Annotated in this window: 86 protein-coding genes and 4 tRNA genes (1 of these 90 running past the window's edge); 61 read left to right on the forward strand and 29 right to left on the reverse strand. The window is 65.4% G+C overall.

The window, feature by feature from the left end; translation table 11 throughout:
* The 3 genes from BM372_RS05475 to BM372_RS05485 form a co-directional block, all read left to right on the forward strand.
* On the forward strand, positions 1-396 hold a 396-nt coding region (locus BM372_RS05475; protein WP_143111433.1), incomplete at its 5' end, for an aminotransferase class III-fold pyridoxal phosphate-dependent enzyme.
* A 95-nt stretch (positions 397-491) separates the two neighbouring features.
* The gene (locus tag BM372_RS05480; protein ID WP_090953030.1) at positions 492-1,955 is read left to right on the forward strand and encodes an aspartate kinase; all 1,464 of its coding nucleotides are present in this window, start codon (positions 492-494) and stop codon (positions 1,953-1,955) included.
* Positions 1,956-1,970: 15 nt separating this feature from the next.
* The gene (locus BM372_RS05485) at positions 1,971-6,284 is read left to right on the forward strand and encodes a Pls/PosA family non-ribosomal peptide synthetase (protein ID WP_090953032.1); all 4,314 of its coding nucleotides are present in this window, start codon (positions 1,971-1,973) and stop codon (positions 6,282-6,284) included.
* A gap of 18 nt (positions 6,285-6,302) precedes the next feature.
* Here the strand turns inward: BM372_RS05485 and BM372_RS05490 are convergent, their stop codons facing one another.
* From BM372_RS05490 to bcp, 6 genes are all read right to left on the reverse strand, one after another.
* Entirely contained in the window at positions 6,303-9,533 is a 3,231-nt protein-coding gene (locus BM372_RS05490; RefSeq protein WP_090953034.1) for an efflux RND transporter permease subunit, read from the reverse strand.
* 165 nt (positions 9,534-9,698) lie between these two features.
* Entirely contained in the window at positions 9,699-11,201 is a 1,503-nt protein-coding gene (locus BM372_RS05495) for a malate:quinone oxidoreductase (protein WP_090953036.1), read from the reverse strand.
* 78 nt (positions 11,202-11,279) lie between these two features.
* The gene (locus BM372_RS05500; protein ID WP_371261710.1) at positions 11,280-12,935 is read right to left on the reverse strand and encodes an ABC transporter substrate-binding protein; all 1,656 of its coding nucleotides are present in this window, start codon (positions 12,933-12,935) and stop codon (positions 11,280-11,282) included.
* A gap of 274 nt (positions 12,936-13,209) precedes the next feature.
* Positions 13,210-13,887: a fasciclin domain-containing protein gene (locus tag BM372_RS05505; protein ID WP_090953038.1), complete on the reverse strand. Its 678-nt coding sequence runs from the start codon at positions 13,885-13,887 to the stop codon at positions 13,210-13,212.
* A 225-nt stretch (positions 13,888-14,112) separates the two neighbouring features.
* Positions 14,113-14,194, reverse strand: a tRNA-Leu gene (locus BM372_RS05510).
* An 84-nt stretch (positions 14,195-14,278) separates the two neighbouring features.
* Positions 14,279-14,752 carry a thioredoxin-dependent thiol peroxidase gene (gene bcp / locus BM372_RS05515; RefSeq protein ID WP_090953040.1) on the reverse strand — a complete coding sequence of 158 codons (474 nt, stop codon included), beginning with the start codon at positions 14,750-14,752 and terminating at the stop codon, positions 14,279-14,281.
* A 108-nt stretch (positions 14,753-14,860) separates the two neighbouring features.
* Between bcp and BM372_RS05520 the strand changes: the two genes are divergently transcribed.
* Positions 14,861-15,397, forward strand: a complete 537-nt coding sequence (locus BM372_RS05520; RefSeq protein ID WP_090953042.1) for a MarR family winged helix-turn-helix transcriptional regulator — start codon at positions 14,861-14,863, stop codon at positions 15,395-15,397.
* 7 nt (positions 15,398-15,404) lie between these two features.
* Here BM372_RS05520 and BM372_RS05525 read toward each other — a convergent pair whose 3' ends face one another.
* Entirely contained in the window at positions 15,405-16,043 is a 639-nt protein-coding gene (locus BM372_RS05525) for a DUF2510 domain-containing protein (RefSeq protein ID WP_090953044.1), read from the reverse strand.
* Positions 16,044-16,238: 195 nt separating this feature from the next.
* On the opposite strand from BM372_RS05525, the gene BM372_RS05530 reads away from it, so the two are divergent.
* Positions 16,239-16,427: a hypothetical protein gene (locus tag BM372_RS05530; protein ID WP_090953047.1), complete on the forward strand. Its 189-nt coding sequence runs from the start codon at positions 16,239-16,241 to the stop codon at positions 16,425-16,427.
* A 138-nt stretch (positions 16,428-16,565) separates the two neighbouring features.
* The gene (locus BM372_RS05535) at positions 16,566-17,129 is read left to right on the forward strand and encodes a hypothetical protein (protein ID WP_090953049.1); all 564 of its coding nucleotides are present in this window, start codon (positions 16,566-16,568) and stop codon (positions 17,127-17,129) included.
* A 104-nt stretch (positions 17,130-17,233) separates the two neighbouring features.
* Here BM372_RS05535 and BM372_RS05540 read toward each other — a convergent pair.
* The 3 genes from BM372_RS05540 to BM372_RS05550 all read right to left on the reverse strand — a co-directional run bounded on the left by BM372_RS05540 (position 17,234) and on the right by BM372_RS05550 (position 19,466).
* A tRNA-Lys gene (locus tag BM372_RS05540) sits at positions 17,234-17,309 on the reverse strand.
* 117 nt (positions 17,310-17,426) lie between these two features.
* Positions 17,427-18,572 carry a PQQ-dependent sugar dehydrogenase gene (locus tag BM372_RS05545; protein ID WP_371261711.1) on the reverse strand — a complete coding sequence of 382 codons (1,146 nt, stop codon included), beginning with the start codon at positions 18,570-18,572 and terminating at the stop codon, positions 17,427-17,429.
* Positions 18,573-18,602: 30 nt separating this feature from the next.
* A complete protein-coding gene (locus BM372_RS05550; protein ID WP_090953051.1) occupies positions 18,603-19,466 on the reverse strand; it encodes a sunset domain-containing protein in 864 nt (287 codons plus the stop codon).
* Positions 19,467-19,595: 129 nt separating this feature from the next.
* On the opposite strand from BM372_RS05550, the gene BM372_RS05555 reads away from it, so the two are divergent.
* From BM372_RS05555 to BM372_RS05650, 20 genes are all read left to right on the forward strand, one after another.
* Positions 19,596-20,561, forward strand: coding sequence for a LysR family transcriptional regulator (locus BM372_RS05555; RefSeq protein WP_090953053.1), 966 nt, complete (start codon positions 19,596-19,598; stop codon positions 20,559-20,561).
* A 99-nt stretch (positions 20,562-20,660) separates the two neighbouring features.
* Entirely contained in the window at positions 20,661-22,382 is a 1,722-nt protein-coding gene (ilvD, locus tag BM372_RS05560) for a dihydroxy-acid dehydratase (protein ID WP_090953055.1), read from the forward strand.
* 452 nt (positions 22,383-22,834) lie between these two features.
* On the forward strand, positions 22,835-24,733 hold the full coding sequence (locus tag BM372_RS05565; protein WP_090953057.1) for an acetolactate synthase large subunit: 1,899 nt from the start codon (positions 22,835-22,837) through the stop codon (positions 24,731-24,733).
* A gap of 2 nt (positions 24,734-24,735) precedes the next feature.
* On the forward strand, positions 24,736-25,248 hold the full coding sequence (gene ilvN / locus BM372_RS05570; protein WP_018773531.1) for an acetolactate synthase small subunit: 513 nt from the start codon (positions 24,736-24,738) through the stop codon (positions 25,246-25,248).
* Positions 25,249-25,323: 75 nt separating this feature from the next.
* Positions 25,324-26,349 carry a ketol-acid reductoisomerase gene (gene ilvC / locus BM372_RS05575; RefSeq protein WP_090953059.1) on the forward strand — a complete coding sequence of 342 codons (1,026 nt, stop codon included), beginning with the start codon at positions 25,324-25,326 and terminating at the stop codon, positions 26,347-26,349.
* A gap of 126 nt (positions 26,350-26,475) precedes the next feature.
* Positions 26,476-28,065 carry a phosphoglycerate dehydrogenase gene (gene serA / locus BM372_RS05580; RefSeq protein WP_090953061.1) on the forward strand — a complete coding sequence of 530 codons (1,590 nt, stop codon included), beginning with the start codon at positions 26,476-26,478 and terminating at the stop codon, positions 28,063-28,065.
* A gap of 205 nt (positions 28,066-28,270) precedes the next feature.
* Positions 28,271-31,057: an ABC transporter permease gene (locus BM372_RS05585; RefSeq protein WP_090953063.1), complete on the forward strand. Its 2,787-nt coding sequence runs from the start codon at positions 28,271-28,273 to the stop codon at positions 31,055-31,057.
* On the forward strand, positions 31,054-31,821 hold the full coding sequence (locus BM372_RS05590; RefSeq protein ID WP_371129565.1) for an ABC transporter ATP-binding protein: 768 nt from the start codon (positions 31,054-31,056) through the stop codon (positions 31,819-31,821). The genes BM372_RS05585 and BM372_RS05590 overlap by 4 nt, the downstream gene beginning before the upstream one ends.
* Before the next feature lie 9 nt (positions 31,822-31,830).
* Complete coding sequence (gene metG / locus BM372_RS05595) at positions 31,831-33,390, forward strand: methionine--tRNA ligase (protein ID WP_090953065.1); 1,560 nt, start codon at positions 31,831-31,833, stop codon at positions 33,388-33,390.
* Between the two features lie 78 nt (positions 33,391-33,468).
* Entirely contained in the window at positions 33,469-34,521 is a 1,053-nt protein-coding gene (locus BM372_RS05600; RefSeq protein WP_090953067.1) for a 3-isopropylmalate dehydrogenase, read from the forward strand.
* A 180-nt stretch (positions 34,522-34,701) separates the two neighbouring features.
* Positions 34,702-35,814: a branched-chain amino acid aminotransferase gene (locus tag BM372_RS05605; RefSeq protein WP_090953069.1), complete on the forward strand. Its 1,113-nt coding sequence runs from the start codon at positions 34,702-34,704 to the stop codon at positions 35,812-35,814.
* Between the two features lie 109 nt (positions 35,815-35,923).
* Complete coding sequence (locus BM372_RS05610; protein WP_090953071.1) at positions 35,924-36,739, forward strand: MBL fold metallo-hydrolase; 816 nt, start codon at positions 35,924-35,926, stop codon at positions 36,737-36,739.
* A 10-nt stretch (positions 36,740-36,749) separates the two neighbouring features.
* Positions 36,750-37,526 carry a fumarylacetoacetate hydrolase family protein gene (locus tag BM372_RS05615; protein WP_090953073.1) on the forward strand — a complete coding sequence of 259 codons (777 nt, stop codon included), beginning with the start codon at positions 36,750-36,752 and terminating at the stop codon, positions 37,524-37,526.
* Positions 37,527-37,733: 207 nt separating this feature from the next.
* Positions 37,734-38,966: a multicopper oxidase domain-containing protein gene (locus BM372_RS05620; RefSeq protein ID WP_090953724.1), complete on the forward strand. Its 1,233-nt coding sequence runs from the start codon at positions 37,734-37,736 to the stop codon at positions 38,964-38,966.
* A gap of 106 nt (positions 38,967-39,072) precedes the next feature.
* Entirely contained in the window at positions 39,073-40,611 is a 1,539-nt protein-coding gene (gltX, locus tag BM372_RS05625) for a glutamate--tRNA ligase (RefSeq protein WP_090953075.1), read from the forward strand.
* A gap of 1 nt (position 40,612) precedes the next feature.
* Positions 40,613-41,320 (forward strand): HAD family hydrolase, encoded by a 708-nt coding sequence (locus BM372_RS05630; RefSeq protein ID WP_090953077.1) that lies wholly within the window; start codon positions 40,613-40,615, stop codon positions 41,318-41,320.
* Positions 41,321-41,669: 349 nt separating this feature from the next.
* A tRNA-Gln gene (locus BM372_RS05635) sits at positions 41,670-41,741 on the forward strand.
* 128 nt (positions 41,742-41,869) lie between these two features.
* Positions 41,870-41,942: transfer RNA gene (locus BM372_RS05640), tRNA-Glu, on the forward strand.
* A 144-nt stretch (positions 41,943-42,086) separates the two neighbouring features.
* The gene (locus BM372_RS05645; RefSeq protein WP_090953079.1) at positions 42,087-43,853 is read left to right on the forward strand and encodes a dynamin family protein; all 1,767 of its coding nucleotides are present in this window, start codon (positions 42,087-42,089) and stop codon (positions 43,851-43,853) included.
* Positions 43,850-45,499 carry a GTPase gene (locus BM372_RS05650; protein WP_090953082.1) on the forward strand — a complete coding sequence of 550 codons (1,650 nt, stop codon included), beginning with the start codon at positions 43,850-43,852 and terminating at the stop codon, positions 45,497-45,499. The genes BM372_RS05645 and BM372_RS05650 overlap by 4 nt, the downstream gene beginning before the upstream one ends.
* 47 nt (positions 45,500-45,546) lie before the next feature.
* Here BM372_RS05650 and BM372_RS05655 read toward each other — a convergent pair whose 3' ends face one another.
* Positions 45,547-46,083, reverse strand: a complete 537-nt coding sequence (locus BM372_RS05655) for a DUF1697 domain-containing protein (RefSeq protein ID WP_090953084.1) — start codon at positions 46,081-46,083, stop codon at positions 45,547-45,549.
* A gap of 29 nt (positions 46,084-46,112) precedes the next feature.
* Entirely contained in the window at positions 46,113-46,832 is a 720-nt protein-coding gene (locus BM372_RS05660) for an IclR family transcriptional regulator (protein WP_026266447.1), read from the reverse strand.
* Between the two features lie 128 nt (positions 46,833-46,960).
* On the opposite strand from BM372_RS05660, the gene leuC reads away from it, so the two are divergent.
* Together leuC and leuD are read left to right on the forward strand one after the other, a co-directional pair.
* The gene (gene leuC / locus BM372_RS05665; protein ID WP_090953086.1) at positions 46,961-48,412 is read left to right on the forward strand and encodes a 3-isopropylmalate dehydratase large subunit; all 1,452 of its coding nucleotides are present in this window, start codon (positions 46,961-46,963) and stop codon (positions 48,410-48,412) included.
* Positions 48,413-48,422: 10 nt separating this feature from the next.
* Positions 48,423-49,025, forward strand: coding sequence for a 3-isopropylmalate dehydratase small subunit (gene leuD / locus BM372_RS05670; RefSeq protein WP_090953088.1), 603 nt, complete (start codon positions 48,423-48,425; stop codon positions 49,023-49,025).
* Here leuD and BM372_RS05675 read toward each other — a convergent pair.
* Positions 48,991-50,709: an HNH endonuclease gene (locus tag BM372_RS05675; RefSeq protein ID WP_256214066.1), complete on the reverse strand. Its 1,719-nt coding sequence runs from the start codon at positions 50,707-50,709 to the stop codon at positions 48,991-48,993. The two genes, leuD and BM372_RS05675, sit on opposite strands and share 35 nt — an antisense overlap.
* Positions 50,710-51,358: 649 nt before the next feature.
* Here BM372_RS05675 and murA point away from each other — a divergent pair.
* The 4 genes from murA to BM372_RS05695 are packed head-to-tail and all read left to right on the forward strand — an operon-like array spanning position 51,359 to position 55,701.
* The gene (gene murA / locus BM372_RS05680; protein WP_090953090.1) at positions 51,359-52,684 is read left to right on the forward strand and encodes a UDP-N-acetylglucosamine 1-carboxyvinyltransferase; all 1,326 of its coding nucleotides are present in this window, start codon (positions 51,359-51,361) and stop codon (positions 52,682-52,684) included.
* 10 nt (positions 52,685-52,694) lie between these two features.
* Positions 52,695-53,504: a lysophospholipid acyltransferase family protein gene (locus BM372_RS05685; RefSeq protein WP_256214067.1), complete on the forward strand. Its 810-nt coding sequence runs from the start codon at positions 52,695-52,697 to the stop codon at positions 53,502-53,504.
* Positions 53,501-54,553: an NAD(P)H-dependent glycerol-3-phosphate dehydrogenase gene (locus BM372_RS05690; protein ID WP_090953092.1), complete on the forward strand. Its 1,053-nt coding sequence runs from the start codon at positions 53,501-53,503 to the stop codon at positions 54,551-54,553. Before BM372_RS05685 ends, BM372_RS05690 begins: the two co-directional genes overlap by 4 nt.
* Before the next feature lie 17 nt (positions 54,554-54,570).
* Positions 54,571-55,701, forward strand: coding sequence for a D-alanine--D-alanine ligase family protein (locus BM372_RS05695; protein WP_090953726.1), 1,131 nt, complete (start codon positions 54,571-54,573; stop codon positions 55,699-55,701).
* A 74-nt stretch (positions 55,702-55,775) separates the two neighbouring features.
* On the opposite strand, the gene BM372_RS05700 is transcribed toward BM372_RS05695, so the two are convergent.
* A complete protein-coding gene (locus BM372_RS05700) occupies positions 55,776-56,276 on the reverse strand; it encodes a DUF3515 family protein (protein WP_090953094.1) in 501 nt (166 codons plus the stop codon).
* Positions 56,277-56,435: 159 nt separating this feature from the next.
* On the opposite strand from BM372_RS05700, the gene BM372_RS05705 reads away from it, so the two are divergent.
* The 13 genes from BM372_RS05705 (at position 56,436) to BM372_RS05765 (ending at position 74,059) form a co-directional block, all read left to right on the forward strand.
* Positions 56,436-57,131, forward strand: coding sequence for a hypothetical protein (locus tag BM372_RS05705; protein WP_143111434.1), 696 nt, complete (start codon positions 56,436-56,438; stop codon positions 57,129-57,131).
* Positions 57,132-57,203: 72 nt separating this feature from the next.
* Entirely contained in the window at positions 57,204-58,403 is a 1,200-nt protein-coding gene (locus BM372_RS05710) for a glycosyltransferase family 4 protein (protein ID WP_256214068.1), read from the forward strand.
* A gap of 65 nt (positions 58,404-58,468) precedes the next feature.
* Positions 58,469-60,151 carry a glycosyltransferase family 4 protein gene (locus BM372_RS05715; RefSeq protein ID WP_256214069.1) on the forward strand — a complete coding sequence of 561 codons (1,683 nt, stop codon included), beginning with the start codon at positions 58,469-58,471 and terminating at the stop codon, positions 60,149-60,151.
* Positions 60,151-61,038: an ABC transporter permease gene (locus BM372_RS05720; RefSeq protein ID WP_256214070.1), complete on the forward strand. Its 888-nt coding sequence runs from the start codon at positions 60,151-60,153 to the stop codon at positions 61,036-61,038. The genes BM372_RS05715 and BM372_RS05720 overlap by 1 nt, the downstream gene beginning before the upstream one ends.
* Positions 61,025-61,912: an ABC transporter ATP-binding protein gene (locus BM372_RS05725; protein WP_090953104.1), complete on the forward strand. Its 888-nt coding sequence runs from the start codon at positions 61,025-61,027 to the stop codon at positions 61,910-61,912. The genes BM372_RS05720 and BM372_RS05725 overlap by 14 nt, the downstream gene beginning before the upstream one ends.
* A 128-nt stretch (positions 61,913-62,040) precedes the next feature.
* Complete coding sequence (locus BM372_RS05730; RefSeq protein WP_371261704.1) at positions 62,041-63,819, forward strand: glycosyltransferase family protein; 1,779 nt, start codon at positions 62,041-62,043, stop codon at positions 63,817-63,819.
* Positions 63,806-65,080, forward strand: a complete 1,275-nt coding sequence (gene wecC, locus BM372_RS05735) for a UDP-N-acetyl-D-mannosamine dehydrogenase (protein WP_090953728.1) — start codon at positions 63,806-63,808, stop codon at positions 65,078-65,080. The genes BM372_RS05730 and wecC overlap by 14 nt, the downstream gene beginning before the upstream one ends.
* A 61-nt stretch (positions 65,081-65,141) precedes the next feature.
* Complete coding sequence (locus tag BM372_RS05740; RefSeq protein ID WP_090953108.1) at positions 65,142-66,698, forward strand: glycosyltransferase; 1,557 nt, start codon at positions 65,142-65,144, stop codon at positions 66,696-66,698.
* A gap of 84 nt (positions 66,699-66,782) precedes the next feature.
* The gene (locus tag BM372_RS05745; protein WP_090953110.1) at positions 66,783-69,029 is read left to right on the forward strand and encodes a fibronectin type III domain-containing protein; all 2,247 of its coding nucleotides are present in this window, start codon (positions 66,783-66,785) and stop codon (positions 69,027-69,029) included.
* Positions 69,030-69,086: 57 nt separating this feature from the next.
* On the forward strand, positions 69,087-70,598 hold the full coding sequence (locus tag BM372_RS05750; RefSeq protein WP_177235906.1) for a glycosyltransferase family 2 protein: 1,512 nt from the start codon (positions 69,087-69,089) through the stop codon (positions 70,596-70,598).
* Between the two features lie 244 nt (positions 70,599-70,842).
* Positions 70,843-72,090, forward strand: coding sequence for an endonuclease/exonuclease/phosphatase family protein (locus BM372_RS05755; protein WP_143111435.1), 1,248 nt, complete (start codon positions 70,843-70,845; stop codon positions 72,088-72,090).
* 222 nt (positions 72,091-72,312) lie between these two features.
* Positions 72,313-73,254, forward strand: a complete 942-nt coding sequence (locus tag BM372_RS05760) for a glycosyltransferase family 2 protein (protein WP_090953115.1) — start codon at positions 72,313-72,315, stop codon at positions 73,252-73,254.
* A 73-nt stretch (positions 73,255-73,327) separates the two neighbouring features.
* Positions 73,328-74,059, forward strand: a complete 732-nt coding sequence (locus BM372_RS05765; RefSeq protein ID WP_143111436.1) for an acyltransferase — start codon at positions 73,328-73,330, stop codon at positions 74,057-74,059.
* Positions 74,060-74,132: 73 nt separating this feature from the next.
* Here the strand turns inward: BM372_RS05765 and BM372_RS05770 are convergent, their stop codons facing one another.
* From BM372_RS05770 to BM372_RS05800, 7 genes are all read right to left on the reverse strand, one after another.
* Entirely contained in the window at positions 74,133-77,981 is a 3,849-nt protein-coding gene (locus BM372_RS05770; RefSeq protein WP_090953119.1) for a CDP-glycerol glycerophosphotransferase family protein, read from the reverse strand.
* Between the two features lie 104 nt (positions 77,982-78,085).
* Positions 78,086-81,853 (reverse strand): CDP-glycerol glycerophosphotransferase family protein, encoded by a 3,768-nt coding sequence (locus BM372_RS05775; protein ID WP_090953121.1) that lies wholly within the window; start codon positions 81,851-81,853, stop codon positions 78,086-78,088.
* A 56-nt stretch (positions 81,854-81,909) separates the two neighbouring features.
* Entirely contained in the window at positions 81,910-83,724 is a 1,815-nt protein-coding gene (locus BM372_RS05780; protein WP_090953123.1) for a TIGR03767 family metallophosphoesterase, read from the reverse strand.
* Positions 83,725-83,805: 81 nt separating this feature from the next.
* On the reverse strand, positions 83,806-84,504 hold the full coding sequence (locus tag BM372_RS05785; protein WP_090953125.1) for a phosphocholine cytidylyltransferase family protein: 699 nt from the start codon (positions 84,502-84,504) through the stop codon (positions 83,806-83,808).
* A gap of 215 nt (positions 84,505-84,719) precedes the next feature.
* On the reverse strand, positions 84,720-85,865 hold the full coding sequence (wecB, locus tag BM372_RS05790; RefSeq protein WP_090953127.1) for a non-hydrolyzing UDP-N-acetylglucosamine 2-epimerase: 1,146 nt from the start codon (positions 85,863-85,865) through the stop codon (positions 84,720-84,722).
* A gap of 47 nt (positions 85,866-85,912) precedes the next feature.
* The gene (locus BM372_RS05795) at positions 85,913-86,194 is read right to left on the reverse strand and encodes a hypothetical protein (RefSeq protein WP_090953129.1); all 282 of its coding nucleotides are present in this window, start codon (positions 86,192-86,194) and stop codon (positions 85,913-85,915) included.
* A gap of 80 nt (positions 86,195-86,274) precedes the next feature.
* Positions 86,275-86,847 (reverse strand): YdcF family protein, encoded by a 573-nt coding sequence (locus BM372_RS05800; protein WP_256214072.1) that lies wholly within the window; start codon positions 86,845-86,847, stop codon positions 86,275-86,277.
* Between the two features lie 341 nt (positions 86,848-87,188).
* Here BM372_RS05800 and BM372_RS05805 point away from each other — a divergent pair, with 341 nt between their 5' ends.
* From BM372_RS05805 to rsmD, 7 genes are all read left to right on the forward strand, one after another.
* Positions 87,189-87,446 (forward strand): hypothetical protein, encoded by a 258-nt coding sequence (locus BM372_RS05805; RefSeq protein ID WP_090953131.1) that lies wholly within the window; start codon positions 87,189-87,191, stop codon positions 87,444-87,446.
* 481 nt (positions 87,447-87,927) lie between these two features.
* On the forward strand, positions 87,928-88,170 hold the full coding sequence (locus BM372_RS05810) for a hypothetical protein (RefSeq protein WP_090953133.1): 243 nt from the start codon (positions 87,928-87,930) through the stop codon (positions 88,168-88,170).
* 690 nt (positions 88,171-88,860) lie between these two features.
* Positions 88,861-89,601 (forward strand): hypothetical protein, encoded by a 741-nt coding sequence (locus BM372_RS05815; RefSeq protein WP_143111437.1) that lies wholly within the window; start codon positions 88,861-88,863, stop codon positions 89,599-89,601.
* 150 nt (positions 89,602-89,751) lie between these two features.
* Positions 89,752-90,789 (forward strand): thiamine-phosphate kinase, encoded by a 1,038-nt coding sequence (gene thiL / locus BM372_RS05820; protein WP_371261712.1) that lies wholly within the window; start codon positions 89,752-89,754, stop codon positions 90,787-90,789.
* Between the two features lie 22 nt (positions 90,790-90,811).
* Positions 90,812-91,870, forward strand: coding sequence for a DAK2 domain-containing protein (locus tag BM372_RS05825; RefSeq protein ID WP_090953140.1), 1,059 nt, complete (start codon positions 90,812-90,814; stop codon positions 91,868-91,870).
* Positions 91,860-94,115 carry an ATP-dependent DNA helicase RecG gene (locus BM372_RS05830; RefSeq protein ID WP_090953143.1) on the forward strand — a complete coding sequence of 752 codons (2,256 nt, stop codon included), beginning with the start codon at positions 91,860-91,862 and terminating at the stop codon, positions 94,113-94,115. Before BM372_RS05825 ends, BM372_RS05830 begins: the two co-directional genes overlap by 11 nt.
* Positions 94,116-94,139: 24 nt before the next feature.
* On the forward strand, positions 94,140-94,721 hold the full coding sequence (gene rsmD / locus BM372_RS05835) for a 16S rRNA (guanine(966)-N(2))-methyltransferase RsmD (protein ID WP_090953145.1): 582 nt from the start codon (positions 94,140-94,142) through the stop codon (positions 94,719-94,721).
* Between the two features lie 7 nt (positions 94,722-94,728).
* Here rsmD and BM372_RS05840 read toward each other — a convergent pair whose 3' ends face one another.
* Together BM372_RS05840 and BM372_RS05845 are read right to left on the reverse strand one after the other, a co-directional pair.
* A complete protein-coding gene (locus BM372_RS05840; protein ID WP_177235910.1) occupies positions 94,729-95,511 on the reverse strand; it encodes a spermidine synthase in 783 nt (260 codons plus the stop codon).
* Positions 95,512-95,513: 2 nt separating this feature from the next.
* Entirely contained in the window at positions 95,514-96,731 is a 1,218-nt protein-coding gene (locus tag BM372_RS05845) for an aminotransferase class I/II-fold pyridoxal phosphate-dependent enzyme (protein WP_090953147.1), read from the reverse strand.
* Between the two features lie 48 nt (positions 96,732-96,779).
* On the opposite strand from BM372_RS05845, the gene coaD reads away from it, so the two are divergent.
* The 5 genes from coaD (at position 96,780) to mutM (ending at position 99,959) form a co-directional block, all read left to right on the forward strand.
* The gene (gene coaD / locus BM372_RS05850; RefSeq protein WP_090953149.1) at positions 96,780-97,280 is read left to right on the forward strand and encodes a pantetheine-phosphate adenylyltransferase; all 501 of its coding nucleotides are present in this window, start codon (positions 96,780-96,782) and stop codon (positions 97,278-97,280) included.
* A gap of 175 nt (positions 97,281-97,455) precedes the next feature.
* On the forward strand, positions 97,456-97,980 hold the full coding sequence (locus BM372_RS05855) for a YceD family protein (protein ID WP_090953152.1): 525 nt from the start codon (positions 97,456-97,458) through the stop codon (positions 97,978-97,980).
* A gap of 36 nt (positions 97,981-98,016) precedes the next feature.
* Entirely contained in the window at positions 98,017-98,220 is a 204-nt protein-coding gene (gene rpmF / locus BM372_RS05860) for a 50S ribosomal protein L32 (protein WP_056738282.1), read from the forward strand.
* A gap of 20 nt (positions 98,221-98,240) precedes the next feature.
* Positions 98,241-98,975, forward strand: a complete 735-nt coding sequence (gene rnc, locus BM372_RS05865; RefSeq protein ID WP_090953154.1) for a ribonuclease III — start codon at positions 98,241-98,243, stop codon at positions 98,973-98,975.
* Positions 98,976-98,984: 9 nt separating this feature from the next.
* Positions 98,985-99,959 carry a bifunctional DNA-formamidopyrimidine glycosylase/DNA-(apurinic or apyrimidinic site) lyase gene (gene mutM, locus BM372_RS05870; RefSeq protein WP_090953156.1) on the forward strand — a complete coding sequence of 325 codons (975 nt, stop codon included), beginning with the start codon at positions 98,985-98,987 and terminating at the stop codon, positions 99,957-99,959.
* Here the strand turns inward: mutM and BM372_RS05875 are convergent.
* From BM372_RS05875 to BM372_RS05885, 3 genes are read right to left on the reverse strand one after another with little or no spacing between them, the layout of a single operon-like run.
* Complete coding sequence (locus BM372_RS05875; protein ID WP_090953735.1) at positions 99,895-100,932, reverse strand: NAD-dependent epimerase/dehydratase family protein; 1,038 nt, start codon at positions 100,930-100,932, stop codon at positions 99,895-99,897. The genes mutM and BM372_RS05875 overlap by 65 nt on opposite strands.
* The gene (locus BM372_RS05880; protein ID WP_090953158.1) at positions 100,929-103,616 is read right to left on the reverse strand and encodes an alpha/beta fold hydrolase; all 2,688 of its coding nucleotides are present in this window, start codon (positions 103,614-103,616) and stop codon (positions 100,929-100,931) included. Before BM372_RS05880 ends, BM372_RS05875 begins: the two co-directional genes overlap by 4 nt.
* Entirely contained in the window at positions 103,610-104,632 is a 1,023-nt protein-coding gene (locus BM372_RS05885) for a 3-oxoacyl-ACP synthase III (protein WP_090953161.1), read from the reverse strand. The genes BM372_RS05880 and BM372_RS05885 overlap by 7 nt, the downstream gene beginning before the upstream one ends.
* Before the next feature lie 308 nt (positions 104,633-104,940).
* Between BM372_RS05885 and smc the strand changes: the two genes are divergently transcribed.
* Both smc and ftsY read left to right on the forward strand, forming a co-directional pair.
* Positions 104,941-108,552, forward strand: coding sequence for a chromosome segregation protein SMC (gene smc, locus BM372_RS05890; protein WP_177235911.1), 3,612 nt, complete (start codon positions 104,941-104,943; stop codon positions 108,550-108,552).
* Positions 108,553-108,663: 111 nt separating this feature from the next.
* Positions 108,664-109,872, forward strand: coding sequence for a signal recognition particle-docking protein FtsY (gene ftsY, locus BM372_RS05895; protein ID WP_090953163.1), 1,209 nt, complete (start codon positions 108,664-108,666; stop codon positions 109,870-109,872).
* A gap of 76 nt (positions 109,873-109,948) precedes the next feature.
* Here the strand turns inward: ftsY and BM372_RS05900 are convergent, their stop codons facing one another.
* Together BM372_RS05900 and BM372_RS05905 are read right to left on the reverse strand one after the other, a co-directional pair.
* Positions 109,949-111,661 (reverse strand): hypothetical protein, encoded by a 1,713-nt coding sequence (locus BM372_RS05900; protein WP_256214073.1) that lies wholly within the window; start codon positions 111,659-111,661, stop codon positions 109,949-109,951.
* 127 nt (positions 111,662-111,788) lie between these two features.
* A complete protein-coding gene (locus tag BM372_RS05905; protein WP_177235912.1) occupies positions 111,789-113,039 on the reverse strand; it encodes an MFS transporter in 1,251 nt (416 codons plus the stop codon).
* Between the two features lie 247 nt (positions 113,040-113,286).
* On the opposite strand from BM372_RS05905, the gene BM372_RS05910 reads away from it, so the two are divergent.
* Both BM372_RS05910 and BM372_RS05915 read left to right on the forward strand, forming a co-directional pair.
* Complete coding sequence (locus BM372_RS05910; protein ID WP_090953166.1) at positions 113,287-114,645, forward strand: ammonium transporter; 1,359 nt, start codon at positions 113,287-113,289, stop codon at positions 114,643-114,645.
* Positions 114,642-114,980: a P-II family nitrogen regulator gene (locus BM372_RS05915; protein ID WP_018773460.1), complete on the forward strand. Its 339-nt coding sequence runs from the start codon at positions 114,642-114,644 to the stop codon at positions 114,978-114,980. Before BM372_RS05910 ends, BM372_RS05915 begins: the two co-directional genes overlap by 4 nt.
* 128 nt (positions 114,981-115,108) lie before the next feature.
* On the opposite strand, the gene BM372_RS05920 is transcribed toward BM372_RS05915, so the two are convergent.
* Positions 115,109-115,343 carry the final stretch of a glucose-6-phosphate dehydrogenase gene (locus BM372_RS05920; protein ID WP_090953169.1) on the reverse strand. It continues 1,154 nt past the right edge of the window, so 235 of the gene's 1,389 nt are visible here — the last part of the coding sequence; its start codon lies beyond the right edge, outside the window; the stop codon is at positions 115,109-115,111.

Genomic DNA, 115,343 nt, shown 5'->3' on the forward strand with positions numbered 1-115,343 from the left:
ACCTTCCGGGGGCACAACCCGGCGTTCGTTACCGGGACCGCTGCCCTGGAACACTTCTGGCAGGACGGAAAGTTCCAGTCCAACGTCGCAGGGCTCATTTCGCAGTTGCACCAGGGGCTGGGACAGATCGCAGCCGGCGTGGAGGGTGCCACCGTCCGAGGCCGGGGCCTGCTCGCGGGTATCTACTACCCCAACCCGGAGACGGCGGAGAAGATTGCGGCTGAGTCGTTCGTCCGCGGTCTCCTCGTGGAAACGTCCGGTCCGGAGGGCGAAGTCCTAAAGACGATGCCCGCGCTGACCATCAGTCCCGAGGAATTGCAGAAGGGGCTCGATCTTCTCGCTGGCGCCGCAGAGTCTGTGACTGGAGTCCCGGCTGCCTTGGCACCTGCTGTCTGACCCCCTGACGGCACCCGAAAGAACAACCGCACACAGGCGTCCCGTGCTGAGGGACAAGACCGCTCGCCAAACTGAACCAAATTTCGGGGAGAGAAATGGGTACCGTCAAGCCAACAGCGGCAAATGGTGGTGAATTGCAAGAATCGGACCGGGCGATACCCCCGGGAAGTGTCATTGTGCAAAAGTTCGGTGGTTCGTCATTGGCGGACGCGGCGGGAATCCTCCGTGCAGCCGAACGGATAGCCAAAACCCGGGAGGAAGGATTCCGCGTGGTTGCGGTGGTGTCCGCCATGGGGGATACCACCGATGAACTTTGCGACCTCGCGGCCGAAGTTTCCACCCGGCCGCTTCCCGTCAACCTCGATGCCCTCCTGAGCCTAGGTGAACTCGTTTCCTCGGCCCTGCTTGCGATCGCCCTGGCAGATCTTGGCCAGGAGCCGCGGACGTTTACCGGCAGTGCTGCCGGCCTCATCACCGACAGCATCCACGGTAAAGCGCACATCACCGATGTCAGGCCGGCCCGGGTCCGCGCAAGTTTGGCCGCCGGCGAAGTTCCGATCGTCGCGGGGTTCCAGGGCAGGACGAGGAAGCGGAAGAAGGTGACCACTCTCGGACGCGGCGGTTCGGACCTGACCGCTGTGGCACTGGCCGCCGCACTGGGTGCGGGTATTTGTGAAATTTACACTGACGTCGACGGGGTCTACACCGCAGACCCCCGTGTTGTCCCCACGGCGCGGAAGATCGAAGTGCTCTCCAGCGAGGAGATGCTGGAATTCGCGGCCTCTGGGAGCAAGATATTGCATCTTCGGTGTGTTGAATACGCCCGCCGGTTCGACATGCCGATCCATGTCAGATCCTCATTTGTGCCTGAGCCGGGCACCCTGATTCTGCCCGGCCTCGACCGCCATTCGATGCGCCAGCCCGCCAGGGAGCAACCCGTGGTGACTGCGGTGGCCGGGGTCAACTCGGCGTCGAAGATCACTGTCGTTGGAGTCCCGTACGAACCGGACAGTGTGGCGCGAATCTTGCATGTGCTGGCAGGCTCTGGGGCAGACGTCCAGACAATTGTCCAGAATACGGCCGTTCAGCATACGGCCGGGCCGGTTTCGAGGCGTTCCGACGTTGCCCTGATCCTTCCTGCAGCGCACGCGGTTCCCGCCCTTGCCGTGCTGGATGCCGCAAAAGGGACCATCGGGTTCCAGGACCTGCAGTACGACAGCCGGATGGGCAGAGTGTCCATTACCGGACTGGGGATGAGGTCCTCGCCGGAAATCTTCTGCACCTTCTTGAAGGCACTCTCCGACGCCGATGTTGACCTCGACCTGGTCGACATCTCCGAGACCTCCATGGGAGCCGTCACCCACGCGGACCGGCTTGTTGATGCCGAACGGGCTGTTCGTCGGGCGTTCGGCATGGCCCCTGCGGAGGAGGATGCGCTCGTGGGTCACTTCGAAAACCTCCCGCCCGCTGGTGGCATCCCGGACCGCGCGTTGCTGGCGGTATCGGTCGGGGATCTGTCCACTCTCCCGCGGGAAAGAACTGTGGCGCGTCACTTCTAGCGAAGGAGCTAAAGGATGGCTAAAACTGCGAGGATCGGCAACGGCCTCACCCGCACCCCTGAGTTGCTGGGAAAATTGTCCGTGAACGCCGGTTCGGCCGGGGCGACAATCCTGACATCGGCCGCCGCAGACCACACTGCCCGCTGGCGCCGGGGGGAGCGGCTGGACCAGCTATTTGAGGACCGCTGTGACCGGTTGCGGGAAGATGGTTCGGGCAGCCAGCTCGCCGTGGATGCCGGGGACATCGTCCTGACGTATGCCGAGCTGGATGAGACGGCGAACCAGCTGGCCCGCCACCTCCTGGCGTGCGGTGCCCGGCCGGGCGACCGTATTGCACTGCTGTTTGATCAGCCGTGGCGGTCCTACGTGGCCATGCTCGCCGTACTGAAGATCCACGCGGCCTATGTTCCCCTGGACGCAGGATTTCCCCCGGACCGCCTGCAGTACATTGTCGAAGACGCCACCGTGGCGATGGTCCTGTCGCTGTCGTACCTGAAAGATCTGCTGCCCGAGGTGGCCGCCGTCACCGTTTGTCTTGATGAAGCGCAGGCAGAGATCGATGGCAAGGACACTTCCCGCCTGGGCGGTACGGAGCGCGGCGGGACGGACGACGAACTTGCTTACATCATCTACACCTCCGGTTCAACCGGCCGGCCCAAGGGCGTGGCCGTAGAGCACGCCAGCATCTGCAATTTCGTCCGTGTCGCCGCGGCATATTACGGCATTGAGGCCACGGATCGCGTTTACCAGGGCATGACGATCGCTTTCGATTTCTCGGTCGAGGAAATCTGGGTCTCCTGGATGGCAGGGGCCACCTTGGTGCCCAAGCCGCGGGGGCCCAACCTGCTGGGTGCGGAGCTGGCGGAGTATCTGACCGAACAACGGATTACCGCTATGTGCTGTGTTCCGACGCTGCTGGCGACCATCGACGAAGACCTGCCCGGTCTTCGGTTCCTGCTTGTCTCCGGCGAGGCTTGCCCGAAGGACCTTGTCATCCGCTGGCACCGCCCGGGCCGCCGTTTCCTCAACGTCTACGGACCCACCGAGGCAACGGTCACCGCGACCTGGGCCCTGCTGGATCCCGACGGGCCGGTGTCATTGGGTGTGCCCCTGCCCACGTACTCGGCCGTCATCCTCGATCCCGTTGAGTGCCGCGCCCTGCCCCTGGGCGAGGCCGGGGAAATAGGCCTCGCAGGCGTCGGCCTGGCCAGGGGATACGTCAATCGGCAGGACCTGACGGAGCGGGCCTTTGTTCCGGACTTCCTGGGCATCGGCAACAACCCCTCCGGCCGGATTTACCGCACCGGTGACCTGGGCCGGATAAACGATGACGGGGAGCTCGAATACTTCGGCCGGATCGACACGCAGGTCAAAATACGCGGCTACCGGATCGAGCTGACCGAAATCGAATCCTTCCTCCTGCAGCTTCCCGGAATCGCGCAGGGTGTCGTTCAGACTTTCGAGCCCGAGCCGGGAGCCGTGGAACTAGCCGCCTACTACACGCTGCGGCAGGACGTCGTGAGCGTCGACGCCCACGACCTCCACCGGATGCTGCGCACCAGGTTGCCCGGGTACATGGTGCCAGCCTATTTCGAACAGCTGGATGCCCTTCCCATGATGCCCAGTGGCAAGGTGGACCGGAAGCGTCTGCCCCGGCCGATGCACAGGCTCAGCCTGGCAGGCACCGGGACTTACACCGCCCCGGCGACCCCCGCAGAGGAATCCCTCGCCGGGCAGCTCGGCGAAGTGCTGGGTGTGGAGAAGGTGTCCGTCGATGCGCATTTCTTCAACGATCTGGGCGCGGACTCGCTGTTGATGGCACATTTCTGCGCCCGGGTCAGGCGAGAGACCGACTTGCCGTCGGCCGCGATGCAGGACATCTATGAGAACCCTTCGGTCCGCCAGCTCGCCACGTGCCTGCAAGCCAGGCAACTCGAATCTGCCCTCGCGCTGACGGTGCCCGACGCCGGACCGGGCGCCCCGCCGTCGGCGGCCCCGGCCCCGGAGCCAGCGGCACGGCCCAGTACCTTCAACTACGTCATGTGCGGGGTCGTCCAGCTGTTGTTTTTCCTGGGCTACACGACCTACGCGGCCTTCCTGCTGATCATTGGCTTCCAGTGGACCTCCGGGGGAAGCAACATCTTCGACATGTGGCTGCGGACCATTGGTTTCGGTGCCGCCATGTTCCTGATCCTCTCCGTGACCCCGATTCTGGCCAAATGGATCCTCGTGGGGCGGTGGAAGCCCGGCCACATCCGGCTATGGAGCGTGGCGTACCTCCGGTTCTGGCTCCTGAAAACCCTGACGCGGGCAAACCCCCTCGTACTGTTTGCGGGCTCACCGATCTTCGTCGTGTACCTAAGGCTGCTCGGGGCAAAGATCGGCAAGGGGGTGGTCATCTTCTCCCGCAAGGTGCCCGCGTGCCCGGACCTGCTGACCGTCGGCGATAACACGGTCATCCAGAAAAACTCCTCGTTCCTTTGTTATCGGGCACGCTCGGGCATGATTGACACCGGTCCGGTCACGCTGGGCAAGAATGTCCTGGTGTCGGAGAAAACCACCTTGGACATCGGCACGTCGATGGGGGACGACACCCAGCTCGGACACTCCTCCTCCTTGCAGACGCCGCAAGCTATACCTGCTGGACAAATCTGGCACGGTTCGCCGGCGCGGCGCACCAATACCGACTACCTGCGGGTCCCCGCCGCGGTTTGCGGCACGCGCCGGCGCGTCATTTTCAGCCTGCTCCAGCTGTTCAACCGTCTCGTTCTGGCCGTTCCGGCCGCCCTTCTTGGCCTGGCCCTGCTCCTGCCTCCCTACCTGGCGACCGGACACCTGCAGTTGGGCGCCGCGAGCTTTTTCCTCGACATGGTCATTGCTTCGCTGCTCCTGTACATCGTCGGGCTGATCACCGGCCTGATCGCCGTCTTCGTCGTCCCGCGGCTGCTCAACTACTTCATCAAGCCGGACAAGGTCTATCCGCTGTACGGGGTGCACTTCACCATTCAGCGGATGATCGCCCGCCTGTCCAACGTCAGGCTCTACAAGGATGTCTTCGGTGACAGTTCCTACATCGTGCACTACCTGCGCGCTTTGGGCTACAACCTGAACAAGGTGGAACAAACCGGGTCCAACTTCGGCCCCACCCTGGCTCACGAATCACCGTTCCTGAACAATGTGGGGTCAGGAACCATGGTGGCGGACGGCCTGAACATGATGAACGCCGACTTCACCAGCACATCGTTCCGGCTCTCCCAAGTCCGGATCGCCGGCCACAACTTCCTCGGCAACGCCATCGCTGTTCCGATCGGATCCCGGGTCGGGGAGAACTGCCTGCTGGCCACGAAGGTAATGATTCCGATCGACGGAAACGTCCGTAGTGACGTGGGCCTGCTGGGCTCGCCGCCGTTCGAGATTCCCCGGTCCGTGCAGCGCGACGCCCAGTTTGATGAAAAAAAGATGGAGGAGGCGAAGAACAGGGCACTCCCGGCCAAGAACCGGCACAACATCTTGAGCATGGTGCTGTTCCTGACCGTGCGCTGGTTCGTGTTCTTTGTGGCCACGGTCTGCTCCGCGGTCGCCGTCTCCGCTTACCCGGTCTTCGGTGCGTTGGCGATCTCCACCATGATGCTTGCCCTGATGGTGTTCCGCATCCTGGTCATGGTGCTGGTGGAACGCTCGGTCATGGGCTTCCGCAGCCTGAAGCCGCAATACTGCTCAATCTACGATCCCTATTTCTGGCGGCACGAACGCCTGTGGAAGTTGCTGGCCATGCCGGGATTCAACGGAACCCCCTTCAAACCTCTGCTTTGGAGAATGCTGGGTGTCAAAGTCGGCAAGCGGCTCTACGACGCCGGCGCCAACATGCCGGAGAAAACCCTCGTCGCCATCGGGGATGACTGCGCCTTGAATGAAGGATCTACCATCCAGGGCCACTCCATGGAAGACGGCGCTTTCAAGTCCGACCGCATCAAGCTGGGCAGCAATTGCTCGGTGGGCGTGGATGCCTGGATCAACTACGGGGTGACCATGCACGACGGTTCCGTGCTGGGAGCCGACGCCCTTCTCATGAAGGGCGAAGACGTTCCGGAAAATGCCACCTACACCGGCAATCCTGCGCGCGAGGTGCTAACCCCCGCACCAGTACGTGAACCGGCACGGGAACCGCGACCTGCCGGTATCTCCCGCGGTCACCGCCACAGCACCGAGCCCCGCCACAGGAGGAGCGCCCCCGAGACCACGGGCATCTTCCTGCGGTTCCCGGGGGGAGCCCGCAGGACCCAGAGGCCAGATCAGGGAGAAGCCGCGCTGCCGGGTTCCCGGTCCTAGTCCGGTCCCTGCCCGCTCCTAGTGCGAACCGGTCGGCAGGGGAGCGTCCTCGGGGAAATCCTCGGGGAAGTCCTCGGCCACCGGGGCCGGCCCGGAATGGCGTCCGCGCGGCAAGGACTTCCTGAGCGCCTTCCGTTCGCGCCGCCCCTCAACCAGCCGGTACAGCACCGGAACCAGGATGAGTGTCAGGGCGGTGGAGGAGATCAGCCCGCCGATTACCACAATAGCCAGCGGCTGGGAGATGAAGCCGCCGCCGCCGGTCAGACCCAGTGCCATCGGCGTCAGGGCGAACACGGTGGCGAGTGCCGTCATGAGGATGGGGCGCAGACGCTGGCGGGCGCCGTGCTTGATGGCGTCCGCCACACTCATCCCCGGCTCGCCGTTGCGCGGCTGGCGGTACTGGTTGATGAGGTCGATCAGCACGATTGCGTTGGTCACCACAATGCCCACGAGCATCAGCATGCCGATCAGCGACGGCAGTCCCAGCGGTACGCCCGTCACCACGAGCAGGGCGATGGCGCCCGTGGCTGCGAACGGAACGGAGACCAGCAGGATCAGCGGCTGCACGAGCGACTTGAACGCGGCCACCATGATCACATAGACGATTGCGACGGCGGCAAGCAGTGCGAGCCCCAGCTGGCGGAATGATTCCGCCTGCTGCGTTGTGGCACCGCCGATCGTGGCCGTAACCCCCGGCGGCAGCGGGACGGACTTGAGCCGGTTCTGCACTTCGGTGCTCACCGCGCCCAGGTTGGCGCCCGACGGCGTCACGGAGACCTTCGCGGTGCGCTGGCCATTGCTGGCGGTGATGGAGACGGGGACGTCCACACGCTCGACCGCGGCGATGCTGCCGAGCGGAACGGCGCCGGCGGCCGTCGGAAGCGGAATCGCCCGGACGGCGTCGATGCTCGTGAAACGGGTGCCCTCGCCGATCCGGACCGGGAAGTCGTTGGTGTCGATCCGGACCGTTCCCGCCGGAACCGGGCTGATCGTGGCGGCCAGCACGCCGGCGACGCGTTCTTCGTTCAGGCCGGCCGCGACAGCCTTGGCCCGGTTCACCTTGACCTGGACCACCGGCTGGCTGGCGGCCAGGTTGGTGGTCACCTCGCTGCTGCCGGGGACCCCTTCCATGGCCGTGACCATTGCGTCGCTGGCGGTCTTCAGGTCCGCGGTCGTGGCGGCGGTGAGGGTGATGTCCACTGTGGACGTCGTGCCGAAGCCGCCCTGCTGGGAACCGACGGTGACTTTTCCGGCGCCGGAGAGCTTGGCGAGCTCCTTCCGGACGGTGTCCTGGAGTTTGCCCTGGTTTGCCTTTTCATCGGTCACTACGGTGAAGGTCGAGTTCGACGCGCCCGAGGACAGCAGGGCCGAGAAACCGGTCTGGGCGTTGCCCGTGGTGGACTGGACGTCCTTGATCCCGTCAATGCCGCGCAGGACCTCCTCGACCCGGATGGCCGAGGCGCTGGCTTCGGCAAGGCTGGTGCCCGCCGGCAGGGCCTGTTTGACCGTCATGCTGTTCTCGCCGGAGCGGCCCAGCAGATCGGTGGCGAGCAGCGGGGACATCGCCACGGTGCCGCCGAGAACCAGGGCGGCGGCGATCAGCGTGAGGACCGGGTGCCGCTGCGTTCCGGTCAGGACCGGCAGGTACCCGCGCTGGAGCAGCGTGCGCTGCTCGGCCTCATGCGCCCGGGCAGCCACGGCCCCCGCAGCGCGCTCAGTGCCCTCAGTGCCAGCGCCCTCAGCCCCAGCGCCGTCGGTCGCGGCACCCCCAGCCGTACCGGGGGTGCGAAGGAACCAGTACGCCAGGACCGGGACGATAGTGAGGGAGACCAGCAGGGAGGAGAGCAGTGCGATGGTCACGGTGAGGGCGAACGGCCGGAACAGTTCACCGGCCAGATCCCCAACGAAGGCGATCGGCAGGAAGACGGCGACGGTGGTGAGGGTGGAAGCGGTGATGGCGCCGGCCACTTCCCGGACAGAGGTCAGGATCGCGGCGATCTTGGTCTCGCCGTAGCTGAGGTGCCGCTTGATGTTTTCGATGACCACGATCGAGTCGTCCACCACGCGGCCGATCGCGATGGTCAGCGCGCCAAGGGTCAGGATGTTCAGCGAGTAGCCGGTCGCAGAGAGGCCGATGAACGTGATCAGCAGTGACAGCGGGATGGACACGGCCGTGACGAGCGTGGAGCGCACGGACAACAGGAAGACCAGGATGACGGCGACGGCGAAGCCGAGCCCCAGCAGGCCCTCGGTGGTGAGGTCCTTGATCGACTTCTCGATGAACGGCGCCTGGTCAAAGACCGGGGTGAACTTGGCGTTGGAGCCGAGTTCGGCCTCGAGCTGCGGGAGGGCGTCCTTCACCGCGTGGGAGATGGCGACGGTATCGCCGTCGGGCTTCTTGGTCACGGACAGGGCCAGGGTTTCTTTCCCGTTCGTCCGCGTGATCGACGTCCGGGCGTCTTCAACCAGGCTGACATCCGCCACGCTGCCGATGGTCGCCGCACTGCGGGCGGCGCCCAGGGGGAGTGCCTTGATCGCGTCCAGGGAGTCGACGGGGCTGCCGATCTGCAGCGAGAGGGTCTTGCCCTGTTCTTCGATGGTGCCCGCCGGGACCAGCGCACCGTTGTTCTTCAGGGCGTCACTGATCGACTGGATGCTGGCACCCGACGCCGCCATGTCGGCGGCCCGGGGCAGGATCTGGATGTGCTGGGTGGCTCCGCCGGTGACGTCCGCGCCCCGCACGCCGTCGAGCTTTTGCAGCCGGGGCACACTGAGCCGGGCGAGATCAGCATTGAGTTCGCTGAGCGGCTTGTCCGAGGACACGGCCAGGAACACGATCGGGAAGTCACTGATGCTCCCGGCGATGGCCTGCGGCTGCACGTCGTCCGGCAGCGCCTGCCGGGCGGTGGAGATGGCGCGGTCGATCTGGTTCCGGGCCCGGTCCAGGTTGGTGCCGTACGTGAACGCCAAGGTGATCTGCGAGCGGCCGTTCCGGGACGTCGAGGACGTTGACTCCAGGCCTTCGACGCTGCCCAGCGCAGTTTCCAGCGGAGCGCTGATCTGTTTGTCCACGACCTCCGGCGACGCGCCGGGCATCGAAGTGATGACAGTGATCTGCGGGAACTCGACGGACGGGATGAGCTCCTGCTTCAGCGAGGACATGGTGATCACGCCGAACACGGACGCGAAGACCGTGACCAGCGCGATCAGGGCACGGTTGGCGAGCGACAGCTTTGCGAGCCGAAACATCTCATGGTCTCCTGGTGGGTCGACGGCATACTGCAAGCGGGACGTCAACGAGTTGCAGCGGCTCCCAAACCAGCAGTGTAAACCAGCCCGCCGCCTGCCGGGCCCAGGTTGGGCCCGGCGACGGGCTCAGTTACGGGGCTCCGGCACCGGGCCCAGCGTGGGGAATCAGTTGTGGGCGCTGACCTGTTCGAGCTGCAGCGTCTTGGCCGTCTCGGCCTCGAGCCGTGCGGCGAGCTCCGGGTTGTCGTTGAGCTTGACGCCGTAGCCGGGCATCATTTCCTTGAGCTTGGACTGCCAGCCCTTGAAATTCTTGGGGAAGGACTTCTGGAGCAGTTCGATCATGATCGGCACGGCCGTGGAAGCACCCGGCGATGCGCCGAGCAGGGCGCCGATGGTGCCGTCCCGTCCGGCGATGACCTCGGTGCCGAACTGCAGCACCCCGCCCTTCTTCGGGTCCTTCTTGATGATCTGGACCCGCTGGCCGGCGGTGATGAGCTCCCAGTCACCGCTCTTGGCCTCGGGGTAGTACTCGCGCAGGGCCTCGACCTTGTCGTCGTGGCGTTTGGCGACTTCCTTGATCAGGTACGCGGTGAGGTCCATGTTGTCCTTGGCCACGGCCAGCATCGGAATGATGTTGGACGGCCGGATGGACAGCGGCAGGTCCAGGTAGGAGCCGTTCTTCAGGAAGTTGGTGGAGAAGCCGGCGTACGGGCCGAACAACAGGGAGCGCTTGCCGTTGACATAGCGCGTATCAAGGTGCGGCACGGACATGGGCGGCGCGCCGACGGAGGCCTGGCCGTAGACCTTCGCGCTGTGCTGGGCCGCCAGGCTCTCGTCGGTGCAGCGGAAGAACTGGCCGGAGACCGGGAAGCCGCCAAAGCCCTTGCTTTCCGGGATGCCGGAAGCCTGCAGCAGGTGCAGCGCACCGCCGCCCGCGCCAACGAACACGAACTTGGCACGGATGGAGCCGTGCTCCCCGCTGCGGGGATGCTTCAGCGACAGGTCCCAGCCGCCGTCGGACGCCCGCTTGATGTCGGTGACGTTGTGGCCGTAGTTGATCTCCACGCCGTTGTTGCCGAGGTATGTGGTCAGCTCGCGGGTCAGGGCGCCGAAGTCGACGTCGGTGCCCTCGGCTGCGCGGGTTGCGGCGACGCGCTGCTTGGGGTCGCGGCCCTTCACGATCAGCGGGGCCCACTTGGCAATCTGGGCCTGGTCCTCGGAGTATTCCATCGAGCGGAACAGCGGGTTGGGCTTGAGAGCCTCGTAGCGGGTGCGCAGGAACTTGCTGTGGTCCTCGCCGATCACGAAGCTCATGTGCGGAACGGTGTTGATGAAGCCCTTGGGCGAACCGATCAGGGAATTCGAGACGAGGTGGGACCAGAACTGCCGCGACAGCTGGAACTGCTCGTTGATGTTCAGGGCCTTGCCCGGATCCACCGAGCCGTCCTTGGCTGCGGGGGAGTAGTTGAGCTCGCACAGGGCGGCGTGTCCGGTGCCGGCGTTGTTCCAGGGTCCGGAGCTCTCCAGCCCGGGCTGATCGAGCCGCTCGAACAGGGAGATCGTCCAGTTCGGCTCAAGCTGCTTGATGAAAGCGCCAAGCGTGGCGCTCATGATGCCGCCGCCAATCAGGACGACGTCGGCATGTTGGGTCTTGGAAATGAAAGTCACAATCAGTCTCCGATAGCAGCGGCTCTGGCTGTCACAGAATATCCCGCAGCGCCCACTAACTGAAATTGGCCCCGGCCGTCAAGGCCTCAGCTCGACCTTTGTGAAAACTTCATTCAGCACCGGCGACGCCGGGTACTTCAAAACCCGGTCCGAGAGCGCCAGGGCCGAAATCGGGAAAGCGATGGGAACCGCCGGCACCGTGGCCGCAATCTGCGCATTGATCGTCTGGTACTGCGCGGTGCGGTCCTGGCCGTCCGGCAATCCCCGGGCCCGGGCGATCTTGGAGAAGACCTGGGGATCCTGGTAGCCGAACTCGCCGGTTTTCTGCCCGAAGAGCGGGCCCACGAAGTTGTCCGGGTCCGAGTACGAACCGTTCCAGCCGAGCAGGTGCAGGGCGTGGTCGCCCGGGGAGGTGACCTTCTGCAGGTACCCGTCGGCCCAGTCCACGGGCACGGGTTTGATGTTGAGCCCGACGGCGGTCAGCTGCCGGCTGATTTCGGCGTACACCTTTTCCGGCGTCGGAAGGTAGGGCCGGGTGACGTTGAGCGGATAGTAGAACTTCAGTTCCTGGCCCCTGTAGCCGGCCTCGGCCAGCAGTTCCTTGGCTTTGCCCGGGTTGTAGCCGAGCGCCGGGGCGTTGTTGTTGAAGCCGCTGAGCTTGGCCGGGACGAACTGGGACGCCTGGGTGGTGTTGTCGATGAAGAAACGGCGGATCAAGGTGTCCTTGTCCAGTGCCATTTCGATCGCCTGGCGCACCTTGAGGTTCTGCAGGATGGGGACTTCCTGGTTCATGCCCAGGTACATGACGGAGAAGGGATCCCGCTGGATGATCTGCTTGCCGCTCTTGACCAGCTGGTCGAAGTTCCCCACGGTGACGGCGTCGTACGCGTCGATCTTGCCGTCCAGCAGCGCCTGCATGCGGGTCTCCGGATGGTTGTAGGTCACGAACTTGATGGTCCCGATTTGCCCTTTGTCCCCCCAGTAGTTCTTGTTGCTGGTCAGGGTGACGTTTCCCGCGTCCCAGGCACCGAAGACGTACGGTCCGGTGCCCACCGGATGGAGCCCGTAGGCGGACACTGGCTGGCCGCCACGGCTCTGATCCAGGACGCCCGCATGCCCTGCGGCGAGGGCCCGCGGAGAGGACATGGCGAAGGCCGGCAGGGTGAGGGCCTGGAGGAACCCGGTGAAGGGCTGGGTAAGGTCGATCCGCACGTTGTCCGGCGCCACGGCGGTGCAGCCCTTGTAGATGGACAGAGCCGCCTGGTCCGCGTGGGCCTTGAACACGCCCTTGAAGGTGGTGCCGGAGGCCTGCTGACGGAGGGCCGGCGGGAAGTGGAACCAGCGGTTGAAGTTGGTGCAGACGGCGGCGGCGTCGAACGGCGCCCCGTCCTGGAACGTGACCTTGTCCCGCAGCTTGAAGCTGTAGGACCGGCCTTCATTGCCCTGGGACCATTCGGTGGCCAGCAGCGGGGTCGGCTGACCGGTGGTCTGGTCGACGCCCACGAGGCCTTCGAGCACCTGCCGGGTCACGCGATAGGACTCGACGTCGGAGACCAGGGCAGGATCAAGCCCCAGCGGTTCCGACGCGGTGCCGAAGGTGAAAAGCGCGGTGGGCGCGGCGCTGGAAGTGGGCGAAGCAGTTGTGGAGCTGGGCGCCGGGTCGAGCGAACCGGTGCAGGACGCGAGCGGCAGCAGAAGCAGAACGGCTCCGATGCTGGCGGCAATACGCCGCACCGGCCTGCTGGGCAGTGTTCTGCTGGGCACTGAAGGAATCACCTCTGGGAAACGGATGGTCCGCCGGCTGCGGAACAGCCCCAGTCTAGTTGACGGCGGCGTCCGCCAGTTTGGGGCGCACCGCTTGGCGCACCGCTTCGGGCACTGCTTGGCGCACTGCTGGCAGTGCCTGCGCGCCACCAAAGCGAAGGCCCGCACCTCGTGGTGCGGGCCTTGGCTTCTCCCATGGTCCAGGGAGTCAGGCTGGAACCGGATCGGGAGCGCTGGGTGCTGGCTACTTGGGCATCAGGACGGAGTCCACCATGTAGACAGTGGCGTTCGCGGTCTGGACGCCGCCGCAGACAACATTCGCGCCGTCGACCTTGAGGGCGTCCTTGGTGCCGGTAACCGTTACGGATCCACCCTCAACTGTCTTGTGGGTTCCGACAATCTGGTCCGGCGTGATCTTTCCGGGGACTACGTGGTAGGTAAGGATCTTGCTGAGCGTGGCATCGTCCGTCTTCAGCGCTTCGATCGTGGCCGGATCAATCTTCTTGAAGGCGTCATCCGTCGGGGCGAAGACGGTGAATTCGCTCCCGTTCAGGGTGTCAACGAGGTTGACCTTGGGATTGAGCTTGCCGGAAACGGCCGCGGTCAGGGTGGTGAGGACCGGGTTGTTGGACGCTGCGGTGGCTACCGGGTCCAGTGCCATCCCCGAGACCGAACCGGCGCCGCTCGGAACCTTGGCGGCGTAGGCGGCGCAACCGGGGCCGACGAGGTTGGCGGCCGGATCCATGGCCGCGGCGGAGGAGCCCGTGGAAGGGGATGCCATGCCTGCCTCCGACGCGGCGGCAGACGGCGACGCGGCGGCGGACGAAGCGGAGGTGCTGGATCCGCCACAGGCAGTGAGGCTGAGCATGGCGGCAGCTGCGATACCTGCAACGGCGAACGTGGTGCGCTTGATGGTTTGCATTTCGGTTTCTCCTTTGTTGTGCCGATGGATGCCTGCGGCGAACTTTGCCGCTGTGGCCCTTTCCCGACTGTTAAGCACCGACCCCTGGCTGGTGTCTCATTGGGTATTCGGCTGCTCGGAGGAAACGGATGGGTGCGGATTGGAATTCTTTTTCGACCTGGAAAACCGCGGGGAACTGGACAGAAAACCAAGAAAACCCCGGTCAGAAGACCGGGGTTTCCACTGTGCGCAAGGGGGGACTTGAACCCCCACGCCCGAAGGCACAGGAACCTAAATCCTGCGTGTCTGCCAATTTCACCACTCGCGCGCGGCGCCGTCGCGGTCCGGGACTACTGCCCCGGCGGCGGACGCCAGGCTCCATTGTACCTGCCCTGTAGCAGGCCTCGAGATCTCAGGCGTCGAGTTTCAGCTCACGCCGTAGTTTGGCCACATGCCCGGTGGCCCGGACGTTGTACTGCGCGAGGACCACCTTGCCCTCGGGATCGACAACAATCGTGGAGCGGATGAGGCCTTGGTACGTCTTGCCGTAGTTCTTCTTCTCGCCCCAGGCCGCGTAAGCCTCGGCGACGGAGTGGTCCTCGTCCGAGAGCAGCGGGAAGGTCAAGCCTTCGGCGTCCGCAAAACGGGCAAGCTTCGCGACCGGGTCGGGCGAGATGCCCACCACGTCGTAACCTGCGTGCTGGAGCGCCGCGAGCGAGTCCCGGAAGTCGCAGGCCTGCTTAGTGCAGCCGGGGGTGGCGGCCGCGGGATAGAAGTAGACCACAGTGTTCCGGCCGCGGAAGTCGCGCAGGCTTACTTCCTGTCCTGCGGCATTTTGGAGGGTGAAGTCCGGCGCTGCCGCGCCGGCGATGAGTCGTTCAGGCATGGGTGCCTCCTGGGTGAACTGAGTTGGGAAATGGGGCGACCATCCAGCGTAGTGAGCCGAGCGCGCCCGGACAATCCGCCGCCGGTTATACTCTTGGGTATGCCTGATATGGAACGCTGGCCCACCGGCCGCCTATTGTCGACGGCAGCACGTCTTGTAGAACACTCTTGGAACGAAAAATTGGGGGCCATTGGCCTGACCCATGCCGGGGTAATCGCCATGGAAGTGCTATCGGCGAATGGGCCAATGACCCAAGCACAGCTGGCGCAGCTGGTGCGCGTCCAAGCCCAAACCATGGGCAAGACGCTGAGCCGTCTGGAAGCCCACGGTCACATCTCCCGGCAACGCAGCGCCTCTGACCGCCGCAGCCAGGTGGTATCGCTGACCGATCAGGGCCTGGAAGCCGTTACCCAGGCGGCGGACATGGAACGCTCCGTCCTCGCGGCGACGCCAATTGATCCGGACGTGCTGCGCCAGGAACTCAAGACCGTCGTTCGCGTGCTCGCCACGAAGTCCAACTCCCCGGTAGCCAAGGACATTGTCGCTGCCGCGGAGAACGGCCTGCCGGCGGAGGGCGGCCTGCCCGCGGAGACCGGCCTCGCTACGGATTCCGGCCTTGCGGCCAAAGCCACCCCGCTGAACTAGGCCCTCACTAGATGCCCGCCGCCTGGTTCGCCATGGTGGCTACCAGATCGGACATCTTGAGCCCGACGAGCACCACCACGATGACCGTGACGCCGATCGTGGCCCACACGGGGGCGAGCCCGCGACGGGGTGCCACCTCGTGGACGATGACCGAGCGGCCCACCACGTAGACGGCCTGGCTGAGGAACACCCACGCCCAGTGAAACGGCCGGATAACGCCGTCCTTGCGCAACTTGTCCCAGTCCAGGTAGGCCAGGAAAGCGCAGATGCCGTAGACCAGGAAACTGCTGGCCAGCATGAGGAAGTACGGTGCCGTGAAGATCGACGCCGGATCCACTGTCGGGACCTGCCGCGTCCCCACGGTCCGCAGCCGGAGCACGGGGTTCCAGAACATCAGGAGAATCACCGGCACCAGCGGCAGGACCACGATCGTCCAGATGTACGCGTTGTAAAGCGGCGCCCGGTCGCTGAGAGGCTTCCTCGGCTCTACCGGCCGGGGGCCATGGGCCTGGGACACGGGCTGCGACTGTGGTCCGCTGAATTGTCCGGTCCACGCACCGCCGTTCCACCACTGAAGCCGGCCCGAACCGGCAGGGTCCGGGTACCAGCCAGGGCCGGGAGTTGAAGAATTTGGCGGGACGGTCATGGCTGTCATCCTTTGCCGGGCGCGGGACGTTCTATTCAGGGCACGCTGTGTTGCTGTGACAGAGCGTACAGGGAGGTGGCCGCGGTAGCGAGAGATCTGCCGGCGGCGGACCCGGAAAACGGCGGAACGGGAGTATCGACGCGCCAACGAATCGGGGGGACGATTAAAGGGCAATCACCATGAAGGAGGTCAGTGATGTGCTACCCGTATAACAGGGATTACTGGCGGGATACCCGCAAGGATGCCGAACGGGAATCTGAGGAACGCCCGGAGCCCCGCGCGGAGGCCAAGGGATCCAGGTTCTGGGACTTCCCCCGCCGCAGCAAGGAATTCACGGTCGAGGAGCCGGAGACGGTAGTTGACCGGCCTCGCGAGAAGGTCTAATCCAGCGAAAAAAGAAACCCCGTCCTGCGGCCGCCTAGGCTGCAGGACGGGGTTTCTCGGTGGGCCTTCGCGTGCTAGGTTTGCGGCAAGGCCGCGGGCTATTTCCGGCGGCATCCGTACTCTTGGGGGAGAGCGACGATGAACCGAAACCACCGGCGGCTCATCAGTTCCATGGCCGGCGCCGACCCGGCATTCCTCGCCGGCAGCTTTGCGACCGACTACCCGGCCTCCTCAAGTCAGGAGGGGGAGCGCGGCGCGTTCCGGTATTTCGAGGGCGGCTACTGGGACATCAGGATCGACGGCGGGCCGACGTTCCAGCTGACCCCCAACGGGTCGAGAATCATCCAGGCCAACGGATCCGCCGAAGATGGTCCCGCCATGACCAATCCGCCGCGCCGGCCGCCCTGGTCCTTGGTGCTGCCCCGACATTCGACGTTCCTGGGCCGGACCGAGGATGATTGGCAGCTGGACGCCGGATGGCCGGCCACGGTCGACGCCGGCTCCTGGATCGTGCCGCTGAGGAGCCTGGAAGCACCAGGTTTCAAGGGCACCCTGACGGTAAACGCCTCCCTGTACGTCATCACACGGGCCCAGCTTGGCCCGGTACTGCAGACGCTCAGCATCGACCGGACCGCACCCGCCCAAGAAGACCTGGCGGTGCTGGAATCCCTGAAGTCCACCGTCAAGCACAGCCCTGTCTGACCGCAGGGCGCTGGAGTCCATCCGCGTCGCTGCCCTAGGGTCCAATTCGTGCAAAACAAAACCCCGCCTTTACGGCTTGGGGCCAGTAAAGACGGGGTTTTCCTTGGTGCACCCCCCGGGACTCGAACCCGGAACCCATTGATTAAGAGTCAATTGCTCTGCCAGTTGAGCTAGAGGTGCATCTGTTGTTTTCGCTCGCCGGGGGCTTTTTATTTCCCTCGTTGTTCTCCGCAACGACATGAAACTCTACACGAGATTGGCCGCAGTGTGAAATCGAGGCTCAAGGGGCCTTGGCGACTAGCCCGGAAGGTCCAATATCAGCGCAAAATCAGGGTTTTGGGCGTTGCTGAGGAGCCACAGGCGGCCGTCGGGAGCGAGCGAAACGTTCCGGATCCGTCCGTACTTCCCTGTGAAATAGCTCACTGGAGTCGCGGCGAATTCGCCGTTAAGGGTGACCACCCAAAGCCTTTGGCCCCGCAACGCGCCCAAATAAGCGGTGTTGCCGACAATTTCGAGTCCGCTGGGCGAGGACGTCGCCGTCGACGGCCACACCACCTTGGCGTCCAGGAAGCCGGAGCGGTGCGGGGCGCCGGTCACGTCGGGCCAGCCGTAGTTCCCGCCCGGCACGATCAGATTGAGCTCGTCATTGACGTCGGGGCCGAACTCGCTGGCCCACAGCCTGCCTGCGCTGTCCCAAGCAAGGCCCTGGACGTTTCTGTGACCCAGGCTGTACACCGGGTTCTCCCCGTAGGGGTTTCCCGGCGCAGGCTGGCCATCGGCCGTGATCCGGAGGATCTTCCCGCCGAGGGCCTTCGGGTCCTGCGGCTGCTCGCGGCGCTGCGAATCGCCGGTTCCCACATACAGGAAGCCGTCGGGGCCAAAACGGATCCGTCCGCCGTTATGCGTGCCGGCCTTCGAGATGCCCGTGAAGACCGGCTCCGGAACACCGAGCTCCAGCCGCCCGCCGCGCTCGTCAAGCCGCATACGGGCAATCCTGTTATCCGACTCCGAGGTGAAGTACGCGTAGAGGTAGTGGTCGACCGCAAAGTCCGGTGAGAGTGCAAGGCCCAGGAGGCCGCCTTCGCCGCCGGGAACGACGCCGGGTACCTTGCCGAGGGTGCCCAGCTGCCCGGGTTTGACGGTCCTTAGCTGCGCCGAGTCGCGTTCGGAGATGACCGCCGTGCCGTCGGGCAGGTAAACCGTGGACCAGGGCAACTGCAGCCCGTCAATCCGGCCCACAACGGCGGGCTCGCCTGCGGTCCCCGGTGTGCTTGGCCCCGGTGCGCCTGTTGTGCTTGTCCCAGGCGCCGCTGTCGCGGGGCCGTCGGCGGGCTGACCGGCGACCGGCGGCGTGCCACCCCCGGTGCAGCCGTTTAAGGCGACCAGGGCAACGGCCAGGGCGGAGGCCCTGACCACTGCCCTGGCACGGAAGCGGGGGAGCACCACGGGGAGAGACACCGGCCCGGGGGCTTGCTACAGGCGCGTCCGGCGCGGCGGCCGGAAGCCGGCGGCTTCGGCATGCGCAGCGGAGATAAACCACACCCCCGCACGGGTCTCCTCATAAGCCGGGCTGGTCTCGTCGTGGTACGTCATGGACGAGGCGTCACCCTTCACCGTAAATCCCTCCGGCCCGCTGCCATCGGCCGCCGGAGCCGCCGACCCCTCGCCGTAGGGCTGCTCCGTGGCCAAGTGTCCGGTCGGTTCGCCGGCTCCGGTGGCCTCGCCGGCGGTGACGTCGTCGACCGGTTCCGCGGCTGCCGACTCCGCGCCGGGAAGGGTCGGCGCGTGGGGCTCGGTGTATTCGCGGTGATGGACCGGAACCCCCGCCGGCTCTGCGGCTGCCGGAGTTGTAGCTGCCGGAGATTCGGCCGCCGACCCGACGACATGTGCCCCGTGAGCCGGTTCATGGTGGGCCGTGGAGGGATGGGTTTCGGTGGGCGCGGCCGTCTCGGACCACTGGGTCTCCCACTCGGAAGTGTCCGCTGTAGGCGCGGACTCCGGCGCCGTGTTTGTGGACATCCCTGCCGCCGGCCCAGCCGTCGGCACGCCTGCCGCCGGCCCAGCCGTCGGCACGCCCGCGGCCGTCGTGGATTCCGGGGCCGGGGTCGCCTCTGGTATTGGGGTCGCCTCTGGTGTTGCGGTCGCTTCGGGCGCCGCCATGGCCGCTCCGGTCCCCGCCGCCCCGCCGCCCGCCGCCCCGCCGACGGCCCGTGAACCGGCGGCCTCTGAACCGGCGGATGTGGAATCCGTGCCTGGGCGGTTCTTGTTGCGGTTGAGCAGCCACCACACCACGGCCGCGGCCACGATGATGACGACGAGCCAGACAATCCAGTCCATAACAGAGCCTTTCAGTCCCGTATTGCATCCATGAGGCACGGTTGCCGATGATTGACGGTACGTCCGGGCCGAGTCGGCTGTCCAGCGTCCCGGAGACCCGCAAGCAGGCCCGCCGTGTAGCCTCGGCTCATGGATTTCAAGCGACTGCGGCTTCTGCGCGAACTTGCCGACCGCGGCACAGTGGGTGCCACCGCGGAGGCCATGAAGGTCACGCCCTCGGCTGTCTCACAGCAGCTGAAAACCCTGCAGGATGAACTGGGGGTAGTCCTGGTGGAGAAGTCCGGCAGGGGAGTGCGGCTCACCGAGGCGGGGCTGGCCATGGCCGGCGCGGCGGCCGAGGTATCGACGGCCATGGCGCGGGCGGAGGCAACCATCGACACGTACCGGCGCGGCTGGCAGACGCGGGTGGTGGCGGCCTTCTTTCCCAGCGCTGCCGAGATGTTCCTTCCCGGGCTCCTCCATCGGGTCAAGGCCATCGAAGGGCTCCGCTTCGAGGCGCACTTCGAGGACCCGGGCGTTGCCGGCTTCGCGGGGCTGACCGCGGACTACGACATCGTTCTGGCACACAGCGTCGACGGTCCGGAAGTTTTCGGCGGCCAGGGCCTGGCGGTGGTGCCGCTGCTGGACGAGCCGCTGGACGTGGCCCTGCCTGCCGGGCACGCCTTGGCCGGCAAGGCCACCGTGTGCGCCGAGGACGTTGTCGGGTTCCCCTGGATGGGCGTTCCGGAGGGCTTTCCCTTCGACACCGTGCTGCGCCAGATCGAGGTGCGGGCGGACGCGCCGGCCCTCCGTGCCCAGCAGTTCCCCGATCTGCGGGTGCTGGAAGCCCTTGTCAGCGCCGGCCACGGGGTGAGCCTGCTGCCGCGGTATACGGCTGTCAGCAACCAGGGCCGGGGCTTTGTCCTCCGTCCGCTCGAAGGGGTGAAAGCGAACCGCAGCATTGTGGCGCTGGCCCGCCCCGACGTCGCAGCCCGGACCACCATCCAGCAGGTCTTGGCGATGCTGAAGGCCGAAGCCCAAGCCGTCGCAGAGGCCCCGGAACTCAGCGAAGCGGCCCACCGGACCGTCAAAACCGCCACCGATTTCATCATGTGAGACGAGAGTCCACTATTTGATCGAAATATTCGCGGGTTTCCGCTTAACGGTCCTCCGCGGTGTCGTTGGCGTCCGCGGCGGAGTCATAGACTTTGAGCCATGAGTCAGGACACCCAAACAGAATCAGGCACGAAGCCGGACATCAAGCCCCGCAGCCGGGTCGTAACCGATGGAATCCACGCCGCCCCCGCGCGCGGTATGTTCCGTGCGGTCGGCATGGGCGATGACGACTTCGCCAAACCGCAGATCGGCGTGGCGAGCTCGTGGAACGAGATCACCCCCTGCAACCTTTCGCTCAACCGGCTGGCCCAGGGCGCCAAGGAAGGCGTTCACGCCGGCGGCGGGTTCCCCATGCAGTTCGGCACCATTTCCGTCTCCGATGGCATCTCCATGGGCCACGAGGGCATGCACTTCTCGCTGGTCTCCCGCGAAGTCATTGCCGACTCCGTCGAGACGGTCATGCAGGCCGAGCGGATCGACGGCTCCGTGCTCCTGGCCGGCTGTGACAAGTCGCTGCCCGGCATGCTGATGGCCGCGGCCCGCCTCGACCTGGCCAGTGTGTTCCTTTACGCCGGCTCCATCATGCCCGGCTGGGTCAAGCTTGAGGACGGCTCCGAAAAGGAAGTCACCCTCATCGACGCCTTCGAAGCCGTCGGTGCGTGCGCTGCCGGCAAGATGAGCATGGAAGACCTCACCCGCATCGAAAAGGCAATCTGCCCCGGCGAAGGCGCCTGCGGCGGCATGTACACCGCCAACACCATGGCCTGCATCGGCGAGGCGCTGGGCATGTCCCTGCCCGGCTCGGCCGCGCCGCCCTCCGCCGACCGCCGTCGTGACGAATTCGCCCGCAAGTCCGGCGAGGCGGTGGTAAACCTGCTCCGCCTCGGCATCACGGCGCGCGACATCATGACCAAGAAGGCCTTCGAGAACGCCATCGCCGTCACCATGGCCTTTGGCGGTTCCACGAACGCCGTGCTGCACCTGCTGGCCATCGCCCGCGAAGCCGAAGTTGAACTGACCCTCGACGACTTCAACAGGATCGGCGACAAGATCCCGCACCTTGGCGACCTCAAGCCGTTCGGCCGCTACGTTATGACCGACGTCGACAAGATCGGCGGCGTGCCGGTCATCATGCGCGCACTGCTCGACGCCGGCCTGCTGCACGGCGACTGCCTCACCGTGACCGGCAAGACAGTCGCCGAGAACCTCGCAGCGATCAACCCGCCGGATCTGGACGGCAAGATCCTCCGCGCCCTGGATAACCCGATCCACAAGACCGGCGGCATCACGATCCTGCACGGCTCGATGGCTCCGGAAGGCGCCGTCGTGAAGAGCGCAGGCTTCGACGCCGACGTCTTTGAAGGCACCGCTCGCGTTTTCGAGCGCGAACAGGGCGCCCTTGACGCCCTGGACAACGGCGAGATCCACAAGGGCGACGTCGTGGTGATCCGCTACGAAGGCCCCAAGGGCGGTCCCGGTATGCGGGAGATGCTCGCCATCACCGGCGCGATCAAGGGCGCGGGCCTGGGCAAGGATGTCCTGCTGCTGACCGACGGCCGGTTCTCCGGCGGAACCACGGGCCTGTGCATCGGACACGTCGCGCCGGAGGCCGTCGACGGCGGTCCCATCGCCTTCGTTCGGGACGGGGACCGGATCCGCGTGGACATCGCGGCCCGCACCTTCGACCTGCTGGTCGACGAGGCCGAGCTCGAGGCCCGCAAGGTCGGCTGGGAGCCGCTCCCGGCCAAATTCACCAAGGGTGTCCTGGCGAAGTACGCCAAGCTCGTCCACAGCGCCTCCACCGGCGCTTATTGCGGCTGACGCTCCGGCTTGGGTGACCAGGCTTAATAAGGGAGGCTCCGAGGGGCCCCCAGGCGAACGGCGTCCGCGCCGTCCGCCTGGGGTAGGAGGCTCCCGCCCACCCCTCCAGCGGCGACACGACCGCTGGAGGCGGTGGGGCAGGGGAGGGCCAGAACGTGGACAACGAAGTCCAAATAGTGAGACGCGGCTTCGGCTCGTTGACACCTGTCTCACTCAGAGGGAAAACTGAACGCATGATCGAGATCGTTACCGGCTGCGCCGCTGCAGATGCAGTCGTCGTCCTTACCAAGCGCGTGGCTGGCTAGCCCGACTGGTAACGAACCGTCACGCGCAACCCCTCGAAGAGCCAGTCGGCTGAGGGGTTTTTTTATTTCCCGCACCACAGCACCACCGCAGCACCAGCACCACCTCGAAGTTCCACGATCACCGAAGATCCACAAAGGAAGAGTCCGATGAGCAAAGGATCGCCGATCAGCCCCTCGCTGATGGCCACAAAGTCCACTGGAGCCCCCAAGGCTCCGGAACGCGCCGAACGTCCGGCTGACGCCGGCGTCGACACTGCCGCCGTCTCTCCTGTCCTTGGACCGAACAACGTCGTACCCCCGACGGTGATGACCGGTTCGCAAGCAATTGTCCGCTCGCTCGAAGAACTCGGCGTCGACGACATTTTCGGTTTGCCCGGTGGCGCGATCCTGCCCACCTACGACCCCTTGATGGCCTCCAAAATGAACCACGTTCTGGTCCGTCACGAACAGGGAGCCGGCCACGCCGCGCAAGGCTACGCCATGGTTACCGGACGGGTTGGCGTCTGCATCGCCACCTCGGGCCCCGGTGCCACCAACCTCGTTACCGCCATCATGGATGCCCACATGGACTCCGTGCCGATCGTGGCCATCACCGGCCAGGTCTCCAGCGGGGTGATCGGCACCGACGCATTCCAGGAAGCTGACATCGTTGGGATCACCATGCCGATCACCAAGCACTCGTTCCTGGTTACCGACCCCAACGACATCCCGCACGTCATGGCCGAGGCCTTCCACCTGGCCTCCACGGGGCGTCCCGGCCCGGTCCTCGTGGACGTCGCCAAGGACGCCCAGCAGGGCGAGATGACGTTCTCCTGGCCACCCAAGATCGACCTCCCCGGCTACCGGCCCGTGCTGCGTGGCCACAGCAAGCAGGTCCGCGAGGCCGCCCGGCTCATCTCCGCGGCCAGCAAGCCCGTGCTGTATGTGGGCGGTGGCGTGGTAAAGGCCCACGCCTCGGCCGAACTGCGCGAGCTGGCCGAGCTGACCGGCGCGCCCGTGGTGACCACCCTGATGGCCCGCGGCGTGTTCCCGGACTCGCACCCGCAACACGTCGGCATGCCGGGCATGCACGGCACCGTTTCCGCCGTGACCGCCCTGCAGCAGTCCGACCTGCTGATCACGCTCGGTGCGCGCTTCGATGACCGGGTCACCGGCATCCTGAAGTCCTTTGCCCCGAACGCCAAGGTGATCCACGCCGACATCGATCCGGCGGAGATCTCCAAGAACCGCACGGCCGACGTGCCGATCGTCGGTTCGGTCAAGGAAATCATCCCGGAGCTGAGCGAGGCCGTCCGCGTCCAGTTCGAGGCGTTCGGCACTCCCGATCTGACCAACTGGTGGGCCTTCCTGAACAACCTCAAGGAAACCTACCCGCTGGGCTGGACCGAACCGGAGGACGGGCTCAGCGCCCCCCAGCGCGTGATTGAGCGCATTGGTGCGCTGACCGGGCCCGAGGGGATCTTCGTCGCCGGCGTCGGACAGCACCAGATGTGGGCCGCGCAGTTCATCAAGTACGAACGCCCGCACGCCTGGCTGAACTCCGGCGGCGCCGGCACCATGGGTTACGCCGTGCCGGCGGCCATGGGCGCCAAGGTGGGCGAACCGGACCGCGTGGTCTGGGCTATCGACGGCGACGGCTGCTTCCAGATGACCAACCAGGAACTCGCCACCTGCGCGATCAACAACATCCCCATCAAGGTCGCCATCATCAATAACTCCTCGCTGGGCATGGTCCGGCAGTGGCAGACCCTCTTCTACGAGGGCCGCTACTCCAACACCGACCTCAACACCGGCCACGACACCGTCCGCATCCCGGACTTCGTCAAGCTGGCGGACGCCTACGGCTGCGCAGCGCTCCGGTGCGAACGCGACGAGGACATTGACGCCACCATCCAGAAGGCACTTGAGATCAACGACCGCCCCGTGGTCATCGACTTCGTCGTGAGCCCCAACTCGATGGTGTGGCCGATGGTCCCCGCCGGAGTCAGCAACGACCAGATCCAGGTTGCCCGCAACATGACCCCGGAATGGGAAGAGGAGGACTGAACATGACCCGCCACACATTGTCCGTACTGGTCGAAGACAAGCCCGGTGTGCTGACCCGCGTCGCCAGCCTCTTCGCCCGCCGGGCCTTCAACATCAATTCCCTGGCCGTCGGCCCCACCGAAGTCCCGGGCATGTCCCGGATGACCGTGGTGGTCGACGCCGATGGCGAGCTGATCGAACAGGTCACCAAGCAGCTGAACAAGCTGGTCAACGTGATCAAGATCGTCGAGCTCACCTCCGAATCTTCCGTACAGCGTGACCACATCCTGGTCAAGGTACGTGCGGATGCCGCAACACGCCTGCAGGTTACCCAGGCTGCAGACCTGTTCCGCGCTTCAGTGGTCGACGTCTCCACAGAGTCGGTGGTCATCGAGGCAACGGGCCACCCCGAGAAGCTCACGGCGCTCCTGTCAGTGCTTGAGCCTTTCGGCATCCGCGAAATCGTGCAGTCCGGCACCTTGGCCGTCGGGCGGGGATCCCGCTCCATGAGTGACAGGGCCCTCCGCTCCGCATAGGCGGCCGGAGGCGCCCCGTTTTACCGCAGCACTAAAGACAACACCTACAAAAACCACTCAAGAGGAGTTACGCAAGTGACTGAAATGTTCTACGACGACGACGCCGACCTGTCGATCATCCAGGGTCGCAAGGTAGCCATTGTCGGCTATGGCTCCCAGGGCCACGCCCACGCCCAGAACCTGCGCGATTCCGGCGTCGAGGTTGTCATCGCGCTCAAGGAAGGGTCGAAGTCGATCGCCAAGGCCGAGGACGCAGGCTTCACGGTCAAGACCGTTGCCGACGCCGCCGAATGGGCCGACGTCATCATGATCCTGGCGCCGGACCAGCACCAGCGCTCGATCTACACCGAGTCCATCAAGGACAAGCTGACCCCCGGCAAGGCCCTGGCCTTCGCCCACGGCTTCAACATCCGCTTCGGCTACATCGAGGCCCCCGAGGGCGTTGACGTGATCCTGGTCGCCCCGAAGGCTCCGGGCCACACCGTGCGCCGCGAGTTCGAAGCCGGCCGCGGCATCCCGGACATCATCGCCGTCGAGCAGGACGCCACCGGTTCCGCCTGGGAGCTGGCGAAGTCCTACGCCAAGGCCATCGGCGGCACCCGCGCCGGCGTCATCAAGACCACCTTCACCGAAGAGACCGAAACCGACCTCTTCGGCGAGCAGTCCGTCCTGTGCGGCGGCGTGTCCCAGCTGGTCCAGTACGGCTTCGAAACCCTGACCGAGGCCGGCTACCAGCCGCAGATCGCCTACTTCGAGGTCCTTCACGAGCTCAAGCTCATCGTTGACCTCATGTGGGAGGGCGGCATCGCCAAGCAGCGCTGGAGCGTTTCCGACACCGCAGAGTACGGCGACTACGTCTCCGGCCCGCGCGTCATCACCCCCGAGGTGAAGGAAAACATGAAGGCTGTCCTCGCCGACATCCAGTCCGGTGCCTTCGCAAAGCGCTTCATCGACGACCAGGACAACGGCGGCGCCGAATTCAAGGAACTGCGTGCCAAGGCAGAATCGCACCCGATCGAGGCTGTCGGCCGCGAGCTGCGCTCCCTGTTCTCCTGGCAGCAGCAGGACCAGGACTACGTAGAGGGCTCCGCGGCCCGCTAAGGCTGCGCGCCAGGCGCCCAACAAAGGGCAACAGTGAGGCCGGGTTCACACTTAACAATGTGAGCCCGGCCTTTCCGTCGGCCTAGACTTCTTTTATCCCCCGGACTGCAACGCAGAGGATCAGCCGTGTCAAAACCCGTAGTATTGCTCGCCGAAGAACTTTCGCCCGCCACAGTCGAGGCCCTCGGCCCGGACTTTGAAATCCGCCAGACTGACGGCGCCGACCGTTCCCAGCTGCTCTCCGCGATCAGCGACGTCGACGCGATCCTGGTCCGCTCCGCTACCCAGGTGGACGCCGAGGCCATCGCCGCCGCCAAGAACCTCAAGGTGATCGCCCGGGCCGGCGTGGGCCTGGACAATGTGGACATCAAGGCGGCCACGCAGGCCGGCGTCATGGTGGTCAACGCGCCGACCTCCAACATCGTCTCGGCCGCCGAACTGACTGTCGGCCACATCCTGAGCCTCGCCCGGCACATTCCGCAGGCCAGCTCCGCCCTTAAGGACGGGGAATGGAAGCGCTCCAAGTACACCGGCATCGAGCTCTTTGAAAAGAAGATCGGCATCATCGGCCTCGGCCGGATCGGTGCCCTGGTGGCGGCCCGCCTGAAGGGCTTCGACACCAAGATCCTCGCGTACGACCCCTACATCACCGCCGCCCGCGCCGCCCAGCTCGGCGTGCAGCTGGTGACCCTCGACGAGCTCCTCGCGCAGTCGGACTTCATCACCATCCACATGCCCAAGACCCCGGAGACCGTCGGCATGCTCGGCGCCGACGCGTTCAAGAAAATGAAGAGCACGGCCTACGTCGTCAACGTCGCCCGCGGCGGCCTGGTGGACGAGGAGGCCCTCTACGCCGCGCTCGAGGCCGGTGACATCGCCGGCGCCGGCGTCGACGTCTTCTCCAAGGAACCCAGCACCGACCTGCCGTTCTTCAAACTCGACAACGTCGTGGTGACCCCGCACCTGGGTGCCTCCACTGATGAGGCCCAGGAGAAGGCAGGCGTCTCCGTCGCCAAGTCCGTCCGCCTGGCACTCGCCGGCGAACTCGTCCCCGACGCCGTCAACGTCGCCGGCGGCGTCATCGCCCCCGACGTCCGTCCCGGCATCCCGCTGATGGAAAAACTGGGCCGCATCTTCACCGCCCTGACCCACGCCTCGCTCACCCAGTTCGACGTCGAGGTGGCCGGTGAGATCTCCTCGCTCGACGTCAAGGTCCTGGAGCTCGCGGCGCTCAAGGGCATTTTTGCCGACGTCGTGACCGAGCAGGTCTCCTACGTCAACGCCCCGGTGATCGCCGAACAGCGCGGCATCAACGTCCGGCTCATCACGACGCCGGAGACGGAGTCCTACCGCAACGTCCTGACCCTGCGCGGAGCGCTCAGCGACGGCAGCCAGATCTCGGTCGCCGGAACCCTCACCGGGCCCAAGCAGATCCAGAAGCTCGTGGGCGTCAACGGCTACGAGGTGGAGATTCCGATCAGCGAGCACCTCGTCGTGGTGGCGTACACTGACCGCCCCGGCGTGATCGGCACCATCGGCCACATCCTGGGCATGAACAACATCAACATCGCCGGCATGCAGGTGGCACGCCAGGCCGAGGGCGGCCAGGTGCTGGCCCTGCTGACCATCGACAGCTCGGTTCCCCAGCAGGTCCTTGACGCGATCAAGGCCGGGATTGGCGCCGACATGGTCCGCGAGGTTGACCTGGAGGACTAATTTCCTCCCGCGGGGCCGCCGGCAGCGGCAGAAGAGCTGCCGGCGGCCCTGAGCGGGCGGCCGGTCTGCGTACAATGGCTAGGACCGAATTCCAGGTCTTGGCCGGCAGACCGGCCTTTACTTTTGCACGCCCGGCATGGGACGCCACCAATTCCGCAGGAAATGAACTGCGGCGTGCGCACGCAATCCAGCTTTCAGGAGCCCAATGAACGCCGTCCAGAGGTTCATCAGAAGCAGAGTGCTTTTGCTGACCGCGTCCATTTTGATCGTGGCCATGTGCCTGTCCGTCCTCGTCCAGGGCCAGTCCCAGGCGGCGCTGAGCAGGACCGTCGACCAAAACTCCCGGGGGCTCTACGACATCCTGGTCCAGGCCAAGGCGGACGACAACGGCGGCCTGATGCAGCCGGACATCGCCACCGGCCAGGGCGGCATGAGCTTCGAGCAGCTCGATGCGATCCGGAAGCTGTCCGGCACCTCGGTGGCCGCACCCATCAGCCTGGTCTCCCGCGTCACCCAGAACCTCGAGTCGCCGCGCCTGGAGGCCACCGACTACCTGGGCTACAACGCGGGCCTCGCCGGCACCGCCGGGGACCCCACCGCCACCGACCCGAGCAAATGGCCGGCCGCGGAATCGGTCCTCAGCGACACCCCGAAGAAGTACCGGCTCACCGCCAGCGCCGTCAGCTCCGACGGCCACTCCGACCAGACCCTCTTCAAGACCACGGCCGAAGGCTCCCTCGGCAAGGCCAAGCTCGTCGAAGAGCAGGTCGACGGCGGCAAGAACGTCCGCATCCAAGGCCCGGCCGGAGAGACCGGCATCAAGTTCCCCACCCCGGCCGGCGGTTCCGAGCACAACCTGTTCAACCTCTCCGTCTCCCTGCCCATGGCGCCGCAGGTGACCGAGTCGGTCGTCGCCGTCGACCCCGTCTCCGAACGCGCGCTGCTCGGCACTGCCGGTGACTTCCTGGCCCCGCTGGAGAAGGCCCCGCCCGCTGACGCCCGCAACGCCGGCGCGATCGGCCGGCACTTCGAGAGCCTCTTCACCAACGGCATCAGCATGGACGAACTCAAGGAAGGCCCGGACTTCCTCGGCGTGAAGCTCAAGTACTGGGCGCCGCTGATGACCCAGTACCAGCAGGCCAAGCGCGACGGCCAGCTCACGAACGATTCCCAGGCCATCCCGCTCATCGTGCGCTCGGGCACGGCCCTGGACCTGTTGTACTCGGTCAAGATCGAGGAAATCGACGACTCCGGCAACGTCACCAAGGACGTCGGCACCGTGACCCGCTCGCTGGACAAGGACTACCTGCCGTTTGTCTCCAAGTCCCCGTTCGCCCTCGCCTGGCCCGGGTCCAAGGACCTTTCCCAGCTCATGGGCGACACCGGATCGTTCAGCCAGGGCCTCTACAACCCGGCCACCTGGACCACGAATTTCGCCGCAGCCCCGAAATACACGGACGGCGCAACCGCCGCCAACGGTGCCGTGGACAAGAGCGCCACCCCCGGCGACTGGGTCACCGTGAACCGGCTGCCGGACAAGGCCGCCAACGGGGAAGCCGTCGACCAGACGCAGCGCAACCCGGTGGACGAGCGGTCCTACCGCGAAAACCTGGAGACCGGCAAGAAGCTCGCCACCCCGCTGGCGATGGTCTACGGCACGTTCGACCCCGCGGCCGTCAAGGAGGCCGCCGGCGACGTCAACCGGCTGCCCCTGGGCGGCTACGACCCCGCGCCGTTCACCCTGACCAAGGACGCATCCGGCGCTGAGGCCAACACCGAGCTCAAGCCGTCGCTGAGCGCCACCGGCCTGGTCAGCCAGTCCGCCGGTGCCATCACCGACTTCTACGGACTGGCGGCCGCCCGCGGCTACGAGCAGAACGCCTCCGTGATCGACGCCGTCCGCGTCCGCGCCACCGTGCAGGGCAGCTGGAAGCAGGCGCAGCCCGAGGTCGAGAAGCTCGCCAACGAGATCCGCGACATGGGTCTGCAGGCCACCGTGGTGGCCGGGTCCGCCCGCGAGGACGCCAACATCGCCGTTCCCGGCTATTCCAAGGACGACGCCGGCAAGGAGTCGCCGCTGGGCACTGTCCAGCAGTCGTGGGTCCGCCAGGACGCCGCGGACGCCGTGTCCGGTTCCCTGACCGCCACGAACCTGACGCTGCTGTTCATGACGCTGTGCGGCGCCGCCCTGCTGACCGGTGCGTCCACCGTCAGCTACGTGCGCAAACGGCGGAGCGAAGCAGGCACCCTGCGGGCCATGGGCTGGACACAGCGCAGGATCCGCTCCTGGGTGCTGGCCGAATTCGGCGTCGGCGCCGCGTTGCTCGCCGTCGTCGGCACCGCCCTGAGCCTGATCACCTGGAGCGCCGCCACGGCGATCGTCTCGGCGTCGGTCCTGGTGCTCTACGCGGGTGCCGCCTTCTTCGCAGCGCAGCAGCTGCGCCACCGCGACGAAGTGGACCAGGAACCGCAACATGACGAAAGGCTCATGGCAGTCGATTCGCCGCTGACCTTCGCCAACCGCCAGCTGAGCACGAACAAGTTCAACACCGGCTCGCTTGCGGTCGCCGTCGGCGTCTTCGGCGCCGCCGTTGGCGGCCTGGTCGCACTGCTGATTGACATTCCGCGGGCCGCCGGTGCCAGCGCGCTCAGCGGCCTGGCCGCGGCCAGCATCGCGCTCCCGAGCATCATCCTGGCCGTCTCCGGCGTGGCCGTCGGTCTGCTCCTGACCATGGTCACCGGACGGTTCGAGCTGCAGGCCAAGCGGCAGTACCTCGGCACACTGCGGGCCATGGGCTGGAACCCGGACATGCTGGGCCAGGTCCGCTTCTTTGAAAACGCCATGGTGGGAACTGTCGCGTTGCCGCTCGGTGTGGTGGGCGCCCTTGGCATCGGGCTCCTCCTCGCCCCCTATGCCGCGCTGTGGGCCGCCCTTGCCGGCCTTGTGGCTGTACTTTGCTGGATTCCGATTGCAACGAAAGTGGTCCAATGACTAACGAGCTGAACCTTGACCGGGAGGCACACGACCGGATGACCGCCAGCACCCGTCGCGGTGCACACAAGACCCGCGCCAACACCATCGTGAAGGCCACGGACCACGCCACGCCGCTGGAACTGAGCAATATCACCATCCACTACGGCGGAGGCAAGGGCGGCGCCGAGCCCGTCAACGTCGTCGACGACTTCAACATGACGCTGCATGCCGGCGAAATGCACTGTGTCGCCGGCCGTTCCGGCTCCGGCAAGACCAGCATCCTGACCGTCGGCGCGGGCCTGACCCTGCCGACGTCGGGCCGGGTGTTCTGGGAAGGCGACTCGCTCGAGACCATGGGCGACGATGAGATCGCCGACCGCCGCCGGGCCCTGATCGGCTACGTCGACCAGGGCGGCGCCTTGATCGACGGCATGAGCGCGCTCGAGAACGTCCTGCTGCCGGCCGTGCCCGACGGCGAGGTCGAGAAGCGCCGCGACATGGCCAAGGACCTCCTGGACCTTGTGGGCCTCGGCCGGCGCATGCGCCACCGCCCCGCCCAGCTCTCCGGCGGTGAGCGCCAGCGCGTCGCCATCGCCCGGGCCCTGATCCTCGGCACCCGCGTTTTGGTGGTCGACGAACCCACAGCCAGCCTCGACCGGGCCGCGGCCAACCGCATCATCAGCATCCTGAAGGACACGACGTCGGACGGCATCGCCGTGCTGGTGGCTTCACATGACCACGAACTTGTCCGCCAGAGCGATACCCTGACCGAACTGATCTAGATTTAGACCGTGACTTCAACTGATAAGACCCCCTTCTACATCACCACGGCCATCACGTATCCCAACGGTGTGCCGCACATTGGGCACGCCTACGAGTACATCGCCACCGACGCGATGGCCCGCTTCAAACGCCTGGACGGTTTCGACGTCTTCTTCCTGACCGGAACGGACGAGCACGGCATGAAGATTGCCCAGACCGCGGAGAAGGAAGGCCTGACGCCCAAGGGGCTGGTGGACCGGAACGCCGAAATCTACAAGGCGGCCCACGCCGCCCTGGGTGTCTCGTATGACCGATTCATCCGCACCACCGACGCCGACCACTACGCGGCGTCGCAGGCCATCTGGAAGAAGATGGAAGCCAACGGGGACATCTACCTCTCCAAGTACGAGGGCTGGTACTCGGTCCGCGACGAAGCGTTCTACGTCGAGGACGAGACCGTGGTCAAGGACGACGGCGTCCGTTACTCCCGTGAATCGGACACCGAGGTCACGTGGACGGCGGAGGAGAGCTACTTCTTCCGGCTGTCCGCCTACCAGGACAAGCTGCTGGCCCTCTACGAGGCGCAGCCCGAGTTCGGTGCGCCGCAGTCCCGCTTCAACGAGGTCATCAGCTTCGTCAAGCGCGGCCTGGAGGACCTCTCCATCAGCCGCACCACCTTTGACTGGGGCGTCCCGGTGCCGGGCAATGACAAGCACGTCATGTACGTGTGGGTTGACGCCCTGACCAACTATCTGACGGGCGTGGGTTACCCGGACGTTGATTCCGAAGCGTTCAGGAAGTTCTGGCCGGCCGACGTGCACGTCATTGGCAAGGACATCTCCCGCTTCCACGCCATCTACTGGCCGGCGTTCCTTATGAGTGCAGGACTCGAGCTGCCGAAGCGGATCATGATCCACGGCTTCCTGCAGAACAACGGCGTCAAGATGTCCAAGTCCCTCGGCAACGTCGTGGCACCTGCCGACTTCGTCGCCCAGTACGGGCTGGACCAGGTGCGCTACTTCTTCCTGCGCGAGGTCCCCTTCGGCGCCGATGGTAACTACAACCACGAGGCCATCGTGGGGCGGATGAATTCGGACCTCGCCAACAACTTCGGCAATCTGGCCCAGCGGTCGCTGTCCATGGTGGCCAAGAACTGTGAAGGCCGCGTGCCGGTTCCGGCCGGGTTCTCTGCCGCGGACGCGGCGATCCTCGGCCAGGCCAACGGCCTGCTGGACGTCGTCCGGGCCGCGTTCGAGAAGCAGGAGTTCAGCCGCGCGCTGGAAGCCATTTGGGCTGTCTTGGGTGACACGAACGCCTACTTCGCCGAGCAGGCCCCGTGGGTGCTGCGCAAGACTGACGTCGAGCGCATGAACACGGTGCTCTACGTGACACTCGAGGTGCTGCGGATCGTCGCGCTCCTGGCCCAGCCGGTCATGCCAACCGCGACGGCGGCAATCCTGCACACGCTTGGCCAGCCCGAGGGCGAGGCGCGGAAGTTCGCTGCCATTGCCACGCCGATCGAAGCCGGCACGCAGCTGCCCGCTCCCGCCCCGGTGTTTCCGAAGTACGAGGAACCCGCCGAGGCCTAAGCCGGTGCCGCCCGCCCGGGATGTTTGAATAGTGAGACGACTTGACCAGAATGTGGATCATTTAGCTACCCTGAAAACATGAGCGCATCCACGATTGATCTGGCAGTCATCCCGGGCGACGGCATCGGCCCGGAGGTCACGGCCGAGGCCCTGAAAGTCCTTGAGAAGGCCGCGGCGGCCGAGGGGATCGCGCTCCAGCAAACCCACTACAAGCTGGGGGCGGAGCACTGGCTCGAGACGGGGGAGACCCTGCCCGCGGCCACCCTGGAGGACCTTCGGACCCGGGACGCCATCTTGTTTGGCGCCGTCGGAGCAGCCCCCGGCGACACCCGGATTCCCTCCGGGATCATCGAGCGCGAGCTGCTGCTGAAGCTGCGCTTCAGCCTCGACCACTTCGTCAACCTGCGGCCCTCGCACCTCTACGCCGGCGTCGGCAGCCCGCTCGCGAACCCCGGCGAGATCGATTTCATCGTTGTCCGCGAAGGCACCGAAGGTCCCTACGTGGGCAACGGCGGCACCCTGCGGGCCGGCACACCTCACGAGGTCGCCACCGAGGTGTCGCTGAACACTGCCCACGGCGTGGAGCGCGTGGTCCGTGACGCGTTCCGCCGCGCCAACGAGCGCCCCCGCAAGAAGCTCACCCTCGTGCACAAGCACAATGTCCTGGTCTTCGCCGGCCAGCTCTGGAAGCGCACGGTCGAAGCCGTGGCCCAGGAGTTCCCCGACGTCGCCCACGACTACCTCCACGTCGACGCCGCCACGATCTTCATGGTCACCGACCCGTCCCGCTTCGACGTGATCGTCACGGACAACCTGTTCGGCGACATCATCACCGACCTCGCGGCAGCCGTGACCGGCGGCATCGGCCTTGCAGCATCCGGCAACATCAACATGGAACGTACCGCACCGTCCATGTTCGAACCGGTGCACGGTTCCGCCCCGGACATCGCCGGCCAGCAGAAGGCAGACCCCACCGCCGCCATTCTCTCCGCGGCCCTCCTGCTCGACCACCTCGGGTTTGCCGGCGCCGCCCGGAAGATCGAGGCAGCCGTCAGGACCGACGTCGAAGCCCGCGACGGCGCCTTCCGGACCACGAGCGCCATCGGCGACGCCATCGCGGCGGCGCTGTAGGCACTGCTGGATTGGTTGCGCCGTATTCGCTGCCGGATTTGCGGCGTCTGCTTTCTGTCCTTCGGGCGCCGAGGAACCGGTGCCCTCAACGGGCGTAAGCTAGTTTCGAATCACCAACATGCTGCCGTGGTCCGAGGGTGAACCACGTTCCCACGCCAGGCAGCCGATCGTGGAGGAACCATGACTCAGACTGCCCATGGCGTCGAATTCACCCTGCACCTCTCGGAGACCCCGAAGTCTGCTGAAGAGCGTGCAGCCATCCTGGCGAACCCGGGATTTGGCGACCATTTCACCGACCACACCGCGATTGTCGACTACACCGTCGACGTCGACGGCAACGGTGGCTGGCACGACGCGCGGGTTGAACCCTACGGTCCCATTGCCCTGGACCCTTCCGCCGCCGTGCTGCACTACGGCCAGGAAATTTTCGAGGGCCTGAAGGCCTACCGTCACGCCGACGGCTCCATCTGGTCGTTCCGCCCCGAGGCCAACGCCGCCCGCCTCAACAAGTCCGCCCGCCGCCTGGCCCTGCCGGAGCTCCCGGAAGAGTACTTCCTCGGCGCCATCCGCGAACTCGTGGCCGCGGACAAGGAATGGGTGCCGTCCGGAGACGGCGAGGCACTGTACCTGCGGCCCTTCATGATCGCCACCGAAGCATTCCTGGGCGTCCGGGCGGCGCGCCAGGTGTCCTTCCGCGTGATCGCCTCCCCGGCTGGCAACTACTTCGGCGGCGAGCTCAAGCCCATCTCCATCTGGATCTCGCGCGAATACGCCCGCGCCGGCCGCGGCGGAACAGGTGCCGCCAAGTGCGGCGGTAACTATGCCGCCTCGCTGATCGCCCAGCAGGAGGCGGAGGCACACGGCTGCAAGCAGGTTTTGTTCCTGGACCAGTTCAACGACAACGCGGTCGAGGAACTCGGCGGCATGAACGTCTTCTTCGTCATGAAGGACGGCTCGCTGGTCACCCCGGCGCTGTCCGGCACGATCCTTGAGGGCGTAACGCGCTCTTCCGTGATGCAGGTGGCCAAGGACATGGGCCGGGGAGTCACCGAGCGTAAGATCACCCTGGATGAATGGCGCGACGGCGTTGCGTCCGGTGAGATTACCGAGGTCTTCGCCTGCGGCACCGCGGCCGTCATCACGCCCATCGGCGTGCTCAAGGACGCCACCGAGTTCATCGGTTCCGAGGACGCCAAGGCGGGGGAGACCACCATGGCCATCCGCGCCCAGTTGCTCGGCATCCAGACCGGCACTGTCGAAGACACCCACGGCTGGCTGACCCGCCTCGCCTAGGCCCTCTAGCTGACTGGCTCGGCAGCTAGTTAGGCCCGGCAGATAGCCCACGACGGCGGCTCCCTCCTTGCGGCGGGGCCGCCGTCGCATCTAGTGCAAGGAGGGGACAGTGACACCCGAGACATCCGGCGGCATTGTCCGCAGCAGCGCCCTGACCCGGTTCCGCCTGGCCCCGAACCCGGGCCCGATGAGCCTGAACGGAACCAACTCCTACCTCATCGGCGCGCCGGGAGCGGCCGGTAGTGTCGCCGTCGACCCCGGGCCCCTTGACGAGGCGCACCTGCAGGCGCTGGCCGGGGACGGTGCAATCGAACTGATCCTGATTACGCATCGGCACGCGGACCACACCGCGGCAGCCGTGCGGTTTTCGGAACTGACGGGGGCACCGGTGCGGGCCGCGGACCCGACGCACTGCCACGGCGCGCTGCCCTTGCAGGACGGCGAAACCCTCCGCGCCGCCGGGGTGGACATCAGGGTACTGGCGACGCCGGGCCACACCTCGGATTCCCTGTGCTTCCACCTGCCGCAGGACGGCCCGCACGGCTCAGTGCTGACCGGGGACACGATCCTGGGCTCCGGAACCACTGTGCTGGACTACCCCGACGGCACTTTGCGCGACTACCTCGGGTCGCTGGACCGGCTGGAACGCCTTGGACCCGCCACAGTGCTGCCGGCCCACGGCCCGGTGTTGCCGGCACTCGACGCCGTCGCCCGCGCCTACCGCGACCACCGCAACGGCAGGCTCGAACAGGTCCGGGTGGCCCTTCAGGCACTGGGTGCCGACGCCGGCATCGGCGCCGTCGCGGATGCCGTGTACACGGACATCGACCCCTCCGTCCGGCGCGCCGCGGAACTCTCGGTCGCGGCGCAGCTGGACTTCCTGCGCACCGGCCCAACGGACAGGGAAGGACGGCTGGGACGGTAGGCTAGGACCCATGCGTATCGCCCGGTTTGTCGTTGATTCTGATCCCCTCTACGGCGTTGTGGAAGGTGAGCCCGGCAGTGAGGAAGTCACTGTCATCAAGGGCGACCCCTTTTTCCACGGCGTGGAACGAACCCCCACCAAGCACAAACTGGAAGACGTCCGCCTGCTGGCGCCGATCATCCCGCGCAGCAAGGTGGTGGGGGTCGGCCGCAACTTCGCCGAGCACGCCCGGGAGCTGGGCAACGAGGTGCCCCAGCAGCCCTTGCTGTTCCTCAAGCCCAACACCTCCGTGATCGGGCCCAACGATCCCATCGTCCTGCCGGAGTTCTCCGAGGAAATCTCCTTCGAAGCCGAGCTGTGCGTCGTCATCGGCCGGATCTGCAAGGACGTTCCCGAGGACCGCGTGGACGACGTGATCTTCGGCTACACCTGCGGCAACGACCTCACCGCCCGCGACGTCCAGAAGACGGACCTGCAGTGGGCCCGCGCCAAGGGCTTCGACACCTCGGCCCCGCTCGGCCCCTGGATTGAAACCGAGCTCGACACCGAGGACCTGCAGATCCAGGGCCGGCTCAACGGCGAACTGCGCCAGGACGGCAGCACCAACCAGATGATCCGCGGCGTCCGGGAACTCGTCTCGATCGTCTCCCAGGCCTTCACCCTGCTGCCCGGCGACGTCATTATGACCGGAACCCCCGCCGGCGTCGACGTTGTGCAGGCCGGCGACCGCTTCGAGGTCGAGATTGAGGGCATCGGCCGCCTCTCCAACCCGGTAGTGCGCCGCTAGTAGATTTGCGCGCCGATTTCGGACAGCCGCACCGTGGATCCACGGTGCGGCTGTCTTTTTTCGTAGCGGTATTCCGGGCTAGCAGCGGCAGTGAACGGGCGATAAACGTCAGACGGACGCAGCCCAAGATAAGCCGAAGGTGCCAACTCTATAGTTGTCAGGTCGGAGCTGAGTGTGTGGCGCCGGCTGAACCGGGAGGGACGCATCATGGAAAGCCGCGAAAGGACGCAAACGGAGTGGCGCCGGGGTCCGCGCTACTGGCCCCGGTGGCTCCAGGCCTTGTTCCCCTTGGGGATAGCTGCGGCGTTCGCCACAGTGTTCATTTCAGCATCAGCAACGGCCACCGTACCGGCGAAGCAGTATGCCGCCCAGACGCGGACCTACTACATAGCGGCGGATGAGGTCGATTGGAACTACGCTCCTTCCGGCATCAACCAGATCACGGGCGCGGCTTTCGATGCCACGGCCGCTGTTTTTACGGAGCAGGGGCCCCAAAGGATTGGCACCACCTACATCAAGTCCCTGTACCGGGAATACACCGACTCGACTTTCTCCGCCCTTAAACCGCGCAGCGCCGAGGACCAGCACCTGGGCATGCTGGGACCGGTCATCCGGGCCGTCGTGGGCGACACCATCGAGGTCGTCTTCAAGAACAACCTCGACCACCCCGCCTCGGTCCACGCGCATGGCCTGTTCTATGACAAAGGCAGCGAGGGCGCCCCCTATGATGACGGCACCGGGCCGGTGGACAAGGATGACGACGCCGTTGCACCCGGCGCCGTCCACAACTACGAATACAAGGTTCCCGACCGGGCCGGTCCCGGCCCGATGGACGGCACCTCGGTGGTCTGGATGTACCACTCGCACAAGGATGAGGTCGCCGACGACTACGCCGGACTGGTGGGGCCGATGGTCATCACCAAGGCCAGCGCCGCGCGCCCGGACGGCACCCCGGACGACGTGGACCGAGAGTTCTTTGTCCAGTTCAAGGTGAGCGACGAGAACGCCAGCCCGTACCTGCAACGCAACATTGACCGCTTCACGGGGGAGCCGGCCACTGTAAAGATCGAAGATGAAGAGTTCAAGGAGAGCAACCTGATGCACTCCGTCAACGGGTACGTCTTCGGCAATTTGCCGCTGGATTCGATGACCATGCACAAGGGCGAACGGGTGCGGTGGTACTTGATGGGCATGGGCACCGAGGTGGACCTGCATACCCCGCATTGGCACGGCAATACAGTGACGGCCGTGGGAATGCGTACCGACGTCGTCAGTCTCCTGCCCGGCTCCATGATAGTGGGCGACATGGTCCCCGATGACCCCGGCACCTGGCTCTTCCACTGTCACGTCAACGACCACATCACCGCCGGGATGCTGGTTAGGTACCGCATTCTCGCCGGGGACAATCCCGGCAACGGCAACCACACGCGCCATCCCTAAGGTAAGCGCCAGGGGAGATGGACTGAATCCGGGGCGCCATCCCCGGCAGCCGCCGGACGGGCCACCGCCGAAGCCTAAACGGGCACGCGGTAATGTTGGTACCACTATGACTACTGCTTCCGCGTCCGACGCCGTCTCCAGTTCCGCCCCGCTTGCCGCCCCCACCGGTGAAGTCACCCCCGACACTCCGGTCCGCGTCCGGTTCTGCCCGTCACCCACGGGCACCCCGCACGTCGGCCTGATCCGCACCGCCCTCTTCAACTGGGCCCACGCCCGGCACACCAAGGGCACCTTCGTGTTCCGGATCGAGGACACAGACGTGGCGCGTGATTCGGAGGAGAGCTACCAGCAGCTCCTGGAGGCCCTCAAGTGGCTCGGCATCACTTGGGAAGAAGGCGTGGAAGTCGGCGGCCCGCACGAGCCTTACCGCCAGTCGCAGCGGCTGGAGCTTTACAAGGACGTCGTGGCCAAGTTGATGGACGCCGGCTACGCTTATGAGTGCTACTCCACGCCGGAGGAGGTCGAGGCCCGCCACCGGGCGGCCGGCCGCGACCCCAAGCTCGGCTACGACAACTTTGACCGCGAGCTCACCGATGAGCAGCTCGCCGCGTTCAAGGCCGAGGGCCGCGAGCCGGTGCTGCGCGTCCGCATGCCCGATGAAGACGTCACATTCACCGACATGGTCCGCGGCGAGATCACGTTCAAGGCCGGCAGCATCCCGGACTACGTCATAGTCCGCGCGGACGGCTCCCCGCTGTACACCCTGGTCAACCCGGTGGACGACGCCCTGATGGGGATCACCCACGTGCTCCGCGGTGAGGACCTGCTGTCCTCCACGCCCCGCCAGGTGGTGCTGATCCGGGCGCTGATGGACATTGGCGTGGCCAGCTACATGCCGGTCTTCGGACACCTGCCGTACGTCATGGGCGAGGGCAACAAGAAGCTCTCCAAGCGCGATCCCCAGTCCAACCTGTTCCTGCTCCGGGACCGCGGCTTCATCCCGGAGGGCCTGTTGAACTACCTGTCCCTGCTCGGCTGGAGCCTCTCCGCCGACGAGGACATCTTCACCGTGGACCAGCTGATCGAGAACTTCGACGTCAACGACGTGCTGGCCAACCCTGCCCGCTTCGACATCAAGAAGGCCGAAGCCATTAACGGCACCCACATCCGCATGCTCGACCCGGAGGACTTCCGCGGCCGCCTGGTGCCCTACCTGCAGGCCGCCGGTTTTGTCGGGGAGACGCTGACGGACCGCGAGGAGCAGATCCTGGCCGAGGCCGCGCCGCTGATCCAGGAGCGCATCTCGCTGCTGGGCGAAGCGCCGGAAATGATCGCTTTCCTGTTCAAGGCCGACGACGCGATCGATGTCGCCGACGACGCCCGCAAGGGACTGCCCGAAAACCTCACCGAGGTGCTCGACGCCGCCCTCGCCGCGCTGGAGCCCATCAACGACTGGACGGCCGAGAACATCCAGGCCGCACTGAAGGAAGCCCTCGTGGAAGGCCTCGGCGTCAAGCCGCGCCTGGCCTTCGGACCCGTCCGCACGGCCGTCTCGGGCCGCCGGATCTCCCCGCCGCTGTTCGAATCCATGGTCATCCTGGGCAAGGACTCGTCCCTGGCCCGCCTGCGCGCTTTCCGCGGCTGAGATGCTCGACGCGGGTCTAGGCGCAGTGCATGGCGTCCTGTTCGACATCGATGACACCCTGGTGGACCTCGAATTCGCCATGACGACCGCCCTGCGCGACGTCAGCGAGCACCTCCTGCCCGGCCTGGATGATGCCGGGTGGGAGAGGTTCGGGCGGATCTTCACGCACGAGACCACGCACTTCTACGACCGCTACCTGGCCGGGGAGCTGACGTTCAATGAGCAACGGCTGCTCCGCGGCCGGGCAGCGCTGGCGTACTTCGGCGTCGAACTTTCCGACGGTGAGCAGGCCCACCACTGGGTGAGTTCCTACGCGAGCCGCCAGCACGGCTACATCAGGGCGTTCGACGACGTCGGCCCGCTGCTGGACGCGCTGGACGCCGTCGGCATTCCGTACGGAGCCGTAAGCAACAACGTCCACGACTACCAGCGCGTGAAGCTCGACGCGGCAGGGTTGGAACGCATCGCCGTGCTCGTGGGCACCGACACCGTTGGCGCCGCAAAACCGGACCCGGCCATCTATCTCGAGGGTGTCCGGCGCCTCGGCACCGGCGCCGGCCAGACGCTGTATATCGGGGACAACAGGCTCCTCGACGCGGAAGGCTCGACGGCGGCCGGCTTGGTTGGCGTGTGGCTGAACCGCGGTGGGGAGCCGGCCCCCGGCTTCCTCGGGCGCGAGGTCGGATCCCTGCTGGAGCTGCTGGCGTAGCTGGGATGTCCGACACGTCAGCGGATAGGGCAGGCCTTACGGCCCGGCCACCCCGGCATTTGTGATGCAGTTAACATCCCGGGCCTGATCGCCGAACCGCCCGCGGGGGAGCAGTGAGCGGGAGGAGCTCACCGGGAACGTACCGGACGTAAGCCTGATTTCCCCCGGATTGGCGGGCCTCGGACGGTGCAGCCGTGCCTTAGCCGCCCGGCGGCGCTCGGCGGAAACTGCACACAACGCCGCCGGCTCGCCGATTTGTGCAAGTGAAAACTCTCGGGTAAAGTAATTACTCGTGCTGAGGCGCCGGGAGCGAGGGTTTGGGCCCAAACATCCGGTCCGGAAGTGCCATTGGGATATGGTGTAATTGGCAACACTACGGTTTCTGGTACCGTCATTCTAGGTTCGAGTCCTGGTATCCCAGCTCTGAAAATCCGCGGATATCCGCGGATATTTAGAAGTTTCAGATCGGCTGGTCCGATTTGGAGCAGCGCCAAGTGTATGAAACAATCATTTGGCTTGAACGGCAGAAATGCAGTTCTGAAAGTACGCGGCCCCATCGTATAGCGGCCTAGTACGCCGCCCTCTCACGGCGGTAACGCGGGTTCGAATCCCGCTGGGGTCACATCGGAAACGGTCCCGGGCATCAGCCCGGGACCGTTTTGTTTTCCCCCGATCTGCCCCTGGCTGGCCAACCTAGGCCCCTGCAACTAACCGCGCCAGGCCCCGCCCCCGCGGAAACTCCGGACTGAACTGGCATGATGATGCTGTGAGCTCCCAAGAACCTTCCGAAGCCGCAGCCGGCGTCGCGCTCCTTGAAAGCGTCCGGGCGGACCTTGCGGCACTGCGGCTGCCGCTCGCCCTGCCCGGAACCGAGCGGACGCGGCAGCAGCTGCGCAACGCGGTGGCTCAGCTCGACGACTACATTCTGCCCCGGTACCGCAGCCTCGACGCGCCGCTGCTGGCCGTGGTGGGCGGCTCCACCGGGGCCGGGAAGTCCACGCTGGTCAACGCTCTGGTGGGCCATGCTGTCACGCGGGCAGGCGCCATCCGGCCGACCACCCGCCAGCCGATCCTGCTCCACCATCCGGCGGACTCCGGCTGGTTTGAAGGCCAGCGGGTCCTGCCGGCACTGGGCCGCATCCTTGGCGCGGTGGTGGACAGCGCCGCCGTGGACGGCACGACCCCGGCGGATCCCGCCCCACCCGCTGCGGCCGCCGGCAAAGTAACCTCGCTCGTCCTGGTCGCCGACCCGGCGGTCCCGCGAGGAATCGCGCTTCTGGATGCACCCGACGTCGACTCAATCTCCGACGACAACCGCAACCTGGCCGGGCAGCTCCTCGCCGCCGCCGACCTCTGGGTGTTCGTCACCACCGCCAACCGCTATGCCGACGCCGTGCCTTGGCGCTTGCTCCTGGATGCCGCCTCGCGCGACATCACGGTGGCCGTGGTGCTGGACAGGGTGCCGCCGGCGGCCGAGGCGGAGGTCAGCGCGGACTTGACGGCCATGCTCAGCAGGGAAGGCCTCGGCACGGCCCGGATGTTCGTCGTGCCGGAGCTGGTCCTCGATGCCGCGGGAATGCTTCCGGCCACGGCCGTGGAACCGCTGCGGCAATGGCTTGGCGAGCTGGCAGGGGACGCCGCCGGACGCGCCGGAATCGCCCGCCGCACGCTCAACGGCACTCTCACGGCCCTCAGCCACCGCGTCGAGGAGGCAGGGCGGGCGGTGTCCGAGCAGCAGCGAGCAGCCGAGATACTCTCGGCCGACGCCGGCCAGGCCTATGACGACGCCGTGGGCAGGATCCTTGAGGCCACCCGGGATGGCGCGCTGCTGCGCGGCGAGGTACTGGCGCGGTGGCAGGACTTCGTCGGGACGGGCGAGTTCTTTCGCGCCATGGAACAGAACATCGGGCGCTTCCGGGACCGCGTGGGCGCATTCTTCCGGGGCGAGCCGGCGCCCGCAGTCAGGGTGGAGACCGCGATCGAGACCGGACTGCAGGCTGTCATTGTCGATGAAGCCGCCAATGCAGCCGAACATACGGACCAGCGCTGGCGCTCGGATCCCGCGGGCAGGCAGTTGCTCGGCAGTGATGATCTCTCCGGCACATCCGCCGACTTCGCGGACGCCGTGGCCACGGAGATCCGCGCCTGGCAGGGCGGCCTGATGGAACTGATCCGTACCGAAGGCCAGGGCAAGCGCACCCAGGCCCGCTGGTTGTCTTTCGGCATCAACGGTCTGGGGGCCGCGCTCATGATTGTCGTGTTCTCCATGACCGCGGGATTGACCGGGCTGGAGATCGGGGTCGCCGGCGGCACCGCCGTCGTGGGTCAGCGGCTCCTGGAAGCCGTGTTTGGGGAAGACGCCGTCCGCCGGCTCGCCCGCACGGCGCGCGAAGATCTGCATGAGCGGTGCCGGGTTCTGTTGGCGTCCGAGCGCGAGCGCTTCCTGAGCCGGCTCGACGTCGACGGCGGTGCGCCGCCGGAGGACCTTGCCGGGCACGCGGCGGCACTGCGCCGGCTGGCGGCGTCGGCATGAGCCGCCACGGCGCCGCCCGGGTGGAGTCGCAGCTGGACCGCAGGCTTGAGGCCCTCGATGACGCCAGGGAGCTCGCGGCCGGTGCCCTCCCCCAGGAGACCCTGGACGAGGTGCTGCAGGTGCTGGACCGTGCCAGTTCGCGGCGGTCGCTTTCCGCGGACCATACGGTGGTGGGATTCTTCGGCGCCACCGGCAGCGGCAAATCGTCACTCTTCAACGCCGTCAGCGGAGCGGAAATCGCGACGGCGGCGGTGCGCCGACCGACCACCACCGAACCGCTGGCGGGCATTTGGGGCGTTCAGGGCAGCGATGCCCTGCTGGACTGGCTGGAGGTCAGGCAGCGCCATGTGGCCGCCCCGGTGCCAGGTTTCGCCGAAGACGGCACCGGACTGATCCTCCTGGACCTGCCCGACTTTGACTCGACCAGGGCGGCGAACCGGGAAATCGTGCAGCGGATGGTGGGCCTCGTGGACGTCCTCGTCTGGGTCCTTGATCCGCAGAAATATGCCGATGCCGCCGTGCACCAGGACTTCCTGGCGCCGCTGTCCGCCCACGGGGCCGTGACAATCGTGGTGCTCAACCAGGTCGACCGGCTCCCGAAGCACGACGTCCGGCCCGTCCTTGATTCCCTCAAAGTCATCCTGGCAGGCGAAGGGTTAGGCAAGGTCCAGGTCCTTGGTGCCTCCGCGGTGCTGGGAACCGGGGTGGACGGGGTCCGGTCAGCCATCCGGCAGAAGGCCATGGAACGCCAGGCGGTCGCGCAGCGTCTCGCGGCAGATGTCACCACGGCAGCCGCCCGGCTGGCCGAGGCGTCCGGCGATGGGGCATCGGCCAACAGGGCGTCCGGCGGCGGTAAGGCGGCCGGCGTGACGGCTGCCTCCAAGGCCCGGCTGGCCGAGGAGCTCGCCGTGGCGGCCAACGTTCCGCTGGTGGTCGACGCCGTCGTCCGCTCCTACCGGCTCGAGGCGACACGGCGCACGGGCTGGCCCGTGACCCGGTGGCTGGCCAGGTTCCGGCCGGATCCGCTGCGGCGTCTGAACCTTCGCCGCGAGGACGCCAGACCCGAGCTGAACCGGACCTCGCTTCCGCCCGCGGGGGCCCCGGAGCGGGCCAGGACCGATGCCGCTGTCCGGGAATTCGCCGAGGCAGCGTCCGACGGCGCTCCCGGGCCGTGGCGGGCCGTCATCCGCAGCGCTGCCCGTGAAGGACGGGACCGGCTGCCGGACGCGGTGGACCAGGCGATTGCCTCCACGGACCTGTCGGCGGCCCGGAAGTCTTGGTGGTGGGGCGGGTTCAACGCTGTCCAGTGGCTGGCCCTGGTGACGGCGCTGGCCGGGTTTGCCTGGCTCGGAGTCCTGGCGGCGCTGGGCTACCTGCAGCTGCCGGTGCCCGAGGTTCCGCGCGTGCAGGGCTGGCCGGTTCCCACGGTAATGATCGGCGGGGGAGTGCTGCTGGGCATCCTGCTGGCCGTCGCGGCCAGGTTCATTGCCCGCGCCGCGGCGGCATCGCGGGGTGCGCTGGCGAGGAAGGGGCTGCGATCCGCCGTCGCCGTCGTTGCGCAGGACCTGGTGGTGGAACCCGTGGAGCTCGAGCTCAGCCGCCTGGAGTCGTTCACCGCGGCGCTGAAGACCGCCGCGGGCCGCTAGGTCCCAGCGCAGCGAGTTGCAGGGTCGCCAGCTACAGGACTGTTCGGTTACAAAGTCGACGCGGCGTCGCGGACCTTGACCATCGTCCGGAGGTTGCGGGTGGTGGTGGCGGCCTTGTACTTGGCTTTGGAGGTGAGCTTGCTGAAGGGGCTGTCCAGCGTTCCGCCGGCGGGTGCCAGCCAGGCCAGGGCTTCGGGGCCCAGCAGGGTGAGCTCGGTCCCGTCCAGGGCACTGCCGGATTCGAAGAGTTCCGAGAGCGCAGCCGCATCGGAGGCGAGCGTCAAATAGGTATGTGTGGAAGCGTCGTCGGCCGGGTAGGGGCAGGCCTCCACGAGCGCCGCCACGCGGTCCGCGGTCAGGACCACCACCCAGGCGTCATAGCCGAAGGTTTCCCTGAGGCATGCCTCAAACTCCCGTTTGACGCCGGCAGGATCCAGCTCGCTCGCCAGCACGACGTTGCCGCTGGCCAGCAGCGTCAACACGTTTGAAAACGGCCGCGTCTTCAAGGCTTTTTTGAGATCGGCCATCTTGATGTTGATACCGCCCACATTGATGCCGCGCAGGAACACCGCATAGCTATTCATGGGCACAGCATACTCAGTCGTTGGTTTGCTTAGTCGTTGGTCTTGCGCAGGGCCTCGGTCAGGACACGGCCGGCATTGCAGACCACCTCGGCGTGCAGCCGGCCCGGCTGGCGGGTCAGGCGCTCGATCGGGCCGGAAATGGACACGGCCGCAATCACCCGGCCGGACGGGCCGCGGACGGGGGCCGAAACGGAGGCGACGCCCGGCTCGCGTTCGCCGAGGCTCTGGCCCCAGCCCCGACGTCGTACGCCCGCGAGAACAGTGGGGGTGAAGCGGGCGGACTGAAGGCCTTCCAGGAGGCGGTCGTGGTCTTCCCATGCCAGCAGCACCTGGGCGGCGGAGCCGGCCTTCATGGACAGTTGGGTGCCGACCGGAATGGTGTCGCGCAGGCCGATGGGGCGTTCGGCGGAGGCCACGCAGACGCGCCAATCACCCTGGCGGCGGAAGATCTGGGCGCTTTCACCGGTGGCGTCGCGAAGCTGCATGAGAACAGGTCCGGCGGAAGCGATGAGGCGGTCCTCGCCCGCGGCAGAGGCCAGTTCCACTAGGCGGCTGCCGAGGACAAAGCGGCCTTGGATATCGCGGCTCACCAACCTGTGGTGCACCAGCGCGAGGGCCAGCCGGTGCACGGTGGGCCGCGCCAGCCCGGTGGCTGCAACCAGCTGCGCCAGGGTGGTGGGTCCGGCCTCCAGTGCATCAAGTACATGAGCCGCTTTATCGATGACGCCGACTCCACTAGAATTGTCCATGTACTGATATTGACGTCTCATTATCTGAGATGCAAGTCGTCGCGCTGGCGTATTGCTCGGCTCGGCTGGTTCAGTGGAAGCAACAGCCCGCAGGGACGTAATAATCACCGCAGTGAAGGGAGAAGGCCGTGGCAAAGACACTGGCCGAGAAAGTCTGGGACGCGCACGTGGTGCGCAAGGGGGACGGCGAAGGAGCCAACGCCCAGCCTGACCTTCTCTTCATCGACCTCCACCTGGTGCACGAGGTGACGTCGCCGCAGGCATTTGAAGGCCTGCGGCTGGCCGGCCGCGAACTGCGCCGGCCGGACCTGACGATCGCCACGGAGGACCACAACACTCCCACGCTGGACATCGATAAGCCAATCGCCGATCTCACCAGCCGCACCCAGATCCAGACCCTGCGCAACAACTGCCAGGAGTTCGGCGTGCGCCTGCACTCCCTCGGCGACGCCGAGCAGGGGATCGTGCACGTCGTGGGTCCCCAACTGGGCCTCACACAGCCCGGCATGACCGTGGTTTGCGGTGACTCGCACACCTCAACGCACGGCGCCTTCGGTGCGCTGGCCATGGGTATTGGCACCTCCGAGGTGGAGCATGTCATGGCCACCCAGACGCTGTCACTGAAGCCGTTCAAGACCATGGCCATCAATGTCGAGGGCACGCTGCGTCCCGGCGTGACCGCTAAGGACATCATCCTGGCTGTCATCGCTAAGATCGGCACGGGTGGCGGCCAAGGCTACGTGCTGGAGTACCGGGGCTCTGCCATCCGGGCCCTGTCCATGGAAGCCCGGATGACCATCTGCAACATGTCCATTGAAGCCGGTGCCCGCGCCGGACTGGTGGCTCCGGACCAGACCACGTACGACTACATGTACGGCCGCCCGCACGCGCCCCAGGGCGCCGAGTGGGATGCCGCCGTCGAATACTGGAACACGCTGCGCACCGACGACGGCGCGGTGTTCGACGTCGAGGTGGACCTCGACGCCGACTCGCTGGAACCGTTCGTGACATGGGGAACCAACCCCGGCCAAGGTGTGTCCCTGTCCGCGAACGTACCGTCGCCGGCTGACTTCGGCGACGAGAACGCCAAGGCCGCCGCGGAACGGGCCCTGCAGTACATGGGCCTCGAGGCCGGCACACCGATGAAGGACATCCGGGTGGACACGGTGTTCCTGGGCTCCTGCACCAACTCGCGGATCGAGGATCTCCGAGCCGCCGCGGACATCATCCGGGGCCGCGCCAAGGATCCGGCCGTGCGCATGCTGGTGGTGCCCGGCTCCGCACGGGTCCGGCTCGAGGCTGAAGCCGAGGGCCTGGACAAGGTCTTCAAGGACTTCGGTGCCGAGTGGCGTTTCGCCGGCTGCTCCATGTGCCTGGGCATGAACCCGGACCAGTTGGAACCGGGGGAGCGCTGCGCCTCCACGTCCAACCGCAACTTTGAAGGACGCCAGGGCAAGGGCGGTCGCACCCACCTGGTTTCCCCGGTGGTGGCTGCAGCCACGGCCGTGCGCGGGACCCTGAGCTCGCCGTCGGACCTGGAGCCGGCGACAGCAACCGCGCTGACCGGAACCGCAGTCTAGGAGGAACCCCATGGAAAAGTTCACCACCCACACCGGAATCGGTGTCCCGCTGCGCCAGAGCAACGTCGACACGGACCAGATCATCCCCGCGGTGTACCTCAAGCGCATCACCCGTACCGGTTTCGAGGACGCGCTCTTCGCCGCCTGGCGCAAGGACCCGTCGTTCATTCTGAACCAGGCACCGTTCAACGCCGGCTCCGTCCTGGTGGCTGGGCCCGACTTCGGCACGGGTTCGTCCCGCGAACATGCCGTCTGGGCGCTGAAGGACTACGGCTTCAAGACTGTGCTGTCCTCCCGTTTCGCGGACATCTTCCGCGGCAACTCCGGCAAGCAGGGCCTGCTGGCGGCCGAGGTGGCCCAGGACGACATTGAGCTCATCTGGAAAGAGCTTGAGAACGCACCGGGCACCGAGGTCACGGTGGATCTCGTCTCCAAGACCGTGCAGTGCGGCAACATTGTGGCGCCGTTCGAGATTGACGATTACACGCGCTGGCGCCTCTTGGAGGGCCTGGACGACATCGGGCTGACGCTTCAGCACGAAGAGGACATCACGGCATACGAGGCCACCCGGCCCTCCTTCAAGCCCAAAACGCTGCCGGCGCGGCTGTCCTAGGGTTCTGGCAGTCATCGGGTCCCGAGATCCGGAGAAGCCCGGGCTCCGCCTTGATTGGGGAGTGCCGCCGTCGAGTTACCGAACTCGACGGCGGCACTCCCTTTTGTGCGTGCATCCAGTGCAACCCCAGACAGGCCATCGCATCAGCTAAGCCAGGGCGGTAAGCGGGGTTACCAGGGTCAGGAGATACGGCAACGGCAATGCGCTTGCCGCGCTTCAAGGTCGTTGCAATCTTGTGGGTCTTTGCTAGGTGCCGGAGCCGTCGTCGCTGGTCTCGTTGTTCCTCCACTGTTGCGCGTAGCGGTGTCCCCGGGAGGGGTGGTGCGGTGGAGTGGTAGGTGTGGCCGGTGGGGGTGCTGAGTTCGATGGTGTGCCTGCCGCTGCCCGCCGGGGTCTGTCCGGGAGGCGGCCCGGGTAGTGTGCGTGCTGTCCAGCCGGGGGTTTCTTTGGTGTGGTTGCAGGCTTCGCAGAGTCCGGCGCCGTTGGCTGCAGTCGTCGGCCCGCCGGTGTGCCAGGCGATGATGTGGTCCAGGTGGCGGATGGGGGCGTCGCAGTAGGGGGTGCGGCAGGTGTCGTCGCGGGTCTGGATGAAGCGGCGCAGCCCGCCGGGGAAGGTCCGGGCGCGGGAGTCCATGCCGATGAGTTCGCCGCTGCGCGGGTGGGTGTAGAGCCGGCGGATCCGGAGGCTGAAGGCGGCCCGGCCGGGGTCTGTGCCGGTGCCGGTGGTGTTGGTGGTTCCGGGGGCGGTGCGGGTGGTCAGGAGGGTTCTTGCCCAGGCGGCGGGGACGGTGCCGTAGCCGGGGAGCCGGGCCGGTTCGGCGTCGGCCTGGAGCAGGGTGCGGTCGGTGATGATGAGCTGGAGTTCGATGCCGCTGATTCCGCCGGGGGTGCCGGTGGTGCGTTCGATGAGGGTGTCGGCCATGGCCTGGCCGCGGCTGCGGGGGTCCCCGGCGGTGCGGAGGGTGTCGGCGGCGCGGGTCAGGGCGGCCTGGACGGCGACGCCGGCGCTGACCGGGAGCAGGGCGGTGAGGGTGCACATGGTGTCGGGGGCGGGGCGGAAGCTGACGTGCCGGTCGGTGGCGGCGTGCGCGGCGCGCCGGCTGAGGGAGCGGGGGTCGCGGCGGTAGGCGGCGGCGCGGGCGGCCGCGATCAGGGCCCGGTCCCCGGCGCCGTTGAGGGTTCCGGTGTCGGGGGCGAGTTCGTCGTCGACGGCGGCCCGGTCGGCGGGGGTGAGGCAGGCGGTTTCGCGGGCCAGGAGGGTGGCGCGCCATTCGTTGAGCTGTCCGGTTTCCAGGGCGGCGAGGGTGTGCGGCATTTCGGTGACCAGGGCCTTGGCCAGTCCGAGGAGGCGGCCGCCTTTGGCGGGGGATTCGCGCCGGGCCAGGGCGATCTGCGCGCCGGTGCCGGTGCCGAGCCGTTCCGGCGGTACCCCGGCGTTGGCCTGGGCCCGGCGCTGGGAGAGGTCGAAGGCCACCGCGATCCGGGCCTGGCGGGCCGCGGCGGCGGATTTCAGGTCTTCCAGCTCCCGGAGCTCATCAATCATCCCGGCGCAGCCGGTGGCCAGCGGAACGGCGGCCAGCAGTGCGGTGACGGCCCCGAAAGACCCGCCGCGGAGCCGGCCCGCAGCGACGTCCGTGCCGCTGTTTCCCGTCGGAACCACTTCGGGCCCCTGCTTGCCGTCCATGAATCAAGTCTCGATGCGACCTACGACAATTTAGGTACAGCGACGTAGGCACAGCGACGTAGGCACAGCGACGTAGGCACACTGGCCGGGCCGGCCGGCGAGGAGTAGGGGCAACGACTGCTCGCAGATAATGCCGCCAAGACGTTATCAAGTGCACCCTTGTCTCAAACACCCGCTGGTCCATCATGAGAAGAAGACGTCAGCTCGGCGTCCCAGGCGGTATCGGGCGGGTGTTGTCCATGAATCATAGGGATTCATTCGTGCTGTGGCGCAGCTCCGCGCCCCGACCCCCGCTCATTTTTGAAGGCGGTAGACCTCGGTGCCGTAGGCCCGGCGGCGGTGCCAGTGCTGGCCGGTAGCAGTGACCAAGAAAGTGTGCTGGCGACCGGCCTGCGGAGCGAAACTCCGCCCCGCGTCCGCCGCATTTCCGGCTCGCCTCTGGCGCGAAACTCCGGGCCGCCTCCACCGGTTTTCCACCAGGCGGTGGACACTTAAGATGTCCGGCCGGAGCGCCCGCCCAGAGCGCCGCAAAGGCCCGCAACAACGCCAACCGAACCGTTCCGTATTTCGGATCGGTAACGGATGCTCCTATGCTTAGCGGGAGCCTTTGTAAGGATTTGGGGGCGAGTAGTCGTGAGGAAACCGGTAAATGAGTAGTGTTCTGACAATCCGCGGAGGCGTCCCGCTAACTGGCCGCGTCACCGTTCGCGGGGCCAAAAATCTTGTCCCCAAAGCCATGGTTGCTGCCCTTCTGGGCAACGAGCCGTCCGTGCTGCGCAACGTCCCTGAGATCAAGGACGTCGAGGTTGTCACCAGCCTGCTCCAGCTCCACGGCGTCCGGGTTGACAAAGACCCCGTATCCGGCGATCTGACACTTGACCCGAAGAATGCCAAGACCGCGTCCAGCACCGCCATCGATGCCCACGCCGGTGATTCGCGTATCCCGATCCTGCTGTGCGGTCCGCTGATCCACGCGATCGGCGAGGCCTTCATCCCGGACCTGGGCGGCTGCAAGATCGGCGACCGGCCGATCGACTACCACCTGAATGTCCTGCGCCAGTTCGGTGCCGTAGTGGAAAAGCGCCCCGGCGGCATCCACATCTCCGCACCCAACGGGCTCAAGGGCGCCAAGATCGCCCTGCCCTACCCGTCCGTCGGCGCCACCGAGCAGGTCCTGCTCAGCGCCACGCGCGCGGAAGGCATCACCGAACTCACCGGGGCCGCAACTGAGCCGGAAATCGTGGACCTCATCGCGGTGCTGCAGAAGATGGGTGCGATCATCAGCGTCCAGACGGACCGCACCATCCGGATCGAAGGCGTTCGGCACCTCGGCGGGTACAACCACCGTGCCCTGTCTGACCGCAATGAATCGGCCTCCTGGGCTTCCGCGGCTCTGGTCACCCGCGGCGATATTTTCGTTGAAGGCGCCACGCAGCGGGACATGATGACGTTCCTGAACACCTACCGCAAGGTTGGCGGCGGGATGGACATCGGCGACGACGGCATCCGCTTCTACCACCGCGGCGGCAAGCTCAATCCGCTGGTCCTCGAAACTGACGTCCACCCCGGCTTCATGACGGACTGGCAGCAGCCCCTCATCGTCGCCCTGACCCAGGCTGAGGGCGTCTCGATCGTCCATGAGACCGTGTATGAGAACCGCTTCGGCTTTACTGATGCGCTGATCCGCATGGGTGCAAATATCCAGGTCCACCGGGAGTGCCTCGGCAGTGTCCCGTGCCGCTTCGGCCAGCGCAACTTCCTGCACTCCGCTGTGATCTCCGGACCGACACAGCTCAAGGGCACCGACATCGACGTACCGGACCTGCGCGGCGGGTTCAGCCACCTCATCGCCGCACTGGCCGCCACCGGCACCTCCCACGTCACAGGCATTGACATCATCAACCGCGGTTACGAGCGCTTCACTGAGAAGCTCGCAGGACTCGGTGCCGATTTCGACATCACGTCGGCCAAGTAGCGGGGCCCTGGTGAAGGAATCGGCCAAGAGCCACGCCACGTTTGTGGCGGTCGCCGGAATCGTCCGGCCCCTGATGAATCTGCTGATGAACAAAAAGTGGGAAGGCCTGGAAAAGCTGCCCGCCGGGGGCTTCATCGCCGTGCCCAACCACTGCACGGAGATCGACCCGCTAGTGGTTGGGCACATGCTTTACAACCAGAAGCGTATGCCGCACTTCCTGGCCAAGGCTGGCCTCTTTAAGGTGCCGGTACTGGGCGCGGTTCTGAGGTCCACCAAGCAGATCCCCGTGGAACGCTCGACGACGGGGGCGAATCGCTCGCTGCAGCTCGCCAAAGAAGTCGTGAGTGAGGGCGGTGCGATCATCATCTATCCCGAGGGGACCCTGACCCGGGATCCGGACCTGTGGCCGATGAAGGGGCACACCGGCGCCGCGCGGATGGCGCTGGAGAGCGGCATCCCCGTGGTGCCCATGGCCCACTGGGGTGCCCAGGAGGTCCTGCCGCGGTACGCCAAGCGTATGTACGTTTTTCCGCGCAAAACCTCCCGCCTGGTGGTCGGCGATCCCGTGGACCTGCGCGCCTTCGAGGGCCGCCCGCTGGATAGGGCGACGCTGACCGAAGCCACCAATGTCATCATGGACGCCATCACCGGCCTCCTTGCCGGACTTCGCGGCGAAGAGCCGCCCGCGCAGCGCTGGGATCCGGCGGCGCACAACCAGTCCACGCACGGCCGAATTGTCGAGCGCCGCGGCACGCTTGCGGACAAGAGCGCTCAAGACGGCAACGTACTTAACGAGAATATTGGGGACAACACCGAATGATCGACACACTTGAACGAGGATCATCTGCCACCACCGTCGCCGTCCTGGGGGCCGGGTCTTGGGGCACCACGTTCGCCAAGGTCGTCGCCGACGCCGCCACCGCCTCCGGGGTAGAACGGAACATTCGGCTCTGGGGCCGGCGTTCGGAAGTCGTGGACCAGATCAACACCGTCCACCTCAATGAGCAGTACCTCCAAGGCGTGAAGCTGCCGCCCAGCATCACCGCCTCCACGGACGTCACCGAGGTCCTGGCCGGCGCCGAACTGGTCATCCTCGCCGTGCCGGCGCAGACCCTGCGGCCGCAACTGCAGGCCTGGAAGGAACATCTGGCGCCCGGCGCCGTCGTCGTGTCCCTCATGAAGGGCCTGGAACTGCACACTGATGCCCGCATGAGCGAGGTCATCTGCGCGGAGCTGGGCCTGCCCGGCAGCCGCGTCGCCGTTGTGTCCGGGCCTAATCTGGCCATGGAGATCGCCCGGGAGGAACCGACGGCGTCCGTTGTGGCCTGCGCGGACCCGGTCACGGCAGGCTGGATCGCGCGGAGCTGCACCGCACCTTACTTCCGCCCGTACACCACCACTGATGTGACCGGCGTCGAAATTGGCGGCATTGTCAAGAACGTCATTGCCCTGGCCGTCGGCATCTGCGAAGGCAAGAAGATGGGCGACAACACCAAAGCCTCGGTCATGACCCGTGGCCTGGCTGAGACGTCCCGGTTGACGCTCGCCCTGGGCGGGGAAGCCCGAACGATGGCCGGACTCGCCGGACTGGGCGATCTCGTGGCCACCTGCTCCTCGCCGCTGTCCCGAAACCACACCGCCGGCCGGCTCCTTGGCAGAGGCCTGACCTTGGAAGAGGTCACCGCGGAAATGAAACAAACGGCTGAAGGCATTAAATCCAGCCAGGCAGTGAACGAGCTCGCCGAAAGGCTCGGCGTCGACATGCCGATCACGGCAGCCGTCGTGGCCGTGCTGGCCGGAAAATTGTCCGTAGACGAACTGGGTCCGCTGTTGCTGTCCCGGGACCTGAAACCCGAAGGCGACTACTGAGAGTGCCAGCGAACAACATGACCACAGAAAGCCGCGCAGGCCAGCCCAAACCCCGCGTCGCGGTGCTTTTCGGGGGCCGCTCCAGCGAACACGCCGTCAGCTGCGTGACCGCCGCCGGCGTCCTGAGCGCCATCGACAAGGACAAGTACGACGTCATCCCCATCGGCATCGCCAAGACCGGCCAGTGGGTTCTGGCCTCCGGTGACACCAACGAATGGTCGCTCTCCGCATCGTCGCTGCCGGAAGTAGCGCCCTCCACGCAGACCGTGGCGCTGGCCGAGATCGGCGGCGAGCACCAACTGATCGTCGCCTCTCCGAACCAGGTCCCGCAGGAGCTTGGCACCGTGGATGTGGTCTTCCCGCTGCTGCACGGGCCGTTCGGTGAGGACGGGACCATCCAGGGCCTCCTGGAACTCTCCGACACGCGCTACGTGGGTGCCGGCGTGCTGGCGTCAGCGGTGGGCATGGACAAACACTTCATGAAGGTGATCTTTGAATCGGCCGGGCTGCACGTGGGTCCCTACATTGCCGTGACCGACCGGCAGTGGCTGGGCGATGCCGAGACTGTGCGCAAACGCGTGGACCAGCTCGGCTTCCCGGTATTCGTCAAGCCGGCCCGGGCGGGCTCGTCGATGGGCATCTCCAAGGTGGATTCCCTTGAGGGCCTGGACGCGGCGATTGAGGCCGCCCGCGAGCACGATCCCAAGCTGGTCATCGAGGCTGGCATCACCGGCCGCGAGATCGAGTGCGCGGTACTGGAGGGACGTGGGACCGATGCTCCCCGCAGTTCCATGCCGGGTGAGATTTCCGTCGCCGGCGGCGGCCACGAATTCTATGACTTCAACGCCAAATACGTCGACGACGCCGCCGCGCTCAGCTGCCCGGCCGACCTCCCCGAAGAGGCCATCGCCCGGGTCCGGGAACTGGCCGCCGTTGCGTTCGACGCCGTCGGCGCGGAGGGACTGAGCCGGGTGGACTTCTTCTACACGCCAGAGGGCGAACTGATCATCAACGAGATCAACACCATGCCCGGCTTTACGCCCAAGAGCATGTACCCGCAGATGTGGAAGGCCTCAGGTCTGGAATATGCGGAGCTGATCGACGAACTGATCCACCTCGCACTGCACCGGAAGATGGGCCTGCGCTAGTCCCCACCGGCACCCTAACCTCGCTCCGCTTCGGCCAGGGAACCCTGCCGGCGTGGGCCCACCACCTGGACTGCCTACTTGCTGGTCGGCAGGTTCTGCAGGTCCTCCTGGCCCACGCAGTTCCGCGTCGCCTTGATTTTCAGCGCCGCGGGCGAAAGGTCAGCCAGCACGGTGGCAGAACTTATCTTGTCCGGATCCATCAGGATCTCGGTGGCCGGTTCGCGGCCGAAGGTAGTCAGCGTCCACACCGGGTTGCCTTCCTTGATGACCCAGTCGACGCCGTTGACGCTCACGCAACGGTCCGTGGTGGGACCTGGAACGTTGACGCCGCAACGGAGGATCACCTGGGACGGATCGCCCCAGGCCGCCGTTGCCTGGGCATTGGTCCTCCGCAGCTTGGCGTCGCCGATCGCGTCCGGAAGGGCCAGCATCATCGGCGCGCAGGCCGCATTGGCGGCATCCTTAGCGGGCGTGACGTCAACCACCGGCGAACAGGACGTCAAGGCAAGACTGGCTGCGACGGCCGCCACAACAACGGGAAGGCGCGCGGAAACGAGGCGGCTGTAGTGGAGCATTCATCCAGCTTAACCCGGCCTGTGTGGCCCGGCGCCCCGAGGGGCTGCGGCCCAAGTGACGGTGAACACTAGATGAACAACCCGTTACCCGCCGTCGAGTACACTAGGAACTCGTGTAACTGTTTGGTTCGGCGGACAACGACGTCAGTGATGCCTACAATGAGCACGCTTGATTTAATCTCGCACCTGGGGGAGGGACTGTCGATGACGTCGTGCAGCCGAAAACTAAAGTCAGCACGCGCCGGGCTGGGAGCACTGCTCCTGGCGGCCGCCGTCATCGGCCCGGCCACCGCCGCCAATGCCGAGGAAACCTCTCCCGTCGGCCCTCCAATCGTCGTGCTCCCGACGGCGCCTCCCACCGAGGAGCCGCCGACTTCCCCGCCGCCGGTGGGTCCGACGGACGAACCCGTTTTCACGCCGCCGCCGGTACAGACCACGCCCCCGCCCGTTCAGCAACCGGCTCCGCCGGTTAAAACCGTCCCGGCGCCGGCAGTCCCGCCCGTCGTTCCCGTGGTGCCGGTGGCTCCGCCGGTCGTGACGCCCGCGCTCGTCATCGAAACGCCCCCCGCCGTGGCACCTGTGGTCCCGGAGCCCGCGCAGGAAACCCCGTCGGCGACGCCCACCCCTTCACCCACCCCGACGCCAGTCATCTCTACGGCCCCTGCCGTGATCGCCACCCCCAGCGAGCCGCCCGTCATGGTGAAGTCAGAAGTTCAGGCTGCGGTGGCCGTGGCTACCGGCAGTCCGCTGGTGGTGCAACTGTTGGTTGTCCTGGGCCTCCTGGGCGTTGGCCTTGCTTACTTCCGTTTCCTGGGCGGGAAGAGCCATAGCGTTTCCGTCAAGGCGGGAAAGTAAGTCGTAGCAATGCAAAGTGAAGTCGGTGCCAAATCCGCATCACGGCACGCGGAGACCGAAGGTCTGCGCGTCATGCTTTTGACCCATTCGTACTGGCCTGAGCAGAGCCCGCCGCAGCGTCGCTGGACAGCGATGATCAAGGAGTTTTCCAGATCGGGCTGGGACGTCGACGTCGTCACGCCGGTGGCGCACTATCCCTTCGGCCGGCGGGCCCTGCCTCGTCGAATGGCCGGGCGGCCATTCCAGCTTCAAAAGGGCCAGTTCGCCGAGAAGATTCTGCGTGTGCCGTACCTTCGCCACGGCAACTCCCGGGCTGCGCGGCTCCTAGACCAGTGTTTTTCGGCCGCGTTGTCCATCCCGGCCGGATTCATGCTTCGGAAACCCGACGTCGTGATTGTCACCGCGCCCGGGCTGCCGTCCTTGATTTCCGGGTATGTCTTGGCCAAGGTGCGCCGGGCGCCGCTCATCGTGGAGATGCGGGACGCGTGGCCGGACCTTGCCCGCGACGCCCGGCTTGTTGAGGGAAGCGTCAAGAGCGTCGTTGAACATGTGGTGGACTTCGTGCAGCACCGGGCCGACCTCGTGGTCACCGTGACGGACGGATTTGCCGCAACCCTCCGTGCGCGGGGCGTCCGCAACGTCGCTACTGTGAGCAATGGCGTGCACCTGGACTCAATCCCTGTCCTTGACCCGCCGGCAACGGAACGGCCGGTCTTCGAAGCTCTGTATCTGGGAAACCATGGGGAGAGCCAGCGGCTGGACGTAGCCATCCGGGCGAGCGCCCTGGTGGGGGACGCAATGCATCTGCACATGGTCGGCCACGGCACGCAACGGCCGATGCTGGAAAAACTTGCCCGTTCACTGAACGCTCCGGTGACTTTTCATGCACCGTTGAGCGGGGATGCCATGCTGCAGCGCTACGCGTCGGCTGACACCTGCCTGGTGTCCCTGCGCGATGACTGGACGTCCTTCGAGACCACTGTTCCGTCCAAAACTTACGAGGTCCTTGCGGTCGGTCGCCACGTGACTGCTGTTGTGCGGGGCGAGGCGGCGCGTATCGTTGCTGACGCCGAAGCCGGGGACATCGTGGCCAGCGATCCGGAGGCCCTTGCAGCACTGTGGCGCGAACTCGCCGCCGACCGCGGGCGTCTGGTCCGCAACGGCGACAGCCGGCAGTGGGTAAAGACCCACGCCGAGTATGAGCAGCTCGCCGGACGCTACATGGAGCTCATCACCGGGCTTCTGGGCAGGACTCCCGTAGCCACCCGATGATCCAGTCCCTGAGAAATCTGCGGCTCGCTGCACAGACAGCGGGACAACACCTCACGGACGATCCGATGGTGCTCTTCCTCCAGCTGTCCCGGCGGCTGCCGTCCGCCGTGGTCCGTCCGTTGGCCCGCCTGACCGCCGCCGTCGCGCCCAGCGGCTCGGTGGCCGTTCCCGTCTTGCTCGCATCGCTTATGCGTGGAGACGACGACGACGTCTGCCGCCGCCTGCGGCTCGCTGCAGACCGGCATGTCGCGGGGGAGAAGGCCCGAAAGCTCGCAGACATTGCGCTCGTCGCTCACCGGCCCGAACTTTCGGATGTTTTGCTGTCGGCAGCAGGGAATGCGACGGGCCTCAAGTCCGCCCAGGCCCGGAGGCTGTGGCATGACGGAAACTTCAGCTCCGCCGTCGCCGTCCTGGAAGGTTCCGGCCCGGTGGGACGTCGCCAGCAGGAACGGCTGGCCGGCGAGCTGGCCGTCTACACGGGGGCGGCGCCCCGGCTCAGCCGCCAGGAGTTCAGCCCTGTTGCTGGGCGGGTATTGCATTTGCTGACGAATTCCCTGCCCCACACCGCCAGCGGATACGCGCAGAGGTCACACTCCATCATGGTGGCCCAACAGGAAGCGGGCTGGGACGTGCTGGCCGTCACGCGGCTCGCGTATCCGGTGCAGGTGGGGAAGCTGCTGGCGCAGGCAGGCGACGTCGTCGACGGAATCCAATACCGGCGCCTCCTTCCGTCCCTGCTGGCACCCACGATGGATGCACGCCTCCAGCAACAGGCCGAGGAACTGCTGAAGGTTGCGCTGGAATTCAAGCCCAGTGTCCTGCACACGACCACACATTTCGTCAACGGACTCGTGGTCCGGGCTGTGGCCGAGGCACTGGATATTCCCTGGGTGTACGAGGTCCGCGGCCAGTTGGCAGACACTTGGGCCGCAACACGGGGACCGCAGGCCACCGCCAGCGAAAAGTACCGGCTGTTTCAGGACCGGGAGACCGAGGTCATGAGGGACGCCGATTTGGTGGTGACGCTGGGGCACGCCATGAAGGCAAACATCGTCGCCGCGGGCATCCCCGGCGAGAAAATCATCATTGCGCCCAACGCCGTCGGCGGAGCGTTCCTCCAGCAGCCGCGGTGTACGGGCGACGCCCGCCGCGAACTCGGCCTGCCTGAGGACGGCCTTTACATCGGTACGGTCAGCAGCATTGTCGCGTATGAGGGCCTGGATGATCTCGTCCAAGCCTTTGCGCACCTTGCGCCGGAATTTCCCCAGCTGCGGCTGCTGATCGTCGGCGACGGCGTGTCCGCCCCCGCCCTTCAGGAGCAGGTCCGCGGCCTGGGACTGGCCGACAGGGCAATATTTACAGGTCGGGTACCGCGGGATCTGGCGCCGCTGTATCACCAGGCACTGGACGTGTTCGTGGTGCCCCGGAAGGACCTGGACGTGACCCGCGCTGTGACTCCGCTGAAGCCGGTCGAGGCACTCGCGAGCTCACGACCTGTGGTGGGAAGCGACCTGCCCGCGCTTCGGGAGATAATAGACGACGGCGGCAACGGACTTTTGGTTCCTGCCGCCTCACCTGAGAAGCTTGCACACACGATCTCGGCGTTGCTCCTCGATGAGAGCCGACGGGCATCGATGGGCCTCGCAGGCCGGGCCGCAGTCCTGGCCGAGAGGACCTGGGCTGCCAACGCCAAGACACTGGCCGCACGTTACGCCGGGCTGCACCACGAACATGAGGAGATCGAGTAGTGTCCGCTGATAGTGCAATAGACGAGGAGCCGGTGGCGGTACAGCCACTCTCCGTGGATATGCGGCGGCTGACCCGTGTCGGTTCGCGGCCTAATTTCCTGGACTATCTTGTTCAGCTCTGGGACTTCCGGCAGTTCATTTTTTACGATGCCCGCGCCCGCGTTCAAAGCGGCACCCGGCGCGACCGCCTCGGCAGCGCATGGTTGCTGCTGAACCCGATCTTCAACGGGCTGACCTACTTCCTGATTTTCGGACTGTTGCTGAAGACCAGCAAGGGTATTGAGAACTTCGTGGGATACCTGGTGGTGGGAATCTTCATCTTCCAGTTCAGCTCCGGGGCCATCACCTCCGGTGCACGCTCCATCCGCAACAACAAATCCATCGTGCAGGCGTTCAACTTCCCGCGCGCAGCGCTCCCCATCGGGGCCAACGTCCGGGAACTGCTGTCAGCCGTTCCCCTGGTCCTGGCCATGCTGCTGATCGTGGTGGTGCTGCCACCGGCAGAGGAGATCACCTGGCTCTGGATACTGGTTGTACCGGCCATACTCCTGCAGTCACTGTTTAACCTCGGCGTGGGCCTCATCCTTGCCCGGATTATTTCCCGGGTTCACGACGTCACCCACCTGCTTCCCTTCGTGCTACGGGCCTGGATGTATGGTTCGGCCATCTTCTACACTTACGACCGCTTCGTGACCCATCCCCAGGTGCTGGCACTGATCAAGCTCAATCCCTTGTTCAACGTGATCGATATTGTCCGGGACTGCGTTCTCTACGCCCGGGTGCCTCAATGGCAGTCCTGGGCCATTCTTGCCGCCTGGGCCTTGGGGGTCCTGGCAGTGGGAATGGTGTACTTCTGGAAGGGGGAAGAATCCTATGGACGCGGCTGAGAAGGAAATTTTCATCGAGGGACATCCCTGTGTCGTGGTAGACAGCGTGCGGATGCGCTATCGGGTTGCCTCGACGGCCTCTTCCGACGCGGATGCCGACACGCCCAAGCCCCGGTTCCTCCGACGCGCCGTCAACAAGCCCAACATGGTGACCGTGCACGCCCTGAACGAGCTCTCCCTGGTGGTGGAACGCGGTGAGTCGGTGGGGATCATCGGCAGAAACGGGTCCGGAAAAAGCACGCTCATGAAGATCATCAGCGGCCAATCCAAACCGACATCGGGGGCGGTGTATGCCTCCAGCACACCGATCATGCTCGGCGTTAACGCGGCCCTCGTCCAGGACCTGTCCGGGGACCAGAATGTCGTGCTGGGGTGCCTCGCAATGGGCATGAGCCGGGCCGAGGTTGACCGAAAATTCAACAGCATTGTCGAACTGTCCGGACTCGAGAAATCCATTCACTTGCCGATGAAGTCCTACTCTTCAGGCATGGCGTCACGCCTCCGGTTTGCGATCGCGGCGAGCGTCGATCCGGAGATTCTCCTGGTGGATGAGGCGCTCAATACCGGCGATGCGCAGTTTGGAGACCGCAGCAAGCGGCGGATGGACGAGCTCCGCGAGCAGGCGGGCTGTGTGTTCGTGGTCAGCCACAGCCTAGACACCATTAAGGACATGTGCACGCGAGTGGTCTGGCTGGACAAGGGTGACCTCATCATGGACGGCGAGCCCGGGGCAGCCATCAAGGCCTACCAGGACTTCACCCGCCACCTGTCCAAGGGCAACAACATTTCAGCCGCCAAGATACTCGAGGACGCAAAAGCGAACCTGGTGGCCACCGAGGTCCGTGGCCGGTCCTCGCGACGGAGCCGAGGTTGATGGCGGGGCTCGGGACGATTCGGACAGGTCTGTGGCATCTGCGGAGGGGTGGTCCGGCGCAGTACAGGTCGTGGCGGGCGCGTCAGCGGATTGATCAGGGCTTCGCCGCACCCCGCAACGTGCAGGGCGTGCAGGCTGCCTGGACGGGACGCGGGGCCAAACGACGGCTTTCGCTGATGCCGGCCACCCTTCCCCAACAACAGCCAGCCCGGCCGGACGTGCGCGCCGCGGTGATCCTCGACGACTTCTCTGCGCTGGCCTTCGGCTATGAGTGGAGCTCCAACGCCGTGCACCCGCACACCTGGCGCAGCGACCTGGCGTCCGGTGGCTTTGACCTCCTGTTCGTCGAGTCTGCCTGGGCCGGAAACGGCGGACTGTGGCGCGGCAAGCTGACCGGCCCCAACGGGCCCAGCGACGAGTTCCGCGAGCTGGTCCAACGGTGCCGGGAGCAGGGGATTCCCACCGTTTTCTGGAACAAGGAAGACCCTCCGCACTACGAGGATTTCCTGCCGGCTGCCCGGCTGTTCGACCACGTCTTCACGTCTGATTCCGGCCGCATTGCGCAGTACACCGCCGATCTGGGGCATGACCGCGTCGCGGTGCTGCCGTTCGCGGCCCAGCCAGCGATCCACAATCCCGTGCGGCCCCGACACGGCCGGCACCAGCGGGACGTTGCCTTTGCCGGAATGTACTTTGCCCACAAATATCCCGAACGCCGTGCCCAGATGGATCTTCTCCTCGGCGGTGCCCTCGACGCGTCCACCCGGATGGGGACGGGCCTGGAAATATTCTCCCGCCAGCTTGGCGGCAACGCTGAGTACCAGTTCCCCGCACCGCTGGACTCGCGCGTGGTCGGTTCGCTGACCTATGCCCAAACACTGTCCGCCTACAAGGCGTACAAGGTTTTCCTCAACGTGAATTCCGTTGTGGACTCGCCGAGCATGTGCGCCCGGCGCATCTTTGAAATCTCCGCGTCCGGGACACCCGTCATCACCGCGCCCAGTGAGGCCATGGGACAGTTCTTCACGCCCGCGGCCGTGCCCGTCGCCGCCACCCGCAAGGAAGCCGAGCACCTCACACGCGCGCTGGTTGCGAATCCGGAGCTGAACGACCGCACCGCCCATCTGGCCCAGCGCACCATCTGGACGCACCACACATACTCCCATCGGGCAGCCACCGTGCTGCAGCACGCCGTGCCGGACATGGCCGGGGGCGTGGCACAACCGTCCCTGTCCGTTCTGTTGCCGACCATCCGGCCCCAGAATCTGGAGCGTGTCTTCCGGACCCTCGCCAGCCAGAGGGGCGTGGAGCCGGAACTGGTGTTGCTCACCCACGGCTTCCAGCTCTCCGCCGAACGCCTGGCAGAGCTGTCCGAAAAGTCCGGGCTGAGGAACGTCGTGCTCCTGGAGGCACCGCGGGAGGTGTCGCTGGGGGAGTGCCTGAACCGGTGCGTCGCCGCGGCCAGCGGGCAGGTCCTCACCAAGATGGACGACGACGACCACTACGGCCCGCACTATCTCAGCGACCAACTCCACGCCTTGGCCTACTCGGGCGCGGACGTCGTGGGCAAGCAGGCACACTACATGCACCTTGAGACCTCCAACGCAGCCATTCTTCGATTTGCCGCGCGGGAACATCGGTTTACCGACTTCGTGATGGGGCCAACTATTATGGGCCGCCGGGAGGTCTTCACTGAACACCCCTTCCAGCACGTTACCGTCGGCGAGGACACCGGATTCCTCCGTGATGCCCGCGGTGCCGGCAAAACCATCTACTCGGCGGACCGCTTCAACTATTTTCAGGTCCGCACCGGAAACGGACACACCTGGCAGGTTGATGACGCTGAACTGCTCGCGTCGGGCGACCTTAAGTTCTACGGAAAGCTGAATGATCATGTCGACATCTAAGACCGCCGAGACGGCACCCCCGATCACGACCGTCGCCGTCGTCGGGCTGGGCTATATCGGGTTGCCCACGGCCGCCATCCTGGCCACGAACGGGCTCGACGTAATCGGCGTCGACGTCAATCCACGCACCGTGGCCGCCATCAACAACGGCGACGTGCCCTTCGTCGAACCCGACTTGGGCGTCCACGTCGCGGGCGCCGTCAGCCAGGGCCGACTCCGGGCTCAGCTCGAAACGCCCGCCGCGGAGGCCTACATCGTGGCGGTGCCGACGCCGTTCCAGGCCGACAAATCGGCCGACATGTCCTACATTGCTGCCGCGGCCCGGGCCATTGCGCCCCAGCTGCGTGGTGGCGAGCTGGTGATCCTGGAGTCCACCTCGCCGCCCGGCAGCACGCGCCGGCTCGCCGAGCTGATCCTTGGGCTTCGCCCGGACCTCAGCCTTGACGGTGCGGACGGCAAGCCGGTACTGCTGGTGGCACACTGCCCGGAACGGGTGCTGCCGGGCCGCATCATGATCGAGCTGGTCACCAATGACCGGGTCGTGGGGGGTCTCACAACAGAGGCCGCGGAGGCCGCCGCTGCGCTGTATGGAGTGTTCTGCCAGGGCGAAATCCACCTCACGGACGCCGCAACGGCGGAGATGTCCAAGCTCGTCGAGAACGCCTACCGGGACGTCAACATCGCGTTTGCGAACGAGCTCTCTGTCATCAGCGACAACCTCGACATCGACGTGTGGGAGCTTATTCGGCTGGCCAACCACCACCCAAGGGTGAACATCCTCCAGCCCGGCCCGGGAGTCGGCGGCCACTGCATCGCCGTTGATCCGTGGTTCATCGTTGCCGCCGATCCCGAAAATTCGTCCCTGATCCGGACGGCGCGCGAGGTCAACGACAGCAAGCCGGGTTACGTTGTGGACCAGGTCCGGAAGGCCGCCAGCGACATCGACCGCCCGGTGATCGCCTGCCTGGGCCTCGCGTTCAAAGCCAACATCGACGACGTCCGGGAGTCTCCGGCGCTGGAGATCGTCCGACGCGTGGCTGAGCTGCATCCGGAGGCCGAAATCCTTGTGGCTGCCCCGCACAAGGACCACCTGCCGAAGGTGCTCGCCGGGATTCCGAACGTCCGTCACGTCGAGACGGACAAAGCGGTTGAGGCCGCCGATGTAGTGGTGCTGCTGGTCGACCACGACAAATTCCGTGAGATTGATCCAGCCAGCCTCGAGGGTAAGCGGGTCATCGACACCCGCGGTTTCTGGCGCTGACGCCAACTGTCGATGCCCGAAGGGGACCAACCCCGAGATCTTGAATGGAAGAACCCAAGTAATGACACTGAACAATATCGGCGTGCCGGAGGACTTCGAGGATTCCGTGGGAAGCCGCCCAAGCTCCCGGCCGGTCCTGCCCAGGGGTTATCACTGCGCCGTGACATGGGGGATACCAACGGAGTATGGGGGGATGACCAATTCCCTGCTTCACCGTTCCCGGGCTTTTGTGCAAGAAGCGGGCGCAGCAGTGGACATCCTGACCTTCGAATGGTCGGAGGACTACGACGAGATTCGCTGCGAGCTTGAAGTCGCCGGCGAGTTGGTACCGGGACTTACCCTGCGGAACCTTTGGGAAGAGTTGGGCCAACTCACTGAAGCCCAGTTGAACACCGCGACGCCGGGCAAGAATGTAAAAGGTGAGTTCTCTGCCATCGGCGAGGAAGAGGACTTTACGGATGAAGTCAGCGGCGGGCTTCTTCGCCGGCGGATCCGTTATGCGGGTGACCAAAAGACCTTACTGCAGGTGGACTACTTCCGGCCCGACGGTTCCCTCCTGGTCGCCGACCGGCGAGATGTTCAAGCCAAGGGGATCGCGGGGGGCCGTCTGGTCACCCTGTGCGGTCTTGACGGCCGGCCGGTGGCGTCCTGGAGCCAAGTTTCGGCGCTTTACCTTTTCTGGCTTGACCTGGTCGTCGCGGGGCGCCAGTCATTCATGATTGTTGACAGTAAGTCGGCTGCCAACTTCATGACCCGGTATCGGCGCGACAACGTCGTCACCATGCATGTGGTGCACAATTCGCACTTGGCAAGCCGTGCCGTTCCACCCTACGGGGAGTTGAGTCCCAGCCGACGGTACGTCTTCGAACGCTTGGGTTCCTTCGATTCCATCGTTTTCCTGACGGCAAGCCAGAAAAAAGACGTGGATCTGCTCTTGGACAGCCCGGGAAACGCATGTGTGATCCCGAACAGCCGCTTCCTGCCTCCAGTGTCCAGTCCGGAGCGCGGACATGACCCCGAACTGGGGGTAATTCTTGGGAGCCTGACAACACGCAAGCGCCTTGAGGATGCCGTTTCTGCGCTCGGTTTGGCCAGAAGCTCATCGGGTATGGACTTCAATCTGAAGATCTACGGGAAAGGCCCCGAGGAAGCTTCCCTGCGTGATCTCATTGCAGACCAGGATCTCGGGGAGGTTGTGACTTTGCCTGGTTACTCCGCGTCAGCCCGGCAGGAATTTGAGCGTGCTTCCTTCACGCTGTTGAGTAGCAAACTGGCGGTGCAGGGGCTGGTCCTGATCGAGGCCATGAGCGTTGGCTGCATTCCGATCGCCTATGACGTTCCGTACGGCCCGGCCGACATCATCGACGACGGTGTAAATGGCTTTCTGGTGAAGGCAGGCGACGTGCAGGCGATGGCCGACGTCATCGTCAGGCTCCGGACTATGGAACCAACAGCTATGGAAGAGTTGCGGCTGCAGGCTGTAGCCAAGTCCAAAACTTTCAGCGATGAAGCCGCAACGGAACGCTGGGGGGCCGAGATGCGGGCCGCAGCGGACCATAAGCTGAGCGCCGCGCTCGACCGCAAGATCAACGCCGCCATGGAGCCACAGAAGGTCTGATTCCCTACACGCGCCCGCGCTAACCATCCGGCCCGAGCGGCCGATAGTCCTGACTAGAAGGATTGTCGCTGCAGTCGTGACCTGATGGGAGCCCCAATGTCCTCTCTTTTAGTAAGCCGAGCCGGCAGGATCGCCGCAACGGCCACGGTGGCGGTATTGGGTGTAATAATCGCCACGCCCCAGCCGTCATCGGATGCCCACCAGGCGGGTACAACTGCATCGCTGTCCAGAATCGAGCGACTGGCAACAACGGCGGTCGCTCCGCCTGCCGGGTTGAAGTCGGTGGGTCAGACAGGGGATTCCGTCTCGTTGTCGTGGGGTGCTGTTGCGGGCACGGCTGAGTATCGTGTGATGGTCTCGGTCAACGCGGACATGTCCGGTGCCGTGTATTGGCGGTTCCCGTCCACTGCCGGGACCGTGAAGTACCTCAATCCTGCAACGAAATACTATTTCAAGGTCCGGTCGTTGAAGTCTGACGGTTCGGCATTGACGGCCTACTCGGCGGCGGCAACGGCTACGACAGGTGCTGCGGCGCCGGCCCCGCCTGCTGGTTTGAAGGCGGTGGGCCAGACGGGAGATTCGGTCTCGTTGTCGTGGGGTGCTGTTGCGGGCACGGCTGAGTATCGTGTGATGGTTTCGGCGAACGCGGACATGTCCGGTGCCGTGTATTGGCGGTTCCCGTCCACCACCGGAACGGTGAAGTTGCTGAAGCCGGCGACGAAGTATTACTTCAAGGTCCGGTCGTTGAAGTCTGACGGTTCGGCATTGACGGCTTACTCGGCGGCGGCAACGGCTACGACAGGTGCTGCGGCGCCGGCTCCGCCTGCTGGGTTGAGGGCGGTGGGTCAGACGGGGGAATCGGTCTCGTTGTCGTGGGGTGCTGTCGCCGGCACGGCTGAGTATCGTGTGATGGTCTCGGCGAACGCGGACATGTCCGGTGCCGTGTATTGGCGGTTCCCGTCCACCACCGGAACGGTGAAGTTGCTGAAGCCGGCGACGACCTACTATTTCAAGATTCGGTCGTTGAAGTCCGACGGTTCTGCCTTGACCGCTTATTCGTCAGCAGTGTCCGCGAAAACTGGTGCGGCAACTCCCGCAGCCCCGACTGGTCTGAGGATGGCCTTCCAAACGCCCACTGCGTTGGGCCTGGCCTGGAATGCCGCTCCGGCCGCTGAACGCTACCGCATTGCTCTCAGCCCCAACGCGGACATGAGCAAGGCCACTTACTACCGATTCACGGAACTGTCCGCAGACATCAGGGGTCTTACTCCCGGCACTGCTTACTATGCCCAGGTGCGTTCGATCACGGCGGACGGGACGAACATCAGTGCCTACAGTCCGATTGTGCGGATCTCGACCTCGGCGGCTCCGGTTCTTGGTCCTGTCGCCAACCCCTTGTCTGTGGCGAGCTACAACATTCACTGCGCCAACTGTGAAGACCAGATGCCAACCGAAGTTCCCTGGGTAGACCGCCGCGATGCTGTTGTAAAGACCATAGTGTCCAAGCGCCCGGATATTATGGGCATCCAGGAGGCGTCGCAGGGGTGGCTGGCAGATTCGCCTGCCGGGGGCCTGTCCCAGTTCGAAGACCTGCGCAACCGGCTCAGCGACGCCGGTGCCCCTTACAAGTTGACGAATGAAATGCGCAACAACTGCGTGGATCCGCACACTCCGACTGATTGCATTCCCAAGGAACAGGGCGCAACCAAGGGGACCAGGATTTTCTACAACCCTGACAAAGTGCGGATCGTCCGGTCCGGGTCCAAGCTTCTGCCCTCCCTTTCACTGGAAAAGAACCAGCGGTACCTCGCATGGGCCGAGGTCGTGCAGCTCTCCACGGGCAAGCACTTCTTCTTCGGGGACACGCATCTCGAAGTGGACAAGGCAGAAGGGTACAACGAGCTGAGGCGTCAGCAGGCCCAGACGATCGTCAGCGTGATCAAGGCCCAGAACACAACGAATCTGCCTGTGCTCATGGTGGGGGACATGAACTCCAGTAAGTGGCTGGTGCCGTCCAACGCACCTTACGATGTCTTCACGGCCGCAGGGCTGGTCGATCCGCTCGGCAACACCTACGGCAGCACCCTGCCCAGCGGCTACGCGACGGCGGAGAAGGTGACGAACCGGAACATCAACAGCTGGAACGGGTTCGAACGGCTGGCACGGGCCAGCGCCCCGGGAACCAACGGAACGTACATCGACTACATCTTCACGTCAAAGATGCGGGTACCAACCTGGGAGACTGTCGCCAACGTGGACAGCGCCGGTAACTATGTGGGGCAATTACCCTCTGACCACAACATGATCTACGCCACGGTCAGTCTTCCGTAGCATTCATTACGATGTGGGCGCCAACAGTGGATGCGCCATGCCTTAGGGTTATTCGGGGTGGCACCGCAGTTGGTGCTGTACGCCGCTGCAATCATTGGAGCACGGGACTTCCCGTGCGCCGGCCCCCAAGCCTTTCCGCTACTAAGGAGCACCAAGATCATGCCGCACGGCCCCCACGCGGACACCATATCCTCTGACGACGCGCCAGCGGTTTCCGTTGTTGTCCCGGTTTTCAACGCCATGCCGTACCTTCGGGAACTGCTCGATTCATTGGCGGCGCAGGATCTGGAAGCAAGTGCGTTCGAGGTCTTCCTCGTGGACGATGGCTCAACCGACGGCGGTTCGGAGTATATGGATGACTTCGCAACTCGCCACCCGAACGTGACGGTGCATCATCAAGAGAATCATGGCTGGCCGGGCCAGCCTCGAAATCTCGGCATCGCTAGCACAACCGGGAGGTATGTGTTCTTCGCAGATGCCGACGACGTTCTCGCTCCGCAGGCGCTCAGGGAGCTGGTTGCCTTTGCCGACATCCACGGTTCGGATGTCGTTATTCCGTCCATGGCAGGGACCCACGGGCGCGTTGTACCGCCCTGGTTGTACATCAAGACCGACGTAGACGTTGCCTTGCCCAAGGCCTTTAAGACCCTTGCGCCGCAAAAGCTATACCGGCGTTCATTGCTGGTTGACAATGACATCCTGTTCCCCTTGGAGAAAGTTCGCCTCGAAGACGGAATCTTCAACGCGCAGGCTTACCTTTTGGCCAAACGGATATCGGTCTTGGGCGGCGAAACTCTCTACTTCCTGCGCAACCGAGATGATGGCCAAAATATTAGCTCGGGCGGATTCGACCCTGCCGGATACACCGGCTCTCTGGCGAGCATTTGCGACGCCGTTGTTGCTGCCAGCCTTGCCCCGGACGTCACGGCGGACGTTCTCGCCGGGCTGTACCGCAGGAAATGCCTCAAGATCTATACGCCCGGCCGATTTGAGCGGTACTCGGAAAAAAGACGGCAGGCATGGTTGGAAGCGCACGGGGCATTCATTGAGCGCTTCATCCCGGAAAGCGTCGAAAATCGCCTCGCGGAGCCGTACAAAAGCCGCTCCGCTCTCGTCAGGCGAAAGGATGCAGAGGCGCTACTGGACCTTGGCCGGAATGAAGAGGACCCGCGCGTGACGGCGGCCTTCTGGGGAGGCCGCCCCCTTGAGGACGGAAGCCTCGAGTTGTTCTTCGAAGCGTCAGTGGTAGGACGGTTCGAAATGCCCAGTCTCGTGTGCGAGCTCCGGCACCGCGACGGGAACGGATTGATGGCCGTTCCGGTCAAGCGTGACCAGCGGATCCAGACCGTCTATTCCAAGGCCGGCCTTTTCCGCGGAATATTGACGGCCCAAGCGTTGAACGACTTGCGTGCTGGCACCCATGATTTCTTCCTGGCCACGTACATTGACAGGAAATACATCACATCACGGGTCAGGCGCCCCGAGTCCAGCGGGCTTCCTATCACCGACAGCAGGATGCATTTTTACGGTACCGGGCAAGGGAACTTCAGTCTGTCTGTAGCCAATTAGTAATCAATTTGGGCGTGTCGCAAGGCGTGGATTAGAGATCCCGGTGTTTTAATGCAAGACTTTCACCGTCTTTCAGCCCACAAGCCTTATCCAGTGTCTCGCGAGGTTACTCTTGGCTACATTGCCTGCCCTGTCCTTAGTTCGCTCTGCCCGGCGTTGGCGCATTTTGCCAGTGGCCCTATTGGCCCTTGTCCTGGCCGTTCCACTGCCGGCTGCAACTGCCGCAGTTGGGATAAAGCCGGCGGTGACTTATGCCACGCCTAGCGGGCTAACATCCTCGGCCCAGAGCAGTACGTCACTGACATACAAATGGAATGCAGTTGCCGGTGCACCGAAATACCGCATCCAGATCTCGCCCAACGCCGACATGTCCGGTGCCAGCTTCTACAGGTTTTCCTCCAACACGGGAGAAATCCGGAGTTTGAAGCCGAACACCAAGTACTACGCCAAGGTCCGCGTGATCACCCTCGACGGAGGAAACCTCAGCCCCTATTCTTCGGCTGTTGCGGCCAAGACCCTGGCTGCGCCTGTTCTTTCCGCCATTACGAATGGGCTCTCGGTGGCAAGCTACAACGTCAAATGCGACAACTGCTTTGACGGGCTGCCAAATGAGCTAACTTGGTCGGGCCGCAGGGACGCCGTGGTCTCCACAATTGTCTCGAAGGTTCCGGACGTCGTCGGTGTTCAGGAAGCCTCGCAGGGCTGGCTAAAGAACGAGACACGGCCGGGTGGGCTTTCCCAGTTTGAGGATCTCCAGGAACGGTTGTATAAGCGGGGAATCAATTACCAGCTCACCAACGCCAAACGCAATAACTGTGTCAACGACGTCACGCCGACCAACTGCGTATATGCGGACCGAGGGGCGTCCCAGGGAACCAAGATTCTCTATAACAAGGGCACCGTCGATCTCGTAAGCCAAGGCTCGGTTGCACTTCCAAAGCTCAGCGCGGGGGACAACACCCGGTACCTCGCTTGGTCAGTCCTGCGGCAGCGTTCCACCGGAAAGTCTTTCTTCTTCGGTGACACGCAGTTGGACTCTAGCAAAGCAAGCGGCTACTACGAACTGCGAAAGGCTCAGACCTCCGCCATAGTTTCAGCCATTGCGCGTCTCAACACCGGAAAGCTGCCCGTGATCACGGTGGGCGACTTCAATTCGCACAAGTGGACCGACCCGTCGAACGCCCCTTACGACGTGATGGTGGGAGCCGGCTACGTCGACCCGTTGGGCAATACGTACAAGAATGACGCTCCCTCCGCTTTCGCTACCGCGGAACTGCGAATCCGGGCCAACTACGACAGCTACAACGGCTTCGAGCGGAAGGCCCGGGCAAGGAATACAACGGGGAACGGGACCTACCTGGATTACATCTTCACGTCCAAGATGAGGGTGGGGAAGTGGGAAACTGTCATCAACATCGATTCGGCAGGCAACTTCATCGGAACCATCCCCTCTGACCACAACATGATCCACGCGGTGGTCCAGCTTCCGTAAGCTCTTGGCGCAGCGAGGGCGTCTGCGCAGCCAATAGGTTGCTGCAGGCGCCCTCCGCATTTCCAGCCCGGGGTGCCACGTCGGGGAGGCACCTGTCTCCTTGCTAGCATTGGCGAGGACAGTCGGCCTGAATGCCCACGAAGTCGTTGCCCGCGCGGTGCGCCGTCCTCGGCCCCACAACCGGCGACTCTCGTCAAACAGCCGCAGTGAATAAAGTTCGGAGTGCAGTTGCAGATTGTTAGCTTGACCATGGTTAAGAACGAAGAAGACATCATTGAGGCCTTCGTACGCTATAACCTGAGGTCCATTGATCACATGTTCATCGCAGACAACATGTCCACGGACGGCACAGCCGATATCCTGCAGGCGCTCAAGGCGGAAGGGCTCCCCCTGACGCTATCCACGGACTACGATCAGGCTCTGAAGCAAAACGAGAAGATGACCGCAATGTACAGGGATGCGTTCAAGAAACATGCATTTGAGTATGTTTTTCTCCTCGACGCTGACGAATTTCTTGATCTTGACCGCGAGACAATGTTTGGTCTCCGCGAGTCGCACGGGGGCGCAACGGCATATTACGTCAAGCGCGTCAACTTCCTTTACGGCGGTGAGGTGGCTGACCGAGGTAATTTGGCCATATTCGACATCATGTCGGTGCCCGACACTGTCCCGGCGACTGACAAGTCAATGATCTTCCACGAGGCCGGTAAGTGCGGCGGATTCAAAATTGGTAACGGCAACCATCACGTCAGGGACTGGTCGCGAACTGAGCCCCACGTCTCGGTGAAGCCGGAAAAGGAATTCGCGTTGATACGGCATTTGCCGCTCCGTTCAGTTGAACAATACATGCGCAAGAGTCTGCTCGGATGGTTCGCCCTGCAGCTTCGCGAAGCAGGCGTTAATGCGGCCAAGCAGACAGTGGGTTCCCACTGGCGCACGCAATACCGGCTCATCCTGGAACAGGATTGCAAGGTGGATGCGGAAACTATGATCTCTAACGTCTACGGGGCGAGCTACGCCAAAAGGTCCGGCCCCCGGGACGCGCCGACGATTGATTTTGACCTCAAGTACGAACACTTGATGCGGAAGCAGACCATCACAACGCAACTCGCGCGCATGTACGAAGCAACGATTGATAATATGTGGGCGCAAGCGCCTTCCTAAGGGCGCTGCTGGTCCCGCTCGGGATGCCCGGAATACATGGCTTAGATAACAGCCGCCACCAGAAGGAAAATGAGTGTCAGTCGTAGTTCGCGGACAGGAAATTATCGGATATTCAGATGACAACGGCAACATTGTCACTGGGTCCCCGAATTTGCTTCCGTCTAGTTCTATTGAATTTAAAGGGTCTAACTGTCGGGTCGAATTTTCCGATAGAGTAAAGTTTCATGGTGCGATCGTTTTTCACCGCGACGACTCAAGCGTTGAAATGGGTAAATGGACGTGGTATCGCGGAAGGATTACCCTTGGATTGGGTTGCTCCATTTCAATGGGTGAAAAGTTTTACAGTGGATATGACTTGCAGATCACTGCGGCTGAAGGTGCGGACGTTATCCTGGGCGACGACGTTCTAATCGCAAATCACTGCCGGATCCGCGCCGACGATTCTCATCCGATTTATGACGGGGTGTCCGGACGGCGGCTCAATGTTTCCTCAACTATCGTCGTTGAGGACCACGTGTGGCTGGGCCAGGAGGTATTCCTACTGCCGGGTGCGTTTGTGGGTTCCGGCAGTGTCGTGGGAGCCAGAAGCGTCGTCACCAAGAGCCGCCCGGTGCCGTCAAATAGCCTGGCGCTCGGCTCCCCGGCAAGAGTTCAACGGGAAAAAATTAACTGGATTCGAACCCATCTGCAGATGACAGACCAGCCGGACGTTGTACCGTCAATTTTTTCTGGCGACGACTTAACTGACAACGGCCGGTCATTTAGTCAGCGGTTTCGCGCAGCGGTTGCAGAGTTCCGCAGATAAATCGGGTGCCGACGCCGGCTGGAGAAGCCGCCGGCGTCGGCACGGATTCAGTCCTAATCCGGCTGCTTCTGGGTTAGCCCCGCACAGATAGCTCCGGTGCCGTAGCGACTGGAACGTTGGCCTTAAGGAATTGCGCGAGTGCACTCTTGGTGTAGTCCTCGGCATCAAACACGGCCTCGGGAATCAAACCGTCCTGTGCCGCCTGAAGCCCCTCCACCAAGCCGCCCTCGTCGTTTGTCACGATAAGACCGTACCGACCCTGCAATACGTCACGGGGGCCAGGCATGTCTGTGCAGACGATGTTCAACCCAAGGATCAGTGCTTCGAAAAGGACCATAGGCTGGCCTTCATGCAAGGAAGGCAGCACGAAGCAGCTTGCAGCCTGCAGTGCCGGATACGGGTTCTGCCGCTGCCCAGCAAGCCACACAAAGGAGGTCGCACCGAGCTTCGTCACCAGGTGTTCAAGATCCGCTCGCAGCGGACCATCACCAAGGATAAGTAGGTTGGTGTCCGGGTTTCTTTGATGAAAGCGGACGAACGCCCGGATCAATTTCGCGTGGTCTTTCTCAGGCGACAATCGCCCAATGGCCAGATAGTTCCGCGCCGCGGACTCGTACCAGTGGAGGATGTCCGGGTCGAGTTCCTGAGCTGCGGCCGTTATGACTGCCTCCGGAAAAATTTGGTTGTCGCACGAGACAAACTTCTCCCGGGGGAGTCCGAAGCGGTCTGCAAGACCAGACCTATTTTCGTCGGAAACGCTAGCCGATACCGAAATAAGAGAGTCAAAGCTTTCGTAGAGCCGGAACAACGCTTCTAGGTTCGGGAACTTCATGTCCAACTCACTGGCCATGTCGTTGTGCAAATAAATCGATTTGTGGCCGTTGGGGCTGCCGTAGGCAATCAAAGACGACCAAAACGTCGCATATCCGTCAAATTCGATGTTCGAGTCAAACGCGGCGGGCCCCAGAATCCGTTGAAACTCGCGGCGGAAGGACTTTCGATAAATCGCGCGCTGCTCGTCGGAGGACAGGTCGAAGTGCGCCGTATACCTACCGAGGATCCACTTTTCTTCGGGAGTCAGGGCATGGACACCGACACGTCCAATCACCTGAACGTGCTCCGGCAACTCACGAAACTTCCCTAACCGGGCGGGATCAGCGGCCAAGACGTGAGGTTCGACGATCAGGACAACGCGGTATTGCTCGGGAGCCAACGACGAGACCAGGTTATAGAAAGAGGTCGCGATACCGTTCGGGATTAATCCATGATGAAACAGGATGGAGGTTTTGTCGTCGGCTCGTTGTGCGGCTAAACCGTCAGGATCATCTTCGAAGAAGAAGCGTCGTACTCTGGCCGCAGCACCCCCGTCCTCCTTGGGGCAGAACCGTTTCAAGGCTTCGTTGTACGCCGGGTGGCCGAACCCAGGGGCATCCGCCGCTGCCTGAATGGCGCTAGGCAAACCACCACGTTCTATTACTACGCGGCCGGGCATATCGTGGACGTCGAGGTAAAGACCCCGCTCGGCTGAATATTCCTCTAGGTCATGGGTGTAAAAAACGATGGGGCGGCCCGTTGGCAGAAAATCGAAGAAGATACTTGAATAGTCCGTGATGAGAACGTCAACGGCCAAAAGCAATTCGTTCGTGTCGATGTGCCCTGGGACAACCGATGCGCCGGCATCAAATTCGGTCAGCAGGCCCTCGGTTAGCCGGTGGGCCCGGAAAAGAAGATGATGCTCGGGGCTTCGCATCGCTTCCAAGTCAGCCGCCAGCTCCAGGGCATCGACAGTCCGGTCGTTAGTGGCGCCTCTCCAAGTCGGGGCGTAGAGCACGACCGGTTTGGAGTCATTGTCGGGAATACCCAGTTCCCGTCGTATCTGATCTCGACGTGACGCATCGGCGTTGGTAAGGACATCGATACGTGGAGATCCTGTGACGGCGATCTTCCCTTGGAAGACGCCAGCAATGTCGTGCCGCTCGATGAGGGCCTGACTGGTGTGCTCGTTCGGGCTCATGAGGTGCGTGGCTTGGAGGAAATTGCGGGCAATGTTGGCATGGGCCAAGGGTGCCCCGCGCATGTCTTTACCTAGCGTTTTCAGGGGAGTCCCGTGCCAGGTGTTCAGGTATTGTTGACCCGGACGCCGAGTGTAATACGGCGGAAAGGACACGTTGTTGACCAGATACTTTGCCGAAGCGAGTATCCGCTTGTAGAGATCCGAATTCGTCTCTACGAATATTACGTCACTCCGCGACTTGAGTCTTTCGGGTATATTCACATCATTGTTGATAACCCAGTAATGCGTAAATGACTGGAACGCTGAATCGGAGTCGACGTGATCGAACAGGGCCAGCGGATGGCATCCAATCGAGGACCCGTGGTTGCTTTCCCATAGAATGACGTCATCACGGAGCGGCAGTGTCTCAAGATACTCGACGAATTCCATGCTTTTCTTCTGGGACTCGTTGGCAAGATACTTTTCGACCTTGATCCCGTCGGAAAACTGAAACACTTTCGCTTGTTTGAAGGCCGCGCAGGCCTTTTCGAAGTCCCCGGATTGGTATGCCGCGAAGCCAGCCTTATAGTAAAGGCTGGAATCGAAGGGGTTGCTTCGTTCCATGGCTTTTTGGAATTCCGTGCGGGCTGACTGCCAGTGAGAGGCTTGGAGGGCCAGGTCTCCAGCCCGGCTGTGGAAGTCGGCATGCTGGCTGACATTTAGCTCAGAGTCCAGGGCCCGCAGGATGCCGGCGAGATATGAGTTCTTGTCTGCGTCCGTCTGCTCCAGGGCGGGGTCATTTGCCGTCAAAGCGATGGGGGACGACCGCAGGTATGCCTCACAGGCACCCTCGTATCTTCCGCCCGCCTGCAGGCTGTAGCCAGCACGGTAGGCCCAATATTTCTTCGATGGGTCCAGAGAATAGGCGTAGTTGTATGCCGCGGCGGCTTCGAGCCACTGGGATTGCCTTTCCCTGACAAAGCCGAGTTTGTAGTGCCAATATCCGACCTCGGGATTTAGCAGGATGGCACGTTCGTAGGCGTGGGCAGCGTCGGCCCAGCGATAGCTTCGGTCATGGGAGAGTCCAATCCGATATGAAAGCTCTGCGTTAAGCGGATCCGCGTTGGCGGCTTCCAAGTAATGTGCCAGGGCTTCTGTCCACATCCCCTTCTTTTGAAAGAAGACCCCGATGCCTAGGATATCTGCCTTGAGCTTCTCGTCAGTGGCAATCGCTTTTTGATACGCCTGTCTCGCAGCGTGCAGTTCTCCAAGCTTCTCCAGGGAGTGCCCTTCGCGGAAATGCCATTCTGGATTGTCGCCACTTAGCCTCGAAGCTGCTGCATAGTGCTTTGCAGATTGATCAAAACGCTTCATCTGATAATTGGCTTCGCCGAGCTCGGCAAGCCACGCGGCATCTTCAAGGTGCAAGTGGAGGCCGGCTTCCAACATCTGCAGTTCCTGCCAGCGTTGCCCTTTTTTGGTCCTGAAGTCCCGAAGCCTCGACGAGTGGTAGGCCGGATCGTTTGGCTGGGGTGAGGAGGTGGCAGCTTCAAGTTCAGCCGCGGCATGTCGCTCGACGGCTGTGCGAAGACGATCGGCCCAGCGGGTGCGGTGCGGCTCCATCGAAAGCGCCGCCTTGTAATTGCTGATGGCCGCGGTGAGGTTGCCCTGCTCCGATTCCACGAACGCCAAGCGGTAGCGCCAAGGGGCAAAGTCCGGTCTGAGTTGCACCGCTTTTTCGAACTCAGAGGCAGCCTCGGAGAGTTTGCCCAAATGGAAGTAGGCGTGACCCAAACCGAAGGCGACAGTTGCTGCTTCTTTTTCGGGATCCTGCTGTCGGATTGAGACATACATTTCAACCGCGCCGGTCCACGCTCGTTCGCTCACCAGTTGCTCGGCACGGTCTAAGGAATCCTGCAGAACGGTCATAACTCTAATGGTTCCTTCTATAGCGATAAAAAATATGCACCGCGGACACCCGCGGATCACGTCAGTATGCTGTAGCCTCACGCGAGAGGATACGGCGCGCCTTCTTACTCTGCGGGGGAATGGTCTGTGTGGGCAACTTCGCCAGCAGCCACAGTTTGTTCGGTAACACCATCGGGCCAGAGGGCATCGAATACGCGAGCCGTTGCCCGTCCGTCGCAGTCGGGCGCAAACATTTTGACGAAGGCTTCGTATTTGGGTGCGTACTCGCGGGAGACATCCGAGATGTTCTTGATCGAATGAACGACTTCCTCTGTGGTGTAGTGGAGGGGACCGGGCGCCTTTTCTTCAAGGTCGAAGTAGAAGCCGCGGGTCGCGTCACGGTACTGGGCGATGTCCGGCGTCAGGAAGATGATCGCCTTACCTGTCACGCAGAAGTCGAACATGACAGACGAATAATCGTTCACCAGGATGTCTGCTGCCGTGTAGAGGTCGTTGACTTCAGGGTACTCGGTCACGTCAATGACAAACTTGTTTGCCGCCGTCTGCCGCTGGCTTGCGATGTTGTGGTGTCCGCGCAGCAGCAGCACGTAGTCGTCGCCGAGCTGCCGCTGGGCCTTTTCGAAATCGAGGTAGGTGACCATCTCGTACTGCCTTGAGGCGTTCTTTGCGTCGTCGCGCCAGGTGGGCGCGTAGAGAATGGCAGTCTTGCCCTCGGGGATGCCGAGCCTGGTCCGAATGGCGGCCCGGTTCTGTGCCATCCGCTCGCGCGTGAGGCTGTCGTTCCGTGGGTAACCTTCGGCCACAACCCGTCCCTTGAAACCGAAGCAATTGGCGAGCACCCCGGCGGCGTATTCGTTCTGCGCCAGAAGCGCATCCCAGTACTCCGCCTCCCGCCACATCAGGTTCCAATACGACAGCGAGAAGCTCGTGCGGGCGACGTCGTTGCCGAGCTTCTTCAGCGGTGTTCCGTGCCAAGTCTGGATGTAGACCTGTCCCTCGCGCTTGCGGAAGTAGAACGGGAAATTGTTGTTGTTGATCAGGACCCGGGACTCGGTCAGGAGCTGATACCACAGCCGGGAACCGATCAGCACCGGTTCGGAACCGGCGGGCACCGGCACGGAGAAGTCCGCGACGGCCCAGTACATGGGCCACTGGCTGCCGCGGCGCTGGAACTCCTCGAGGAGGCGCCTGGGGCTGTCGGTGGCGCGTCGTCCGCCAAAGCACATGAACAAGACGGCGTCCTTGAGGTTGGCATCCGCGCCCGCCGTCACCGGCGTGCGGAGCATCTGCTGGTCGAACCGTCCTATTTCGTCTTCTGCGAAGGGCGGCCGCAGATGGATGGTCAGCGCAGCGTTCTTGGGGGTGCGGCTTACGCCGACTTCCAGCCGGTCTGCCTCGATCCGCGCCGGCATCTGCTTCTGCAGCCCGGACGACGCCGGAATCCAGTAGCCCAAATGGTCGGCAACCCCAGGCGGGACGAAGCGCACGCTGTACGCGCCGGCCTCAGGCAGTACCTCGGTGCCGCCCCACGGCTTTTGCGGCAACAGGAACTCTGCGGTGAAGACGTTGCTTCCGTCATTGGTACGTACGTTAAGTACTGCGTCTGTAGCGGCAAGGACTGCCTTCCCGCTGGAGAGGACAATTCGTGGGGCACGGATTACATGCAGATCCGCTGTGCCTTCGACCCAGAGCGTGCGTTTGTCGGCGGAGACCTCCACAGTGGAAGCAATAACCCGGCTCTTCCGCTCCTCGACGGTGATGAACCCGTAGCCCGTCAGACCCAGCCTGAGGCTACGGGTCTGGTCGTGCAGTACTTCCAGCTGCGCGGTTCCCTCTGGCCACGCCACGGGCTGCGGCACGCCAGTGCCGCTGTCCAGCCGAAGCTGCCACTCATACTCGACAGTTGCCCCAGCGCCTGTTCCCAACCGCGGTATGTCGATGACGTAGACGGCCTTGTTGCCGTCCACTTTTTGGCGGACTGCAGATTTCCGGATGCCGAATTTCCGGGACTCAATGGATACCTTCGCTGCCTCAGGGACTGAATCGGCTGCCATGGTGAGGGTCAGCTTGCGCCGGGCCAACTCGATGGACGTTGCCACGTACTGCGGTGTGACAGGAATGAATGTCAGACCCGTGGTGGACGGACGCATCTCCACAGCCATCCTTGATGCGCCCTGCATCGGGCCAACAGGGAGCCGGCCGGTGGATCCGGTAAGATCCCGGCGCGTCAACGGCGCCGTGATTGTCCGTCCCCCGGCGCTGACGGTCAGGAGGACGTGCCAATTGGCCAGCTCTGCTGTCGCATTTTCTTCCAGCATGACGGCGGGGTCAATGATGGTGCTGAACCCCGCGTCCGCGTAGGACGTCCAGTTGTCGTTGGAATCCCAATCGATGGATTTGTCCGAGTGTCGCTCGACCGCCAAGCGGGCAGTCGCGCCGGTGCTGGCGTTGACCAGAGACGCCTCGATTGTGAGGTTGCCCTGGGCCGGGTCCACGGAGGAGATGTACGCATAGCCACCGATGATCAGCCGGCCGTCGGCCTGCCAATCGAAATGCGTCATCTTGCTGACGCTATGGACATCGATATCGCGGCAGGCCAGAAGCTGCGGATCGTAACCAGACAGTTCCTCCAGATACCGGGGCTGGGCGACCAGCCCGGAGTCCGTCACGAGGGTTGGAAAGCTGGAAGCGTAGTCGCTCCGGTGGTTACAGATGCGGATAACGTCCTCGCGCTTGTCCGCCAGAACGGCCGAGAGGATCAGCCTGTTATGGATCCGGATGGCATCCCAATTCAGCTCCTGACCTTCGCTGAGGCGCAGCACGGTGGAGTGCAGCAAATCCCAGTACTCGGGGCTGGTACGGGGGACCACCTCGTAGTAACGGAAGAGCCCGTTGCCCACCTCTTCCGAAAGCCAGCGCCGATAGTCTTCCGGAGCTGATGCCGCGCGGACTGCGGCGGCAAGAGACTCCAGGCGGTGCAGGCGATCTGCGAGGTAATCCGTCTGGCAGAGCAGCTCGCGGGCCGGCAGCCGAACGGCGGAATCCAAGGACGTGTTGACTACCTTGAGGTCCAGAATGTCGAATGATTTCGCGCGCGTATAGAGGGTGGGAACTGCCTCATACTGCCAGTGTTCACGATCCAACGAGACCCCGGCGGTTGCCGACGTCCAGAAGGCCCGGGCGAACAGTTTGTTGGCAAGCGCGCCGTCCAGCAGTATTTCCGGGATCTGCGCGACGGCCACCGCGGCCCGGGGTTCGGCATGGATCTGCCGTTGCCACGCCGGGGTGGCGCTGGCCTTGCCCTTTACAATTCCCGCCATGCCGACGGCGAATGACGAGCCGGACTCAGCCAACGACCCCACCATGACGCTTAAGCTTTCCTTTTCGACCACGTCTCCGGCCGTGAGGAACATCAGGTAGGGGGCCTTCGAAGAGACAACGGCGCGGTCGCGGGCTTCTTCCTCGCTGGCGCCGGAGAATGCGATGTACTTCACCCGGTGGTCCCGCTTGACGAAGGCGCGAACCGTTTCTTTGCCCACGGCCGCCGATGTCGTATCAACGACGATCATTTCCAATGCGGACGGCTTCTGGCCAACCAAGCTCCTGAGCGTCTTGTCTGGATCCGGGGCATAATCGGTCAGCAAGACCACGACAGAGAGCTGCGCCGGCTGAAGGAGTCCAATAGGCGAAGCGTTGAGCGCACGCTGAGCTCTGGCGATATTGGCGGGATGCGCCAACCTGCGGATCTGGGTTCGCCGCTCCGGAGGCAAGGCCCGCCATACGCGCCGCAGATTCCTCTCAGCGTTGGCCTTCAACGAAGCTATTGCTTGGCTCTCTTTGGGACCTGGCATTCTCGGATTCGCTTCTTTCATCTGTTTCCAACCGGCGGTTGTTACTTCATCATTCAGTGCATGGGGACGGCGGCAACTCAGAACGGCTTTCTGAGAATCAAGTCGACATTCTGGTCCCCGACGCCACCTATCATCTCAGCGTGTTCCAGTCCTGGACGGTTCATGGCGAGTTCAAGGCTCAAGGCTGCAAGGGACTGGGGAGTCTGCTTTCCCTCGTACAGCACGCTTTCCGGGGTCGAGTGGTCCACCAAGGTCGCCGCGATGGACAAAGTTCCGTCACCGTTGTCCATGAGCTCGACAATCCTCGATTGCTGCGGGTAGTCAATGAGCGACGCTGTAGTAATCTCCCAGAATCCGCCGTCTTCAAACTTCGCTTTGTGCGGGGTCACCCGGTGCTTATGCCTGTGGCCGTTCAACCAGAGGACCACATTTGGATAGCGGGAGAGCAGCCCCAGGACTGCCGCTCGATTCAACGGCGGCCGACCGCCGTCGGACGAACCCTCTTCCTTGTCGAAGGTGGAAAGGGGATGGTGGCTGAACAACACCACCAGACGGTCCTGAGCCGAGGATGTGCTGACCCTGCCCTTTGAGTCATAAAATCTTGCCGAAACACCCTTGAGCTGTTCCTCGAGCCAGTCCGCTTGCGCCGCATCCAGAACGGGCACAGTGCTGCCATCCGGGCTCGCCGTGTTGAGCATGACGCCGAGTACTCCAGGAGAAATGTCGAACGTGTAGTAAGGATCCGCCTGGGAACTCGGGCCGGAGCCGGACCGTGCATTTCCTGCATCGTCCGGCAGCTCATCCATGAACTCGGCCTTGGTGAAGGGGCGGCGAAGTTTCGAGGCCTTCACCTTTCGGGACGGCATCGATGCAATGAGCCTCCGGCGTTCGCCGTCGTTGGAATGATTGACGTCGTCCCAAAAGTCGGTGGGGTTCATACCCTGCGGCAGGCGAATCGGAAGCCGGTCACCGATTCGGAGCGCGTCGATGAAGTCGGCCTTCGGCGATGCGGAGCCAGATGCCGGCCGACCGGCTTCATCGTGATTTCCAACCCCGATAAACCACGGGAAGTCTGAGCCCTGCGCTGTGACCGGCTTGGTGGCCGCCGCGAGAAACCCTGGCACCGTGGGATAACCGTGAACGGTTTTCCAGTCATCCGGTGGAATCAACGAAATTTCCGGCTCGGGGTGCCAGATGCTTTTGGACAAGTCCAAGGGCGCCGGACCGTGATCCTGCACGCCCTCATAGGCGCCCGTCGGGTGTGAGGTCACTGATCCACCCTTGAAAACACCTATGGCTGCCCGCAGTTCGCTGAGGGCAAAGGTGTTGGTGAGGTCACCCGTGGTCACCAGGCAGTCCAGTGGACGCCGGCTGAGCGGGCCGAAACGGACGTCATTAAGTTTCCGGACAGTTGCCTCCAAAACATGGACCGTTAGGAGGTCCTGGGGCCTGAACCTCCCGGACGAAGGAAATCCGTCCGAGAAGTCAAAGTACTGCCAGAGCAAAGACAGCCTGCCGGGATTGGCCGCATCCAAGATGTGCGCGTCCGTCAAATGCCCGAACGTGGCCAGCCCTATGCGATCGCTATTTAGGGTGGAATTCCTGCGGCACAGGTCATCCCGCACGTGGGTCCCAAGGGCCGGCCCACGTGCCAGACGCCGGTACGGCAGGCGTAAGACGGGCCGGGATCCTAAGATGACTGTGGCGTCCAGAGTCGAGCTCGGCGCATCCGCGTACTCTCTGGGTTCCCAGGGCTGTGGAGCCGCCGGACCATCGCCCGAAGATTCGGACGAGGATTCGGAAACCCCCAACAGAGTAGCGCCGATCGCACCGGCCAACGACCAGCGTATGGCACCTCGTCGCGATACTTGCGTCTTATTCTGCTGCGGCACTGGCTAATGAGGCCCTTCGCTGTTGCGGTCGGCTGGAAGCTCTGTGGTCGCCAAATCTTCGACGACTACTCCAGGGTGGCCCTAGATGCTGGCGTTCGCGCGGACCAGGTCGTCCGGGAAATCAACTTCAACCGCGTAGAACGCGCTGATGTCCACGGGAGTCCATTTGACGTCGTCCTGCTTGATCGTCAACTCGATGGCGCCCTCGAAGTAGTCCTGGTCATCTACTTCAATAAGCCGCTTGAGGAACTTCTTCTTGTCCTTCGAACTGACATAGTTGATGCCGACAGCTTCGCCGCGGGCGACGTCGGCCGGGACAGTCTTAGAAAGCTCTGCGATGTTGCCCTCGGCGTCTGTGGTGTACTTGACTTCCTCGTCGGAAACCGAGGACACATCAACGGTAATGAATGATTCATCGCGCTTGATGTAGGGCATCAGCATCTCAAGAATGGCCGGGTCGAAGACGACGTCGCCGTTCATCCAGAGAACGCCGCCCTTGGCCGAATTCCGGATGGCCTTCAGGAGGCTCTTGGACGTGTTGGTCTGGTCAAAGTTCTCGTTGTACACGAACGAGGCGTTGGGTACGTGCTCGAGGATCATCTCGAGCTTAAAGCCCACCGCAATGGTGAGCCGGAGCTTCTTGCCGAAGGCGGTCTGCAGGTTCTGGACCTGCTGGTGCATGATGGTGCGGCCATCACTGAGTTCCGTCATAGGCTTCGGGTGGGGACGCGCCAGCCGCGTACCCATTCCGGCAGCTAGAATTACGGCCTGGACTTTCATGTGTTTTTTCCTCTTCTACGAGCGATCCTGATGGCGGGAGCGGCGAGCCGTTGCATCGCTCGAGGTCGCCCGGAACCATAATGTATGGACCAAAGGGCGCTTCCCCCGCGTCCAAGCATAAGGGTTCAGCCATCGGGGCACGAATGACGGTGGCTGCCCTGCGTTAATACTGTGTTAACTTCCCGGTGCCGTGGAGGCAATCCTGCGGTCAGCGCCTAGGCGCCGTCGAACTCGCCAATCCGCGAGCCCACACCGAGCAGCTCCTCGATGGCCGCGACGGTCCTTGCCGCCGCCTTCCCATCCCCATAGGGGTTGACGGCGTTCGCCATCGAGGCAAAGTGCTGCTGGTCGTGGAGCAAGAGGGTGACCTCGTCAACAATCCGTTGCTCGTCCGTGCCGATCAGAAGGACGGTGCCGGCCTCGACAGCTTCTGGCCGCTCGGTGTTCTCACGCATGACCAGTACCGGCTTGCCGAGGCTGGGCGCTTCCTCCTGGACTCCGCCCGAGTCGGTCAGGACTATGTGGGCCAGGGACAGCAGACGGGTGAACTCACCGTAGGCCAGCGGCTCCGTGACCAGAACGTTGGCCTTGCCTTCCAGGGCAGGCAGCACAGCTTCGCGCACCAACGGGTTTTTGTGTGCGGGAAGGACAATCGTCAGGTCCGGCTCGGCGTCCGCGATCCTTGCCAGCGCCCGGCCCATGCCGCGCATGGCATCGCCCTGGTTCTCCCGACGGTGCGTCGTGACGAGCAGGATTTTACGGCCATCAGCGGCGAGTTCTTCGAGCTTCGGGTCCGTGAAGCGGAGTTGCTTTTCCACGGTATCGAGAAGGGCGTCGATAACTGTATTGCCGGTAACCACCACGTCTGCCGGGTCTATGCCCTCAGCGAGCAGATTTTCCCGGCTGGTGCTGGTGGGAGCAAGGTGCAAACGAGTGATCTGGCTGGTGATCTTGCGGTTGGCCTCCTCCGGGAAGGGTGAGAGCAGATCACCGCTGCGCAAGCCCGCTTCGACGTGCACCACGGGAATGCCGTGATAGAGCGCCGCAATGGCCGCGGCCGTTGAGGTGGTGGTGTCGCCCTGGACGACGACGGCGTCGGGCTTCGAGTGGGCGAAGAGCGCCTCCAAGCCGTCGATGGTCCGGGTCATGATGGCCGACAGGGACTGGCCCGGCTGCAGGATGTTGAGGTCGTGTTCGGGCACGATGCCGAACAGTTCGTTGACCTGGTCCAGCATTTCGCGGTGCTGCCCGGTGACCGTCACGATGCAGCGGAAGTTTGGCGACTCCTTGAGTGCGCTGACGATCGGAGCCATCTTGATGGCTTCCGGTCTGGTGCCGAAGATCGGCATGATGCTGTGCAAGGTTTCCCCCAAGGATTGCGAACGATCGATTGTGAACTGCGTCGGGCTCAGCCGAACAACAGGAGGGCGAGGATTAAGCACGGGACGCTGACCACGACAAAAATAACGGTGAGCAGGGCAGCCAGGCGTTTGCGGCGGTAGATGACTTCCGCGTCGTCGATGTCTTGGGCGGCTGCCCGTTTGGCGGAAGAGCCGCGCTCGGACCCCAGCGGAACCGCTTCTGCTCCCGCGACGAGCAGGGTGTCCGGGATGTCCTCGTGCAGGCGCCGCCGACGCAGATGCCGGGGCGTGGCAACTAGCGGGGGAGCGGCGTCGGCAGGGTATTCCAACGTGTTTTCCTCCTACCGTAAAGACCCGAACCGGCTGGCCAGTTCAACCGGATGAGGTTCAATTGTTACATTTTCGCCCGCTAGTTGGCGCATTCGGGCCGGAGCGACACATCGATCAGGCCTCCGGTTTCGATCACAAACCGCCGGATCCACTGGCCCAAATCCAGGGCCGGATGCGAGGCGACCATCTGTACTTCCGCCGTCGTGCACTGGCCAATCAGGCGTCCGGCGCGCGTGAGGTGATAACTGGAGGTCACCACCGTGACGGACTTCCAGCCGTTGGCCTCGGTCAGCCGGGAGATTGCCCGCGCTTCCCCCCGGGTGTCCAGGTCCGCGGGCCTGAAACAGACGAGTTCCGGGTTCGGAAACTGTGCCAGGTTGCATGCCTCGTCCGCCGCGCGGTTGCCGAACGTGTCCGTGTGGGAGATCACCAGGACCGGGATGTGGAATTCCTCCTGGATCTGTCGGGCTACCGGCAGACGTTCGGAGGCGGCACCGCCGAGCATGATGACGGCGTCGGTCCGGTGCAGGCTGAGCGGATCCACGTTGACGAACAGTTGAACGGAGATGATCAGCCACAGCAGGAGGCCTCCGACGGCGAAGGCGAGCACCCTGCGGGTGGCGGTATTCACCGCGGCGACGGAAGGAGGCACGGCTGAGAGTCTTTCACGCGCCGGGGACTGGAAGAAATGGGAGGCGGGTATGCGGGGCTGGTGGTATCGCGGAAAGTCATGCGCGGTCGAAGGGCAGCCCTGGAGGGAAGCCGCGACCTTTCAGTTTGGCGCTGAGTGCCATTCGGATCGGCAGGCAGTTCGTTATGTTGCCGGGAGGTCTTTTCGTCCGGGGACAACATAGGGTTTGTTGTGGAGGGGACAACGACGGGGTTCCGCATCCGTCGGAATTAGTAGTTCGCATGCAACATGCGGACGCCTTTCAGTAAACGCCTGAGAGGATCTTTCATTGAACCGATGCCTGAAAGGCAGCAGTGACTGAGATGCACATCAAGGAACAGTGGAACCGCCTCGATCCGACCACCCAGCAGTGGCTGATGGACAACCCGGGCTGCATGGTCCTGCCACGCACTCTGACGGCCATTTTCAACAACGAAACCGGCGAAAACGCCGACGCGGACGTGCATGGCGAGACGGTGCTGACCGAGGAGGACAGGAGCTTCATCCAGGCGAAGGCCCGCGAAGCGACGGCCGCAGGCACTCCTGCGGACTTTCGGTTCTTTGACGCCACCCAGCCATAACGAGTCCCCCGGGGAACCCACCAGCTTGTTGCTTCCGAGTCCGCTGGCGTGGCAGGCAGATTGCCGCGGTGCAGTTGTTCCCGGATTGGCAGTCTGGTTTACCACCATCGAATCCGCCGGCTGCTTGACGGCTCCAACGGAAGCCCGGGCCGGTGTTTAAGTGGCCTGGTACTACACGAGAACCGCCGGTTGTGAAAAATTTTCGCCTTTTGCGGCGGTTCCTCGACCAGCATGCGCCTTGAACTGCCCAATAGCCAGCGGCCGTGGGACTGCCCCGGCTTTTGCTGGCCCGGGGTCCTAGGCCGCTGCCGCCAGTCCATCGAGTATCCGACGATCCTCCCGGAGTGGACGTCCTTCACCGCGCAGAGATAATCACCTTCTGCGTGGGCTGTAACGTCGCGATAACGCAGTCCATGGTCGAATCACCAGATTCTATTCAGGTCAGCAATCGTTGGCACAACGTTCCCATGGGGAGGCAGAAATGACGCGACGCATACGCGTGCGGTTCTGGATTGAACTGGCTGCGGCCGTCATTAGCGGGGCGTTGTTGGCTGTGACACTCGTCTGGAAAGACTGGATTGAGATAGTTTTCGGTGTCGATCCTGATGCCGGCAATGGGTCGCTCGAATGGCTCATCGTCGGAGCGTCCGCGGTGGTGGCTCTGCTGCTCGCCAGTGCCGCAGGGTATGAGTTCCGCCGTGCCACGATTCCGGCTGCGTCATGATAGGCGAACCAAACGAACTGGTCACCGGCGAGCCCATTGTGCCGAGCGAGCACGCACCCAAGCGCCTGCCCGCCGTCCGTCGACGGTTGGCTGAGCACGGCCTGGACGAACACGTTCAACGCAAGAGGATCCCGGTCGGAAAAGGAGAACCGGTCGACCAGGTCCGGCAGACGTTATTCGAAGCCACCGGGCCGGAGGGCGGTCGAGACATAGAGTTCACCACCTACACGCCATTTGATCCGCCCCGGGGAGTGCTGGAGCCGCCGGATCCCAGCGGCTCAAACGGCGGCTCAAAGGTGGTGTTGAGCGTGGGCAACTCATACTTGATGGTTTCTCTGGACGAGGGTGGGACGTTTACTGACCATGACCCGACCACGTTCCTGCCCGCGGCGGCTGGCAGGGCGGTCGATCAGGTGATGATCTATGTGCCCCGTGTCCAACTGTTCGCCTGGATGCAGCAGCACGAACAGGACCCGACAACGGGGGACGGCACGTTCCGCCTCGCGGTCGCCTCAGCCCAGAAGGTCGCGAACGACGTCGAGAATGCCTGGACCGTGTACGACTTCACTTCGAGCTTGGTCGGCTTGCCCAAGGTGGCAACCGACCGGCAGGATCTTGCATTCAGCGAAACACGGCTCTACATGACGACCAACCTGACGGGAAATGGGCGGATCGTGATGACGCTGGATCTTGCCGACCTTTTTGGGCGGCCAGCCCGTGCATTGGGCGTACACCAACCCGCTCGATGGGATGTATCAGTTTTCGGATCTATCCCAGCAGAACTCGGCGGGTGTGCACTGCGTTGCCATCGCAGACTCCTCGACGTTGCAGGTCATGAGGCTGGACGACGGCACCGGAACGTACGCCTTCCACGACGTGCCCGTCGGGCAGTTCCCCGTTGCAAACGACCTGAAATCGCTGGACCCTGACGACGTCGATTGGCTGACACGCGGTGTGGCGAACGTGTCCGCCTCGGTCGTTCACGGAAATGACCTGTGGGTCGCCTGGGATGCCGCTGCCAGCGGTGCCGGCGAGAACCCGACTTATCCAAACGCGCACGTACGCCTTGCACGTATCGATCGCGGGACGTGGACCCGGGTCGAGGAGCGACAGGTCTGGAACCCGGACTATGCGTTCGCCTATGGGTGCCTGGCGGTCGGTTCGGAGGGCGAGGTGGCGTACGGCGTTGCTGTCGGCGGCAGCCACGACTACCCGAATTCTTGCTTCGGGATCCTAGGCGACTACGTCGTCTACTTCCGGGACACTTCAACCGCGACCGCCGGAGCGGCAGCTGAACCACGTTGGGGCGACTACATTACGGTCCGCCCCATCCTTGGGAAACGCAGATTTGCGGCGTTCGGCTACTTTACGGCGAAGTCCGGCACCAACGCGAAGCAGCAGCCCTATTTCCTGTCCTATGGCCGTCCGTGAGCGTGAACAACGCTGGAGCCTCACATGAGGGGCCGTCGGCGCGGCTCTGTTGCAGCACCGCTGTAGCGTAGGTCTGTGCTTGAATCTCCTGGGCCTGAAGCTACCGCCTCTGAAACCGCCGTGCCGGAAGCCGTGCCGGAAGCTGTGCCGGTGGATGCCGCCCTCACCGTGGCCGGGCTCTCGGAGGCCCAGCTGCTGGCGCGCATTTTCCCGCGGCTCACTGTCCCGGAGGCCGGCGGCGGGGCGGAGACGCCGACGTCCCTGCTCCTGGGCCCGGGTGATGACGCCGCGATTGTCGCGGCGCCGGACGGGCGGACCGTGCTCAGCATCGACACCCAGGTGGCGGACCAGGACTTCCGGCTCGAATGGAACAACGGCTACCGGACCACCGGGTTCGACGTCGGCTGGAAGGCCGCCGCGCAAAACCTCAGCGACATCAACGCCATGGGCGCCCGGTCCACGTCCCTGGTAGTGAGCCTGACGATGCCGCCGGAGACCCTGGTGTCCTGGGTGGAGGACTTCGCGGACGGCCTCGTGGCCGGCCTCCGGGAATTGGGCGCCCCGGGCTGCACGGTGGCCGGAGGCGACCTCGGCCGCGGCCGCGAACTGTCGGTCAGCGTCGCGATCCTTGGCACCCTGGACGGCAGCGAGCCTGTCCTGCGTTCCGGCGCACGGCCGGGGGACACGGTGGCGCTTGCAGGAACAGTGGGCCGCGCCGCAGCCGGGCTGGCGCTGTTGGAATCGGAGGTCCACGTTGACGTCCTCACTGCCGGGCAGCGGGCCCTTCTGGACACGCAGTGCAGGCCGGCCCCGCCGCTCGCGGCCGGCCCCGCGGCCCGCGAGGCAGGCGCCTCGGCCATGATGGACATTTCGGACGGACTTGTCCGGGACGGCAACCGTATGGCCGCAGCCAGCCACGCCGTCCTCAACCTGGACCCTGCTGCCCTGAAGGCACTGGCCGCGCCGCTGCTGCCGGCGTCGGACCTGCTGGGAACAGACCCGATGTCCTGGGTGCTTGGCGGCGGCGAGGACCACGGACTGCTGGCCGCGTTTCCCCCCGGCGTTCAGCTCCCTCCCGGTTTCACTGCGATAGGCTCGGTAGAGGCCCCTGCACCAACGCAAAGCACGGGCGTGAACATCGCGGGCAGGCCCGCTGACGCTGTGGGATGGGATCACTTTGCAGACTAAAATTGCCGCCAACGCGCATGCGATGAAGCGGTGGTTGGGCAAGGCGGAAACCACGCTCGGCAACCACAGCGACCGCCTGAACGCCATCAACATCTTTCCCGTAGCCGACGGCGACACCGGCACCAACCTCTACCTGACCGTCCGCGCCGCGGCCCACGCACTGCACGACACAGTGACGGACACTGCCGCCATGCCGCGGATCACAGCGGACATGACCGTGCAGGCGGCCGGGACCGCCCGGCCGGCACACAACGACGTCGGCTCCGTCCTGTCCCGGGCCGGCCAGGCCGCCATGGAACAGGCCCGCGGCAACTCCGGAACGCTGTTCGCCGTCTTCCTGTGCGCCGCCGCCGAACCGCTGGCGGGGCACGCCCGGATCAGCTCTCCGCTGCTGGCCGCGGCGCTGAACCGCGCCCAGATCCGGGCCTGGTCCGCGCTGAGCGACCCGGTGCCCGGCACCATGCTCTCCGTCATGGAAGCCGCCGCCCGGGCCGCGGCCGCCGTCGACTCCGCGCACGATGGCGATGACAGCAACCAGACCCTCGGCCTGGCCCTGGATGCCGCCGTCGCAGCAGCCCTGGAGGCGGTGGTGCGCACCGAAGACCAGCTCGATGCCCTGCAGGCCGCCCACGTGGTGGACGCGGGCGGTGTGGGCATGCTCCTGATCCTCGACTGCCTCCGCTCCGCCGTGCTGGGCGAAGAGCTCCAGAGCGAGCTGCTGGACGGCCTGCACGGCTACGACGTCCAGGATCCGCACATCCATGCCGACATGCCCCGCGACGACGGCGTGGAAGTCATGTGCACGATCTCCCTCTCGCCGCTGGACGCTGCCATGTTGCGGCAGCGGCTGGATGAAATGGGCGACTCTGTGATCATGAGCCAGGTCGGCGGAGCCGCGGATGCCGCCGGACACTACCGCTGGCGCGTCCATGTCCACGTCCTGGACGCCGAACCGGCCGTCGCGCTGATCCGTTCCCTCGGCGAGCCCGCGGACCTCTCCGTCAGCGAGCTGGCCGTGCCGCGTGATCCGGACGGTGGCTTCGCCACTGATACCTGGACCCCCAACGGACATGAACGCTGAGCTTGACCTGGGCCTGGAACGCCGGATCGGCAAGCGCTCCGCGGCTGTCATCGAAAAACACCTCGGTCTAACCACGGTCGGCGGCCTGCTGAACTACTTCCCGCGCCGCTACCTCAGCCGCGGCGAGCTGACCCCCATCAGCGAGGTTCCGCTGGACGAGGAAGTGACCCTCATTGCCCGGGTGATCTCCAGCAGCACCCGGCAAATGCGCGCCCGCCGCGGTTCCCTCACCGATGTCGTGATCTCCGACGACGCCGGGACCTCCTCTGGTCCGGGACGGGCAAGTGGCGCGCATCCGGGCACGCTGAAGGTGAGCTTTTTCAACGGCTTCCGGGCCAAGGCCGAGCTCCAGCCGGGCCGGCGCGCCATGTTCTCCGGCAAGGTGACGCGCTACGGCGGATCCCTGGGCCTGACCAACCCCGATTTCCTGCTCCTTGACGAGGACCCTGACACGCCGGGCATGGATCCGGAAAAGCTCGCAGCCATGCCGATCCCGGTGTATCCGGCCACGGCCAAACTGACCAGCTGGTCCATCCACAAGGTCATCTCCACCCTGCTGGACACCGCGGATCTGGAGGCCCTCGGCGACCCGCTGCCAGCGGAGATCGCGGCGCGGGAGAAGTTCCTGCCGGTCGCGGACGCGTACCGGCTGATCCACTCCCCGGAAACCCCGGCGGACTGGCAGCGCGCCCGGGACCGGTTCCGCTACCAGGAAGCCCTGGTGCTCCAGTCGGCCCTGGCCCGGCGCCGGGCCCAACTGGCGGCCGAAGAAGCCACGGCCCGGCGCCCGGCCCCGGACGGGCTGCTGCCCGCCTTCGACCGCCAGCTGCCGTTCACCCTGACCGCCGGCCAGGCCGCCGTCGGCAAGACCCTCTCCGAAGAGCTGGCGCAGGACTCGCCGATGAACCGGCTGCTGCAGGGCGAAGTGGGCTCGGGCAAGACCATTGTGGCCTTGCGCGCCATGCTGCAGGTGGTGGACGCCGGGGGACAGGCGGCCCTGCTGGCCCCCACCGAGGTCCTCGCCGCCCAACACTACGAATCGATCCGGCGCACACTCGGTCCGCTCGCCCGGGACGGGCTCCTTGGCGGCTTCGGTTCCGACGCCGTCCAGGTCACCCTGCTCACCGGCTCGATGCCCACGGCGGCGCGGAAGCAGGCCATGCTGGACGCAGCCTCGGGGACCGCCGGCATTGTGATCGGCACGCATGCCCTCCTGAGCGAGAATGTGTCCTTCTACGACCTCGGGCTGATCGTCGTGGACGAACAGCACCGCTTCGGCGTGGAACAGCGTGACGCCCTCCGGGCCAAGGCCAGCAAACCGCCGCACCTGCTGGTCATGACGGCCACGCCCATTCCGCGGACCGTGGCCATGACGGTTTTCGGGGACCTGGAGACGTCCGTGCTGGACGAGCTCCCCGCCGGCCGGGCGCCGATCTCCACCCACGTGGTGGGGCTGTCGGAGCACCCGGCCTGGGCGGGCCGCATCTGGTCCCGTTCGCGGGAGGAAATTGACGCCGGCCACCAGGTCTACGTCGTCTGTCCCAAGATCGGCGCTGACGACGACGGCGACTTCACCCCGGGTGAGGCCGCACCGCCCGACGCGGACCTCGAGGGTGAGAACGGCTCGCGGGAGCTGGCCTCCGTCACCGGCGTCGTGGAACACCTCCGGGACGAACCGGCCCTGGCCGGAGTGCCCGTCGCGCCGCTGCACGGCCGGCAGGACCCCGTCCTGAAGTCCGGGACCATGGCTTCGTTCACCGCCAACGAGACCAAACTGCTCGTCTCCACCACGGTGATCGAAGTCGGCGTCGACGTGCACAACGCCACACTCATGGTGATCCTGGACGCGGACCGCTTCGGCATCTCCCAGCTCCACCAGCTGCGCGGGCGGGTGGGCCGCGGCGGGCTGCCGGGGACCTGCCTGCTGGTCACCGCCCTGGAACCGGGCCATCCCAGCCGGCGGCGCCTCGACGCCGTGGCCGCCACGACCGACGGCTTCGAACTTTCCCAGGAGGACCTCAAACTGCGCCGAGAAGGCGACATCCTGGGCGCCTCGCAGTCCGGTGGCCGCTCGACGCTGAAGCTGCTGCGCGTGCTCGAACACGAGGACGTGATCTCACGGGCCCGACAGGACGCCCAGCGGATCGTGGCCGCCGACCCCTCGCTGAGCGGCCAGCCCCGTCTCGCCGCGGCCATCGACGAATACCTGAACCCCGAGAAGGAGGCGTTCCTTGAACGCGGTTAGGACCACACCCCAAGGGCACCTGCGGTGAGCCGGATCATTGCCGGAGCCGTCGGCGGCAGCCCCCTGGTCAGCGTGCCCGGAAACCTGACGCGGCCCACCACGGACCGGGTCAAGGAAGCATTGTTCTCCCGCCTGGACGCCTTCAACATCATTGCCGGGGCGCGGGTGCTGGACCTCTATGCCGGATCCGGCTCGCTGGGGGTGGAGAGCGGCAGCCGCGGCGCGGACACGGTGGACCTCGTCGAATTCGATGCCAAGGCCAGCGCCGTCTGCCAGCGGAACGCGGACTTGGTCAACACGGTGGCGGCCCGCAAGGTGGTCTCCGTGCACCGCTCAAAGGTCGAATCATTCCTGGAACGGACCGTCGACACAGTGCTTTGGGACCTGGTGTTCCTGGATCCGCCCTACCCCCTGGACGAGCCGGCCCTCGCCGCCGTGCTGGCAAAACTCGTGCCGCATTTGGACGAGGGAGCTGTGGTGGTGGTGGAGCGCTCGTCCCGGGCCCCCGAACCGACCTGGCCCGAGGGCATGGAACGGTTCGCCGAAAAGAAGTACGGGGAAACCCGGCTCTGGTTCGCCGAGCCGGGCGTAGAAGCCGGCGACTAGAGCCCGGCTAGTCCGAAAGCACGTCCAGCTCGACGCCGGCGAGGACCTTCGCCGGATGCGGACCGCGCGCGGTGAGCGCCGCCGTCCACACCTGCGGCCACCGGCCCTGCGTGCCGGCCAGGATGATGTTGCCGGGGTACCGGCCGGTGAACATCCCGGACTCTGCGAAGGCCGCGACGTCTGCCATGGCCCGGCGCATGGCCGCGACCTGGCTGCGGACCAGGGTCAGCCCGGGTTCGTCGCCCACGTTGACTATCAAGACCCCGCGCGGCGTAAGCCTTGCCGCCGCCTCCCGGTAGAACCCGGTGCACGCGATGTGTTCCGGCGCCTCCGGGCCGGAGAAGATGTCCAGGATCACGACGTCGAAGCGCAGTTCCGCCGGAAGTTCCGCGAGGGCGTGGCGGGCATCGTCGATCACCGTGCTCAACCGCGTACCTTCCGGCAGGGGCAGCTGCGCCAGCACGAAGTCCAGCAGTTCCCGCTCCAGCTCCACCGCGTACTGGATCGAACCGGGCCGGGTGGCCTGGATGTAGCGGGCCAGGGTCAAGGCTCCTGCGCCCAAGTGGAGCGCCGTGATCGGCTCGCCCCACGGAGCGGCGAGGTCCACCACATGCCCGATCCGGCGCAGATATTCATAGAAGATGTCCGCCGGATCGGCCAGGTTCACATGGGACTGCTCCGCGCCGCCGATGCTCAGCACGAAGCCGCCGTCGGTGAAAGGATCCGGTTCAATTGCGGCATGCTGTCCGGTGGTCCGCAGGAAACGCGAACTGCCGGGCTGCTCCGCCATCCTCAGAGCCTGTCGCGCAGGGTCGACAGCCGCTCGGCGGCCTCCTCCAGCACATGCATCTGCTTGCAGAACGCGAAGCGCAGCAGGCTGCGGGTACGCTCGGCGCCGTCGGCGTGGCAAAAGACCGGCACCGGGATGGCGGCTACCCCCACGAGTTCCGGAAGCCGCCGGGCCAGTTGGACAGAATCGGTGATTCCCAGCGGGGAGGTGTCCACGTTCACGAAGTACGTCCCCTGCGGCGTGAGGACGTCCAGGCCTGCAGCGCGGAGTCCCTCGCTGAGGATGTCGCGTTTGTACCGGAGCGTGTCGGCGATGCCGGTGTAGAACTCGTCCGGAAGGCCCAGCCCGACGGCGATCGCGGCCTGGAACGGCGTGCCGGAGCTGTAGCTCAGGAACTGCTTGACGGTCCTGGCGGCGGCCACGAGGTGCTCCGGGCCGGAGAGCCAGCCGATTTTCCAGCCGGTAAAGGAGAAGGTCTTGCCGGCGGAGGAAATGGTCAGGGTGCGTTCTGCCGCGCCGGGCAGGGTGGCCAGCGGGATGTGCTGCACGCCGAAGGTCAGGTGCTCGTACACTTCGTCCGTGATGATGACGGCGTCGTGCCGGGCGGCCAGGTCAACGATCCGCTGAAGCACGTCGCGCGGGAACACCGCACCCGTGGGGTTGTGCGGATTGTTGAGCAGCACCACCTTGGTGCGCGGACTGAAGGCCGCCTCCAGCGCGGCGCGGTCCGGCATGAAATCCGGGGCGAGGAGCGGGGCCGTGACATGTGTGGCGCCGGACAGGCCGATGATGGCGCCGTAGGAGTCGTAGAAAGGCTCGAAGGTGAGCACTTCGTCCCCGGGGCCGACCAGCGCTAGCAGCGAGGCGGCGATGGCCTCGGTGGCACCGGTGGTCACGATGACCTCTGTCTCGGGATCGGGAGCCAGGCCGTAGAACCGACGCTGGTGGAGGGAGATTGCCTCCCGCAACGGCAGGATGCCCTTGCCGGGCGCATACTGGTTCGCCCCGGCGGCGATGGCGGCTTGGGCGGCCTCCTTGATCTCCACGGGGCCGTCCTCGTCCGGGAAGCCCTGGCCGAGGTTGATGGCGCCCGTTCTGAGGGCCAGGGTGGTCATCTCCTCGAAGATAGTGACGCCCAGGGAACCGTCCGGGGAGAGCAGATTGGCGCCCGTCGCGGCGCGCTGCCACGGGAGCTGGGCAGGGGACTGCATTGCTGACATTCAGTCATGGTATCCCGGCCTGCGGCGCCAATACGGTAGGTTCGGAGCATGAGACGCGCCGTATGCCCTGGCTCCTTTGACCCCATTCACAACGGACACCTTGAGGTCATAGCGCGCGCCGCGGGCCTTTTCGACGAGGTAATCGTGGCCGTCTCCACGAATTACGCCAAGAAGTACCGCTTCAGCCTTGAGGAGCGGATCGACATGGCCAAAGAAACGTTCGCGTCGTTGCGCGGCATCGTGGTGGAACCGGTGGGGGAGGGCCTCCTGGCAGAGTACTGCCGGCAGCGCGGGGTGTCCGCGATCGTCAAGGGCCTGCGCTCGTCATCGGACTTCGACTACGAGCTGCCGATGGCCACCATGAACCGGCAGCTGACCGGCGTCGAGACGGTGTTCCTGCCCGCGGAGGGCCACTATCTGCACTTGTCATCCACCCTCATCAAAGAGGTCTTCAGCCTCGGCGGGGATGTTTCGGACTTTGTGCCCCGGTCCGTCCTCAAGCGCCTGGCTCCGGACGTGCCGGTCCAAAACCGTCCGCGCAAAGGGTAAGCTTGACCGGTACTCGGCGCCTGACGCCGGATGCGCGGCCCTTTCCGGGGCTGGTTTGCAGCGAGATGCTGCGGACCGGTTTGTCGGTTTGAGTCCGTCCGGAAGTTCAGGCTAAGATAGTACGTCGGTCATATGTTCAACAGGAGTTCTCATTAAACGAGATGCTAGTTCGCCCCTGGCGTTCGACGTCAAGGACCTCGGACGCAGTCCGGGAAGCATGCGGACGCTGAAGGAACATGTACCCGCGCCAAGTGATCTTGGTGTGGCGCTCATTGGCGTGCAGGAAGGCTCGGATGTCGAGCTGGACCTGCGGCTCGAGGCCGTACACGAAGGAATTCTGGTATCAGGAACCGCGTTCGTCGAAGTAACTGGCGAATGCGGCCGATGCCTGGATCCCCTTGCGTATGACCAAGAGGTCAGTGTGCAAGAACTTTTCTTCTACGAGGACGCTGCGTTCTCGGACGGAGAAGACGAAGAAGAGCAACGTCGAGTCGAGCACGATCTAATCGATCTTGAGCCGGTGTTGCGGGACGCAGTGGTAACCACACTGCCGTTCCAGCCGGTGTGCCGGGAAGACTGCCAGGGCCTTTGCTCCGAATGCGGAGCACGCCTGGAAGACGAGCCGGGGCATCACCACGAGGTCGTAGATCCTCGTTGGGCCGCCCTGGCTGACTTGGCTAAGCCTGACCGGCAAAACTGATTTGTAAGTGTTGGACTAGAGAGAAATGAGTTAGCCGTGGCTGTTCCCAAGCGGAAAATGTCTCGCTCGAATACCCGCGCCCGCCGCTCCCAGTGGAAGGCAACTGCCCCCCACCTGGTGAAGACCGTAGAGAACGGCCAGGTTGTGTACAGCCTGCCGCACCAGGCAAAGGTCGTTACCGACTCGGCTGGCACTGCGCTGTTCCTTGAGTACAAGGGCCGCAAGGTCGCGGACGTCTAATCCGCCAACAGGCTGAAAAGATGTCTTCAACTGAAGAGCTTCTGAAGCGTCTCGGTGTCACTATTGACGCCGGGACGCTTCGTCTTGCTCTGACACACCGTTCCTACGCCTACGAAAACGGCGGCATTCCCACCAACGAACGGCTTGAGTTCCTCGGCGACTCCATCCTGGGATTCTCCGTGACCGACGCGCTGTACCGTGACAACCCCACGTTGCCCGAAGGCGATCTGGCCAAGCGCCGTTCCGCCGTCGTCAGCACTCGGGCGCTGGCGGGCATTGGCCGCAGCATCGGACTGGGCGACTACATTTACCTCGGGCAGGGCGAGAAGCTCACCGAAGGCAAGAACAAGGCCTCCATTCTGGCGGACACCATGGAGGCGCTGATCGGCGCCACCTACCTGTCCAACGACATCGAGACGGCCCGGCAGCTGGTTATGCGGCTGGTCGGTCCGCTGTTGAAGGACGCCGCAGCCTTGGGCGCGGGAACCGACTGGAAAACCAGTATCCAGGAGCTCGCGGCCAGCCGGCAGCTCGGTACCATCAACTACGCGGTGGAGGGCTCCGGACCGGACCACGCCCGGACCTTCGAGGCGGTGCTGCGGATTGGCGGCACGGACTACGGCACCGGCACCGGCAACTCCAAGAAGGAAGCCGAACAGGAAGCCGCCGCCGATGCCTGGCGCCGGCTGACCGCCCCGGCCGCCGAGACCCAGACCGCCGGGTCCCAGGCTTCCGACACCCAGACCGGCAGCTAGGCTGCGGCCTTGCCTGAACTGCCCGAAGTTGAGGTGGTCCGGCGCGGACTCGTGAGCTGGGTGCGGGGCCGGACCATCACCTCAGTCGACGTGCTGGACCCGCGCTCCCTGCGGCGGCACGCCCTGGGACCGGAGGACTTCGCCGGCAACCTGGAAGGCGCCAGGGTCCTGGATGTGGTCCGCCGCGGCAAATTCCTGTGGATGCCGCTCGCGGACACACCCGGAGACCCTGCACCGCACAACCAGGCCCCCCACAACCCGGCCCCCGCCGTCGCCCTCATGGCCCACCTGGGCATGTCGGGGCAGCTGCTCATGCAGGACGCGCGCGTTCCGGACGAAAAGCACCTGAAGGTCCGGCTTCGGCTTAGCGCCGCCGGGGACATGCCCGAGCAGCTGCGGTTCGTGGACCAGCGCATCTTCGGCGGCCTGTTCCTGACCTCGCTGATCCCCACGGACGACGGCGGCCCGGGCGGCCTTGCCGAGACGCCGCTGCCGCTGATCGCCGAGGAAGCCTCGCACATTGCCCGGGACCCGCTGGACCCGCATTTTTCCTTCGATGCCTTCTACCGGCGCCTGCGGGCCCGGAAGACCGGGCTCAAGCGGGCGCTGCTGGACCAGGGCCTGGTCTCCGGGATCGGCAACATCTACGCGGACGAGGCGCTCTGGAAGGCGCAGCTGCACTACGCCCGGCCCACGGACACTCTGCGCCGGGCCGAGGCCCTGCGGGTACTCGACGCCGCCCGCGATGTCATGACGGATGCCTTGGCCGCCGGCGGGACGAGCTTCGATTCGCTGTACGTCAACGTCAACGGCGCCTCGGGGTATTTCGAGCGCTCCCTGAACGCCTACGGCCGGGAGGGCCTTCCGTGCAGGCGCTGCGCCGCCGCCGGCCGCGTCAGCCCGCTCTTGCGCGAACAGTTTATGAACCGTTCGTCCTACACCTGCCCCGTCTGCCAGCCCCGGCCCAGGAACGGCCGCTGGTAACGGGAGTCCTGACGTAATATTCCGCCAGCTTCGCCAGGCCCTCGTCAAGCGAGACTGCCGGGGTCCAGTTGAGGAGATTGCGGGTTTCGCGCTGGTCGAACCAGTGGGCGGTGGAGAGCTGCTCAGCGAGGAACCGGGTCATCGGCGGCTCCTCTGCCCGGCCGGCCCGGGACCAGAGCCTTTCCACCACCGATCCTGCCGCCCGCGCGAACCTGCCGGGCACCGACCACGACGGTGCCGGGACGCCGGCCGCGGCGCAGATGCCCGCCAGCAGCTCCCCGACCGGGCGGGGTTCGCCGTTTGTGACGACGAGGGGCCGGCCGTGGATGTGCTCCATGCGGTGCAGCGCGGCGACGATGGCCGAGGCGGCGTTGTCCACGTAGGTGGTGTCGATCAGCGCCGCCCCGGCGTCGAGCAGCGGCAGGCGGCCGCGGCTGGCACGGTCCAGCACCCGTTCCACCAGCTGCGTGTCGCCAGGGCCCCAGACGATATGCGGGCGCACTGCCGCGACGCGGAATTCCGGCGAGTCCGCGGCCAGCGCCAGCAGTTCGGCCTCGGCCTTGGTGCGGGAGTAGTCGCCGTGCGCGCGGGCCGGGTCCGCCGGCTCGGCGCCCAGTCCGGCGATGGCGCCCCCGGAGTAGGCGACGGACGGGGAAGAGACGAACACCAGGTCCCGCACGCCGGCCGCGCGGGCGGCACGGAGCAAACGGCGGGTGCCTTCGACATTCACCTCGTCGAAATCCGCGGCACGGCCGGTGAAGGAGACTTTCGCGGCCAGGTGGATGACGCCCTCGGCGCCGGCGACGGCGCGCCGGACGGCGTCGTCATCCGCCAGGGACCCGGCGAAGTCCGCGGCGCCGGCCACTCCCGAGGGACGGCGCTGGAACGTGGTGACGGCGTGGCCCTGCCGCACCAGCAGTCCGGCTACATCACGGCCGAGCAGGCCGCTCGCGCCGGTGACCAGGACCCTCACGGCGTGCCCGCGCGGCCGCCGGCCAGCACCGCCGCAGCCCACCGGGACAGGCGGGTCCTGTCGATTTTGGCGTTGTGGCGGATGTCGGTCGGCTGGGAGGGGACAGCGAGCACGGCGGAGATGCTGACGCCTGCCCGGCGGGCGGCGTCCCGTACGCGCCCGGCGAGCTGCGGCGCGGCCGGACCGGCCCGGCGGGCGGCAGGGACGGTCTCGACGACGGCGACCACGGCCTGCGTCCCGGCCGGGCCGACCCCAACGACGGCGGCCAGGCCGACGTCGTCCAGGCGTTCGATGGCCTGCTCGGCGCCTACGGGCGTGACCACGGCACCCGGCGCCGTCACGACGTGCGCGAGGCGTCCTTCCACCCAGAGCCGGCCGGCGGCATCGAAGTGCCCGACGTCGCCAGTGCGGTGCCATCCCGCCGTGCGGACGCTCTCGCGCTGGGTCAGCCAGAGCCTGTCGTAGGCTTCCTTCACATGCGGGGCGCTGACGAGGATCTCCCCGGTCACTCCCGCCTCCGTGACGGGCTCGTTCCCGGCCGCGGTGCCATCGGCGGCGAGTGGGATGACGGCCGCGCGGGCGCCGTGCACCGGCCGGCCCACGCATACGCCGTTGCCGGCCCCCGCGACGGTGCCGGCGGCGGCGTCGGCCTCCGCGGCGCGGATCTGTTCGAGGCTGATGTCGGTCACGGGCAGCGCCTCCGTCATCCCGTACGGCGTGTGCAGCGAGGCGCCGGGCAGCAGCCGCTGCACCTCCGTGAGGAGGGATTCGGGAACGGGGGCGCCGGCCGAGAGCAGCAGCTCCACGCGCCCCAAGGCCTCATGCCCCGCCCGGCCCAGGCCGCCCTGGGTCGCGACGACGTTGCGCAGCGCCGCGGGCGAGGCGAAGATCACCGTGGCGTCGATGGCGGCGGCGGCGTCCGCAAGCGCGGTGGCCGTGAGGGTGCGGGGCACGGTGACGTCCATGGCGGGCGTCACCGAGACTGCTCCGAGCGCCGGTCCCAGCAGGGCGAACGGCGCGAAGCCCGCCACCAAGCGTGCGCCCGGGCTGATCCCCAGCGTGGCGGACACGGTATCCCGCATCGCAGCAAGCTGCCGGTGCGTGTAGAGCACGCCCTTGGCGGGACCGGTGGAGCCGGAGGTGAAGAGCACGGCGGCGTCGGCATCCGGAGCCGGAGCCGTTTCTTCGAAGAGAAGCTCCGGACTCAGGCTGGCCCCGCGGCGGGCGAGGGCGGCGAGGGAGGTTTCGACGCCGAGGAGGCGGCGGCGGGCGGCCGGGAGGTCCCGCACACTGATGCGCCGTCCCGACCAGCCGAGTACCGAGGCGGCCGCCAGCGCCCTGTCGATTCCGATGAGAAAATCCGGGGTGGCGCCCTTCACGGCGCGGCTCAGGCCGCGGGTGCCGAGGCCGGCGTCGGCGACGACCACCACCGCGCCGAGCCGCAGGCAGGCGTAGAGGACCACTGTCAGGTCCACGCCCGGCGGAACCATCAGGCTCACCCGGCTGCCGTGCCCTACGCCTGCTTCCTGCAAACCCGCCGCGAGGGCGGCCACATTTTGTTCCAGCTCCTGCCAGCTAAGCGAGCGGGCGATGTTGCCGTCCGCCGCCATTTCCGCGACGGCGGTGTCCCCGGCGGCCGCTCCCGCCGCCAGCTCGGTGAGCGGCGCCCAAAGGGGCGGGACCCCAGTGCCGTGGATTTGAGTGCCGTGGTTCTCAGTGCCGTGGACTTCAGAGTCGTGCTCCAGCGGCTCGTCCTGGCCGAGCCCGGCAAGCCACTCGAAGACGGGAGCGGCGATGTCCCGGTCTTCCGCGACCAGGTGCCCGGCGCCCTCGAAGCGGTGTACTTTCGCGTGCGGCAGCCGGCCGATGAGGTCCTTGAGGTACCGGTCGGAAAAGATCGGGTCCCGCGGGCCCCAGAGCATCAGGGCCGGAACCGTCAGCCCGCGTAGGTCTTCGGCGAGGCGGTTGAGCGCCGGGAAGCTGGGATGGGACGCGTCGGCAGGAATGTCCGCGACGAAGTTCCCCACGCCGGCGCGGCGGTCGGCGCCCCGGTAGGGGGCCATGAAGGCGCTGCGGACATCAGTGGCCAGCGGCGGGTGGGCCAGGGAATGCGTCACCCGCAAGAAGGCGTCCGACGTCGTCGTTCCCCAGCGGTGCACGGCCGGGTGCAGGGCAAGCCGCAGCGCCGGCGGGATGGACGAGCCGGAGGGCTGATGGACGGCGGTGTTGGTCAGCACCACGCCGGCGAGCTGCTGCGGATGTGCCAGGGCCCAGCCGAGGCTGATCACGCCGCCCCAATCGTGGCCGACCGTGACGACGGGCCCGTCCAGACCGAGCGCGGCGGTGAGATCGGCCAGGTCATTGATCCGGTCCGCGAGGCGCCGGAACGTGCCGGTGCGTTCGGAGAACCCCATATCCAGCTGGTCCACCGCCACCACGCGCCACGGATGTGCGGGATCGGATCCGGCGGCCAGCAGGGTCCGCCAAAGGTAGGACCACGTCGGGTTGCCGTGCACGCAGAGCAGGGTGCCGGCGGGAGTCAGGCCGCGCCGAGCGAGCTGGGCACCGTTGTCGAGCAGATGCCAGCGGCGCACGGCTCCGGGCTCATCCGCGGCCGAGGTGGACGCCACATCGATTTCGCGCGACCATGCGGCGTCGACGCCGGGCCAGTCGGCGGCTACCAAACGATTTCCATCATGGCGGTGTTCAGGCCGGAACCGACGCCCATGCACAGCACGCGGTTCCCGGTTTCGAGGGTCTGGGCTTCAGCGGCGAGGGTCATGGGGAGCGAAGCCGGGCCCACATTGCCCCAATGCGGGAACGTGATCGGTACCTTGTCCGGGTCCAGGTCAATGGCGTCGATGATGGCCTGCGTATAGGCGTTGCTCACCTGATGTGTGACGTAGCGGTCCATCGAGCCCCAGTTCCACTCCGGCTGGGCCTCTTTCCACGCGTCCATCACGAGCTGCAGGCCGCCGTCGAGCAGGCCCCTGGTGTCGGTGGCCATGCCGTCGATGCCGCCCACGCACAATTCATGGTGCTCGGTGCCGGCCCGCATCACGCCGCCGACTATCCGGTGCGCGCCGGGATGCTGGTCCACCGGGCCCAGGACGGCCGCGGCGGCTCCGGAGCCCAGGGTGAGCGTGGCGAACTCGCGGTTGAAGTCCTCGCGGGTCGTCTCGGGCCGCTGCAGCCGGGCCAGGGTGGCCTCCTGCGTGGCCTGGGCATCCTCGCCGTTGACGATCATCGCGTACTTGATCTGGCCTGAGTCGATCATGTTGGCCGCCAGGGTCATCCCGTTGACGAATCCGAGGCAGGCGTTGGCGAGGTCGAAGTTCATGGCCGACGTCGGCAGGCTGAGTCCGTGGTGGATCTTCACCGCGACAGACGGTTCGAGGTTGCGCCGCGTCACCGACGTGTTGATCAGCAGGCCAACCTCGGACGCCTCGATGCCGGACTCGGCCAGGGCCTTCGCGCCCGCCTCGATGGCGGCGTCGTCGAATGACGTCCCGGGGGCCCACCAGCGCCGGTGCGTGATGCCGGCGACCCGTTCGAGCAGCTTCGGGGGGAACTTCAGCCGCCGGAGCGTCAGAGCCAGCCTGCGGTCGAAATCCGTGGAACTGACGATCGTCGGAGCTTCGACGCTGCTCACCGAAAGCAAGGCGGTGTTGCTGTACCGGAATGTCGCGTTCCCTATCAATTCAAGCCCCTGTTCATGTCTGTCCTGAGCTTCTGCGGTTGACTGCCCCGGTCAAGCACAGGCTCAAGAGCTTAACTATGCCCGTTACACGCCACTTTCCGCATATGCCGCCCGCGGCATCAGCGGCGGCGTCGCAGGGGTACTGCGCAGAATTGTCACAACTCCGCAGTAGATTGTATGTATCCGGGGCCGTCCCGAACACCCGGGCCACAGCCTTTCATCGATACAGCCTTTCATCGATACCGCCTTTCATCGAAGCCTTTCATCGAACAGACCCCCAGCCCGCCGAGCAGGAGACCCGAAACACCTTGCACCTCAAAAGCCTGACCGTCCGGGGATTCAAGTCGTTCGCCTCGGCAACGACATTTGAATTCGAACCAGGCGTCACCGCCGTGGTCGGCCCCAACGGTTCGGGCAAATCCAACGTGGTGGACGCGCTGGCCTGGGTCATGGGCGAACAGGGCGCCAAAACCCTCCGCGGCGGCAAGATGGAGGACGTGATCTTCGCGGGCACCTCCGGCAGGCCGCCCCTGGGCCGCGCTCACGTCTCCCTGACGATCGACAACAGCGACGGCGCCCTGCCGATCGAATACAGCGAGGTGACAATCTCGCGCACCCTGTTCCGGACCGGCGGCTCGGAGTACGCCATCAACGGCGCTGGCTGCCGGCTGCTGGACATCCAGGAGTTGCTCTCCGATTCGGGCTTGGGCCGCGAGATGCACGTCATCGTCGGCCAGGGCCAGCTGGACAAAGTCCTGCACGCCACCCCGGAGGACCGGCGCGGTTTCATCGAGGAGGCCGCCGGCATCCTCAAGCACCGCCGCCGCAAGGAAAAGACCGTCCGCAAACTCGAAGCCATGCAGGCCAACCTGTCCCGGCTCAGCGACCTCACCGGCGAAATCCGCCGCCAGCTCACGCCGCTGGGAAAACAAGCGGAAGTGGCCCGGCGCGCCCAGAGCGTCCAGTTCGAGGTCCGGGACGCCCGGTCGCGGCTCCTGGCCGACGACCTCGTCCAACTGCAGTCCGCGCTGGCCCAGGATGTCGCGGATGAATCGGCGCTCAAGGCGCGCCGCGGCGTCGTCGAACGCGACCTCGAAACCGGACGGCACCGCCAGGCCACCCTCGAACAACTCGCCGCCGAGGCCACGCCCAAGCTGAACGCCGCCCGGGAGAACTGGTACGCGCTCTCCACAGGGCGCGAACGGTTCCGGTCCCTCGGCTCGCTCGCCGAGGAACGCCGCCGGCTGCTCGGCGCCGCCGACGCGGTTCCGGACACCGGCCGGGACCCTGACCAGCTGGAGAAGCAGGCCGCCCGCGTCCGCGACGAACAGGCCGGGCTGGAACGGCAGATCGTGGACCGGACCCAGGCGCTGGACGCCGCCACCGCCGCCAAGCAGGACGCCGAACAGGCCGCCGCCGCAGAGGACAAGCGGCTGGCCGCCCTGCTGCGGGCCGCCGCGGACCGGCGCGAGGGCCTGGCGAAGCTCGCGGGACAGGTGGGCGCGGCGCGGTCCCGGGTGGAGTCTGCGCAGGCCGAACTCGGACGCCTCCGCGAATCCCAAAAGGCCGGCGAGGAGCGCCGGCGTCAGGCGCAGAGCGAATTCTCCGCGCTCGAGTCGCAGGCGGCAGGCGTGGAAGACGGAGAAGAATCGCTCGACGCCGAGTATGAGGCGGCCAGCGCAAACCTGGACGCCGTCCTCGCCGCGATTGACGAGCTGGAAGCGGCCGAGCGCGAGGGCGAGCGGGAACGCGGCGCCCTCGTGGCCCGCCGCGACGCCCTCCAGCTCGGCCTGAACCGGAAGGACGGCTCCGGGCACGTGCTCGACGCGGCCTCCGGGGTCCTGGCCTCCGGCGTTCTGGGTGCCTTGGCCTCCATGATCACGGTCGAAGCCGGATTCGAGCCCGCCGTCGCCGCGGCGCTAGGCGCCGCCTCTGAAGCCGTCGTGGTCCGCGACCGGGAGACGGCCGCCGCTGCCGTGCAGCTGCTGCGCGATGACGACGCCGGACGCGCCGTGCTGCTGCTGGCCGACGCGGCCGCCGGCGCCCGGGGCGGAGCAGTCCCGGGCGGGCCTCCGCTTCCCGCGGGCGCGCGCTGGGCAGCGGAGCTGGTTTCCGTAACGGGACCGGACGCTGCCGGACTGCCGCTGCCGGCCCTGCTGGCCGGCGTCGCCGTCGTCGAGGACCTCGGATCGGCGGCGCAGCTGATCGCCGAACATCCCGGGCTCACCGCCGTGACCCTGGCGGGCGATGTCTTTACCGCGCTGACCGTGACCGGCGGCTCCGCCACGGCGCCCTCGCTGCTGGAAGTCCAGGCCGCCGTCGACGACGCCGCCGCCAAGCTGGCCGCCGTCGCTGCCGGGCTCGAACGCAACCGCTTCGCCCTCGCTGCCGCCCGGGCACGGCGCGCCGAAGCCGAGGACCGCGCGGAAGCAGCACTGGCGAAACTCCACGACTCGGACGCAAAGCTCGCGGCCGTCGCCGAACGGCTCGGCCATCTGAACTCGGTGCTGCGCAGTGCCGTCGGCGAAAGTGAGCGCCTCAACGCTTCCCTGGCCCGGGCCGAGGCCAACATCGTCAGCGAACAGGATGCACTCGAAGCAGTGGCCGCGCGGCTCGCCGCGGCCCAGGAAGCCCCGGCGGAGCAGGAACCCTCCCCGGAGCAGCGCGACGCTCTTGCCCTGGCCGCGTCGCTGGCGCGCACGGCCGAGATGGAGGCCCGGCTCGCGCTGCGCAGCGCCGAGGAACAACTCGCGGCCACGCGAAACCGGGCCGCCTCACTGGAACGCGCCGCCGCCACCGAGCGCCGCGCCCGCGAGGAAGCCGCGGAACGGGCCCGCCGCCGCGCGCTCCAGGCCCGCCGCGCCGGCGCCGTCGCTACGGCCGTGGAGCAAGTGACCCGGTTCATGGATGTGTCCGTGGAGCTGGCCCGACGGGAACGGGACAGCGCGGAGGAACGCCGGGAAGAGATGGAACGCGACCTTGCCGCGGTCCGCAGCGGCAACGACGCCCTGGCCCGCGAGCTGGCCGAACTCACCGACTCCGTGCACCGTGATGAGCTCGCCCGCGCCCAGCAGCGGCTGCGGATCGAAGCGCTGGAACTCAAGAGCGTCGAGGACCTCGGATTGACGGCCGACCAGCTCGTGGCTGACTACGGTCCGGACCAGCCCGTCCCGGTGCCGGCCGGTGCAGGGGAAGACAAGTGGGCCGCCCTGCGTGCTCCGGTGGACGAGGACGGCCGCGAGATTGTCGAGGGCAAGCCGTTCGTCCGTGAGGAACAGGAAAAGCGGCTCAGAAAGGCCGAACGCGACCTCGCGGCCCTCGGCAAAGTCAACCCGCTGGCGCTTGAGGAGTTTGCTGCGCTGGAGGAACGCCACCAGTTCCTCAGCACCCAGCTCGAAGACCTGAAATCCAGCCGCAAAGACCTGCTGGACATCATCAAGGAAGTCGACGAGCGCGTGCAGCGGGTCTTCGCCGAAGCCTTCGAGGACACCTCACGGCAATTCGTCCGGGTTTTCGCCCGGTTGTTCCCGGGCGGTGAAGGCCGGCTGGTCCTGACCGACCCCTCGGACATGCTCACTACCGGCATCGAGGTGGAGGCCCGGCCCGCCGGCAAGAAGATCAAGCGGCTCTCGCTGCTCTCCGGCGGCGAACGCTCCCTGACGGCGGTGGCCCTGCTGGTGGCCATCTTCAAGGCGCGGCCCTCGCCCTTCTACGTCATGGACGAGGTGGAGGCCGCGCTCGATGACACCAACCTGGGCCGGCTCATCACCATCTTCGAAGAGCTGCGTGAATCCAGCCAGCTGATCGTCATCACGCACCAGAAACGCACCATGGAAGTCGCCGACGCCCTGTACGGCGTGACCATGCGCGGCGACGGCGTCTCCACGGTCATCAGCCAGAGGCTGGGCGCGGAGGTCTGAGTCCGGAGGCCTGCGCCGCGGTTTCCCGGGCGGCGGTTTGAGCAGGACGATGCCCAGGCAGAACGAATGCGCTGGCCACAGCCCATTTGGGGTTTGTGAGAAGCTAGGGGAGTGAACGACATCCTCCCCATCATCCTGCCCATTCTCGCTGTCCTGGTGGTCCTCGGTGTGCTGATCCCGGTGCTCATGAGGAGCCGTAAGACCACCCGGAAGTATCTCGGCCCGCGTGACGAAAACGACCCCGTGCTGGGAGCCGGAACCCTTGTGGAGGACCGTCCGTCAACGGCGCCGGCCCCCGAACGGGCGGCACCGGGCGGCGTCGACCTCGACGGCCTGGAAACGGTCGAGGTGCCGGACGACGTCGCCGGCCTGGAAACCGTGCCGGTGGAGACCCCGCTGCCGGTGGCCGGCCGCCTCATCCGGCTGCGCGAGCGGCTGGTCAAGTCCAACAACATCCTGGGCAAGGGACTCCTGGCCCTGCTCTCGGCCGACAAGATCGATGACGACGTTTGGGACGAGGTCGAGGAGACCCTGCTGCTGGCCGACCTTGGCACCGAACCGACCATGCAGCTTGTGGACGCGCTCCGTGAACGCGTCAAGGTGATCGGCACGCGCTCGCCCGAGCACGTCAAGGCCTTGCTCCGCGAGGAACTCATCAAGCTCGTGGATCCCACCATGGACCGCAGCCTGAACGTTGACCGTCACGCGGACAAGCCCGCCGTCATGATGGTGGTCGGCGTCAACGGCGTCGGCAAGACCACCACCGTGGGCAAGCTGGCGCGCGTGCTGGTCGCCGAGGACAAGGACGTGCTGCTGGGCGCGGCCGACACGTTCCGCGCCGCCGCCGCCGAGCAGCTGGCTACCTGGGGCCAGCGCGTCGGCGTTCCCACCGTCAAGTCGGATATCGACGGCGCCGACCCGGCATCGGTGGCCTACGAGGCCGTCAAGGCCGGCATCGACCAGGAGGTCGACGTCGTCATGATCGACACCGCGGGACGCCTGCAGAACAAGGTGGGCCTGATGGACGAGCTCGGCAAGGTCAAGCGCGTCATCGAAAAGCTGGCCGAGGTGGATGAGGTCCTGCTGGTCCTGGACGCCACCACCGGACAGAACGGACTCAACCAGGCCCGGGTGTTCTCCGAGGTCGTCAACATCACCGGCATCGTCCTGACCAAGCTGGACGGCACCGCCAAGGGCGGCATCGTCGTCGCCATCCAGAAGTCCCTGGGCGTCCCGGTCAAGCTGATCGGGCTCGGCGAAGGCGCCGACGACCTCGCGCCGTTCGACGCCGAAAGCTTCGTGGACGCGCTGCTGAACTAGCCCTGCCGCAACAAACCTGCCGCAGCAAAAAAGGGTGCCCCGGTCCTGTGGACCGGGGCACCCTTTGCTTAAGTGGCTAGTACTTGAAGTTCAGGACTGTCACTGTTCCGGCCGTGAGCTTGAAGTTTTGTGTCCCTGACTTGTAGGCGAAGCCGGGCACCGTCGCGCGCTTGGCAAGGGGCGTCGGCTCGGACTTGACGCCGTCGATGACGGTCTGGTCCTCGGCCGCGTAGCTGGGGCCGCTGAGCTGCGTCATGGTCCCGGTCACGGGTTTGCCCGGCAGGTTCAGGGTGACGGAAGTCTGCTCGGCCTTTTCGGGATCGTTTTCATTGATGATCACCACGCTGGTGCTGCCGTCCGCGTGCTGCAGCGCGTAGTTGAACGCCAGGCCGCCGCCGGAGCTGCCCAGTTTCAGGAACTTTCCGGCCTCGAGCTCGGCGACCATGGAGATGCCGTAGAAGTTGGCCCGGCCGGACATCTTGCCGTTTCCGAACGGGTAGGTGCCGGCGCTGCAGATGGCGGACAGGGGCGGCCCGCCCTTGCACGTCAGCAGGGAGCTGTGGAAGCTGACTCGGGTAATGCCTAGCTGGGCGGCGGTGAGGGCATAGTCTGCCGCCCACAGCGCCGAGGCGTGGGTGCGTGAGGTCTCGTTGGAACCGGGGCACGCCGAGACCCCGGTTTCCGGAATCCAGGTCTCCAGGCCCGCGGCACGGCCCACAGCGAGGGCCGCCTTCTGGTAGTCGATGGCACGGTCGTGCATCGTGTGGCTCACCAGGTTTGCCATGGTGGGCGAGTCCTGGGGGACGTTGCCGTCACAGTCGGAGAGCGGGTAGTGGTGGAACGTCAGGACCTTCTTCTGCGGGATGTCCGCATCGACGAAGGGCTGCCACCACTTCGAGTCAAAGGCGCCCGGCCCGGAGATGGGCACGTTGGGCGCCACCGCATAGATTGCGCTGGCATAATCCTTCAGCTCCCGGACATATTGGTCCACGCTGTAGCCGTCGGTCTTCACATCGTTGAAGACGAAGCCGTTGGGCTCGTTGCCCACGGTGATGCTGAGCAGCCGGTCACCGAGGATCTGCGAGGCATTCTTGACCATGTCCGCGGCCCGGGCCGGGTTGTAGTGGCCCAGGTCCACAGTGAGGGTGACCTTGGCATCACCGGCCTCCAGGAGCGTCTTCAGCCGGGTCAGGTCTGCCGGTCCCACGGCCTTGACCGGGTGGGTCTTGTCGCCTTTGTAATCGGCGGGGACGGCCTCGCCCGTGGACGTCCAGAAGAAGCGCCGGTCGACGGCGTTGCCCCCGAAGCGCAGGACCGGCTGGTCGAGCTCCTTGAGAAGCTTCACCATCGACGCGTTATCGCTGCTGAGATCCGGATCGGCCAGGTCGGTGGCCTCCAGGGAGATCCCCATTGTGCCCTTGTTCAGCGCCGTGCCCACGAGGTCGCTGGAGACGTCGACCTTGAGGGGCTCAACCTTTTCCAGCGGCGACCCGGCCGGCGGACCCGGCTGGGCGTAGTACGTCACGCGCGGTCCCACCTCTGCCGGCGTGAGTGCCGGGGTGGAAGCCGGGGCGGATCCGGAAGAGGCCGGCGGCGCGGGCGGGGCCGGTGTCGGGCTTCCGAGAGAGAGTGGAATCAGCACCACCGCGGCTGCGATGACGACGGCCGTTCCGGCACCGGCGACGATCCGTGAACGCTTCCTCTGCTTCCCCGCGTTTGTCCCCGCATTCGCGGTGTTGCGGGGGTCAGGGCTATCGGCTTTCCCGGGGGAAGAGTCGAATCTGGCCATGGGGGATTACCTCCGGAGGTTTGTGGCAAGTGTCCCCAGCTTAGTCAAGGACTTTGGCCGCTGTTGACCCCAGGGTCGCGGGGCGGGCTCTGTGCGCGGCGACCGACTGTGGCGGCGGACTGGCTGGTCAGGCCTGTTCGGCCGCGGGACGGACCAGGGTTTCGCGGGCCAAGAGCCACACGGCGGCGGCAGCCAGCAGCACGGCGCCCGTCACGGCGAAGGCCCAGCCGTAACCCAGCCGGTCCGCCAACAGGCCAGCCATCACGGGGCCGACGATCGCGCCGCTGTCCGCAGCCATCTGGAAGACGGCGAGGACGCGGCCGCCGGAACGCTCGTTGCCGATCACATCGGCAATTGCGGCCTGTTGCGCCGGCCCCAGCAGCCCGGATCCGATGCCGGCGCAGGCGGATGCGGCCAGGAACCAGGGCAGCTGGTGCGTGAAACCGATGGCCGCCGTAGCCGTGCCGGTGACCACCAGCCCGGAGACCAGCAGTGGCTTGCGGCCCAGGCTGTCCGCCAGCCGGCCCGAGAACGTCAGCGCCACCGCGTTCCCGCCCGCAAACACGGCCAGGGCCCAGCCGGCCGATTCCGGACCGGCACCCAGGGCCACGACGGCGAAGAGCGGCACCGTCGCCATCCGCACGCCGAAGGTGGCCCAGCCATTGGCAAAGCTTGAAAACAGGCCGGCTCGATAGGCATTGTCGCGCAGGGCGTCCCGCAGCTCCATCGCCGGGGCCGTGGCGCCGGACTGCCGCGAGCCGGTCGGGACGTGGTTGAGCTGGGTCTGCACCACAAGGGCCGCCAGGACCAGGGCCCCAGCGTAGGCAAGGAACGGTACTCGAAGGCCGAAGTTAGCCAACAGGCCGCCGACAATCGGGCCGCAGACGTTGCCGATCAGGAAGGCCGAGGCATAGGCCCCGGAGACACGGCCGCGGCTCTCCGGCGGCGCGAGCCGGACCACAAGCGCCATGGACGCCACGGTGAACATCACCGACCCGGCCCCGCCAAGGCCGCGGAACACCAGCAGCTGCCAGTAGTTTTGGGCGAAGGCGCAGGCCGCCGTCGACGCCGCCACAATGAGGAGCCCGGCGACGTACACGGGCCGCTCGCCCAGCTTCACGATCAGGGCGCCGCCGGCCGGGGCGAAGATGAGCCGCATGAAGGCGAAGATGCTCACGATCACGGCCGCCGCCGTCGCACCGACGTCGAACGTGGTCGCGAACTGGGGGAGCACCGGTGCGACGAGGCCAAATCCGAGGGCGATCAGGAAAGCCGCAACCAGCATCACCTTGATGTCCCGGGGCAGCCGGGGGCGGCCCGGGGCACCGGCAGGCACCTGGGGGGCGGCTTCGCCGGCGGGGCGGGAGGTGTTGCTCATAGTGACTTCATCCTTGGGGCAGGGCGGGCCGATCGGCAGCGCGTTCTAAGGCGGGAGTAAACCGGTGAAACATAACCGTAACAAGTGTGAGATGCACCATTTACGTCCGGGAGGTTCTTGTAACAAGCTGGCAATGCAAATCCTCCGCCAGCGAAACACAGCACCGCGAAACTCTTTTGTAGAACGCAAATAATGCGTTGGGACCGGCGGACTACTCCGCACCTAATAGCAAGAGAGGACGCAGACCATGGAACTCACCGCAGGTCTCGTTTGGCTCCTGGTCGCCGCGGCACTCGTGCTGTTCATGACCCCGGGCCTGGCATTCTTCTACGGCGGCATGACTCGGGCCAAGTCGGCCTTGAACATGATGATGATGAGCTTCGTCGCCATTGGAACCGTTGGCATCACGTGGGTCCTGTGGGGCGCTTCGATGGCCACGAGCAACGACGAAAACTTCTTCCAGATCTTCGCCAACCCGTTCAGCCACTTCGGCCTCCACGGCTTCACCGAACCGGCCGATCTGCTCAAGGTCGGCTACGCAGCCACCTTCGCCATCATCACGGTGGCCCTGATCTCCGGGGCCGTCGCCGACCGCGCCAAGTTCTCCGCCTGGGTGGTCTTCACCCCGATCTGGGCAACCCTGGTCTACGCGCCGCTGGCCTTCATGGTTTGGGGCGGCGGCCTCTTCTCCGCTGACGGCTGGTTCGGCCAGACCTTCGCACCGGTCATCGACTTCGCCGGCGGCACCGTAGTCCACATCAACGCCGGCGTCGCAGGCCTGATCCTGGTCCTGATCATCGGCAACCGCAAGGGCTTCGGCAAGGACCCGAACCACCGCCCGCACAACATTCCGTTTGTCATGCTCGGCGCCGCAATCCTGTGGTTCGGCTGGTTCGGCTTCAACGCCGGTGCCGCCGCCACCGTTGAGCAGGCCGGCCTGATCTGGATCAACACCCTGGCTGCCCCGGCCGCCGCGATGCTCGGCTGGCTCGCCGTCGAACGCTTCCGCGACGGCCACCCGACCTCCCTCGGTGCCGCCTCGGGCGTCGTCGCCGGCCTGGTCGCCATCACCCCGGCCTGCGCCAACGTCTCCCCGCTGGGTGCGATCGCCCTCGGCGTCGCTGCCGGTATCGCCTCCGCGCTCGCCGTCGGCCTGAAGTTCAAGTTCGGCTACGATGACTCGCTCGACGTCGTCGGCGTCCACCTCGTCGCCGGTGTTATCGGCACCGTGGCAATCGGCTTCCTGGCCACCCCGACCCAGGGCGCTGCGGGCCTGTTCTACGGCGGCGGCACCACGCAGCTGGTCGCACAGAGCCTCGCGGCACTGATGGCCATCGTCTTCACCGCCGTGATGACGTTCATCATCGCCTTCCCGATCCACAAGCTCATGGGCTTCCGGGTCTCCCAGGAACAGGAAGTCGTCGGCGTGGACCTGAGCCTGCACGCAGAGACGGCCTACGAGTTCGGCGTCGGCGGCCACGGCGGCAGCTTCCAGCCGCTCCACGAACTCATCACCGGCAAGAGCCAGTCAGACGAGGCAGCTCCGGTGGACGCCGCATCCAACGGCAAGCACAACTCAACAGGTAAGGAAAGTGTGGGGGCATGAAACTGATCACGGCAATCGTCCGTCCGGAAAAGCTTGAGGCGATTCGCGAAGGCCTGGAAGCCTACGGCGTGCAGGGCCTCACGGTCAGCGCAGCCAGCGGCTACGGCCGGCAGCGCGGGTACACCGAGGTGTACCGCGGGGCCGAGTACAACGTGGACCTCCTGCCCAAGATCCGGGTTGAGGTGCTGGCCACCGACGAACAGGCGGACGACATCCTCGATGTCATCATCGCCAGTTCCAACACCGGCCGGGCCGGCGACGGCAAGGTCTGGACGATGGATGTATTCGAAGCTGTCCGGGTCCGCACCGGTGAGCGAGGCGCGGCGGCCATCTAGCTGCCCCTCCGCCGACCACGGCGCTGACACAGCGGGCCGGATGCCTGAAAAGGCATCCGGCCCGCTTTGTTGTGTCTGCTTCCGGCTTCCCGCTGCGCCCTGCGTAGGCCAGCCCTCCGGGCCGGGGCTTAGGTAGGCCAGCCCTCCGGGCCGGGGCTTCCGGCAGGATATTCCTCCAGGGGGACATGCCCGGCGGCCCAGGACTTCAGCACCGGCGCCAGGATCCGCCAGCAGTCCTCGGCAGTGTCCGCCCGCACGGAGAGCAGCGGATCGCCGGCCAGGACGCCCTCCAGCACTTCACCGTACGGCAGGAGGTCGGAGGCGCTCAGCTCGGCCTCCAGCGTGGCCCGGTCCAGGCTCAGG

The sequence above is a fragment of the Arthrobacter sp. ov118 genome, from assembly GCF_900116495.1.
Classification (GTDB): domain Bacteria; phylum Actinomycetota; class Actinomycetes; order Actinomycetales; family Micrococcaceae; genus Arthrobacter.

Excerpts from the sequence above, each read along its gene's own strand:
- BM372_RS05480 (WP_090953030.1), top strand. The coding sequence starts at position 492 with ATGGGTACCGTCAAGCCAACAGCGGCAAATGGTGGTGAATTGCAAGAA.
- BM372_RS05485 (WP_090953032.1), top strand. The coding sequence starts at position 1,971 with ATGGCTAAAACTGCGAGGATCGGCAACGGCCTCACCCGCACCCCTGAG.
- BM372_RS05490 (WP_090953034.1), bottom strand. The coding sequence starts at position 9,533 with ATGTTTCGGCTCGCAAAGCTGTCGCTCGCCAACCGTGCCCTGATCGCG.
- BM372_RS05505 (WP_090953038.1), bottom strand. The coding sequence starts at position 13,887 with ATGCAAACCATCAAGCGCACCACGTTCGCCGTTGCAGGTATCGCAGCT.
- bcp (WP_090953040.1), bottom strand. The coding sequence starts at position 14,752 with ATGCCTGAACGACTCATCGCCGGCGCGGCAGCGCCGGACTTCACCCTC.
- BM372_RS05520 (WP_090953042.1), top strand. The coding sequence starts at position 14,861 with ATGGAACGCTGGCCCACCGGCCGCCTATTGTCGACGGCAGCACGTCTT.
- BM372_RS05525 (WP_090953044.1), bottom strand. The coding sequence starts at position 16,043 with ATGACCGTCCCGCCAAATTCTTCAACTCCCGGCCCTGGCTGGTACCCG.
- BM372_RS05530 (WP_090953047.1), top strand. The coding sequence starts at position 16,239 with ATGTGCTACCCGTATAACAGGGATTACTGGCGGGATACCCGCAAGGAT.
- BM372_RS05535 (WP_090953049.1), top strand. The coding sequence starts at position 16,566 with ATGAACCGAAACCACCGGCGGCTCATCAGTTCCATGGCCGGCGCCGAC.
- BM372_RS05550 (WP_090953051.1), bottom strand. The coding sequence starts at position 19,466 with ATGGACTGGATTGTCTGGCTCGTCGTCATCATCGTGGCCGCGGCCGTG.
- BM372_RS05555 (WP_090953053.1), top strand. The coding sequence starts at position 19,596 with ATGGATTTCAAGCGACTGCGGCTTCTGCGCGAACTTGCCGACCGCGGC.
- ilvD (WP_090953055.1), top strand. The coding sequence starts at position 20,661 with ATGAGTCAGGACACCCAAACAGAATCAGGCACGAAGCCGGACATCAAG.
- BM372_RS05565 (WP_090953057.1), top strand. The coding sequence starts at position 22,835 with ATGAGCAAAGGATCGCCGATCAGCCCCTCGCTGATGGCCACAAAGTCC.
- ilvN (WP_018773531.1), top strand. The coding sequence starts at position 24,736 with ATGACCCGCCACACATTGTCCGTACTGGTCGAAGACAAGCCCGGTGTG.
- BM372_RS05585 (WP_090953063.1), top strand. The coding sequence starts at position 28,271 with ATGAACGCCGTCCAGAGGTTCATCAGAAGCAGAGTGCTTTTGCTGACC.
- BM372_RS05590 (WP_371129565.1), top strand. The coding sequence starts at position 31,054 with ATGACTAACGAGCTGAACCTTGACCGGGAGGCACACGACCGGATGACC.
- BM372_RS05600 (WP_090953067.1), top strand. The coding sequence starts at position 33,469 with ATGAGCGCATCCACGATTGATCTGGCAGTCATCCCGGGCGACGGCATC.
- BM372_RS05605 (WP_090953069.1), top strand. The coding sequence starts at position 34,702 with ATGACTCAGACTGCCCATGGCGTCGAATTCACCCTGCACCTCTCGGAG.
- BM372_RS05615 (WP_090953073.1), top strand. The coding sequence starts at position 36,750 with ATGCGTATCGCCCGGTTTGTCGTTGATTCTGATCCCCTCTACGGCGTT.
- BM372_RS05620 (WP_090953724.1), top strand. The coding sequence starts at position 37,734 with ATGGAAAGCCGCGAAAGGACGCAAACGGAGTGGCGCCGGGGTCCGCGC.
- gltX (WP_090953075.1), top strand. The coding sequence starts at position 39,073 with ATGACTACTGCTTCCGCGTCCGACGCCGTCTCCAGTTCCGCCCCGCTT.
- BM372_RS05630 (WP_090953077.1), top strand. The coding sequence starts at position 40,613 with ATGCTCGACGCGGGTCTAGGCGCAGTGCATGGCGTCCTGTTCGACATC.
- BM372_RS05650 (WP_090953082.1), top strand. The coding sequence starts at position 43,850 with ATGAGCCGCCACGGCGCCGCCCGGGTGGAGTCGCAGCTGGACCGCAGG.
- BM372_RS05655 (WP_090953084.1), bottom strand. The coding sequence starts at position 46,083 with ATGAATAGCTATGCGGTGTTCCTGCGCGGCATCAATGTGGGCGGTATC.
- BM372_RS05660 (WP_026266447.1), bottom strand. The coding sequence starts at position 46,832 with ATGGACAATTCTAGTGGAGTCGGCGTCATCGATAAAGCGGCTCATGTA.
- leuD (WP_090953088.1), top strand. The coding sequence starts at position 48,423 with ATGGAAAAGTTCACCACCCACACCGGAATCGGTGTCCCGCTGCGCCAG.
- BM372_RS05675 (WP_256214066.1), bottom strand. The coding sequence starts at position 50,709 with ATGGACGGCAAGCAGGGGCCCGAAGTGGTTCCGACGGGAAACAGCGGC.
- murA (WP_090953090.1), top strand. The coding sequence starts at position 51,359 with ATGAGTAGTGTTCTGACAATCCGCGGAGGCGTCCCGCTAACTGGCCGC.
- BM372_RS05690 (WP_090953092.1), top strand. The coding sequence starts at position 53,501 with ATGATCGACACACTTGAACGAGGATCATCTGCCACCACCGTCGCCGTC.
- BM372_RS05695 (WP_090953726.1), top strand. The coding sequence starts at position 54,571 with ATGACCACAGAAAGCCGCGCAGGCCAGCCCAAACCCCGCGTCGCGGTG.
- BM372_RS05700 (WP_090953094.1), bottom strand. The coding sequence starts at position 56,276 with ATGCTCCACTACAGCCGCCTCGTTTCCGCGCGCCTTCCCGTTGTTGTG.
- BM372_RS05705 (WP_143111434.1), top strand. The coding sequence starts at position 56,436 with ATGAGCACGCTTGATTTAATCTCGCACCTGGGGGAGGGACTGTCGATG.
- BM372_RS05710 (WP_256214068.1), top strand. The coding sequence starts at position 57,204 with ATGCTTTTGACCCATTCGTACTGGCCTGAGCAGAGCCCGCCGCAGCGT.
- BM372_RS05715 (WP_256214069.1), top strand. The coding sequence starts at position 58,469 with ATGGTGCTCTTCCTCCAGCTGTCCCGGCGGCTGCCGTCCGCCGTGGTC.
- BM372_RS05725 (WP_090953104.1), top strand. The coding sequence starts at position 61,025 with ATGGACGCGGCTGAGAAGGAAATTTTCATCGAGGGACATCCCTGTGTC.
- wecC (WP_090953728.1), top strand. The coding sequence starts at position 63,806 with ATGTCGACATCTAAGACCGCCGAGACGGCACCCCCGATCACGACCGTC.
- BM372_RS05740 (WP_090953108.1), top strand. The coding sequence starts at position 65,142 with ATGACACTGAACAATATCGGCGTGCCGGAGGACTTCGAGGATTCCGTG.
- BM372_RS05745 (WP_090953110.1), top strand. The coding sequence starts at position 66,783 with ATGGGAGCCCCAATGTCCTCTCTTTTAGTAAGCCGAGCCGGCAGGATC.
- BM372_RS05770 (WP_090953119.1), bottom strand. The coding sequence starts at position 77,981 with ATGACCGTTCTGCAGGATTCCTTAGACCGTGCCGAGCAACTGGTGAGC.
- BM372_RS05775 (WP_090953121.1), bottom strand. The coding sequence starts at position 81,853 with ATGAAAGAAGCGAATCCGAGAATGCCAGGTCCCAAAGAGAGCCAAGCA.
- BM372_RS05785 (WP_090953125.1), bottom strand. The coding sequence starts at position 84,504 with ATGAAAGTCCAGGCCGTAATTCTAGCTGCCGGAATGGGTACGCGGCTG.
- BM372_RS05805 (WP_090953131.1), top strand. The coding sequence starts at position 87,189 with ATGCACATCAAGGAACAGTGGAACCGCCTCGATCCGACCACCCAGCAG.
- BM372_RS05810 (WP_090953133.1), top strand. The coding sequence starts at position 87,928 with ATGACGCGACGCATACGCGTGCGGTTCTGGATTGAACTGGCTGCGGCC.
- BM372_RS05825 (WP_090953140.1), top strand. The coding sequence starts at position 90,812 with ATGAAGCGGTGGTTGGGCAAGGCGGAAACCACGCTCGGCAACCACAGC.
- BM372_RS05830 (WP_090953143.1), top strand. The coding sequence starts at position 91,860 with ATGAACGCTGAGCTTGACCTGGGCCTGGAACGCCGGATCGGCAAGCGC.
- BM372_RS05840 (WP_177235910.1), bottom strand. The coding sequence starts at position 95,511 with ATGGCGGAGCAGCCCGGCAGTTCGCGTTTCCTGCGGACCACCGGACAG.
- BM372_RS05845 (WP_090953147.1), bottom strand. The coding sequence starts at position 96,731 with ATGTCAGCAATGCAGTCCCCTGCCCAGCTCCCGTGGCAGCGCGCCGCG.
- coaD (WP_090953149.1), top strand. The coding sequence starts at position 96,780 with ATGAGACGCGCCGTATGCCCTGGCTCCTTTGACCCCATTCACAACGGA.
- rnc (WP_090953154.1), top strand. The coding sequence starts at position 98,241 with ATGTCTTCAACTGAAGAGCTTCTGAAGCGTCTCGGTGTCACTATTGAC.
- BM372_RS05900 (WP_256214073.1), bottom strand. The coding sequence starts at position 111,661 with ATGGCCAGATTCGACTCTTCCCCCGGGAAAGCCGATAGCCCTGACCCC.
- BM372_RS05905 (WP_177235912.1), bottom strand. The coding sequence starts at position 113,039 with ATGAGCAACACCTCCCGCCCCGCCGGCGAAGCCGCCCCCCAGGTGCCT.
- BM372_RS05910 (WP_090953166.1), top strand. The coding sequence starts at position 113,287 with ATGGAACTCACCGCAGGTCTCGTTTGGCTCCTGGTCGCCGCGGCACTC.
- BM372_RS05915 (WP_018773460.1), top strand. The coding sequence starts at position 114,642 with ATGAAACTGATCACGGCAATCGTCCGTCCGGAAAAGCTTGAGGCGATT.